Source organism: Lentibacillus songyuanensis, assembly GCF_039548255.1.
In the GTDB taxonomy this organism is placed as follows: domain Bacteria; phylum Bacillota; class Bacilli; order Bacillales; family Amphibacillaceae; genus Lentibacillus_C; species Lentibacillus_C songyuanensis.
Map to the genome: position 1 here is coordinate 57672 of NZ_JBCLVH010000005.1, position 115343 is coordinate 173014.

A 115343-nucleotide genomic window follows, 5' to 3' on the forward strand; every position below is an offset into this window, starting at 1 on the left:
TTAGGTATAGTTGGTCTTGGTAAAATGGGCCTCAACATCGCATTAAATTTAGCCGAACATGGACATGAAGTTATAGGCTATGACACTCATTTAACTGTAGTAGAGAATATCGCACAAAAGAACTTAGAATTACAAGAATCATTAGAAGAACTTGTGAAAAGGCTTCCGTCTCCCAAAAAAATTTGGTTAATGGTTCCCGCCGGTGATATCACGGAATCGGTAATTAATGAATTGGCACCACTGCTAACTGCAGGTGACATACTGATTGATGGGGGCAACTCAAACTACAAAGATACGCTTCGCCGTGGGAAATCACTGCAGGAAAAAGGAATTTATTTTTTTGACTGCGGTACGAGTGGTGGCCCTAGCGGTGCAAGGCAAGGCGCATGTACCATGATTGGCGGTAATGCCGATAAATTTGCAGAAATTGAACAGCTTTTTAAAGATATGTCGGTGGAGAATGGCTATCTGTATACCGGTAAGTCTGGTAGCGGGCACTTCCTAAAAATGGTTCATAATGGCATCGAATACGGGATGATGCAAGCAATCGCTGAAGGGTTTGAAATTTTAAACAAAAGCGATTTTGATTATGACTACGAAAAAGTTGCTAACGTTTGGAATCATGGATCGGTCGTCCGTTCCTGGCTAATGGAATTAATCGAAAGTGCCTTTTCAAAGGATGCAAAGCTTGATGAGTTACGCGGCGTCATGAATTCATCTGGGGAAGGCAAATGGACGGTCGAATCAGCACTTGACTTCCAGGTCGCGGCTCCTGTTATCGCATTATCATTAATGATGCGTTACCGCTCCAAGGAAGAGGATACTTTTTCGGGAAAAGTTGTCGCCGCACTTCGAAATGAGTTTGGTGGACATGAGGTAGTGAAGAAGTAGCAGCAAGCCGGATTGGATCCGATTCATCCGGCTTATCATTAAAAAAAAATGAAAACGTTTAAAAAGGGAGGAAAATGAAATGTCAGGTTCAACATTAATTATTGTGGCGCTTGCTGGTATTTTCGTATTATTATTTTTAGTTATTCGCACAAAGCTGCACGCATTTGTCGCTTTATTGCTTGTAAGTTTACTAGTCGGCATCGCTGCTGGGATGCCACTAAGTGGAGTGATTGAATCCATTGAAAGCGGAATGGGGGGAACACTTGGATTCGTAGCAGTCGTTGTCGGTCTTGGCGCCATGTTTGGTAAAATGCTTGAAATTTCCGGTGGAGCGGAACGGCTTGCCCAAACCCTAATCAATAAATTCGGGGAAGAAAAGTCACAATGGGCCCTAGGTATTACTGGATTTATTGTCGCAATTCCGGTATTTTTTGATGTTGGCTTTATTATTTTGGTTCCAATTATATATGGATTAGCAAAAAAAACCGGAAAGTCATTACTTTATTATGGAATCCCTTTGTTGGCAGGTCTTGCCGTAACACACAGTTTTATTCCACCAACCCCCGGACCAATCGCTGTTGCTGATTTAATTGGCGCTGACCTGGGTTGGGTTATTCTATTCGGGGCGATAGCAGGTATTCCTTCGATGATCATTGCCGGCCCGATATTTGGTAAATATATTGCTAAGAAAATCCATGCCGATATACCCGATTACCAAAAAATCGAGGAACAGGAATTTGATCAGGAATTACCGAGCTTTGGAATGATCGCATCCTTAATTTTCATCCCATTGGTCCTGATCCTGACGAACACATTATCCGAAGCTATCCTTGAGGAAGGCAATACGATTAGAAGTATTTTTACATTCTTGGGACATCCTTTTGTTGCCCTGACTATTGCCACACTATTAACCTTCTATTTCCTTGGGGTTAAACGTGGCTATTCCAGAGATGATGTTCAGGATATGGCAACAAAAGCATTGGAACCGGCTGGAATTATTATCTTGGTAACGGGTGCCGGTGGCGTTTTTAAACAGGTATTAATTGATTCAGGTGTTGGTGATGTGATTGGTAACATGATGGTAGGTTCTGCATTACCTCCAATTCTGCTGGCGTTCCTGATTACCGCATTTGTACGGGTTGCCCAAGGTTCTGCAACCGTAGCCATGGTGACGGGTGCCGGCTTAATGTCCCCATTATTCGATACACTTGGGTTCTCAGGTCCTGTCCTTGGATTGATGGTAATTGCCATTGCAGCAGGTGCAACCATTGCTTCCCACGTAAACGATTCTGGATTCTGGCTTGTTAACCGGTATTTTGGACTTGATGTAAAAGATACGTTGAAATCATGGACCATCATGGAATCATTAATTGCGTTCATAGGCTTTGCAGTAGTATTTATATTAAGTCTATTTATCGGCTAATTAAAATGGGAAAGGGAATATTTTATGGTTCCCTTTTCTTTTTTCCGTTATAATCATTTGCAGCACGTAAAACAGGAGGAACATCAATGACACAACAATATTATTTAGGTGTCGACATTGGTACAACAAGTACAAAGGCTGTTTTATACACTAAGCAAGGAAAAGTTGTATCAATGAACACCATCAACTATCCGTTACACACACCAAACCCATTAACTGCCGAGCAAAATCCGGATGAAATAGTTGACGCCGTCACAAATGCTATAAAAGAAACAATCAGGAATATAACACAAAGTGAACTGGCATTTGTCTCCTTCAGCTGTGCCATGCATAGTCTTATCGCCGTCGATCAGACAGGAAGTCCTTTGACAAACAGTATCACTTGGGCAGATACCAGAAGTGCCGAGCACGCTAAAAAAATTAAAGAAGTGCACAATGGACATGAAATTTACTTACGGACCGGTACACCCATCCATGCCATGTCCCCACTTGCCAAACTGGTTTGGTTAAGAGAAGCAAAACCGGAAATTTTTGAACGGGCCGCAAAATTCATTTCGATAAAAGAATATGTCTTTTACAAGCTGTTCGGAAAGTTTGTAATCGATTATTCCATCGCTTCTGCAACAGGTCTGTTCAATCTGCGGTCGCTTGATTGGGATGCAGGTGCATTACAGCTTGCCGGCATCATGCCGCAACAATTATCCGAAATCGTTCCAACCACCTATAAATTAACCGAGCTTAAAAAGGAATACCAATCGTTAATGGGTATAGACAGCGATACACCATTTATTATCGGCGCAAGTGATGGGGTTCTTTCCAACTTGGGCGTAAACGCCATTGAACCCGGTGTTGTAGCCGTCACGATTGGTACGAGCGGTGCCATTCGTACGGTTTATAAGGAACCAAAGACAGATCCAAAAGGACGGATTTTCTGTTATGCGTTAACCGAAAACCATTGGGTAATCGGCGGTCCAGTGAATAATGGCGGAATTGTTTTGCGCTGGCTTCGCGATGAATTTGCTGCCGCAGAAGTGGAGACGGCCAAACAGCTAAATATTGACCCGTACGATGTTTTGACAAAAATAGCCTCCAATGTAAATCCAGGATCGGATGGCTTGATTTTTCATCCTTATTTGACGGGAGAACGCGCCCCACTATGGAACGCAAATGCACGGGGATCATTCTTTGGCTTGAGTATTCACCATAAAAAACAACATATGATCAGAGCCGTTTTAGAAGGAACAATTTATAACCTATATACCGTACTGCTGGCGCTTGAAGAATTAACTGGCGAGCCAAAACGCATTCAGGCAACGGGAGGATTTGCTCGTTCCAAAATGTGGCGGCAGTTAATGGCAGATATTTTTGAAAAACCGGTCATTGTGCCAGAGAGCTTTGAAAGTTCGTGTCTTGGTGCTGTCGTTCTTGGCATGTATGCAACTGGAGAAATAGATGACTTTTCCATTGTTTCTGAAATGGTTGGGAATACAAATACACATGTCCCAAACGAGGAAACTGCCGTTATCTATCGGGAACTCTTACCAATCTTTATCCGTCTATCACGAATGCTTAATGAAGAATATGAAAGTATCGCGAGGTTTCAGCGGAACTATTTAGGTGATGAAGCGCATGAAAAATGATAAGGTCATTGGGATCTTATCATTTTTTTATACCCCCTCATTTGGAGTAAGGAAAAGTTGAGACTATCGGAAAAGTAAAACTGATTGATCTTTAAAATTTCCACTCTTTACACTTTTATTGTAACACCTTTGTGAAGATAAATAGCGCGCACTTATTTGTTTTCAAGGGCGTTGGTACCGGAAACCAAAGCCTCTAGAAAGCCTTTTCGAAAGTCAGACATGTTGCTAGTCAGCCACTCCCGCCATTATTATCGACATTCACTCCATTTATTTCACGTGACAAAATTTCAAGTAAACTCTGTTTGGATTCCACTGGCAATAATTCTGCCAAACGTTCTAATCCCATCGAATAGATCAACGCAATTGTGGAACGACCTCAAAATCCATGGGGTAAAAATGATGATCAAACCCGAAAACTTTGTTAACCCGTTCCTTTTTCAGCCATATATATCTTGATCATGTGCCGTGGAGCCGTCTTTTTCACCATTCTTAACCATTCCAACAAGTTCAAACAATGGATCCTTTTGGGCTGTTCGATTGCTTACCAAAAAGTTATCAATCGCCTCCCGTATAATTTCCGCTTCCGTCCTTCCTTTTATTGCAGACAATTGTTTCACTTCCTTATTTTGATCAGGCTCAAGATAAATTTGTTTCCTAATCTTCCGTTCATATTCCATACGTGTCGCCTCTCATATTCATTATACAATAAAGTGAAGCCTCATTCAGCGCGGGTTTTCGACGCACAGGACGTGACGGTTTAAGCCTGCCTTTTCTCCCCCACTGAGATAGAGAAACAAAGGCTAAGAACTCAGGCGTCTGAGTTGCAGTGCCTTTGTGACCTGCATCGTGCAGGCCCGAACAGAATCGGGCCTTTGTCATGCAGTTGACCCTCCCTTATCTTTTTTCGTTTCACCTCAAAATCTTGAAGTGGGAATCTTACTACCCGTTGAGGCGGGTTAAAGTGAATGACCCCACCTTACCATCCTATCGGAATGCTTGAAGATGGGGCTTCCTGTTTCACAGACCTTTGCATCTTAGGGAATTCCCAAGACGTCTTACATGGTCTCCACAGGCTTTGTTTATACTGTTCGGACACAACCTTGCCCTACAGTTTTTTGTGTTTTATTTAGCTAAAAGCTGCCATCTGATCCAACCTGTCCATCCCTTTTCGCAAAATGTTCACGCTTGCATTGTGGTCGCGGTCCATGATGTTCCCACATCTCTTGCAAATATGGGTACGAATGGAAAGCGACTTCTTTACCCTGGTCCCACACTTGGAACAGTCCTGTGACGTGAAGGCGGGATTGACTTTTAACAGGAGACCACCATTTCGCTCACATTTATAGGAAAGCATATTTCGGAACATGCCCCACCCAGCGTCAGTTATGGATTTGGACAACCGTTTATTTGTTACCATATGACGAATGTTAAGATCCTCCAAGACAATGACGGAATAGTCTTTTGCCAAATGGTAGCTCAATTTATGTAAAAAGTCTCTTCGCTGATTCGCTACCTTTTCATGGAGGGAACGGACGTTACTAACTGTTTTTAGATAATTTGCTGATCCGCATTTCATATTGGTAAGTTTGGCCTGTGCCCTTTGAAGTTTCTTCTCCGTTTTGTGAATGAATTTCGGGTTTTCATAACTTTTCCCATTGGATAAAACTGCATATTGATGAATACCTACATCTATACCAACGGCAAGGTCAAGATTAATTGGCGCTGGGTCTGCCTGTCCTTCGACACTAAAAATAGCATGCCAGCGGCTGCCTTGCCGCTTGATAATTAGTTGTTTGATTTTCTCATCCATAGGTCGATGTAAGTGAATCGGAATTTGTCCAAGTTTGGATAGTTGCAACTTGCCATTTTCCGCAAAAGATGCTGCGTAACGATGATGGGTGTTCGGTTTGAAGCCAAATTGTGGGAAAGTCATGCTGTTGTAGTCCTTGTACTTCTTGAGTTTGGGGTAGTTCGCTTCTTTTCGAAAAAATTTGGTATAGGCATGGTCGAGTCGTCGGAATACTTCTTGTAAAGCTTGGGATGGTACCTCTTTTAGGAATTCCCATTTTCCTTTGTCTTGTTTCAATTGCTTTTGCATGTCGAAACGACTATATGTTTCCTTCGATTGGTTGTATTTACGCTGTTTGTCCAAAAGTGCAGAATTATATGTTTGTCGGCAACAGGAAAGCCAGGATTCCAGTATGTCGATTTGTTCGGGTGAAGGAAAGATTTCATATTTGTAGTTTAGTAACATGAATCCACCTCCTAACTCTAATTATAGACCTTATGTTCGGGATTTTCAAGTACTTTGCTGAGCAAACCGAAATTCATCTCCCTCTTATCCTTGGGTTTCACCCGTAACAGGATGGAAGGGGGAGACTTCTTTCGGAAGGCTGTTAAAAATTTAAGTATGAGGTGCCCAGGGGATAGTACAAAGAAGTTTCGCACAAAAGAAAATGGTAGGGTGATGAACCTGCCCCCTTGTCCCTTACATATATGATAGAATGGGAAAGGTACACGCCGACAACCAACCTGGGAGTGAATCAAAAATTGAACAAAAAAGACATCGCAAACATTCGTAAGCAATTTAAGATAAATAATGATTTATTAAAAATCCATGAAATCTTTAACGTATACATCATGAAAGAATCGAGTGATATTTACCATCATCAGAGTACCCCATTTGAAATGCTGGAGCAGGAACAGCAAGAGTTATTTATGGATAATTTTAAAAAAGTACTATCTGGGCAATTGGATGAAAAGCTATTCGAATTAAAATTCCAGCGTGATGTAGAAAATAACAGTCAGCTCATTCTTCACCAGAGTCTATTAAGCAATGATACCGAAGAATGGAAAGGGCAGATGCTGCATTTAGTAGAAAAAATGCTGCAAGATAAGCAATATGAAATGGATATTGTCGTAACGTTTATTCGCGGAGAATATTTAAAACCGATGAAACGCCAGAGTGACGAGGCAGAAGAAAGTGAACGTGACAAAGTCTACTCTCATTCCTTTATATTATGCAGTATGAATAAAACGCAGGATCCGAAGAAGGAATTACTGTTTGACTATGTAGAAAAGGAATTTAAATACAGTTTCGTTGTGGACCCTATCATCAATCTGAAAGCACCGATATCCGGGTTTCTCTTCCCGTGTTTCACGGATAATGCCGCAGATGTCAATCACATCCTTTATTCAGCAGGGAAAAAGTATGAGCCAGACTATTATTTTATGGAACAGGTATTAAATGCAGAGGAAATCATGACCGCTGCTGAGGATAAAGTCGTTTTTGAAGAAATTGTTAAAAAGATTGCTGGTGACCAAATCAATACGTCTACACTTTCGAATGTGTACGAAGAAATTCATCATGTCTTAGAAGAAAATGAAGAGGAAGATATCCCGAAATTAGACCGCAAAGATGTGGAGAAGGTTTTGAAAGTAAGCGGCGTAAAAGATGTAGATACCCAAAAGGTAGAAAATGCGTTTAAAACAGTAATTGATGATGAGTCATACGAATTAAAAGCGAGTAATATCATACCGAAATATACATCAAAGTCGATCAAAGTAAAAACAAAAGCTGCAGACATTTCTATTAGTCCTCAAGATTTACGCTATGTCCGCCAAGTCCAATTGAACGGAAAGCTTTGCTTGATGATTGAACTGGAAGAAAATACGGTGATTGAAGGCTTTGAAATGATTCCGGAAGCTTTGTTTGAAAAGGCCCAAGGGATTGATAAATAATAGACACATTAAAAAGACAGGAAGCTTATAGTAACCTGTCTTTATTTATAGCTTTTAAGGAGAGAGGGCCAAAGATCGTTTGACGTTAACGTACAGTTGAATAATGAAGCCACTACCTCATGTATATCCTTTCCATTCCCTGGGGTAGCAGCCTGAACTTTATATTATCCTATCGATGTAAATACAACATAATACAATCTATTCAAGTACCTGTGATAAATTTTTATACGCTTCTTTCAACGTACGCTTTAATAGCTTACCAGCCGATGTCGTTGGCAGTGAAGATCTGAACACAATATACTTAGGGATTTTATATCCTGATAACCTATCACGGCAATAATCTTTTATTTCTTCTTCTGTAAGTGTAGACCCACTTTTTAATACAACAGCTACCGCTAAAGCTTCCCCCCAACGCGGATCAGGGACTCCAAAAACCGCGCATTGAGAAATTTTTGGATGGTGGCTAAGGGAGTTTTCAATTTCCTGACTAGAAACGTTCTCCCCTCCCGTTTTAACGACATCTTTTTTTCGATCAGCGAAATAATAATTGCCATTTTCATCACGGATGAGAACATCGCCCGTATAATACCACCCATTTTGAAAAGCTTTTTCATTTGCTGCATCATTATTATAATATCCATTTACAACAACCGCGCCTCGCGCAAGTTGCTCACCGGGCTGCCCATCTTTTACTTCATTTCCGTCTTCGTCAACCAATTTGATTTCACTTCCCGTATGAGCCACATATCCAACATACCGTCCATCCCCATTCGGAACCTCATCCCATGTGTTAAACCAACCCCAGGTTAAAGGTGTTGCTGTTGTTTCACTCGACCCCTGGATCGTTAAAAATCGTGCTTCGGGGGCAAGCTTATTCCACCCATCAACCATCGCTTTGGGAATCGTGCTCGACCAAGTAACAAGTTTACGTAGCGACTTAAAATCGTAACTATCGGTGTCTTTAACATTAAGAATACCCAAATATAAGGTTGGTGGTAACGCGGTAAAAGAAATGCGGTACTCGTCAATTAGCTTTGCCATTTGTGATGGTATGGGAGTTTCCGTCATAGTAATTGTTAGACCAACCATATGAGCATTGAGCATAAAGGTGAAACCAGCTACATGAATTAAAGGAAGAGAAAGAAGCAACTTATCTTCTGGTTGAAAACATCCCGCTGCCATGTATGAATAACTGGCATGGAAGAAATTCCGATGATTGATCATTACCCCTTTTGGTACCGATTCCGTACCACTGGTATAAAATAGTGCTGCAACGTCTTTATCATCAATTTCTTCTACTAACTCATTATCGTTTCCTTTTTGCAGTTGCTGGAAATCAATCCAACCGGCCGGCACTTCATTGGAACGATAACAAACAAACTGCTCAACCGTATTTAATTCATTCACAATTGATTCAACAGCATTCATGTTCCTTCCATCCACAAAAAACATACGTGGTTGTGAAGTTTGAATTAACTGGCTAATTTCCCGAGGAGTCAACATGAAATTTAACGGTGTGTACCAAGCACCGATTTTTATTAATGCATATGATAAAATCACAATCTCCGGGCTATTGCGACCGACTACAGCAATTCGATCTCCCTTTTCAACCCCCATCTTTTTCAATGAATGTGCCACTTGATTCACTTGCCTATTTAATTCTGTATACGTATACGCACCGCTCTTTCCTGCTTCGTCATAATAGATTAATGCTTGTTTAGTTGGGAATCGATTACTTGCTCTTTTTAATGCATCACCAATTAATCCTCTTGTTAATATATTTTTGGTAATAGTCATTTTAATTCCTCCCTTGAAAACCCATTAAATTTTTTAATTGAGTTCCATCATATAATCCATAATCCTGATCGTGTTCACTGCACAAGGAGCGCTTTAAACAAATTATTCCAAGCTAGCGGTTTCTCCTTTTGCGTTTACGTAAAGGCTTTCATATCCCTTGATAATTTCTCTCTTATTAAATTTTCCTACGCTCGTTTTCGGGATTTCCTCAACAAACAGGATTTGATCCGGGAATTGCCATTTCGCAAATCGTTCGTATAATAATTTTTCCAATTCCTCTTTGGCAATCATTGCATTTCCTTTAGACACAATTAATGCAAGTGGACGTTCCTGCCATTTTGGATGCGGGATTCCAACAACAGATGCCTCCATAACCTCAGGGTGCCCCATTAAAGCGTTTTCTAAATCAATAGAAGAAATCCATTCGCCCCCACTTTTAATAACATCTTTTATTCTATCAACAATTTTTACATAGCCGAATTCATCAATTGTACCAGCATCTCCACTTTTCCAGTAACCATCACGAAAACTGCTTTGGGTTCCCGGAGCATTATGATAAGAACCGGTGATCCACGGCCCTCTTAAACAAATTTCCCCAACTGACTGACCATCACGAGGAACTTCCTCACCCGTCTCGGGGTCACATAATTTAAAATCAATTCCTGGTACCTGCAATCCCTGTTTACGTCTTAAATCCCATTGTTCTTCCACCGTCAACCTATTTTGGATCGCGGGGTTCAGATGATAATTAATGGCTACTAACGGGGTTGTTTCCGTAGCCCCATATGCATGAATAATGTTCGCTCCAGTTAACTCTTTAAAGCCCTTCATCATAGAGACGGGCGGCTCTGTGGCACCAGACAAAAGTCTTGCTTTACTGAAGTCAGGCTTTTTTTCCAGGCCCCGTATATAATGAAGCATTGGTAAGAATATAGCTGGTGACCCACAAGTAAGGGTAACATTCTCTTCATCCATTAGGTCCACAAGTGGTGAAGTATCTTCGGCTGTATAACGTCCCGGGAAAATCATTTTCGCTCCCATCATTGTAGCCATATGAACAAGCCCCCATGATTGTCCATGAAACATCGGTACAATGGACAATAAACAATCATTGCAGTTTACACCCAAGTACCCAATACCCAACAAGGTATGAAGGTAGATGTTACGATGCGAATAATACACGCCTTTGGGTCTCCCAGTTGTTCCCGATGTATAGCACGCACTATAAGCAGTTGTTTCCTCGATTACTGGCCAATCGTAATCTCCACTTTCTTCCTTAATCTCATCCTCATAATGGTACAATGGTGTCAAGGTTGTATTTATTTCTGACATTGGTTTATCTGTCATGACAATAAACCCCTTGACGGAATTCAAATATGGTGCAATTGCTTCAGCTACTGATAGTAACGATTCATCGACAAAAATGTATTTTGCCTCGCTATGATTTGTTACGTAGGCTAAATCATCGGGTGAAATACGTAAATTCATTTGCAACATTGTGGCACCGGTTCCAGGAATCGAAAAATACAATTCAAAATGACGTTGTGAGTTCCAGTCTAATGTGCCAATTTTATCTCCTGGTTGAACCCCTAAACGCTTTTCAAGAAGGTTAGCAACCTTTCCCATACGTATGAAAGCATCCTTGTACGTATACCGCTCAATCTGGTCATTATTTCGATATAAGATCTCCTGGTTCGGAAAGTTTCGAACAGCATGGCGGATCATTGTTGTTGTATTTAATTGATAATCATCCATTGATGTTGCAGTACAACCTTTTACCATTCGCATCGTGGTAAAATCCTCCTTTTTGATTTTATTCTACAACCTCTTATATAATATCTTTATAATGAATATTCAGTTTTTGGAACTTGTAGTTGATTGATTATTAACAGCCTTGAAAATTAGGTTGACGTTTTTCAGCAAATGCTTCTCTGCCTTCAGCAAAATCTTTTGTTTGAAATATGACCGATTGCCCATAAGCCTCCATCTCCAATATTTTTCCAGGGATGAATATGGCGCTTGATGCATGATACGTTTCGCCATTCCCAATGATTTCGTTGGGCCACTTGCCAACATACTTGCAAGTTCCCTGCCTCTATCAATGGATTGGCCATCCGTTACCATCTCATTAATTAATCCATATTCTAAGGCCATAGGAGCACTCACTTTTTCTCCTGTAAAGATTAATTCAGCCGCTTTATGCATTCCAATTTTCTGTGGTAGGAAATACAACCCCCCCAAATCTGGCAATGCCCCCACTTTGGCAAAGATTTCCGAAAAGGTAGCTGATTCATCCGCAACAATAACATCACAGGCAAAAGCCAGGTTGCACCCAGCCCCAACTGCAGGACCGTGAACTGAAGTAATGACAGGCTTTTCCATATTATAAAGACCTACTATTGCTTCATGCCCTATTTGTAAAAATTCTTTTATCTCAATTGGATTATCGGGATCAATTCCAAAGTCAGTCAAGTCCCCGCCTGCGCAAAACCCTTCACCTTCCCCATATAGTAATACTGAACGAATTGCTGAATTTTGCTTTGCTTCCCTTACAACTTCCGTTAGTTCGAAAAGTAAATCAGCATTTAAGGCATTCAATTTATGCGGGCGGTTTAAGCCAATTTCATAAACACCATTTTGAATCTCTGCCGATATGTTTGGCATTTCTGTGAGCCCTCTTCTCTTTGATTTATGATTGGAATTGCTGCCGAAGTTGAAATTTCATCAGCTTGCCGGATGCATTTCGTGGCAAACTGTCTTTAAATATGACCCTCTTTGGAGATTTATAACTTGCAATATTTTGTTTTGTAAATGCAATAACCTCTTCTTCCGTTAATGCCGCGTTTTCTTTCTTAACGACCACTGCAGTCACCAGCTCACCCCATTTTGGATCCGGAGTACCGATAATTGCTACATCCGCAACGTTGGGATGTGTTCCGATCGTATTTTCCACTTCAACCGAGTAAATGTTTTCACCACCTGATATAATCATATCTTTATTTCGGTCAACCAATAAAATGTAACCTTCCTCGTCTCTAACCGCTAAATCCCCTGAATATAGCCAACCATTCCGTATGGTTTCGCAAGTGGCTTCCGGGTTTTTATAATAACCTTTCATAACAGATGGGGCTTTAAAGATCAACTCCCCCACCTCTCCAGCCTTGGCTGGTTCACCGTTGGCAGTTACAATATCGGTCAATGTAAACATTATGGGTTCTTTTCCAGACATACCTGCATGCTGTTCATGGTCTTTCGGAAATAACACAATACCTGTCGGGCCAGATTCTGTTTGGCCGCATAAACTATAAAATTTGTTAGCACCAAAGTAGTCAATACAGCTTTTGACAACATCTTGTGAGATCGGGGCTGCTCCATACAGAAATTTGTCTACCGAAGAAAAATCAAAGCCCATTTCCTTAGGTACCTGGAGAAAAGCCTTATACATCATCGGAACCCCCAGCATAGCCGTGATTTTATTTTTTCCTATATCTTCAAGAATTGACTTTGGATCAAATTCCCTGTAAATGATACCGAAACCACCAACATACAATTGTGGTACCAAACATATGAGTAATTGTGCACCATGAAAAAGAGGTGCAAAGTGTAACCATCTTTCCCGCGGGTGATAACCTAAAGTAATCGTTAATTGTAACGTGACATATTTAATCCTTTCATGGTCAAAAAGCGCACCTTTGGGTCTACCTGTTGTACCGGAAGTATACATAATTTGCAAATCATCTGTATCCAAAATTTCAACATCGGGATTGGCACAATTATCTACTAAAATGTCAGTAAATGACACGAATCCCGGGCTTTTCGTTTGCGGAATTGAGATTAGATTTTTTATAGGGATTTCATTAATTGCTTGAATTATTTCGTCTTCAAATTCATGATCAGTAATGACGTGTTTGCTGTCCGAATCATCCATAATATATGCAAGTTCTTTATACAACAGTCTAAAATTCATCGGTACAACAACTGCGCCGATTTTAGCAAGTGCAAAATAAGCGATAGCGAAATAATCGGAGTTCCTCATCATTAATGCAACTTTATCACCCTTTTCGACACCTCGCTGGATTAAACCATTCGCCAATTGATTAACGGTGCTATTAAATTGGCTATATGTGTAAAGACGGTCTTCGTAAAGCAAAGCTTCTTTATTTGGATGCCTTAATACGTTACCTTCTAATACCTGGACGATATTCATTATGATAATCCTCCTTTTTATGCTAACTTTGCATTTCTTTAGCTCCTCAAATTACATATAAAACCCGCCATTTACCTGTAGAACTTGCCCATTTACATAATTAGATAGTGGAGAAGCTAGATATAATATACCTTCTGCAGCCTCCCGGGCTTCACCAGCGCGTTTCTGGGGAATTTTATCGACAAACTTTTGAAGGATTTTCTCTGGAATTCCCACTCTCTCACCATTTAATTCATTTTCTTGTTCCTTTGGAAGAGTCAACCTCGTTTCAATAAGTCCAAACGCTACTGCATTGGAATTAATATTGAATCTTCCCCACTCCTGAGCAACTACTTTTGTAAGACCAATAACACCGGCTTTAGCTGAAGCATAATTTGCTTGGCCAACATTTCCGGCTATTCCCGCAACAGAAGAGACATTAATAATTTTTCGATAGTTCACTACCCCCTTTTCTTTTTCTTCAATCGCACGTTCTCTCATATACGGTGCAGCCTCACGAATTAGTTTAAATGGTGTTGTTAAATGAATGTCTAGCATTTTTTGAAACTGGTTGTCTGTCATTTTATGAATAAGACTATCCATGGTGTAACCCGCATTATTTACTAAAATATCAACTTTGCCAAAATGAGAGATTGTTTCCGAAATTATCCTCTTTGGACAGCCTTCCTTTGTAATATCTCCACAAACAATTATTGCCTCGCCGCCATTTTTAATAATTTCCTCTTGGACTTCCATGGCAGGTGATTCATCAATATCTGTGATGACAATTTTTGCTCCATTTTCTGCAAAAAGGAGGGCCGTTTCCCTTCCCACACCTCTTCCAGAACCGGTAATTATTGCAACCTTATTGTGTAATAACTTATTCTCCATTTTCAGTAACAGCCACCTTTTAATGTTTAAATACTAGTGATTTCCAGTTCGCAAATTCTATATTTCGGTCCCATCCGTGATGTTTTCTAGATTTCTCTTGCTCTTTTAAAGGATGCTTTTGAAGCTTTTGTGTTGGCGTTCTAGGTAAGTCATCTACCAATTCAAAATAGCGTGGAGTTTTGTGATAAGCCAATTTATCAAAGCAAAATTCCACAATATCTTTAAAATTCATCTCTTGAATATCATCTTGTGGAATGATAAACACTTTAATTTCCTCACCTTTATATATGTCATCAACTGGAATAGCTGCGCATTGTTTGACGTTAGGATGACTATTGATCACCTCTTCTATTTCAAATGCTGATATATTTTCTCCACCGACCCGAATCATGAACTTATTTCGATCAACAAAATAGTAGTAACCATCCTCATCAACTCTTAAAATATCCCCCGTTTTGAACCATCCATCAGCAGCGTATGCATTTTTTGTGGCATCAGGATTATTCCAATAGCCAAGGGTTAAGAAATCTTCCCCTTTTACTAACAGTTCACCAGTTCCCACTTTGATTTCATTATTATTCGCATCAACTATTTTTACAGCTTTTTCTAAGTCCTCAAACAATGGCTTTCCACAAGAGCCAACTCTTCTTTCTTTTTTGTCAGGATGTATGTTTTGCATTCCTGCTGGAAATTCCGTCATCGAATAGGCTTCATTTATGATGATGTTGAACTTATTTTCAAAGCGTTCCCATAAGTCTTTAGATGTTCCCCCCACAAATACAGATTTTGCTGAGTGCGTTGGAACATTCTCTGTTGAATAGATCGAATCTAATATTTGCATCATTCCTCCGATAGTATTGAATGTATCTACTTTATACTTATTGATTTGATTAAAGAAATTTGATGCACTGAATTTTTTATCTAAAACTAATGTTCCACCTAGGGCTCTCATACCAAATGTCGAATAGCATTGTGCATTCGCATGAAAAAGGGGCAGACAAGTATAATTTCTATAATCTTTATTATTCGTAGCCCCCATCATTAAGGCTGCATAAATAGCAGTCTTATTACTTGTAATCGCACCTTTAGGGGGACCTGTTGTTCCAGAGGTAAACATAATATAAATGGGATCAGAACCTGTAACCTCAACGTCTGGATTTTTGTCGGAAGCTTCTTTAGATAATTCTATTAAGGAAAATAAGTTCTTCTTTTTAAAACCTTTATTTTCAATAGCATCTACATAGATGATATTCTTAATATAGTCTGTTTCCCGTTCAACTTTATTTAGTATTCCAAACTGGTCAATTTCAGTACTTGTAATAATCGTTTTAATTTCTGCACTATTAACCATATAGGTGATTTCTTTATCTTGAAAATCCGGATTGATTGGCACTTGTATCAAACCTAGTTTTGCTAAGGCAAAGAGAACAAAAATATATTCAGGGGAGTTAGGTAAATAGATACCCACCCTATCTCCCTTTTTCAATCCAAGTCGTGCAAAAGAATGTGCATACTTATTAGCAATTTCATTAGATTCCCTATAGGTGTACTCTCTGCCAGTAGGTGCATAAACTAGATACACTTTATCACCTAAATGTTCAGTAGCCTCTACAATTTCTTTTACAGTCCATTTATCTTTGACTTCGGGTGCATATTTATTAATAATATATTCATAGCTCCAATACATAATTACTCCCCCTGGTTTTCGATTTAAGCTTTTTGATACGCTGTTACCACGCAGGCACCGCCAAGACCTACATTATGCTGAAGTGCTACTTTTGCACCTTGAACCTGCCGTTCCCCGGCATCCCCTCGTAGGTGCCAAACCAATTCCGTACATTGTGCCAAGCCAGTCGCTCCAAGTGGATGTCCCTTTGACATTAATCCTCCCGATGGATTAATGACATATTTTCCACCGTACGTATTGTCTTTATCGTTGATGAGTTTTTCCGCCTCACCTTCCGCACAAAGCCCCAATCCTTCATACGTAATGACTTCGTTTGGTGTGAAGCAATCATGTAGTTCTACGACATCGACATCTTCTGGGCCTATGCCAGCTTTTTCATAAACCTCTTTAGCTGCACGAACTGTCATGCCATATCCGACCAAACGGAGATTATCTTCGTAGGTATCTGGTTTATCGGTTGTCATGGACTGGGCAACAATTTTTACCGTCTTCTTGATATTATGTTCTTTTGCAAATTGATCACTGCAAACAACAACCGCTGCTGCACCACATGTTGGCGGGCATGCCATTAATCGTTTTAATCCCGGGTAGACTTCAGGAGAATTCATTACCTCATCTAATTGAATTTCCTTTGTAAACAGGGAATATGGGTTATTTATCGCATGCTGCCGGGATTTCACTGCCACTTTTCCGTAGATATCCGATGTCACCCCGTATTTTTCCAAATATTCTTTTCCTGCTGCTCCAAATACCTTAAGTGCGACTGGACCATCTGGCAAATCGTTATTTAATTGATCAAACTGATGATAAATCCATTGAAATGGCGATGTTCGATCAGACCAATGTTCACCCAAAGCGCCGGGTTTCATTTCTTCAAATCCGAATGCAAGCACACAATCACTCGCCCCAGATTCTACTGCCTGGCGGGCCATGTATAGCGCTGTTGATCCCGAAGAGCAATTATTGTTCACGTTTATAATAGGGATACCAGTCATCCCTACTTGATAAAGGGCTGTTTGACCACACGTACTATCCCCATACACATAGCTGGCATAAGCTTGCTGAACATCTGATAAAGAAATACCTGCATCAGCTAAAGCACCAGTGATTGCCTTTGAAGCCATCATTTCATACGGTTCATTCCTACCTGGCTTCTCAAACTTCACCATACTTACGCCAATTACATTTGCTTGGTTTGTCATAATAAGACCTCCCGTTAATTTTTTATGGATTACTTGTTTTTCTATCTTGGTGCCATACGAATGCCACCGTCTAAACGAATAACTTCTCCATTTAAGTATTCATGTTCCATCATAAAAGTTGCCAGTTCCGCAAACTCGCTTGGTTCGCCCAACCGTTTTGGGAATTCTACACTTTCTGATAGTTTCTGGATCACTTTTTCAGACAACGTATCTGACATTGGAGTCATAAACAAACCAGGTGCAATGGTATTCACACGGATGCCAAAACCTGACAAATCGCGCGTAACAGGCAATGTCATCCCTGCTACACCGGCTTTACTTGCCCCGTAAGCCGCCTGCCCCATTTGGCCCTCAAATGCCGCTACAGAAGCTGTATTCACAACAACACCCCGCTCACCCGAGTCTGTTAATGGTTCATTATTTTTCATCTCATTTGCCGCTAATCGTAATACATTAAATGTGCCAATTAGGTTAATCCCTACAACCTTATTAAAATCCTCCAGCGGCAATACACCTTTTTTACCAATTGTTTTACCCGGTGTACCAACACCCGCACAGTTTACACAGATGTGAATTGCACCAAATGTTTCCATTGCAACTTCAATTCCTTTTTTTACGGATGCCTCATCGGATACGTTCACAATTGCATACGAAACATAGGCACCTAATCGTTCAACTGCCTCCTTTGCTTTTGTCTCGTTTAGGTCAAAAATAATAGTCTTGGCTCCTTTTTCTATAAGTCTTTCAACTGTTGCCAGCCCTAAACCGGATGCTCCTCCAGTAACAATAGCTACTTTATCTTTTAAATTCATACGCTTTCATCCCCTTGTTTATTTACTAGTTCGCCAAAAGTCCCTTTCTCCATTAATGCCTCCATTTTTGCCTTGCTGTATCCGGCCTCTTCCAAAACTTCTTTCGTATGTTTTCCAGTTTGTACACCCGTAAAACGATACGAAGCTGGTTCGGTGGAAAACTTGATTGGAAAAGCAATTTGCTGTTGTACCCCACCCTCCGTTTTCGGCACAGGGACAACCATTTCACGCGCCTTCATTTGTGGATGCTGAACTGATTCCGAAAACTTCAAAACAGGCTCTACACATCCGTCAAAATCATCATCAATCAATGTTAGCCACTCATCAAACGTTCGCTGTTTAAAGGAGTTTCGTAATGTTTCCTTAAACTCCTGCTGATCTTCTGAATCAGTACTTGCACGAAGCTTGTTTAGCTGTTCATCACCAATTAATTCACATAATCTTAATTTAAATTTTGGTTCTAGGCTGCCAACCGAAAAGTACCGTTGATCCTTGGTCTCATAATAGTCATAAAACGATCCCCCGTTTAATAATAGGGATTCCGCTTCTGGCTCTTCACCTCCGACAAGGTACCCGGAACCATACATGGCGTTTAGCGAAAAAACGGTATCCGTAATGCTCAGATCCATATACTGCCCTTCGTTTGTTTGTTCGCGATGGTAAACAGCAGCTAGAATACCAATCACCGCCGGCATGGAACCGCCTCCAATATCAGCGACTTGAATACCAGATGGAACCGGTGCCTGATTTTTTCTGGAGGAATAGCCGGCTGCCCCTGCTAATGACAAGTAATTAATATCATGCCCCGCCTTATCCCTTAGCGGCCCCGTCTGTCCGTAGCCTGTAATGGAACAGAAAATAACTTTTGGATTGATCTCTTTTAGCTTTTCATAACCAATTCCCAGCCGGTCCATCACACCCGGCCGAAACTGTTCAATGACAATGTCATACGCTTGTATCAGTTGATAGACAATTTCCTTTGCTTCCTCCTGCTTCAAATCTAAAGCAATTGACCTTTTGGAACGATGAAGGTGACCAAACGCTGCCGAAACATCTCCATCCTTTGGTATTAGGTGTTTCGTTATATCCTCACGATGCGGGGACTCTACCTTAACCACATCGGCCCCCATATCCGCAAGCATCATTGTTGCAAAAGGACCAGGTAATAACGTAGTGAAATCCAACACCTTCAAACCTGATAACATTCCCATCTCATTACCTCTACTTTCCCAAAAGGTCTTTGCTAATGATTTCTTTCATAATTTCAGATGTCCCGCCGTATATTCGTTGTATCCTTGCATCAGTAAATGCCCTTGATATTGGATATTCCTCCATATAACCGTATCCGCCAAATAACTGTAAGCAACCATCGACAATTCTACCCTGCGCTTCTGTTGTTGATAATTTGGCGATACTGGCATCCGCAGTAGACAGCTGTCCGTTTTCAAGTTGTTGCAGACATTGATTGACATAAGCCCGGTTCACCTTGGCCTCCATTGTCATCTCAGCAATCTTGTGACGAATTACTTGAAGACTACTTAGAGGTTTTCCGAATGCTTCCCGTTCATGAAGGTATTTAATCGTGATTTCCAGTGCACCTTCCATGGCACCACATGCACCAACAGCAAGTGTCGTTCTTTCTCGCGGTAATTCATTCATCAACGTAATAAATCCATGATCTATCTCTCCCAGTATTTGACCAGCGGGGACGGTTACTCCCTCAAAAAACAGCTCGGAAGTATCAGCAGAATGAAGACCGATCTTTCTTAAATTCTTGCCTTTTACCAACCCGGGTGTATCTGCACCCACAATAAATAGGGTTATTCCTTTGGAAGCCGGAACATCTTTGTTTGTTCTGGCTACAACAACAACAAAATCAAAATGTTGTCCATTTGAAATGAATGTTTTAGAGCCGTTAATAATATACTCACCAGTAACGTCATCTTTAACTGCCGATGTTTTAATCCCTTGCAAATCACTTCCAGCACCAGGCTCGGTCATGGCCATCGCACTGACATATTCACCCGTGGCCATTTTCGGTAAATAATGCGTTTTTTGTTCTTCATTTCCCGAGTTTAGAATGTAATGGGCAATAATATTGGAATGAACCGATATATTTCCCGCAACTGTACTATAACCAAGTCTGCTAAATTCATCGATAATAATTGTTGAAAACTGTAGTGGCGCCCCTAAACCGCCATATTTCACCGGAATATCAACACATAGGAAACCCGCATCACCCAATTTTCTCCAAAGTTCCCTGGGGATCATTCCTTCGTTCTCCCATTTGCTGTAATTGTCCTCGATTTCTCTTTTGGCAAACGCCTCAATTGATTTTTTAAATAACGTAACCTCTTCATGAATTGCTAAAGGTTGGTTCATCTACTTCCCTCCATCCTATTTCATAGATATGTATTGCAAATTCCATGCCAACTAAATTTTCTTTAGGCATGCGGAAAATATTTATTCATATGTAAACGATAGTTAACAATTTACAGTAAATTGTAACAATAATTAACAATCTGTTGTTAACGTTTACAAAATACATGATATACTAACTATATGGAATACGATTAGGGGAGGAACTCAATTGCTAATTTCAGAAATCATGACAACAAAATTTGTCAACTGTACTGCCGGCACAACGTTACAGGATACACTACCGCTGTTTCTAAATTCGAACTCCAATATGCTGCCAGTTGTTAATGATACCAATAAGTTGATTGGTATCATTACAAAAAATAAATTGTTTCAATTGTTAGTGACACAGCCATCCTTTGATATAACCATTGACCAGGTCTATAACACTAAGCCAATCTTTATATATCCAACCGATACAATTGACAATACAAGACAGTTGTTATTGAAACATAATATTGGTCATGCGCCAGTTGTTAATAACGATTTGGAACCAATCGGAATCATTTCGACACAACAATTACTTTCCTCATACAGTCTTGCTTATAGTCAATTAGTCTCCGTGACTGAATTTGCCAATGATGCCATTATTCTTGTGAATGAAAAGGCAGAAGTAACAATGGTTAACAACAGTTTTTCAGATCTGTTTAATATGAAAAATAATGATGTATTGAATCGCTCCACCACTGATTTGTTTCCTGAACTGGATATTGAAAATATGATAAATAACGGCGTCAGCATTAACAACACGCCACAAATCATAGCGGATCAGCAATGTCTCGTGTCGTTTGTACCCATTAAAGAAAACGGTGAGACGATTAGTGGTATATGCAGATTAACTTACCGCGGCTTAACACATTTGCATGAGGCTTTATCGAAAGTAAGAATGCTGGAAAAGCAAGTATCTGCCTATAAAAGTGAAATCCGTGAACAAAAAGGAACCAAATATACACTGTTTGATATTGCAGGTGAATCAAATGAATTGCGTCAAGTAAAACAGGAAGCAATGCTTGCCTCGAAAAGTATGTCCACCGTCTTAATTACTGGCGAAAGCGGCACAGGCAAGGAGTTATTTGCTCATGGTATACATGTTGCCTCTAGTCGACCAGGATCTTTTGTCCAAGTAAATTGTGCGGCTATCCCTCCAGACCTGCTGGAATCAGAGTTTTTTGGTTACGAAAGTGGAGCCTTTACTGGGGCAAAAAAAGGTGGTATGAAAGGAAAATTTGAACTCGCCCAAAATGGAACAATCTTTTTAGATGAAATCGGGGACATGCCATTGCCACTTCAAACCAAAATTTTGCGCGTGCTGCAAGAAAAGGAATTTCAGCCAATTGGAAGTTCCAAGACTATCTATTTAAACACAAAAATTATTGCCGCCACAAACCAAAAACTTGAACAATTGGTTGAAGACGGGAGATTTAGAGAGGATTTATACTATCGGTTGAATATTATGCGGTTAACCATCCCACCCTTAAGGGAACGAATAGAAGATCTGCCGAACATTATTCAATTAATCATTCAACGGTTGAACGATAAGGGGTTTTATATCAAGGGCATTACACATCTTGCATTGATAAAACTTATGCGACATTCATGGCCAGGAAATGTGCGTGAATTGGAAAACACGCTGGAAAGGGCAGCAAACCTAAGGAATGGTGATTATATTGATGTTGATGTAATCCCTTCCTTTACCCGTGAAAATAAATCAAAAACTCCACCACCTGAGGAAACTTCCTCAACCTATAAAGAAATGATGCATTCAACGGAAAAAGATATGATCATTTCGGCATTAAGAGAAACCAAGGGAAACAAAACAAAGGCCAGTAAGTTACTTGGTATAAGCAGACCATGGCTTTATAAAAAGATAAAAAGATATGGAATAGATTAACGTTATTAAAGCAATTTGGTTTACTAACCCGGGTCAAAGCATAAAGCATTTGTGAGAGATCGTCTTTTTCATCAATTAAAAAAGGCTGCTCATGACAGCCTCTTTTTCTGGTTCTAACTAATATCCCTTGAATTTCGGCTTTCTCTTTTCGGTAAAGGCCGCTAATCCCTCATGGAAATCATATGATTGCGTATGATTTTTTAACGTCAGCAATTCCTGCTTCAATGCAATATTAAGCGGCTGTTCTACACCATCTCTGACAAGTTTTTTCATTTCTCTTAAAACCAATGGACTTTTGGAAGCTATTTTATCCGCTAATTCTTGTGTTGCTTCCAAAAGCTTTTCCGCGTGTACAACTTCATTTACTATCCCATATTCCTTCATTTCCTTGGCAGTTATAAATTCCCCCGTAAATAATAAGTACTTTGCTCGATTAATTCCTATTTTCCGCGGAAGTCTAACCGCCCCACCCCCACCAGGAAGCACACCAAAGTTAGCATGTGCATCTCCAATTTTGGCCTTTTCAGAAGCAATAACAATATCTGCCGTCATCGCGATTTCCAGGCCACCTGCCAAGGTCACTCCATTTAATACAGCGATCAATGGCTTAGATAAGTAGTTTAGTTTTTCAAAAAGGTCACCCGCAAAATCCAGTAACCCTTTATGTCCATCGGGAGCTTTGTCTAAATCTGTTAAAAGCTCCTTTAAATCAGCCCCAGCACAGAAAGCTCTCCCTTTCCCGGACAATATAACCACTCGAACGGAATCATCCCGTTCCACTTCCTCCAGAACAAGAAGTAATTCGTTTACCATCATTTTTGACAAGGAATTCATTTCCTCCGGTCGATTGAAATAAATCCATGCCTTCTCTTCTTTCTTTTCATAGACAATTGTTTGATACTCCATTATATTACCCCTTTCTTCATTTATAATTATTTTGATACCAATGCAGTCATTTCTGCTTTCAGCACCTGCACATCTCCACCATTTTTGGTTGAAAGTAATATCGTGACTTCACCGGAACGTTTTCTTTCCTTTTTATCAATGATTGTTGCAGTTACACATAATACATCTTCAGGATACACAGGTTTAGAAAACTCCAGGTTATTGATCCCGGTTCCAGCAACGACATCATCGCCTAACACCTCTAATTCGACCCACAATTTAAAAGAAAGGCTCAAGGTAAGTAAGCCCGAAGCTATGATTCCTTTAAAGATACCTTGTTCTGCCTTATTTGCATCGATGTGCATATATTGCGGATCATATTGGGATGCAAATGTAATAATTTCTTCCTTGGTCACCTTATAGAATCCTGATTTGAAGGTTTGACCAATTGTTAAGCTATCAAATTTCATACCATCACTCCTCCCCATTATTTATGCAATTTCCATGCCAATACCTTTATAAGCAATTCAGACAAAAATATGGGACATGGAAAGGAACACTAACGAAGAATATAAAAAAAGGTCATGCTTAGCGTGAAAAAATGGTGTGATGATAGAAATAAACAGCGCTTTCGACAAAATTCGTCAAAATGTGTCCAAGAAGTGACATACATCCCCCTTTATGATAGAATACTAATGCAAGCGATTTCAACACACATCACAGGGGGAACACATCATGATAACCTTTTTCATATCTGTTATTATATTAATTATTGCGTATTTCACATATGGAAAATTTGTCGAAAAAGTATTTGGAAGCGATAATTCTCGTAAAACACCTGCATACGCCAATCAGGATGGCGTCGATTATGTTCCAATGAAAAAACAGAGCAATGCGATGATTCAATTGCTTAATATCGCGGGAACTGGCCCTATATTCGGACCGATTATGGGAGCATTATTTGGTCCTGCTGCCTTTCTTTGGATTGTCCTGGGTGCCATTTTTGCTGGTGGCGTGCATGACTATTTAACAGGCATGATTTCCATTCGAAATAAAGGGGCACATATACCAGAACTCGCTGGTAAATTTCTGGGGAATTTTTCAAAGCATATTGTGAATGCCTTTGCATTGCTGCTACTCTTATTAGTAGGAACGGTTTTCGCCACAACATCTGGATCGTTACTTCACGTTTTAGTAGATGGCAAGATTGCATTATGGATTATTACTGGCGTTATTTTTCTTTATTTCCTTTTATCTACTATCTTACCGATTGATAAGATCATTGGTAAAATATATCCTGTCTTAGGTGTTATTCTTATCGTCGGTACACTTGGCGTTGGAATTACCATGTTTACTTCCGGCTATGGTTCGTCGATTCCTGAGCTGTCACTGAAAAATATGCATCCGGATAAACTATCGATTTTTCCTATCTTATTTTTAACGATCACTTGTGGAGCGTTATCTGGTTTCCATGCAACACAGTCACCTATTATTTCTCGTACTGTGAAGAACGAGTCCCAAGGCCGTTACATTTTTTATGGAATGATGATTGCCGAGGCTGTTATTGCGATGATTTGGGCTGCTGCTTCGATGAGTCTTTTTGATGGAAACACACTTAACGATATGATTAATGCAGGCACGCCATCAGCTGTTGTCAATGACGTATCGATACGATTGCTTGGCGCATTCGGTGGAACTATCGCCGTACTGGCTGTTATCGTTCTTCCTATCACATCTGGTGATACAGCGTTTCGTGCAGCACGTTCCGTCATAGCAGATTATATTCATTTCGGTCAGAAGAAGATGGTAAACCGTTTGATCATTGCTATTCCTTTATTTGTCGTTTCTATCATTCTAACGCAGGTTGACTTTAATATTTTGTGGCGCTATTTCTCTTGGGCAAACCAAACAACTGCAGCGCTGGCACTTTGGATAGCAACCATGTATTTACTTGTTAAGGGGAAACAATACTGGATCTCCCTTATACCGGCGCTTTTTATTACCGATATGGTGTTTGTCTATATCCTAAATGCACAAATTGGCTTCCAGCTTCCAATGAATGTGTCCCACATTGGCGGATTAATCCTTACCGTGGCCTTTACCATTTGGTTCTTCTGGAAATCAAAACAGAATAAAGCGGCTAAGATTGAAACGGATCTTAAGGTAGCGTAGAAAAAAAGGGTTCCTTGCATGCGACGGGGGCCCTTTTTATATAGGGGCATATGGAGGTTTGCCGTTCATCTACTTTATTATTAGGCAGATCAAATTCTTATTACAGCTGGGAGCGCTTGCAGTATTCGTACATGAATTCATGTAAAGTTGGGTATTTTATACATAAAGCAGATGATAGCAGCATCCTGTCACGAGGTGATCCATTGAAACGTAAAATTGTCATTGCGATATGTTTACTCTATAGCCTTTTCATGGCCGTACTGGCGGTGTATTATTTTAATGACGACGAAATAAAAAAAGCCATGGTAGGTATTGGCGGGACTGTTTGTGGTATTATTCCCTTGCTGTTGGTACTTATTTTCAAACTAAAATTTAACCTGTCCCTTATCATTTCTTATATCGCTTTCTTATTTGGCTCACAGTACCTTGGTTCCATCCAGGAATGGTATGGATTAGGATGGTGGGATACATTCATTCATTTTATCAGCGGTGGAATGCTTGCTTTTACAGCAATCGCCTTATATGAACGGCTCATTCGGCGCAACGCTGGTAATGCCATTTCAGCTTGGTTCGTATTTCTATTTATCCTTGGATTCTCCGCGCTCGGTGGCGTTTTATGGGAAGTATATGAATTCAGCAGTGATCAGTTCTTTCAGACGACGATGCAGGGTGGTGGAAATTTCGATACGATGACCGACTTGATTGCCGGCATAATTGGCTCATTTCTTATTGCTTGCTTTGCAGGGGTTCGAACAAAGGCAAAGCAGAGGGAGCAAAAATGAATGAATACACTCTTCTGTGAATCGAGTATGCCCATAGAACCCAACTGTTGAAATGATACGCCTACCTACCGTTCGAAAATTATGAAGGGGCAAAAGAACCATCCCTTGTCCCTTCACACTCCCAACAAATCCCGAATATCTTCTTCCGTCAATGTCTGTGCCAACCCGTCCTGTGCTTCAATTACTTCCTTAATGAGATGCCGCTTTTTTTCTTGCAGATCATTCATTTTTTCCTCTATGGTACCACGGGCAACCAGCTTGATAACCTGTACCGGTTTGGTCTGACCAATTCGATGGGCTCGGTCAGCTGCTTGTTCCTCGACAGCAGGATTCCACCAGTTATCATAAAGAATAACCGTGTCCGCCCCCGTCAGATTTAAGCCAGTGCCCCCTGCTTTTAAGGAAATGAGAAATAGATTTCGTTCACCGTCATTAAATCGATCACACCTTACCATCCGCTCTTCGGAGGGCGTATGTCCATCCAAATAGAAAAACGGCATCCCCCGTACTGTCAATTCTTTACCAATAAGCTTTAACATTTCCGTAAACTGAGAAAAGACCAATACCCTTCTTCCTGACATCTGGGACTCATCTAAAATCTCTAGTAGTTGTTCAAATTTTGCTGAACTCCCTTGAAATCCATCAACAAACAATGCCGGATGACAACAAATCTGCCGTAGACGGGTAAGCCCGGCAAGGATCCTAATACGGTTTTTACGAAATGTATCTTTGTCCAGATGTTTTAATGTATCATGTCGCAATTTGGCTAGATAAGCAGCATACAATTTCTTCTGCTCCGGCAATAACTCAGCAGATTCCTCTGAATCAATTTTTTCAGGCAGCTCAGACAGTACATCCGCTTTCGTCCTGCGCAATAAAAATGGTCGGATTCGTCGGATAATCTTTTTCCGTGGAAGGTTGCTGTACTCCTTTAATCCTTGAAATAACTCGGGAAAAACAACGTGGAAAATGGACCACAGCTCTTCCAATGAATTTTCAATTGGTGTGCCTGTGAGTGCAAAATAATGCTTTGCTTTGATCTTTTTCACTGCTCTTGCCGTTTGCGTGACAGGGTTTTTAAAGGCCTGTGCCTCATCGAAAAACACGGTATGAAAGGTTTGTTTTTCATACCACTGTACATCCATACGCAATAGCGGATAGGAGGTAATCACCACATCTTTGTCCATCGTATCCTTTTGCAATGCTATTCGTGCCGCTTGATTGCCATCGACGATCACCGTTTTCAACGTCTTAGCAAATTGAGTTATTTCACTGAGCCAGTTGTACGTCAATGAAGACGGGCAAACAATCAGTACAGGCTGTTTCTGTTTCCTTATTTCAGTAAGATTAGATAAGATAAAGGCAATACTTTGCAAGGTTTTGCCAAGTCCCATATCATCTGCAAGTATGCCACCAAAACCATGACTGGCAAGCGACTTCATCCATCGGAATCCATGTTTTTGATAGTCATGTAAGATAGGTACAAGGTTTGCTGGAACGTCAAATGCCAGCTTGTCCGGCTGCTGAATATCCGCCCAAAACTGACGAAAAGATTGCTCAAACGCAAAGACCTCCGTATCACTAGTTACATCCAACAATCGGAATCCTTCCAGAACTGGTAGATTCAACCCGCTTTCCCAATCAACCTCCTGTGCTGGTGCTACACGCAGGAAACGATTAATTTCCTCAATCTCTCTTGTTTCCAATGACAGGAGTGATCCACTGTTTAAGCGGTAATACTTCCGCCTCTGCTCCAATGCCTTGAGAATTTCTTTAATCTCGTTATCCGCAATGCCTTCCATTTCAAAGGTAAATTCCAGCCAATTGATTCGCTCTCGTTTCATCCGTACCCGAATCCGTGGGTGTGTTTTTTCTTTTAACACCCGATTCCTCACCGCAGTTGTTGCATAGACTTGTACCAGCTGTTCCAATTCAGGGAGCCGATGATACAAAAATTCATATTCCAATGCTTCATTATGGATATAGTAACCTGATTCGGTTTGCGTAAATTTACTATCTCTCATTCGTTGCAAAATGGCTTCCTCTTTTTCCATATCCCTTATCAGCACAGGACTTGTAAGCACATTCTGTATTTGCAGCGGATTAATCACCATACCTTCATAATGAAATTCCAAACTCGCCAGCAGCCGGTTATTAACACGATCCAAATACAGCTTGGCAGCTAGTGGTGTCTTCATAAGATGCTGTGATATGGATAACGGCAGCGTAACATCACCCAGATTCTTCAAGCCGGGCACTACCTTTTCCAAAAAATAGGGCATCTGTTGTTTAGGGATCGAAATAGAACGGGAGGCTGAGACTGTTAGCATCTGCTTTAATTCATCAAGTCGCTTGCACTTGTCTTCTTCCAAACGAATTAATTTTCCTGCGTACAATACCATTTGATAGTCTTGCATTAGCTTGATCTGATTGATTCCCTGTATGTGTAGTTGATAGCCACCGCTCTGTCCGTCAGAAAAAATAAATTGTAATGGAAGTTTCTCATCAACCACATGAAGGCCATCAACGATTTTCCCATCATCCAGCATTTTTACAAAGGGAGCGTTTGATAGTAATGGTACAAGCTTTTTCCATGAGGACGGTGGAATAAGTAGTGTATGATTGCCAACATCGTTATTCAATCCATTCGCTCGTGTGTCAGCGTCAGCATATACCTTTTCATCATTCATCACCTGGATAAGCTGTTGAATAACATCATCCGTTTTACTCTGAAAACAATACGCCTTCGGATCATAGATGAAATCAGTTGAAATAGTATGCGGAGCAGCCATTTTAACATCTTCTAGAAAATCACGAATATGGCGTACTTGATCCGATCCAATTATCATTTCCATGCTTAACATATGCCGTGTCTGGTCCACGGCGACCGCTTTACAAAGGAATACAACCTCCAGCAACTGTCTTGTTTCAAAATGGGGCTGGCATCTGCTTGGATAGTTTCTCTTGTTCCGGTCAAACAAATTGAGCAATCCTTGAGTTAGTGTGGAATCGGTTTGCAGTTCCTTGGAGGAAGTCTCTATCTGCTGCTGTTTAGATAGTGCCAATAAAACAGCAGCTACATGCTGACATTCTTGTTTCACGGAAGCGAGCTTTGGACAACTACATGATGTTCGCACCCCAAATGTGCCAGACACATCCGCTTCAACGGTAACATAAAAATCTTCTCTTCCTGTAACCGTTGCCTCACAGTGATTAGGGCTGATATGTTTAAATTTCACTTTATTTGACTGATAAAACGTCTTACCTTTTTGGAAGGAGACGGTCCCGCATAATTTCATAATCGCTTGTTGGGTTAACGCTATATTCACGGCTACTGCTCCTCCCTAATGATAATTTCATAAGCTTTCCGTACGATTAGTATATTCTATGGCATCTTAGGCTCTTATTTTATTATAATCCAGCATATGACCATAATTTATTATATCATCTTTTACCGTATTGAAATTATCACAGTTTCACAAAAAAGTAATCCCTTTCGTCCTAAAATGTTAAGGAGTTGGGTTGCTCTTTTTGATTCCTATTCGCTTTAACGGCATTCACTACATTTCTTACAAAATAATTGGCTTTTTATCGCTTTTTTTCTTTATGTTTATTCCATGTCTTACTTCTCCTAGCCATTTGGGTCATTTCCTTTAAAAGGATACCCTAATTTTGAGGTAACGTTCTTGGTTTATAGAACGTTACCTCAAAATCAAGGTCACCAAGCGACAGCTCGGTAAGAAGACAAATAGTGAAAATCCATGAAAAAGCAGGAAATTCTATGCATACCGCGATAAACTACTTTAATCGTCTAAATCCAAACTACCAATCCGTTTCAACCGTTTTTTCGGAGCTAGACTATAAAACGGACTGTGTTAAACTTAATTCACATATGTTCAAATTAATCCGTTTCACTTTGCTGCATGCTAAGAAGGGGGTCCGTTTGTGTCTGGAACCCCTTCCTATATTGATTTATTTATATGAAAAAACAACAAGAAATACTAGAGAGGTGTAAAAATGTTAAAAAGAGTTCTATGGATTGCATTTATATTAACGTTTTCTGTATTTATCACCGGTTGCAGTTCATCTACTAAGGACAAAGAGGCGGCAGATAAGGCCACCATCAAAATTGGCTACAATAACTTCTCAGAAACAATTGCAGAAGTTAATATATGGAAGCTCATTTTAGAGGACCAGGGGTATCAGGTTGAACTTATTCAAACTGAAAAAGGACCATTGTTTACTTCCCTTGCCGAGGGGGATTTAGATGTAAATGTAGAGGTTTGGCTTCCACATACAGACAAGCCCTATGTTGACAAATATCATGACAGCATTGTACAGCATAAGTCATGGTATGAAGATACTACACTCGGTTTAGCAGTCCCTAAATACGTAGATATTGATAGTATTGAAGAATTGAATGAACATAAAGAAGCGTTTCATAATCAAATTATAGGTATCGAACCTGGTTCAAGTATCATGGGCTTGACCGAGGAAGTCATAGATGAATATGATCTTGATTTTAAATTAGTTGAGAGTTCGGATGCTGCTATGTCCGCAGAATTAAAGAAAAGTTATGAAGCTGAGGACCCAATCGTCACTACTCTATGGCAACCTCATTGGGCTTTCGCACGCTGGGATTTGAAGTTCTTGGATGATCCTAAAAATGTGTACGGCGATCCGGATAAAATGTACTGGTTCTCGCGTGAAGGATTTGAAGAGGATTATCCTGAGGTTACAAAATGGTTTGATCAATGGAATATGACACACGAACAACTAAGTGATTTGATGAATGTCATGGAAGAATATGATAAAAACCCTGAAAAAGGCGCCAAAAAATGGATTGATGACAACCAGGATTTGGTAGACAAATGGATAAAATAAAACTTCATTCAGTGGTGGTTTCTGACGCACAGGACGTGCTAGTGAAGGTGAAGGCATAAGAACATGACGGTTTTAACCTGCCCTTCCGCCCCCACTAGTAATAAGTAACAAAGACTATATTCTCAGGCACCTGTTGCAACGCCTTTGTAACTTGCGTCTGGCAGGCCCTAAGAGAAACGTACCTTTGTCATGCAATTAACTCCCATTTGCCTTTTTGATTTCAACCCAAAATCCTTATGTAAGAGTCTTACTCCCGATAAAATAATAACATGGACTGGAATCGAACTACACTAAACAACAGTAACGGAAAACAGGCATCCGATAGTGCTTTTTTGCAACGATCTATTGGATGCCTTGCTTTTTATTTTAAAATCAATTTGTATGATCATATATGAATTAGGAAAGTGCTTTCATACCAGAACTTACCACTCTTTAAATATTCTTGTTATTAAAAATAACAAGAATATTTAAATTTGTACGTTTAAAGCCTAATTTGTGTTATTCTGTTAATTTGAGCATCATCAACATAAGGATAGTCAGACAAACGTTGCGAATAACACTAATTCACCTGCCTATCTGCAATCACTCCCCGGGAAATTTCTAAATAATGTCCATCGGAAACCGACACATTGAATTTCCCGTTAAAGTTCTCATTATTAACGATTTCATTATCCCCGACTGGACCCGTTAATACGGCTACATATCCTTGGCCATAGCTTTCGATCGTGTAATCCCCCGGTTTAAGGTCGTAGCCAATTTTATACATACCAGCTTCCTGATAGTCTTCTTTATTATTCAAAAGTTCGTATATTTCCTTTGCACCGCTTACCTCCAAGTCGTCGAACGCATCAACATGAACGAGCACCCCCTGCGTCGTTAAATTGGCGGCACCATGCACATAGACATACCCAAAACTGGAAAAATTCTCGTTGTCTATGATATTACCTGCACTATCTTCTTCACTGTAATATTCTCCACTGCCATCAAACTTCACAAAAGCATATTCACCTTTTGGAATATCACCTTCCACATAGGAACCGGTATCAAAAGCTTTTTCTTCATCCATTAAAGCGATTAGTTTAGCGAGGATCTTCTCTTGTGGGCTCTCTTCCAAAGAGACATCTTCAACATCTGACTCCGTTACCAAGTCATCCGTATCATCTTCATTCTCACGATCATCCGTTTCTGCCGATTCATCGGTTGCCCCCTCATTCGTGTTCGTTTCCGTTCCTTCCTGCACGATGTCTTCCTCGACCGATTCCGATTTTGCCACTGGTTCCGATTCCACTTCTTCATTACGATCTATGCTCGCTTTTGCAACGACAAGAATGACGACAGCTGTGATTACCCAAATCCAGACATGCTTATACCAAGGTTTCTTCATTTGTATGACCTCCTTTTTGTTAGATCAATCATAACAGGGAGGGTATACAAAAATTGGTATGGTTTTTTTGCATATTCATCATTTATATCCTTTTACACTACAAAACGTTCGAAACTACAACGTATCTATATCTCTTCCCTACCCTACCCTTACTTACCCCTCTACGACACAGCGGAATCCCATGTTTCCGGTTGAACTATCCGGGGTATTCGAACTGCGAGCAGCCACGCGATAACGATTACAGAACGATTTATGGCAAAGATACGAACCGCCGCGTATTACCTTAGCATTTCCATCCAGAGGTCCCTGGGGATTATTACTTCCACCCTTTTTATGGATACTTCGGACAAACCAATCGGAGCACCATTCCCATACATTTCCTGACATATTATAAAAACCGTAACCATTTTCGGGAAAGGAAAGGGCAGGAGCAGTTCCTGCATAACCATCTTCTTCCGTATTTTTCTCAGGAAACCTCCCTTGCCAAATATTACAATAGTATTTTCCATCAGGTGTCAATTCATTGCCCCATGGATAAGTTTGCTGTGATAATCCTCCGCGCGCAGCGTACTCCCATTCAGCTTCCGTTGGCAAACGTTTGCCCGCCCAATGACAGTATGCCATGGCGTCGTTCCAAGAAACATGTACAACTGGATGGTCCATGCGGTCTTCAACACTTGAATCAGGCCCTTCCGGATGATTCCAGTAGGCTCCTTCTACCGCATACCACCAGGGCGTTCCTTGAACCACTTGCTTCACCTGTCGTGCTATTTTGGGAGATAAAAATTGATAAAATACAAACGACCAGCCGAATTGTTCTGCCTCGGTTTTATATTCTGTTGCTTTGACGAACTTGGTAAATTCTGCATTCGTTACGGTACAACGATCCATATAAAACGGATCGACCTTTACTTTTCGAACTGGTCCTTCCCCGTCATCTGGAAATGCTTCCTTTTCATTCGTACCCATCATAAACTGTCCACCGGAAAGGTAAATCATGTTATCCTTAGAAGCTTCATGTCCAAGTTTACATGTATCAATTTTTTCTTTTGAGCCATCTAATAGATGTCTAGTTGGTGAACAACAATTTATTTCATTTCGTTCATGCATTCTAATCACCTGCTTAATAATAAATACAAATTACTTGTTTATGTTTTCAGAAAACAAAAAGAGGATCACTTCTGGCGGAAATCTTTATGCACATGCTCCGTTGCTTGACATATCTATAGTCGCTTCATCATCATCAATATTTGAATTCCTCTATAGCTAAATTTACCCGCACTTTTAACGGTCCCTGCTTTATAACGCCTAAGCCAATAAAACCAGTCAGAATCCCATAATTCCCATCTTGACAATGGCTTGGCTGAATTCCATTGCCTATGAACCCCCTTTAAGAAAAGAAGAGAACGTTTCCGTTACCGTGCTGGCACAATAGTGGCAGAAACATCCTCCTTCATATAATTCAAATTTTAAAAACTCTTATAGTCAAGATACAGGATGAGTTTCCCCTAATGAGAGTATTGCACCATGTTCACGCAACTTTTGTCTAATCGTTTGTACATCAACTTCATCCGGTGTAATGTTTTGCTGTACAGCTAATGCGGCCCCTATTCCGACCCCTTCACCAACCGCCATACAAGTCGCCATGACTCGAGAAGAGCCAAATACCACAGGATCAACGCTGATGCAACGTCCACTAAGCATCAGTCTTTTAACATCTTTTGAAATTGTTGCGCCATATGTGATGCCATAAGGGTCTTTCAGCGATTTAATAATGGTTGAATCACCTGATCCGCTATGAATATCGATTATATATGATCCTAATGCGATTGTATCATCAGGTACTTTCGCTCTTAATGCAGCTTCTTCTCTAATCATTTGTTTCCCTATAAATCTACGCGACTCGCGAACGCCTATAAATGGTGCGATCGATGATAAATAAATATCTTCAAAACCTGGAACATTTTCTTTCAACATTTCAATCAAAGGGATAATTTTCAAGTGAGCATCAATTTCACCTTTACTCAAACTTTCCACATCTGAACCATCGAAATTTAGCACACGAAGGCTATTAATCGCAATGTATCCTTCTTTGGGCAAATTAATATAAATGATAGTATCTCGGTCAATGGGGGACTTTCCTTCTTTTCTCAGTTTCGAGATCGTGTTTCTTAACCCAACAAAAACATGGTTTTCACTAGCACGCAGAAATTCTGCTGTGTATCCGGGGCGTATTTTCATTGAATCACCATGCTTTAATTCTTCCGGGTGATCTTCCAAATAATCCATAAACTTTTCTAATTTAAAGCCACCAACAGTAAACATTAAAGTTCCCGGTTGTATTTCTCTTTTTATTTCTCCCTTTGAATATTGACCCATTTCATATTCAGCACCTGCCAAATAACCGGCATCGCCATCGCCTGTTGCATCGATAAACACATCTGCAAATATCTCAAATTCTTGTCCCTTTCCCTTTACAATCACAGACTTCAATTCATCATTCTCTACATTGGTGTCAATAATTTCGCAATGCAGTAATGGATATACGCCATATTGTTTTACCTTTTCAAAAAGGACAATCCGCATTAAATTCGGATCGATAACAGTTGTTGAATTGTGCAATGGACATTCCCTATGACCGAATGCTCCCCCTAATTCGATCAAGCGATCTACAATTTCTTGGGCTAATCCTTTGGTGACTTGCCGCTCTTGTGCATCCAAAAACCCTAATAAAGGCAACCCCGAAGTCATGTTTCCACCTAAAAAACCTTGCCGATCTACTATAATCGTCTCGGCACCTTCACGAGCAGCAGAAATTGCTGCACCAATACCACCTGATCCACCACCAAGAACAAGGACCTGGGTATTAATTGTTTTTCTTTCTCCACTGTTTTTCATCACTGTAAACCTCCAATTTTTTAATACTTTCACTCGGTTTCCTTTGACCATATTAAGTTAAGGCTTGATTTATTAAGGATATAATTCATTATCGAACTATACCACCTCCTGAGGGTAAGAAAGTCTACTAATTTTTCCAAACCTTTGTTATTCAAGTGGTTAATACATATTAGTGTGCCTGGGTGGAATATGATCCTAGGACTAGTCCTCCCTTTCATCGAATTCCTTTATTCTTCTTCTACCTTATCAAATACTCTGTCAGTTCCATTACCATAGCGGAAACAGGTTATTTTTCCAGTATCTTTATTTACCCTCACAATATCAAACGCTGTATCGTTTACAGTATAAGGTGTGAAGTCTTTTGCCAGACAGCATAACTGTTGTATATAACGAACCCCCCCGCTAATATGATCGCCATCGTTATGAATGTGTCCGGAAAAGCTACCGATCACGCGATTTTTTGGTCTATTTACAAAATCAATGTTTTGTTCTATGTCATAATACCAATAGTCAGGGTCTGTTGGTTCAATGTCCGTTGTATATATTTCATCTGTTCCACTATTTTGAAAAGCAGTTGTGATTTTGCGCATTGTGTCCCCATTGAACATGTTATCGTCCTTATAGACATTATCAAAAATGTAATGTGACATAATCATTACATGATAGTCGTCCGGTGTTGTTTCTAAGGCATCAATATAGTCATTCACTTGTTCTTTGCCATATGCGGATTGATGAAATGGATCATGGTGAAGGTATCCATCATCATTTGTCGTATATGATACATCAAAAGAGTTTAAAAAAATTACTCTAATATTATCATTTTCAAAGTCTCGATAATACATATTGTTACCCCATGTCACTTGGTCATCATTTGTCCGATAAACCATCAGATCATCCTGTAAATCCTTTGGGATAAGGTCTGATAATAAAAATGGGTCATAATGATCACCGTTTTGTTCACGTGCATACACACCGGAATTATCATGATTTCCTAAAACTCCGTAATTTAAGGTGTTGGGGTCTTTAAAAAATCTGCCAATCACATCATTTATATCAGCTAGTTCTTTCGTTGGTTTCTTCCATCCGTCCACCCAATCACCCAGATGTACTTTAAATGATAAATCATACATTCCCGTGACATAATTAGCATGGTCAAATACCTGTCGTGCGATTAAGGACTTCTTGTATTCCGGGCTTTCCCGATCTACATGGGTGTCAGCCAATATCATAAACTCAAATTCACTATTTTGTTTCGGTTGTAATTGCAATCTAGCAATATATTCGCCCAATAAATAATGATATTTGCCTTGGTCGTATTTTTGTATATTCCAGTCTATCCGATTTTTGTGATCTGTTATGCCAAACCAAACGACAGGGCTGATACTATGGGCTAACAAGTAAAAATACCTTCCATTTATGTCTGACTGGTTTTTTAAAAGGAAATACCCACTGTTTGGGTTAATCCCATCCGGCAAACCATCAATAGGTAAAGCGTCCACCTTTCCTCTAGGATGATCGCCGGGTTTTTTGAATATATCGTAATAAAATCCTGGCTCTAAATCACGAATATCGGTTAGTTTTTCTCCTTCTGGCAAGCCCATATCTACACTTAATGATGTTCCTGTTGGAAATGTTAACCTCTTTCCTTGGATTTCTGATTCATCTTCAATTTTTACAGTTTGCACCCAACCTGTAAAAACACCGTCACCATCAATTTCACCTGTGTATGTGACATTTTTTGCATTCATGTGCACTTCATAGTGATAACGCCCAGCCCCGTTAATGTCAATTACAAATATCGTGCACACACCATAATCAATAGGTAGATTTTTTTGCTCTGGATTATACCTCTCACCAGCTTTCTCCTCGTCCGTAGCCAATCCCAAGCGATAGTAGCCTGTCGGTAAGGAAAAAAGGTCTTGGTTTTGGTTCCAAGATTCTTCACCTTCAAGATATAAAGGATGACCGTCTTTATTCATCAAAGGATAAATGTCTTCACTAACATAAAGGCCGCCTTTTTTCCACCCGTTTTCAAAATAATACCAATCCCCGGTTGACTGGACGACAACAATTCCGTTTCTCCCGTTTGGGTATTTCTCATCTAAATCAGACACTTTGTCGACAATATCAACAGGTTTTGCACCCACTGTACCATTCATTAAATGTTCAAACTCCTTTCTTAATGTCGCATTATTTGGTTTTACTTTTTTATACAGGGTCTAGCTTCTCTCCATTTATACAATATATTTCTCCGTGCTTCATTCCCTAATTTTTGCTAAAGAGATCTTCCAAATTTTGCTTCTTGGTTTTTTGAATATTTCTTCTAATATAACTTTATTAAGCTCTCTTAAATTAAATGTCAATTGATAAAACAGGCTATTTACTTTCATTTAAAATATTTTCATCAATTTCGAAGTTTGCACCCATCCAAAAATAAAAGGCATCATTACTTTTTTTCAGTTTACAATACAGCTTACTTGCCAATTCCTTTTTTACCTTCTTATATTCAGCATTATCAATCTCATTTACCAATTCAAAGGGGTCCTTTTTCAAATCATATAATTCACTTATGTCCGCCGGGTTAACAATTAATTTGTATCTTTCGTTCCGAATCATTCTTAATGGATGAGGAAAATGAAGTCCATGAAACTCACAAACAATTTCTTTCCTCCAATCTGGAACGTTTTGTCCTTCTACCAATGGGGCCAGGCTATCCCCTTCATAAGATGTAGGTGCGTACAATCCTGCTAAATCAAGAAAAGTTGCAGTTACATCAATTAAAGACACCAAATGCTTGTCAACAACATTTCCTGGTGCTCCCGGGATTCTTATGATTAGAGGAATATTATAAATGTCCTCGTACATTGCAGGTCCTTTAGAATTCATTTTATGTGCCCCGGTAAATTCACCATGATCCGAACTAAAAAATACCGCTGTTGATTCTTCCAATCCTAAATTCTCCAATTCATCAAGAATCATACCGGTTAAATCATCTATCATTTTTACATAACCTCTGTAAATCGCAATCAGTTTTTTCCATTCATCTAAAGAAAAACTATCAAAAGCCCAATACCTTGAATACATTTCTTGTACTTTCGGCTTATTCAAAAATGACTCGGAAAATGATTCGGGTAGTTTTACGGTATTTGGGTCGTAATAGTTGTAATAATGCTCAGGTACATTATAAGGCAAATGCGGGCCAAACCAATGACATGCCAAATAAAACGGCTGTCCCCCATTCCGATATCCGGATGCGTATTCTCTCAATCTGGTAATAGTTTTGTGTGCAAGAAAATATTCAAAGGTGGCTTCCAATGGTCCATCATACTGACCGGCAATCCCATTAGTAGGCTTTCCATTCGGAAGGGTCCCTCTTATTATTTTGGATAGATTACCTAATTTAAGATTGTGTTCCTTCAAATAAGCTAAGTATTCTAGATGATTTATTGGATTTTCCCAACTTGGATAATGTTCTCCTTCAAAACCAAAATAGGATGGAGACTGTTTTTCGCTCACATGCCATTTACCCTCAAGACCGACCCTATATCCTTCATTTACCAAATGTTTGGAGAAAGCGGTTTGATCATTGCTTATTTCTTCAGGGTAGCCGGTATTATGATCAAAGTTCGTGAGTATTTGGTGAGTATGAGGCATTACTCCTGTAAGCAAGGATGCCCTAGCAGGAGTGCATACCGCATTCGGAGTATATGCATGGGTAAATTTTGTCCCTGACTTTGCCAATCGATCAATGGACGGAGTACTTACATCTTCGTTTCCATAGCAACTTAATGTATCGGTTCGTTGTTGATCTGTAAATAAAAACAACATATTCATTTTTTTCTTCTCATCCATAACAAAATTCTCCTTACATATGCGGATAACCATTAATTTGTAACTAATTAACAATGATTATAAAAAGTGAAACTTCATCACCAGGCCCGAACAGAATCGGACCTTTGTCATGCAGTTGACTCCCACTTACCTTTTTTGGTTTCACCTCAAAGTCTTGAAATGGGAGTCTTACTTCCCGTTAAGAGTGGGATAAATTTTATAATTTCCTGGGCAACGAGAAAGGGTATATTTGCTTTACCCTTTACCACTTTTACTTGCCAACCTTGGCAATACTTCTGTATCTACCTCTGCAAAATAGCAAGCACTAGGGTGTCCACCCTCACGTTCAATAAGCTCCGGTTCCTCTTGCTTGCAAATATCCTTCGCCTTCCAACAGCGTGTATGAAATCGACAACCAAATGGTGGATTTGCAGGAGAAGGAATATCACCTTCTAAGAGAATTTCTTTTCGATTGTCCATAAGCCATGGCTCTGGAACAGGTGCCGCGGACAGCAGTGCTTGCGTATAGGGATGAGAGGGTGACTGGAAAATTTGATTTTTATCACCAGTTTCAACAATCTTCCCCAAATACATCACTGATATTCTGTCGCATATATGACGTACAACCGAAAGATCATGTGAAATAAACAAATACGCCAAACCGAGTTCTTTTTGTAAATCTTGAAGCAAATTTAAAATTTGAGCTTGAACAGACACATCAAGAGCAGAAACTGCTTCATCACAAACAATCAACTTGGGTTTTAACGCAAGAGCTCTAGCAATACATATTCTTTGCCGTTGGCCACCTGAAAATTGATGCGGATAATTGTCTGCACCGTCTGGATTCAACCCAACCATTTTCATTAGGTTTATGACCTCATTATTCCAGTTTTGCCTCTTCACCACATTAGGATGTACCTTCCATGGCTCTTTGATAAGCTCTCTGACTGTCATCCTAGGATTCAATGAAGCATCCGGATCTTGAAAGATTAGCTGGATATCTTCGCGTAATGTTCTCATTTCCCTTTTCGATAATTTTGCCAGATCATGACCGTCAAAATAAATATGTCCGCTTGTTAATTTTTCCAGTCCAACAATGGTTCGGGCGACTGTTGATTTTCCACACCCGGATTCTCCTACCAACCCCAAAGTCTCACCGGGGAATATTTCCAAATTTATCCTCGATACTGCTTGGATCTGCCCAGTTGTTCGTCGCAATAAATCACTCTTAATTGGAAATGAAGTAACTAGATCCTTGACTTTCAATGTTGCATTCGTTTTATTCGTAGCCATCATTCAGAACCCCCCTTGAAAAATGGCAGGCACTTTCCCGACCTGGGATAACCTCTTTTAGTGCTGGATTCTCATGTTTACATATATCCTGGGAAAAAGGACACCTAGGTTGAAACGGGCACCCCTGTGGTGAATTAATAAGATTAGGTGGCGCCCCCTTTATAGGAGTTAAACGAACACTATCCCTGTTAACTGCGGGAATGGAATTCATTAACCCAAGAGTATACGGATGTGAAGGATTTCGTAATACTTCCTCTACCTTACCTTTTTCCACGATGTGCCCTGCGTACATGACAGCTACACTGTCTGCATGGTCTGCTACAACTCCGAGATCATGAGATATAAGAATTAAACCCATATTTTCCTCTTCCTTAAGTTCTTCAAGCAGACGCATAATTTGCGCTTGGACTGTAACATCTAGGGCAGTCGTTGGTTCATCTGCAATAATAACCTTGGGGCTTAGTGCTAAGGCCATTGCAATCATTACACGTTGTTGCATACCACCGGAGAACTGGTGGGGATAGTTGTTAATTCGATTGCTGGCATCTGGGATTTTCACTCTTTCCATTAGTTCAATGACTGCGTTCTTCACCTGCCTTCTGGACAAAGATTTATGATAGCGAATTGCCTCACCAATTTGAAACCCTACAGTAAGCACAGGATTGAGTGCACTTAAAGGATCCTGAAAAATAATAGACATTTGAGTCCCACGCATTTTTCTTCTCACGGATTCCTTTACTTTTAAAAGACTTTGACCCTGAAAATAAATCTCTCCTCCAACGATGTGTCCGGCCGGTTTAGGTAAAAGGCCCATTATGGCCATAGCAGTGGCACTTTTTCCGCTTCCCGACTCCCCAAGTATAGCTAATGATTCAGACTGTTGAAGTTCTAAAGAGACCTCATTGACAGCCCTTACAATCCCAGCACGCGTATGAAATTCTACGGAGAGATCAAACACATTAATCAATGGACCCACATGATTAGACTCCGATGTTTTAAACATGGTCTGTTCGTTAGCCATTAATTTGCCTCCTTCTATCTAAACATACAGTACATTAATTGAAAAAAGTGAATATGGCTCCTCATTATACGGTAAACGAAAAAAACTTATTGTCGGTTTGGTACGGAATATCTGTTGTATAAAACAAACGCAACCACAAGTTGGGCTAAATTTAATTGACCCAATTTCGCAATTTTTAACGTGCCGTATGATACTGCAAGTCAGTTTCTTCATATATGAATGAACGAGGAGCCTCCGATCAATTCCATACACGAGTTTCTACTATTCTATTGATACCTCACTAAGGTCAATAGAGGCTGATGGACTCGTTTTGAATCCTTTTATATTTTCGCGTACACCAAACACTTGATTCAGTTCTACAGGAAAAATCCCAACTGCATCCTCCCAAATAATTTTATTTGCCTTAGCATATAGCTCTTCCCGTTCATCCAAATCAGTTGATTCTTTTGCGCCGTTCAAAATTTTATCCAGTTTTTCATTTTTATAGCCATTACGATTTGCTTCTGATGTGTAAAGACGTCCAAGTGTATAATCTGCATCCCCAGTTTTAACGGCATTCGTTTGTAAATTCATATCCCAATCCAAAGCATTAAGTTTATCAATCCATTCAGCTCTTTCCAAGACAATCGGTTCTACCTTGACACCTATTTCCTCCCAATACGATATCATTGTCTCTGCAAGTTCACGAATTTGTGGCCCTCCACCTTCACTCCACATCATTGAAGTTTCAAACCCATCTGGATAGCCCGCATCAGCCAAGAGTTCTTTTGCAAGTTCTGGATCATAATCATAGGGTTCTTGTTCTGAATACCCAAATGCTGTTGATGGGATAGGTGCCTTTGCTCGTTCTCCGGAATCTCCAAAGAGTTCATTAACTATAGCTTCATTGTCAATTGCATGCCACATCGCTTGTCGAACTTTTGTGTCGTCAAATGGTTTCCTACTGCTGTTAAACCAGTTAAAGTAAAAAACGTAGCTAGGAATACTTTTCACAACAATGTCGGATGACTCTTGTAATTCTGATATTTGATCGTTTGGAATTGTCCAAGCGGCATTTATTTCTCCGGTTTCCAATGATGTCATACGAGATTGGGTTTCTGGAATATTTTTAAATTCCAATTCATGAAGCTTTGGTGCTCCTCCCCAATAATCTTCATAGCCGGATAACTTTAATTCTTGTTCAGGGCTAAAAGATTCCACTTGAAACGGGCCACTACCAATTGGATGTTGAAAAAAATCTTCGTCATCAATTTTATCCGCTGGGGCAATATACAAAAGGGAAAGATTAGAAAGCATCGTGCCTAACGGTTTTGTTGTTTTAATGGTAAGTGTATGTTCATCGGTCGCTTCGACAGAATCCAATGTATTCCATAACACATCCAATGGAGAGTTCCCTTCAAGCAATTTGTCCAATGATGCCTTTACATCTTTAGCCGTCAAAGATGATCCGTCATGAAAAGTGACATCATCTCTTAATTTAAATACCCAAGTGTTCTTATCTGGCTGCTCCCATTCTTTAGCAACGCTTGGTTTAAATTCACCCTCATCAAGCTCAGTCAGAGTATCATATATTTGACTTGCCGCAAGTATTGTCGCCTCTTCGCCTCCACTTGTTCCATAAGGATCTAATGAGTTAATTCCTTCATTATAGGAAACAGTCAGTTTTTGACTTTTCTCATCCGATGAATCTGATGAATTTGATTCATCGGTTATTCCAGCACATCCTTCAGTTAGAATAATGATAAACACAAGGAATAATACACTAATACTACGCATCAAATAATTCTTAGGATAATATTTCATCTATTCTTCCTCACTCCTTTTCGGTTTGTTCGTCATCTTTCTCTCTAACCTCCATTTTAATTTATTTGAAAAACCATTTTACTAATTTTCACTTTTGCTTCTTATTTAAGTGAATTTCATAATTCAAAGGTGACATTAAAATCCCCCCTCACATAGTGAAATATTCCATGAACACAACTGATGATAAAAGAGATTTTTCCAAAATAGATATAACTATTAGATTTATAATCCATGTAACCGTTTTAATCTACAAACGTATCGAATTTATCACGTAACTTATCCCCCAAAAATCCTACGCTTACAACTACTATTGCTAATGCAATACCAGGCATAGTAGAAATCCACCAAGCCGAACTTAGGTAATCACGACCATTAGCTATTATGAGCCCCCATGATGGATGAGCCTGAGTAGTTCCTAACCCTAGAAAACTAAGAGAAGCTTCAGAGATTATTACTAATCCGATTTGAACAGTTGCAATGACAAGTAATGGAGACAGGCATGAAGGTAGTATATACCTTGCGAGTAATCGCACATTCTTCATACCTATTACTCGTGCAGAATCCACAAAATCTTTACTTTTAACAGCAAGTGTCGCACTTCTTGCAACTCTAGCAAAGATTACCCATCGTGTAATCGACAATGTAATAATTATATTTGTAACGCTTGGCCCTAGGACCCCAGCAAAGAGAATAGCTAATATGGTGGAAGGAAAGGATAATTGGATATCTACAATTCTCATAATTATTGTGTCAACTAATCCTCCAAAGAAACCGGAAATCATTCCCGCAACCATACCCACCAGTCCGCCAATTAACACAGTTGCTGCTGCAACTAATAATGATATGCGTGCGCCATACACAATCTGCATGAGTACATCTCGTCCAGCTGAATCCGTTCCAAGCAAAGTTACTACTCCATTATCAAGAGAAGCGCCAGGAGGAAGCAATCGGTCTTCAATATGAGTTTCCATTGGATTAAAGCTGATAACCATCGGGCCAAATATTGCTATTAAAACAAATATGACAGTAGGAATACATAGCAATATGACTTTCCAATCTGCGGAAATCTTATCTATTAGACTGATTTTGTTTATTTTTGTCTGTTCAGATACTATTGTCTTACTACTCATGATTTTTCCTCCACTTTAATGCGCGGATCAATATATCCGTAAAGAATATCTACAATTAAATTAATAAAAACATAGAAAACAACAATTACAGCCACAGACGCTTGCACAATTGAATAATCGCGATAAAGTATTGATTGAAGTAAAAGACTACCTATACCTGGCCAGGCGAATACTGTTTCTATAATTACAGCACTTCCAATAAAATCTCCTAATAATAGACCAATTACTGTTATCACTGGAATAAGGGCGTTACGTAAAACATGGACATAAAAAACAATCCCTTCCCTTAAACCCTTTGATCTTGCAGTTTGAACATACCCTTGACGCATCTCTTCTAAAATCCCGTTTCGAATTAACCTTATTAACATTCCGATAAAAGGAAGACACAAGGTTATTGATGGTAGAATTAAGTGCGCAATTGAACCCGAGCCTGCACTTGGTAGAATGCCTAGGAAGCGAGCAAATATTAAAATCAAGATCAACCCTACCCAAAATTCAGGCAGTGATTGGCCACCTAATGAAAAAGTGGATATAACCTTGTCGATGATACCGTTTGATTTTCTGGCTGCCATGATTCCCAACGGAAAACTGATAATCAGGGCAAATATAATAGCACTGAAAGCTAATGTAATTGTATACGGTAAGCGCTGAAGTACGTTTTCCAGCGCAGATCCACCTAACCGGAATGATTCCCCAAAATTAAAATGAATTACGTCCATAAGATAGTTTCCGTACTGGACCATAAGTGGTTCATTAAGTCCTAAAGTTTCATTCAAATTTTGTATTTGTTCCCTCGTGGCATTACTCCCTAGCATCACTGCGGCTGGGTCTCCCGGAATAACACGAACAATCAGAAAAATGATAGTAATAGCACCAAAGATGGCAAATAATGATTGTATAGTACGTCTAACTAAGTATCCCGCCATTTAAAATCACCGCCTTTCAAAAAACTTAATGTACTGGAAATTTGTTCTTTGTAACTATCAAAAAATGAGTACGAAATAGTAGAACCACTTAAAAGACACCCTATATTTTTTTGCTTTTTATAAACTTCACTTCTAAAAAATTTCATTATAAGAATATCCTCCCAATTCATTTGCTCAAGTATAATTAAGAGAATAAGGGCAGGTATTTCACCAATCAAATCTCAAAACAGTTTTTTTCCAACTTTTATTTTCTATTGTTTCCTCCATTGCTTCTCTGAGATCGTTTACGTTCCGGATAACTTCATGTTGGTTTGGTAAAATTTTTCTTAGTGTACGCTGGTAATCATTGTTTTGAAGCGCTTTCATAAATGTTTGAAAGTCTTTAGCCGTGCTTCGACTAGTGCCATACATCGTTAACCCTTTTTCGAGTACATCTCTTGTATTAAGAGGGACTCGTTCTTCAGATACCCCCATTAAAGTAATTTTACCTTGAGGCTCTATCAAATTGATGGCTTGGTTAATTGCATTTTCACTGAAGTGTCCGCCTGTACATTCAATCACCACTACAACATCTTTCTCTGCCCTAAAATTGTAGTCTTGCACAAGATGTGTCGTTGCAAAATCAAAATGCTCTAACTTCTCTTTTATAGCCCCAAAAACTAAAAGATTATCTTTTGGTATATCATAGACGTGATGTAATGCGGCTGCCGTTAAATACCCAACTGGACCATCTCCAAAGACGGCTACTTTCCCCTCATTTATACAATCGCTCACATGGCTTATAGCATGTAAGGAGACAGAAGTCAGTTCAGTAAGTACAGCGATTTCATTAGGAACATCATCTGGTATTGGTATGACGTTTTCCACTGGAAGAACTAGATGTTCCTGGCCAATCCCATCATAACCACTGCCTAGAAAAACACTGCCTTGAGAATAATTATCCGCCACGTTTCTTTTGTTGAAAGAATCATTAGCGACTTCTATTCTATCTTTCAATCTTCTTTCAGGAATATTAGGGATGATGACAACACGTTGACCTTCCTCAAAAGACTTGTCTTCAGACTCTATCACAAGGCCGATCCCCTCATGAAGTAGAGCCATTGGTAATTTCCTTTCCAAGGCTTCTTTTCTTCGTTGGCCTGTATAATAACGAAGATCCGCATGACATATGCTTGCCATGATTGGCTGTACCACAACCTCATTGTCCTTAACTGTATGTTGAAGTGTGATTTCTTCAAATTCTCCAGGTGCAACTAATTGAAATGCTCTTGAATCGATGATGTTCTTCTCCTTCATATTACAGCTCCTAACCACTGTTCATTTTTGCTTGTTTGTGATTATTATAAGGATAGTTATTCCAAATGTCAACATTTTTCGAATAAAATAATCATTAAAAAGCATTTTATTGTTCATTTATGCTTGAATATTCCCATTTAGTAACATATGATAAAATCAAAGATTATAATAGGGGGAGTAGAAAATGGAGAAATACACGATCGGAATTGATTTTGGCACGGAGTCTGGGCGAGTCATCATAGCAAACGTTAGAAATGGGAATATAAAAGCTTTGTGTGTAATCCCTTACACTCATGGGGTTATTACTCAGATGCTGCCAATCAAGCAACCTATCTCAATCCCACATGATTTTGCCCTTCAACATCCCGGAGATTATCTGGAAGTTCTATATCAAGGCATACCTAAAGCCATCAGCGGCTCTGAAATTTCACCGGATCAGATTATAGGCATAGGCATTGATTTTACATCTTCTACTATGATACCGACCGATCAAAATCTAAAGCCATTATGTTTTTACCCATCTTTGAGAGCCAATCCTCATTCTTGGGCTAAACTTTGGAAGCATCATGGGCCAAAGCATGAAACAAATATATTACACGACAGAGCCATTCAAGTGAAACCTGATTGGTTGAAAAGGTATGGGTTCAATATTTCTAGGGAGTGGCTGATTCCAAAATGTTTTGAAGTCCTCAATCAAGATGAGTTCATCTACAACCAAGCTGACTTATTTTTAGAAGCGGGAGATTGGATTGTTGCTCAACTTACAGGGCAAGTTGTTCGAAGTAATTGTTCACTTGGCTTCAAAGCACTATGGCATGAAACGAAAGGGTTTCCAGAAACTTTTCTTTCTACCATTCATCCTGAACTTGGCCAAATGATTCATACTAAATTACGTGGTAAAATTGGGAAAGTAGGAGAATGCGCAGGGTATTTAACAACAGAAATGGCAACCAAACTTGGACTCCCCGCCGAATTACCGGTTGGCGTTGCTATCGTCGATGCTCATTCCGCTGTTTTGGGAACCGGAGTCGCAGATTCGAATCGGCTTGCCATGGTAATGGGGACATCCACATGCCACATGATGTTGAATGAACAAGAGGTACCGATGCCAGGTATTTCCGGTATTGTAAAAGATGCGATTGTTCCAGGATTTTATGCCTACGAATCTGGACAATCTGCGGTTGGAGACTTATTTGGATGGTACGCAAACCAAGTTCCGTTTTCATTTGCTGATGAAGCAAATAAATTACAGATATCTGTCTTCGATTTGCTCGAAAAAAAAGCACAGCAGAAAAAACCTGGTGAAAGTGGTTTAATTGCTTTGGACTGGCACAACGGGAATCGCTCCATTTTATCTGATTCCGATTTAACCGGATTAATAGTGGGGTTAACTTTAACGTCACAGCCCGAAGATATTTACCGCGCCTATATGGAAGCAACAGCTTTTGGAGCGAAAATAATTGTCAAAAACTATGAAGAAGGCGGAATCCAAATCAACGATATCCTTGCTTGTGGGGGTCTGCCACAAAGAAATGAATGTCTCATGCAAATCTATGCTGATGTTCTCAATCACAGCATCAATGTCTTCTCTACCGAATATGCCCCTGCAATTGGAGCCGCAATGTTGGGTGCAACTGCAGCTGGAAAGTCTTCAGGTGGATTTGACAACGTACATGACGCTGTTAAACAAATGCAGCAACCTGTTCTCAAAACGTATCATCCTATAAAGAAACATGTACAAATATATGAAGAGCTATTTAACATTTACAAACAACTTCACAATCATTTTGGATATGAGAATATAATGAAGAAACTTAAATCGGTATCTACACAAATCCAAACAGCAAATTGAAGAGAGGTTATCAAAAATGCTTCCATTAGAAAGACAAAAGGGATTATTACAGTTTTTAAAACAAAATCATGCTTCGACTGTGTCAGAGCTTGCCTCGCATTTTCAAGTTCACGAGGCAACTATTCGGCGCGATCTCACAACGCTGGAGAAAAAAGGATTAATGAAACGAACTTATGGTGGGGTGATGTTAGAGGAAGAAGTTCATTCTGAGCCCTCCTTTCAAGAAAGAGAGTCGGTACAATATGACGAGAAGATGCGAATCGGAAGGCGTGCAGCAGAGCTTATTGAAAATGGGGATAACATTATCCTTGATTCGGGTACAACGACATTACACATTGCAAAATCCATCTTGGATAAACAAAATCTTACTGTCATCACAAACGACATTAACATTGCGGCAACATTACGCTTTACTAGTTCCATTAAAGTCATCGTCACAGGTGGGGTGCTGTTTCCAGAAAGCTATATGCTTAACGGGATGATTACAGATGAAACATTAAGTACATTAAATATCCAGAAATCATTCATCGCGACGCCAGCACTCCACCATGAAAAGGGATTAACCCATTTTGATGAATATCTCGTTTCTGCTAAGCGTGGGATGATCAGCGCGGCCAAACAAGTCATCGTCGTGGCTGACCATACCAAAATAGGACGAATCTCACTCCATTCCGTGGCCAGCACAGAAAATATTGATGACCTGGTGATTGGCCATGAATTAGAGGAAGCTGATTTAAAAAGGTGGCAAAATACAGGTGTTCACCTCCACCTTGCATAATCCGTCCTAACCCTGAATGCTGGTTATGGAGTTTGATTTTCGTTTGAAGCCAAAACGAACATCAAACTTAAACTTCCGTGCCGCTTTAACGGATTTATTCCAGCCATCATACAGCTTTTTCTGGTGTCTTTCCGCCATGCATGTGTCAAGGATCATTTTATATTCACCAAAATAAAACCATAGGATAAGAAAGGATAGGGTCAGACCTTCAAAATTAGAGTCTGACCCTATCCTACCTATCCAATCCTTCTTACAATCTCCTTCCCAATCTCAATCGAAGCTGTCGCAGCCGGCGAAGGTGCATTACAAACATGCAGACTTTTCTTCCCTTGGATAATCTGGAAATCATCAACAAGCGTCCCATCACTATTTAACGCTTGAGCACGGACGCCAGCTGGTGCAGCAACTAAATCCTCACTTCGAATTTCCGGAATCAATTGCTGCAGACTCTCGACAAACTTTTTCTTGCTAACCGACCGAACCATCTCACCCATGCCAACTTTCATATACTTCCTTGCTAACCGGAGAAATCCTTTGTATCCCAATACCTCCGCCAGATCTTTCACATTAATATCTGTTTTCTTATACCCTTCCCGTTTGAAACCGAGCACTGCATTAGGACCAGCTTCTACTTCACCATTGATCTCCCTTGTGAAATGTACTCCCAAAAATGGAAATTCTGGATTTGGAACGGGATAGATTAAATTTCGAACGAGATGTCTTTTTTCTGGTTTTAATTTAAAATATTCCCCCCGAAAAGAGACGATTTTCATATCAATATGATAACCAGCAAGCTTTGCGATTCGATCACTTTGCAAACCGGCGCAGTTAATTAAAAACTTGGTTTGATAGGTTTGCTTATTCGTTTCTACCGTTACACCATCTGGCAGTTCCGCAATCTGGTTTACTTCTTCACCACAATGAATGTCTCCATCATGGTCTTTAATGATCTCAGCATATTTGTTCGAAACCATTTTATAATCGACAATCCCGGTTGCCGATACAAAGATTGCTTCTACTCCATTGACGTGTGGTTCAACTTCCAATAATTCTTCTTTATTCAGCCTTTTGATGGACAAACCATTTTCCAGACCACGTTGATACAAATTTTCCAATAATGGCCGCTCCTGTTCATTGGTCGCAACAATGACTTTCCCACAATTATCATAAGCAATGTCATGCTTCTGGCAGAACTCAACCATCGATTGACTGCCCTGTTTGGCGAAACGTGCTTTATAGCTTCCGGGTTTATAATAAATCCCGGAATGGATGACCCCACTATTATGTCCTGTTTGATGACTTGCAAGCTCCTGTTCTTTTTCCAGTACCAGGATTTTCTTACCTGGATATTTCTTTGTTAATGCCATACCAACGGACAAACCAACGATTCCTCCGCCAACAATTGTATAATCATACATCATGTTTCCCCCTATACTTTTATTTCACATGCCTCTGCCAATAATTCTACAAGATGGACGACTTGTATGTGATCGGTCAGACCCTCGCGTTCTACTCCAGCCTTCATTTGCAGATGACAGCCTGGATTGGTTGTCACAATAACCTCTGGAGTAACTTTTTTCACATGTTTCATTTTTTCATCCAAAATATCCATCGATGCGTCAAAATTGACGATATTGTATATGCCAGCCGATCCACAGCACATATTTTTGTTCGGTAGCTCTTGATAGTGAATCCCCGGAACTGATTGTAACAACGCAAGTGGCTCGTTTACTCGTTTTTGAACATTACTCATATGGCAGGAAGGCTGATATGTTGCCACTTTCTTGATCTCCTGCTTAAACGGCAATGACAGCTTGCTTAATAGGACACTAATATCCACATTTTTCGCTGCAAATTGCTCTGCCCGCTCTTTCCAATCCGCATCATCCGCAAACAGGGTATCATATTCAACAAGCATCGCCCCACATCCGCCGATACTATTTACAATATAATCAAAGTCATATCGTTCAAATGCCTCAATATTTTCCTTGGCAAGCTTCTTTGTTATCGCCGTTTCCCCACTATGATTTTGCAAAGCACCACAACATGTCTGTTCCTTGATTACGGTAACTTCGCAGCCCGCTTCTTGAAGCAGTTTGATACTTAGCGTATTAATAGATGAAAACATCGCATCCATGATACAGCCTTTGAAAAAACCTATCTTCAAAGCAGGTTTCTGTTTGGGAGAATAATAGGTTGCACGTTGGCGTCTTTTAAAGGGGCCATCCACTTCAGGAGTCACCTTGGCAAATGTTCGCAAATTTTTCGGAAGGATGTTTTCCAACTTTGTAAATTGAGCCAGCTTTTGTAATCCGGATTTTTGATAAACAGCTAAACCAGCACTGCCAGTACTTAAGATCTTGGGACTTGTCAGGGCTTTTTCAAATACAAAATCCTGGAACAATTTCGCCCGTTTAGACATGTTTTTCTTCTTCTCTTCCTGCAACACTTCCTTTGCCGATTCTAATATTTTCCCATATTGCACATTGGTCGGACAGACCACTTCACATGCACGGCACCCTAGACATAAATTGATCGGGCCCTCTAATTCAGAATAGGAAACTTTCCCTTCCGCTGCCATTTTCACTAAATTAATCCGTCCGCGCGGGGAATGGGTTTCTTTTTCCATCGTTACATACGTGGGACAAGCTGGTAAACAATAGCCGCATTGCACACAATCGAACGTTTCTTCATAAGCAAGTGCTCCATTACTCATCGGTTAACACCAGCCTTTGACCGGCTTCAGCGAAAATCTTGCCGGGATTTAATACATTTTTTGGATCCCAACTCGATTTAATCCTCTTCATCATGTCTACTCCAGCCTCACCTAATTCCATTTCCATAAACGGTGCTTTCAACGTTCCAATTCCATGCTCACCTGACAAGGTCCCACCAAGCTCAATGGCTGCTTGGAAAATTTCCTCCACCGCCTGTTCCACTCTGCGCATTTCTTCGTGGTCGCGTTTATCAGCAATGATGTTGGGATGTAAATTACCATCCCCTGCATGTCCAAAGACAACCAGGTCCACCTGATATTTCTCCTTAATTTCATTTAATCGTTGAAACATGAGTGGAATCTTACTGCGTGGCACGGTTGCATCCTCCGAAATCTTTGTCGGTTTATTTCGAACGATGGCTGGTGATACAAGCTTACGTGCTTTCCAAAGTTGATTCGCTTCTTGCTCATCCTGGGCAATTTTTATTTCTCTGGCTCCCTGCTTATCACAAACTTCTTCCACGCTCGTCATTTCATCCGTTATTGCGGCCGGATGCCCATCAAGCTCAATCAACAGTAACGCGCCCACATCGGTAGGGAGTCCTAATGGTTCATACGCTTCAACCGCAACTATAGATGCATTATCCATCACTTCCAGCTTGGCAGGAAGAATACCAGCGCTTAAGATAGTTGAGATTGCTTTTCCAGCATCTACAATATCTTCAAATAAAACCATCATTGTCATGGTTGCTTGTGGTTTAGGCTGGAGTTTAAGGATCGCCTCTGTAATAACACCGAGCGTTCCTTCTGATCCAACAATTAGCTTTGTCAGGTCATAACCTGTCACATTTTTCACGGTTTTTCCACCGGTGCGAATGACTTCCCCTTCAGGTGTAACCACTTCCAAGCCGATCACAAAATCCTTCGTGACCCCATATTTTAATCCCCTTGGTCCACCTGAGTTTTCTGCCAAATTACCTCCAATGGTTGCCACATTTGAACTGCTTGGATCGGGCGGGTAGATAAGCCCTTCCTTCGCCGCGGCCGTGTTAATATGAGCGGTTATCACCCCAGGGGAAACAATGGCCACCATATCTTCTGGATCGATCATTATTTTCTGATCCCACTTCGATAAATCCAAGACAATTCCACCTTTTACTGGCAGCGGGCCACCGCTTAAGCTTGTTCCATGTCCACGAGGATAGACAGGAATCTCATAGTCATTGGCAAGTTTCATGATGTTCGACACTTCCTCTGTTGATTTCACTTGGACCACCACTTCAGGTAAATACGTACCAAACGAGGCATCAAAAGAATAACTATATAAATCTACCTTATCGCTTAAAATCCGCTTTGGCTCTGGAATGATATGACTTAGTAATGTGTGTAATTCCTCTTTTTCCAATTTATTTTTCCCCTTTTCGTTCTTACGGTAAACTCTGTATGTACCGTTGTTTAATACCTTGATGATGCTCCCACATTGCCGTTCGCGCTTGTTCGGGTTCCTTCGTCATGATCGCTGTAAAAATGTTTTCATGTTCGTTTAAGACAGCTTTATTCCATAAATCATCCTTAATGGAATGCTTCCTGCTCGCCTGTAAACCAGAAATAATTTGTTCTGTAATCGAATGCATTACTTCTAGCATGACTGGATTATTAGACGCCTTTACAATCATTTCATGAAACGCATAATCTTCCTTTATGGCAACTTCCGCTTGCTTTTCAGAACAGATTAATTGCTCATAGATGCCTGTTAACTTTTCTTTCTGATCGTCCGTTATCCGGCATGCGGCGTAATAGGCGGCATCCCCTTCAATGGCCTGTCTCAGTTCAATCAAATTGGTAAAGTCCGATTGCTTCTTTCCCAAAATTTTTTCCAGTTTATCGAGCAAGCCACTTTGGGAATCAGCACAGAGAAACATCCCGACCCCCGCACGAACCGTAACAATCCCTGCCGATTCCAACACCGTGATCGCTTCTTTAACAGATGTTCTGGAAACGCGTAAGTTGGTTGCCAATACACGTTCAGAAGGTAATTTCTCCCCCGGCTGAATCTGTCCTTCTTCAATCGCCATCTTTATTTGATCAATAATATATTGATAGACTCGTTTTCCTTTTTCAATCGGTTTGAATTCCATAAACGGTTGATCCTCCCGCTTCTAATCGCTATCTTATTTTACAATCTCGTGGTCTAGTGGACAGTCCAGAAAAGACAGGAAAAAAGAAACAACCAATTATTGTTCCTTTCTCTTTTCCCTTTCTGCCCATCCGATTTCTTTCATTCCACATGACTTATTTATGCATCACACGTTTGTCACCAAGTTTACGTCTTGCGTTTATTAAATGGTGGAAGACCGCATCTTTAGCTGCCTGGCCATCCCTGTTCTTTATTGCTTCATATATGGTGACATGTTCCATATACACATCTTTTCGTTTCTGTTCCAATCCTAAGTTCTTATGCAAGGAAAATTTCAGCGTTTTTAAATGCAACTCCGATAAATTATTCATTGTCTCCGTTAAAAAAGGGTTATATGCAGATCTGACCAGAATTCGATGAAAAGCATAATCTGCTTCATAACCTACTTCTTGGTCATCCTCAATCACCTTGCTAAACGCTTGTAAGCTTGTTAATAGGTCATCTAAATCCTTTGCCTTATGCCTTTGAGCCGCTAAATAAGCTGCTTCTGATTCAATAATCGTTCGCATCTCCAATAAATCATGCACTTGCTCGATGTCCACCATTTCTAACTGGACTTGTTCAAACATATTTGCTAAGTTAACTTCTTTGATCCAGCTTCCTCCACCCTGCCTTGAATCAATAACACCGCTCGCCTCTAATACGCTTAACGCCTCTCGTAACGGTCCACGGCTTACACCAAATTTCTTGGCGAGCTCCATTTCGGTTGGAAGTTTACTATTGGGGGGAAGTTCCCCGGACTGTAACATGTTGATTAACTGCTCCAGCACCAAACTGGAGATCTTTTTCCTTTCAATTAACATCCAAGCCCTCCCTCTATAAATCTAGGTTTTTTTAAACATCCTTCTATAACCTCATTATAACGTGAATGGTTTCATTACGGTATATCTACAGTAATTCACAAACCAAGCATATGGGCTTCTTGATGAAAAAGTATTGGAAAACCTCCTCTTAAAACAGTTCAACCGTGGCTCTTCCCATTACATGGATGGACATCATAACATTTAACTCATAATTCCAAGTGAATTTAATATATTTAATATGCCAAGATAAACAGCAAAACCAACCGCAATACAGCCCAATACGTTCGTTATTATTTTATTGCGAAACTCCCCAACAACTCCTTTTTTGTTGATCAGATAAAGGATCGCAATGGCTGTTATTGGCAGAAGCATCCCATTTACCGTTTGCGCCAAAATAATAGTCCAGACAGGATTTGTTAGACCAGCTGCAAAAATAAAAGGCACCCAAGCAACAATACTGAACACAATCCGAAATGGAAGACTTTTCATATCTGATGACAAGCCAAAGCTTTCCGTAAACACATATGCTGCTGATAAGGCTGCCATGGGCATAGACGATATGGCTGCAGCAAACAATCCGATACTAAATAACGCATAGGCTGCATTGCCAAGAAACGGTTGGATGGTAAGCGCCATATCCTTTGCTCCTTGAATTTCTAACCCTTCTGCTATATGAAGCGGGTTTAAAACGGTTGCGGCTACCACACCAACTGCCATTGTGACAATCCCACCAATAAAGATCGGAAAAATCGTATCAATTCGCATCACTTTCAAGTGCTCTTTCGGTTGTTTGTGCCATTTCTTTTCCACGACAGCTGATGAATGAAGATACAGATTATAAGGTACCACCGTTGTCCCAATTAACCCCAGAACAAGCATCGTATCGGTTATTTCAAATTTAGGAACCGTCAATCCAACCAATACCTTTGAATAATCTGGCTCTACATAAAACATATTAATTAAAAAAGTTAGGCCCATAAGAATGACTAATGCAGTGATGGTCTTTTCAATTAAGGAGAACTTTCCGATCATTAAAAGCCCCCAATAAATAAGTGTCACAATAAACATCCATGCTACTCCGGGAACACCACTTATTAATTCTCCTAACGCCAAGTCCACCCCGGCAAGGTTTCCAACAGAATAAATGGAGTTACCACCTACGATCGCAAGTACTGCAATAATACTTGCCCATAAACCTAATTTTTCTCTAATAAGCTCTGCCAAACTTAGACCGGTTGATAGCGATAACCGCGCTGCCATTTCCTGTAGAATAATTGTCATAATGACCGCAAGCGTAACAGATGCCCATAATAAGGTATACCCATGATTTGTACCGGCTACAGTACTCGTTGTAATGGTTCCTGTACCGATAAACGCTCCAGCAACAAGCATACCTGGACCAATCTGCTTTATAGTAGATAGAAAACCCTTCTTTTTTTGCTCTGATTGTACTGATTGTGATGTTTCCATGACCTGTTTCGATTGATTCATCGATTAATCACCTCTTTATGTTTGAAATGGTTGAATTGTTATTGTCACATTATCTTGATTGGTATCGTCTACTAAACTAGCTGCATAATAAATCGTTTCCGTTGCATCCTTTGTACCAATCCATTCATTTTGTTGTTTCGTTAACGGGATATCGTGACCTGGATAAATGGTCTCTGCCTGATTCATTATTCTTAAGATCGTCTGCCTGGCAATTTTCTCGTCCCATGTGTTCATCAACTTCCCATTATGAATTTCATTTCGATTTTTAATGGCATCGCTAACAAGGAACCTTTTTCCAATTTGAAGACCAACTAATCCTTCTGTATGACCAGGCAAATGAATGACTTTCATCCCCTCAATCACATCATTTTCTTCAACAAATTGAAGTCTATTATTATTTAATAGTGCCTCTTTATGAAATTCCGGTACAGCAATATCGTTAAATTGATCATCAGAAGGATATAATTCTGCCTTATGAATATAAATGGTTGCCTGAGGGAAAAAAGTCCAATTTACCGCATGATCAAAGTGCAGGTGACTAAGAATAACACCATCAATCTCTTTTTCTTTAACCGAATGCTTCCTTAGCACTTGCGATAATTGTTTTCTTTCATTGTATCCACCTGTATCATAGAGAAAGCTTTTTATGGTCTGATCTCCTTTCACCTGAATGAGATAAGCGCTGCTCCACCCAAGAAAACCCCTTCCAGTTTGTCCAGGAAATCCATCAAATAATGGCTTAATATCATGTATCATCCAATCCCCCCTACCTTTTTCACTCTATGAAAGTGTTTTCAAAATTTGTATTACAAGTATACAACATACAATTAGCAAAGGCAATATAATTATCAAAAATTTGAATACTATCTTATAAGTGGAAAATAGTGGATAATTAGTGAAAGGTTTTCCTGTATGCGTACACGTAATACGATAGGGGGTGGATATATGTACAGATTTCCCATTTTATGATAATGAAATGTTCTAAAACAATCGCGATTTGATTGAAAGTTCAAAAGGAGCAAGTAAAAACATAAAAAAACCGCCCAAAATAAAAATGACGAGATGCATATTCTGCATTTCGTCATTTTCAAGTCCAAGTCGATTACGATTAACGGACATTTAATAAATGGGTTGGATTTTCCTTTATCATACATATCATGTCTTTTTCGCTTACACCGTTAGCTTCAAGCTGTTCTACAAAGCGGTTAAATGCATGGACTGGAGGCTCATTATGCGGTTGACCGTAGTCTGTGCCCAATATACAGGATTTCGCTCCAAGTTGATGGATCGTCCGTACCATTTCTGCAACCGTTAAGTCCTTAAAATCTGGGCTGCATGCTAAAAAGCACTTTTCGATCATACACCCTTTTGAGGCAAAGTATTCTTGATCTTTAAGCGGAATTTTAGCGATGCCCATATCGGCATGTTGAATGATAATTTTTTCGATACCAATCGAAATTGCAGCTTCTACCAGCAAATATGTATCCTGTAGCGAAAGATGTCCTGTCGCCAACACGGCATCATATTCTTTTATGAGGGAAAGAATTTGATGTACATCATCTTTTATCTTCCCGTTTTCTTTTATGTTAACCGTTTCATTGGATGGTTGGGATTCTCCGCTATACAGCTTAGTCTTCTTCCCTGCAAAATAATGCTGGTGCTGAATCGATGAAAGCGTTGGAAACCACACAACTTTTCCGCCCATTTTTAAGGTTGCTTCTACTGCATAGGGGTTAAGTCCGCCAACATAGCTATTTAATACAATCCCCCCAACCACATGGAGAGAAGGCTCTTTTTCTTGTATAAGATACGCCCGTTCTGCCGTACTTGATTCGTGACTTTTTAATACGAGCCCGCCCATGTTTGCTTGAATTGCATCTGCTGTTACTTCCCAGTCATTCTGTTTTCTTTCAAAAATACTTGGTGCACTGTGCACATGAAAGTCATATGCTCCTTCTAATAAAGGATGAAATGGATAAGCCATACTATTTAACTCCTATTCTATCTAAACGGGATTTTGTAATGATAACAGTTATTATAATTAGTAATTATAAAATATTCAACAAGCACTTGGCGCATACATTTCGCATACCGCTAAGCTAACGACTATTATGTAGTAGATAGAATAGGGCATTCTTTGTTTCAGCGACGTTAAACTGTTTATTGTTGCAACGTCGCTGAAGTTATTGAAATGCCCCCTGCCATTTAAACGCTACTCCTATTTTTTTAACAGCCTCCTTCTCTACATTTTCATCCGCACCGTATCATTCCTCATCCAAACAGTTGCATCCTTTGATCTCTCCTATGTCAGAAAATGGATAATATACCATTTAGTTAAAGCAACAGGATTAAAGACCGATATATATAGTAATAAAGTAGTATTTATAAATATAAACAACGGGGGAATAAACGTGAAAAATAAAGGGATAAGGGGCCTTAGATGGGTTCGTGGCAGTATATCAACCAAACTATCACTTTGTATTGCTGCTGGCAATTGTCATCGTCTTTTCGCTCACAGGGGTTTTTAATTATGTATATACAAAATCGTTACTCGTCAAAAATATCGAATCGGATCTTTCCACTAAAAGTGATGCTATTGCGGATCAGGTAAATAGCATGTTTGCGCAAAAGCAGGCGATGGTTCGGCAAATTGCCGCCAATCAGGAGATTACGGACTACTTAAAATCAACTCATTCAAGGGATGAAGCTAAAACAGATTCTCATTATGAAAGTGTGATGAATTCACTGGACAACATTATCAAAACTGACGATTCCATCGCTATGGTTTGGGTCGCCAGTGATAAGGGCAACTTTTTAATTGGCAATGATGATTTATTACAGGATGAAAACTTTGACATCAAAAGTCGACCATGGTATGAACCAGCATTAGCCGAGGACGATGTATATTTTACAGAACCTTATTTGGATCAAGTATTTGGTAAGACAATTTTAAGTGTGATGACCCAAATTAAACAAGGTGATCAAACACTTGGATTTGTAGCAATTGATTTATTTATGGATGAATTGCCTGAATTGATGCAATCGTATACACTCGGCAAAGACGGCTATTCGTTTTTAATTGCCGAAGACGGAACAGTTTTATACCATCCGGATGATAAACTTATCTTAAAACAAAAGCTTTTGGACATGCCAGGAGATATCGGCAATATTGGGACAAAGATGATAGACAAGGAAAAAGGACTTGAACTGGCTAATGTGAATAATCAAAAGGAGTATATTGGCTATTCACCCGTTCCGACAACAGGCTGGTCAGTTGGGACATCACTTCCGGAAAAGGAGGCCTTAGCCGGTCTGGGAGCATATACACAAAAAATGATCTTATTTTTCGGTATTGCATGTTTGCTGCTTATTATAATCGTATATTTGCTGTCCAAGTATATGTTAAAAGCGATTGGTCACATTACGAAGGTTATTAAACAACTGTCTACAGGGGATTTAACACACAAATTGCAAATAAAGTCCCATGATGAAATGGGACAAGTTGCAGCCAGTGTGAATATCATGATCGATTCATTCAGGAAAACGATTAATCAGGTAAATCAATCCGCTGAGCAATTGGCTACATCTTCAGAACAATTAACTGCTGTATCTAATGATTCTGTACGGTTCTCTAATGAGGTAGCGGCGTCCACACAGAATATTGTTCACGGATCTGAGCAACAAAAAGAGGGGATAGAACAAACATCTTTCTCCATGGAAGAGATGGCAGCCGGAGTGCAAAAGGTAGCAGAATCAACTAGCCTGGTCTCAGAACAAACATCTATATCAGCCAAGGAAGCAAGAGATGGATACAATAACATTCAGCATGCAATGGAACAAATGGATCGAATTAAACACTCTGTAGGCATTGCATCCAATGAAATTAAAAAGCTGGAAGAGTATTCAAAGACTATTGATACTATCGTAACCGGGATCACAGACATAGCGGCACAAACGCAATTATTAGCCTTAAACGCATCCATCGAAGCTGCTCGTGCAGGGGAACATGGTAAAGGATTTGCAGTAGTAGCCGAAGAAGTAAAAAAACTTTCTGTTGAATCACAGCAATTTTCATCACAAATTGCAGCAATTATAAAGGAAGTCCAAACTGTTACAACGAGTTCTGCTACATTAATGAATCAAGGAGTCATAGATGTGGATGAAGGGTCAGCTACACTCGATACTGCCGGGGGTGTATTTAAACAAATGACAATTACATTCCAAGCAATTGCTGACCAAGTGGCAGAGGTTTCTGCAGCATCTGAAGAAATTTCTGCAGGAACAGAGGAGGTAACAGCAGCCATGAATGATATGACGGAAGTGACTACTGGCTCTCTTGAACATACAAAGGGAATTGCATCAGCTGCTGAAAAACAATTAACGATAATGGACGAGATTGCGTCTTCTGCAAAATCGCTTAGTACGATGGCTGATAATTTACAAGTTGCATTGACAAAATTTAAAACCAAATAGGAACCATATCTTTTTGAACAAAGGCTAAGTTCTCAGGTTACTAAGTTGCAACGCCCTTGTGATTTACATCATGCAGGCTAAAGCATCGAATCATATCTTTATCATGCAGTTAACACCCCCTGCACTAAAAGCAAAAAAGCCAACCCTCTGAAATAATATCAAAGGGTTGGCTTTTCAAGTTTAGTTCATATCTTTCAACCATTTTTCTTTTAAGTCTGGGTGGTCTTCAATAAATTTTTGTGCAGCATCATTCGGATCCATCCCGTTTTGAATACTTAACATAATTTCTTGTGTTTCTTCTTTTGTTATACTGAATTGATTGATGAGCTTATAAGCCAATGGGGAATCCTCTTTGAATCCTTTTCTTGAGACGGATAAAACATCATCTGGGTCACCAAATTTATTTTTTGGATCATCTAAGATCTTTAAATCAAATTTATTGAAAGTCCAATGCGGTGTCCATAATGTGACAACGATGGGTTCTTCTTTATCGATGGCATCGGATAAAGAGGCAGCCATGGCAGCGCCTGAACTCTCTACCAGTTCCCATTTATCCAGATTATAACCCGGCATGACCTCGTTTTCTGCCAATTCCATTTCACCAGCTCCCGGGCTAATTCCGGTGATTTTCCAGTCTAGCTTATCACCAATACCATCCTTGTTGTTTGCTAGATCCTCAATAGAATTAATATCCTTCATATAAGCAGGAACCGTCAATCCAAGTTCAACTTCTTCAGTGACGGTGCTGATTTTTTCGAGATCATCTTTATATTCTTCCCAATAACTTTTATGTGTGTTTGGAAGCCATGCCCCAACAATTACATCTGTAGTCCCGTCGGCAAGTCCAGTATATTCTACACCAACGTCCGTTTGATTGACTTTGACATGATAACCAATTTCTTCAAGCAAATTTTTAACAACATACGTATTTCCAGTGTTGGATACATAATCATCGGTTCCCAGCGCAATATTCTCTTCCCCGAGCTCAGCACCATCTTTAGCATTATTTCCTTCCGATCCTTTCGTGCTATCCTCTTCACTATTGCTGTCTCCACACGCAACTAATATCGCAGCCAATACCAATACAGTAAATAAACCCAAAATCCGATTCGTTTTCCACTTCACTTTAATTAATCTCTCCTTTTTTTAGACTCATGTAAATTATAAAGCAATAGTTATAGGAAAGCGAACGCAATAAAACCTACAATTTGGATAAATATAACCGTTTGTACAGCTTAGCAGATCTATAATAGGTTCAGGCTCTAAATTATTCCACTTTAGTTACATAGAAGCAGGAAAAAAGTTATTATTTCGTACGAATAGCTATCTCCGCACCATTTTTGTGCGCTGCACTGGCAGCTGGATGTACGATAAGCAACCTGGTTGATGGTATATGCGTTGCCTTGCTTTCACCGTTTTCACATCTGTTGCAGGATCATCCCCCGTATTGGAGTTAGGAAAGACAAAGTTCTTTGCACTTGACGTAATCGACAAGCGGATTCGATGTCCTTTTTTAAAGGTATTAGCAATTTTAGAAGTATGAATGACGTATTTTTCAATCTCATTCGGCATTAGTAATACTTCCCTATCAAAACCTTGACGATAACGGGCACGTAACACGCCATCGGCAAGCTTCACCGAATTACCAGCTGGGTCCACATCCGTTAAACGTACAACCCAATCCGTATCTTTGGCCGAACTAGATGTGTACAATTGCACATGCATATCTCCCACAATGGTCAGCGGCTCATCCAGTGGAGCTGAGTCATAAACAAGTATGTCGTCTCGTGTTTCCACCTCTTTATAATTTGCTGGAACGCCAATTTCATTTTCTGACATATCAATCAAATGGGGTGCCGGGTTTAATGGATCATAAATATATTCATCGTAGCCATTCGAAAGATCCGAATGAAATAAGAGCGCTCCGTCTCCTTTTGATGTATTGGCGTGACCATTACTATTCAAATAAACATTGGTCCATTGAATCGTTTCCGGTGGCCATTGGTTAGCAGTGGCCCACTGATTTTCTCCAGCAATATAGTATTCTATCGGAGCTGTATGATCGATCCCATTGTCCACGAATTTTAGCTTTCGATCAAACCACTGCTGGTAGTAATAATCAAGGTCATAGCGTAAAGCATTATTCCCAAAAGCAACCCCCTGGATATCCCTAGTCGTATTCGCCTTATGCATCCATGGACCAAGCACGACCTTTTTATCCTGATAGCCGTAGTTGGAAATGGTCTCCAATGCTTCTGTTGTGCCCATGCCATTATCATCGTACCACCCTGATATAATCATAGCCGGAACATGAATATTTTTATGATGTTGATGCCAGTCCTGCTGCTTCCAAAAATGATCATTCGTCGTGTGGGACATCCACATATCCCAAAAATCTACATTCTTCCCTAGTGCCTTTTTGGGAATATCACGTAGTGGCCGTATCTGTAAAACGTCCTCCCAATCAGAACGCAGCATATTTTCTGGTTTAAATTCTTTTTCAGCCATGGCAAACGTCCAGGCAAGCATTCCGGAAACTAATGTACCGCCTTTTCTTGGTATATCAATAAATGGGCTGCCTGCAGTGACCATGCTGACAAGGGCTTTTAAATGAGGATTCCCACTGGCTGCGGCTGCCCATTGGACATACCCGCCATATGATGCACCAATCATGCCAATATTTCCATCACACCAAGATTGATCCGCGATCCAATTAAGGGTGTCGTCCCCATCCGTTATTTCTGCATACATCGGAATCCATTCCCCTTCAGAGTCTTCTCTTCCTCTTGTATCCTGAATAATCACCGCATACCCACGCTGAACAAAATGAACAAGTGTTTTGGCAAAGATCATTCTTCCGTAGGGTGTCCGTACCAAAATAGCGGGTACAGCGGTTTGACATTCTCTTGGCAGCCAAACATCGGTTGCCAATTTGATACCATCCTTCATCGGCACCATATAATAACCGTGGTGTGCAACGGTGTTCGTTGCTGCTGAAACATTTTCGTTTTTCCAAAGCTTGACAGGCGTATATTCCTCATATCCTTCCTTGACTAGCACACAACAGTTTTCCCTGGAAGTACTAATGAAAGCAATCGGTTCCTGATCCACCACTACAATATCAAGTGGGAACTGTTTCTCCCGCTCCACCCATACATATGGCTGATCCTGATTTTTCTGATAAACGTCTCCCCAAGGTGTGCTAACCTGTTCCTGCTTTGTAAGAAAAATGGAGGCATACGCAGATAAATGTTCCAGAATGGTATTGGGATTGATATGGTAATAGGCTTCTAATTCCTTTGCCTTCGACTCTGTAACAGTTGCTTCTCTACTCCACTGATTACTCGTAACATCCCGTTCTTGATAAACCACTATTTCCTCCTGAAATTGAAAGGTCATATCATGAATTCCAGAACGGTATAGTAAAAAAGGTTGCATCTTTATTCCTCCTAAGCGCCAATAATGAATTTAATCAGGTAAGCAACACCGATTCCTAAATAATTGCCAAGCACCGTACCAATGACTCCCAATACAACAGCAAGACTTATCAATGCCTTCCATTTCGCAGATGCCGCCACTAATGCCGAAGTAGTCCCATCTGCAATGGAGGCAACAATGGAAATAATGACGTATTGATAATCAATTTTAAATAAACGGCATAAGAGCGCATGAACGATTAAAGAACATAAAACGACAACGAAGCAAAATAAAGCAATGGCTAATGTAGCACCGACAAATTCCTTTATATTCACCATGTAGCCAATCGTCGTCAGGAAAAATAATGCCATGAATAATCCTAAATCCATATTGCCTTTGATTTTTTTCACGGGTTTCAACTGGGCAGTAATCACAGCAAGCGTGGTAATTAGTAAAATTCTTGCAGCACTTTGAAACGATTCAGGAGCATATCCAGACAAAAATGTCGCTAAGGCCGTAATCACAAATGCAAGTGCAAAACTCAAGGCAATATCTTGGATACTCCATTGTTTACTTTCCAAAAACGCATCCTCTTGCTCTTCCTTTCCACCTTCAAGTTCCTCAATCGATAGGGAATATGGCCAAATCTTTTTGAACCATTTTGAGCGGGCAGCAATGGATGGGAAAGCAAACATAATAATCAAGGTTGGCACACCAATAACGTAATCCGCAGCATTGGCAGCCGCAAATGTAGTTGGCTTCGCATCCAGCCCATAGCCAATAGCAGTTAGATTGGCACTCCCGCCAGTATACGTACCGATAAACATACCAGCAATTTTCCATCCCTCATCAATCATTGGGGCAAAAATAATGCCCGCTAATAACGTTACAAGACCAACACTTATAGCAGCAATACCCATGGAAGCTAGTGGTTTCTTGGATAACGCGAACATTTTTTTGATATCAACACTTAATAGCATCATCGAAATAGATAACGGAATGGCATATTCCGCAACCACGCCATACACGTTTGCTTCAAAAGGTACGATTTTCAAATTCGCCAAAATAATACTGATAATAATAACAATAATGGCTGGACCAAGGATTTTTAATCCTTTAAACCGTTGTAAATAAAAACCTAAGGCAACCGTTACAGCCATGATTGCCAATAAAGTTCCTGTACTTGTAAATAAAGCATCCATATAGTTTCTCCTCGCAGATTGTTCTTGTTTGTTCGTAATATGAAATTTTATTGATAACGTTGTCAGATATTTAATTCAATCCCTAACCCTGGTTTATCTGATAACGTAATCACTCCGTTTTCTATTGTAAATCCCCCAGTGATGCCCGTATCTTTTACATAAAGGAAGCTATCCATGTCTGCTTCTGTAATATTCTTTTTCGCAGCTACTAGACTGGCACCAGCGGTAATCCCAATTTTGCTTTCCAGCATACAGCCTACCATACATCGTAAACCGGCCGCTTCGGCAATTCCATTGATTTGTAACGCTGGATAAAGTCCGGCAGATTTCATTAATTTAATATTAATCACATCTGCTGCATCTCGTTTCACAACCTTCCATGCATCTACGGGAGAATGCACACTTTCATCCGCCATAATATTGCTGTTTACTTTCTTCCTTACAAAGGCCATTCCCTCCAAATCCCAATATGGTAATGGCTGTTCAATTGCTTCTACCCAATAAGGCTCAATTGCCTTTATGACCCGAACAGCTTCCCCAGCAGTCCAACCTTGGTTCGCATCTATGCGCAAGCGGACGTCATAACCAATTCCTTCTCTAATACATTTGATTGCATCTATATCCTGTGCTGGATCAATCCCTGCTTTGATTTTCAAAACAGTAAACCCCTGATGCACTTTTTCCTTTGCTTCTGCTGCCATATGTTCCGGTGTATCAATACCAATTGTTATATCTGTTACAAATTGATTGCGATATCCTCCAAGAACCTGATAGAGTGGTGCTTCCATTTGTTTTCCTTTAATATCATAAAGTGCCATATCGATAGCTGCTTTTGCGGCAGTATTTCCAATGATTTGGCTATTCATGATATGATGGATTTTTTCAATTTCCAATGGGTTATGACCAATGAGCCTTTGAGCTAACATTTTAGCCGTTACCACAGCCGTTTCCAATGTTTCACCTGTTACATAGGCAAATGGAGCTCCTTCTCCAATGCCGGCTAAACCTTCGTCCGTTTCTACTTTGACAAGTAACGTCTCCACATCCTCGATCGTTCCCAACGCTACTGTTAATGGTTTAAATAGTTCCATTTTTAGCTTTTCTACCTTTATATTTTTGATTTTCATGATGTCTAACCCCTCTCCTTTACAATATACAAATTATTTAGAAAAATTTGCCTAAAAATACTTCACCATTAAATAACAATGTTCAGCAAATTGTTACACTATATTTTAGTTATGTTACACGTATTAGTTAGAGTTTTCAAGTTCTAGTGAAATTTTCCCTTAACACACCAAACTTATCGTCATTTAAAAGCAAAATCAGCATAGAATATATCATTCAATCTTTTCATAATCTCTTAAAGCAAACGAAAAATCTATTCATGATAGAATAGATATAAATGATGGACACAAATGGGCTCATTTAGCAGCAAGAACAAAGCCCACTAAATATAACGTTAAAAATGGAAGTAAAACGGGGAATAAGTATAATAAATATATAGTGATATTTAAAATAACCGGGATCTCCCGCAGTCATGTAAAAATGATATTCATCCTAGTTGGTGCATCTTCACTTTATAATTGAACCGCCCCTTATAGCGGGATATTTGCAGCATTGGGAGATTTATTAGTAGTATCATATCTCTTCTATTGTTCCAATGACACACTACATAAAGTGAAACTTCATTCAACGGGGTGCTTTTTTCCATGGTATCGCATCGAATAGTTTACTAGAAAAGGTAGGAGTAAAATATGCCTAACGAATACACGTCAAGAATAGAACGACGAAAACAACAAAAGAAAACAAGATCAGATGGACGAAAATGGAGCTGGTGGCAAAAAACTCTACTCGGCTTGTGTGCAGTCTTTTTACTTGTGGTCATCGTCTGCTGTATCACATTCGCTGTTATCATCCATGATGCGCCAACATTGAAAGCAAGCGATCTGCAGACGCCGCAGTCCACACGAATATATGACCAAAATAAAAAACTCGTCAGCACCGTGTTTCATGAGGAAAATCGTATCAAAGTCCATTCCGACGAAATCCCGACTTTGGTAAAAGACGCTGTCATTTCTATCGAAGACAAGCGATTCCCCGACCACCATGGGATTGATTTTCGCCGTTTGTCCGGAGCGGTCCTAGCCAATATTAAAAATGGCTGGGGGGCAGAAGGCGGTTCAACCATTACACAGCAGGTTATCAAACGCAGTGTCCTAAGCCCGGAGAAAACCTTAAAACGAAAAGTACAAGAAGCATGGCTTGCTTTAAAATTGGAAAGGAAATACTCAAAGGATGAAATTCTGGAGATGTATGTAAATAATGTCTATTTTGGGCATGGAGCATACGGGATAAAAACGGCTTCCAAAACATACTTTGGTGAGGATGATCTATCAAAATTGAATATATCCCAGGCCGCCTTGCTTGCTGGACTCCCAAATGCACCAAGCGCTGATGATCCTTTCAAGTCTCCAGAACGGGCAGAAAAACGACGCAACAAAGTACTGAAAGCAATGGTAACAAATAACGTCATTTCTCAGAAACAAGCCGATGAAGCGATGAACAAACCAATTGCGAAACTCCTCAAGAAAAAAGAAAAAAAGCAGGAGAACAAAGATCCTTATAACGCCTTTATCGACTTGGTTTATGAGCAACTGGTGAAACAGGAAAAGGTCGTCTCAGAAAAGGAATTTTACCAAGGTGGATTGGAAATTTATACCACCCTTGATTCAAAAGCACAACAAGCAGTTTACGATCTGCTTCACTCGAAGGATATCCCGTATCCGGATAAGCAATTTGAAACCGGAATCTCGCTTGTCGATACTAAAACGGGGGCTGTCAAAGCTGTTGGGGGAGGACGCAATTTTAAATCCATCCAGGATTATAACTATGGTTCCCAAAGCCTAAACCAATCACCCGGATCAACAATCAAACCCATCTTGGATTATGGTCCAGCGATTGAACATTTAAATTGGCCAACTTCCCATATACTGAATGACGAGCATTACCAGTATAGTGATGGAACACCAATCAACGAATGGGACGGTGAATACTGGGGTAATATTACGATGCGGCGAGCTCTGGAATGGTCACGAAATATCCCCGCCCTAAAAGCTTTCCAGGATGTAGGAAACGACAAAGCGCAACAGTTTGCCAAGGGGCTGGGTATAACGATTGATCCGATCTATGAATCAGCTTCAATCGGCGGTATTGATGGTGTTTCTCCACTGCAATTGGCAGGGGCTTATGCCGCATTTGGCAATGGCGGCACGTATAACAAGCCACAAACGGTTAAAAAAATAAAATTCCCTGACGGAAAGGAATGGAAACCGAAATCAAAGGGTCAGGATGCCATGCATGACTATACAGCCTATATGATCACCGACATGCTGAAAACAGTAGTTGCAACTGGAACTGGTACACAGGCAAATATCCAAGGATTGCCCATAGCGGGAAAAACTGGATCGACCAATATCCCAAAAGATATCAAAGATAAATACGGTATTTGGGATGGTTTGCTAGATTCATCGTTTGTAGGATATACACCGCAATATTCACTCGCTATCTGGACCGGTTATACATCGCTAAAAGATAAAGATGGAAATGTACAATACATCAAATATGACGGTACACAAAATATTGCACAACAAATTTTCCAACAGTTGATGTCAGAGATTTCGGATCCGGATATAGACGATTTCGAGAAGCCAGATTCAGTAGTCGCTATCGGTTCTGAGCTGTACGTACAAGGTACAGAGCAAGAACAGTACAATGCACCACCCGTTCAAGAAGAGGAAAGCAAAGCTCAAGAACAGGAAGATCAGCAGGATAAGGAAGAAGCAGATCAAGAAGACGAGGAAAAAGCAGATAAAGAAAAGGACGAAGAAGACAAAAAGCAAGATGATGAAGAAAAAGCGGATAAAGACAAAGGCAAGGACGACAAACAGGACGGTCAAGACGCCGATGAACAAAAGGATAAAAAAGATGATCACGGTAACGAAAACGATAACGAGCAGGATAACAAAGATCAGGATAGCGGTAGTGATGGTGAAAATAATAAACCTGAGGAAAATGATAGTGATTGATTGGGGGTTTAAGAAACTGGTTCATGACCACATTCCTACCTGTATTCCAGTTACTTAATGCGCAAAAATAATATTTTTATGGGGCATTCTCATTCGGGAATGCTCCTTTTCTAGTTACTTTACGAAAGCTAGAGTGAATACTTTCCACAGCGTTTGCTGTATACATATTTTATGGCACTTCCGTAATCACAGAGCTTATGAAGAAACGATACTTCAGTAGTAAAAATATAAGGTGAACGCCTCAAATTTTACTTTTAAATGTGTGGCTATTTTTCATGCATTTTGTATAATCCATTCGGCTTTGGGCAACATAATCGAAATTCTACTATGTAAAAATAATAAAAGGATGATTTCCTGTGATTTATATTTATAACGATTATGGTGGAACACATACCACGTCCCTTGCCGCAGCATATCATTTAAACTAATTACCTCAATCAGAGAAAAAACTGACCTCCGAAGAAATATTAAATGTAAAGTATTTTAATAAGCTAACGAAAAAAGACTTTGGTAAACTTATTTTCCACGGTAACGATGCGGAGAGCAATTCCGTATATACCATTGGAAGAAAAAGAAATAAACTTGTTGTTCCAGCATTAAAAGAATTGGCTTTGTTACTCCAGAACAAATTTCAAGATAACGAAAAAATCATCCTCTCCAATACATCACCAACTGTTCCGGTTGTCATGTCATTTGGAGGCTTTTTTTCCAGAGGTCTAAAAATCGACTTTATTGGGGTACCATTATTGGTAACAGGTGCAAAACAATGCTGCGATACTATTTACAGGTTAGTCGAAAACACGAAACAAGCTGGTAAAAATGCATCGAACGAAAGTGTAATTGTTTTGGATAATAAAAAGTACAACTAGTACTCCCATCCATTCCAGTTATTAACGTTTAATAATTAAAAAGTGGAATATTAGGTTAAAATGTACCCTACAGAGTCGACCCTGCAAAAAGGTCTGCCCTATAGGGTACATTTTATATTCTAATCCATTCTTTATAATCTCGTAAAAATTACCAGTTCTCTAATTTCAAGAAGACAACGATGCCAAAACACTCATTCCTCCGCATACATATAACACCTGACCCGTGGTAAACCAGTTTTCCTCGTCAGCGAAATATTCCACAATATTCGTAACCTGCCTCGGAGTACCCACCTTGCCCATTGGCTGACTTTTCATACGAAATGCAACTTCTTCCTCCGTGCTCTTCCTGTGAAGCGGTGTATCAATCATACCCGGTGCAACACAATTCACCGTAATACCCATTCTTGCCGTTTCTAAAGCAAGCGACCTGGTTAGGCTTACAATACCACCTTTTGAAGCTGCATAATTGCTTTGTGCTGTTCCACCAAGCCATCCTCTGGAAGAGATATTAATTATCCTGCCATGACCTTTTTCTTTCATGAGTTTAATTGCCTCCCGACAGCATAAAAAGTAGGATTTAAGGTTTACCCTTAAAACGTCATCCCAGTCCTCATCCCCCATATCCGTAATAGGCTTATTTCGCATGGTACCTGCATTGTTTATAAGTATATCAACCGTTCCATACTTCTCGAGGACTGTTTTAAATAAGCTATCGCATTCACTGCTTTGTGAAACATCCGCCTTAAAAAATAGTGCCTCCCCACCATCGGATTTTATGGTATCAACAATATGATTCCCACGTTCTTCATTTCTTCCGACAACAACAACCTTGCAGCCATTTTCTGCAAATTTAACAGCAATATCTTCCCCAATTCCGGAAGTACTGCCAGTTATAACTGCCACCTTATTTTTCAAAAGGAATTCCTCCATTCATATGATGAAAAAATCAGGAGCTTATCTTATATCCAAAAGCCCCTGACTTTTTTTATTCATTAAGCTACCTTTTTTGTTCGCTTGCTCGGGTCCTTTAGCTTTTCTCCAAAAAACATGTCAATTACATTCTTATCAGGCTTCTTCGTACTTAAAGCCACAATGATAAAGACTGCAATAGAAAGCATGAGACCAGGAAGTATTGGATGAACTGCCCATCCTGGTAATAATGAAGGGAAAATATACATAGCCGCTGTTGACCCAAATCCCACTAACATACTAGCAAGACACGCTTGTGAATTAGCCCTCTTCCAGTAAAAGACTCCCACAAGGGAAGGAAGGACCCCGGCACCCATCATCGCAAAAGCCGATGACCATAAGAAAAATATCCCCTGCACGGTTTGCGCAAGATAAGCAATTAGTATAGATATAATCGTACAGACAACCATGGTAACCCTTGAAATGGTAACAACCTTCTTTTCCGAAGCATTTGGATTAATCAGTTTTTTATAAATATCATAGCCTGTACATTGTGATGAGATAATAAGCATCGTTGAAGCTGTTGACAGTACAGCTGCAATGATCCCTACTAAAACGATGGCAGCAAGTATAGGCGGAAGAGCTCCTAAAACAACGGTTGGGAATGCATAGTCAATTTTATCGAGATTAGGATACGTTACTCTGGCGTATGCTGCAATAATCAGTCCACCTATAAGAATAATACAGTTCGGGATAAGAATTAGACCTACACCACTAATGGCGGCCTTTTCATCCTTTGCAAGATAAACTCTTGTCATCTGATGCGGCTGCGAAAGGTTCCCTAATGACCATACGAGAAAGAACGATATAACCATACTAAGGTTGAAGTAGTTATTAGTAGGAGAAACAAGACCAGCACCTTCCTCCCATGGTTTTCCCTCTGGTGCAGTAGCATGACTAAATGCGGTTATTAAGTTTTCAAAACCACCACTGTTTACTAATGCAACAATTACCGAGACAATAATTGCAAATAACATAATGACAAGACATGCCGTATCTGTCCATGCAACCCCTCTTGCACCGCCCATTAAAGAATAGATTAACACGGAAACAGCCCCGATTATAATACACGTCATGTACGATAGATCTGTAACCAAACTTAAAACGGTGAAAATCCCTAAGTACATGGAAGCCATCCCAACAGTATAAATCATAAGAATAAGCAGGGAATAAAACCCTCTTGTAAATTTGGAGGGATACCTTAAAGCAATAATGTCTGGCATGGAGCGAGCCTTATAATAGTAACCAATTCTCCAGAACTTTTTCGCAAAAAACGCCGCTAAAACAAGCATAGGAAGCAGTGTAGCATTAAAATTCCAAATCTGGACCCAACCAGTTGAATAATTTGCCCCCATCTGACCTATAAAGGTTCCAGCACTCATGAAACTAGCGCCATATGTACCAGCAACAACCCATTTATTCATACTTCTTCCCGCTACATAATAATCTTCGGAGGTATCATTACCTCCTTTCGATGCTAAAAAACCGAGTACGATTAAGAAGATCAAATAAATGAATAAAATAACCACATAAATGTTCATACGCATTCTCCTTCGTCGATGTAAGAAATACTGGAAATATTCTCAGGTTTTAGGGTTTAGCCATATCTGTTATCAAATCACTATTAAATCTTTTCATCTTTTGAACGATCCACAATACTTTCCGTCTTTTTCGTCAGCACGATACATATAACGGTAGAAACAATAGCCTGGACGATTAAAATAGCTGTCATCCAATATACGTCTCCCATAAACGATCACCTACTCCTATCCCCGATATGGTTTATTACTTTAAAAAGCTGAGACAAGCGTGTTTATTAAAGAAAAACCGAACTACGATGATGCAAATAATCCACCTTCGGAAATATACTCCGCTAAATTCGTATATTGTTCATCTTTTGAACGTAACATTTCATTTTTTCCAGTCTTTGCATATGTACAGACTAATTTCTTAATACCTCAAGCACCATACGAGCCACAAAGGCACCCCTTACGGCAACATGGTCTGTATTGATATATTCCTTGCCAGGCTGATGGACATAGTCTCCGGTCATTCCCATACCATCAAGCGTTGGACAACCAACAGATGCGGTAAAATTTCCATCGCTGCCCCCTCTTGTAATAATGCCTTCCATCTCCATACCCAACTCTTTTCCAACTGCTTTTGCCTTTTCATAAAGGGCCTGATGCTTCGGATCCTTTTCATCAAAAGGAGGTTTTTCGATGCCACCCTTTGTCGTAATAGTGACTTCGGGGTTATATGGTTTAAGATCTTGAAAGTGTTTATCATATTCTGCTGCCATCTCGGCTGAAGAATATCTTGCATCTATTGTAAGCTCTCCATCACCAGGCACGGTTGGCCAGCCGGCATGACCACTTGTTAAGCATGTACATGCAACCGTCATAACCTTCTCTAAGTCAGTAAGGCTTTCCAAATAAACAGCCTGCTTGGCCAATTCCATTAAGCCACTTTCCGCATTTTCAGGCTCCTGGCCGGAATGTGCTGGCCTCCCTTTCGCTACAAAGGTATAGTTACTTCTGCCAAAGCGGCCTATTTTTAACCCACCTACATCATCTCCCCTAGCGCTTTCCATTACAAAGGCAGCTTTGCTCTTTTTTGCCAGCTTTTCATAATGCATATGTGATGAATAGCTTCCAGCCTCTTCATCCGAACTTAAAAAGAAGACAATTTTCTTATTTTCCGGCAGCAGATGAAGCTCCTTCAGTGCTTTGGCAACCATGTATACCTGAACATCGCCACCTTTCATATCAAGCACCCCCGGACCCCATACCTGGGTTCCCTCCTGCTTCCACAATTCACCAAAAGTACCCTTTGGATAGACGGTGTCATAGTGTCCCACAAAGAGCACTTGCTCATTGCCACTACCTAACTCCATCAGCAGATGGTCTCCATATCGGCTATCTTCACTTGGGACAACGGTACACGTAAATCCAATATCTGAAAAGGTTTTAGCAAAATAATCCCTGCATCTCCTAAGGTCTTCCTTATCGCCCTCTGTAGGTGTTTCCAATAATACCGTTTCTTTTAATACCTCTAAAAATTCATGGCTATGTTTTTCCATATAATCCAGAATCATTTCTGCCTCGATCATAAAACTCGCCTCTTTCTCATTTATTTAAGCAACAGTCTATTTTCATATTCGGTCTGTGTTAATAATTCAAATCCATCATCCGTAATTACAACCATATCCTCAATACGCACCCCGCCAACACCCGGAAGATGCACCGACGGCTCAATGCAAAATACCATTCCCGGTTCCATAACCCAGGATTTTTCTCCTTTTGCGGAGGCTTCTCCAATAATTGGCGCCTCCTGAAGACAAGTGCCTGTAGCATGTCCTGTAACGCCGAAATACCAATAGTTCTCATACCCGGCCTTACGAAGAACGTCTCTGGAAGCCTTATCAATATCAGATGTCAACATTCCCGGTTTACAGGCCTCAATTGCCGCCATTGTCGCATCATAAACTGCGGTATATACGTTTCGCTGTTCATTGTTTAAAGGATTGCCTGCCATAACCGTACGGCAGTAATCACTGTGGTATCCGTTATAGCAACATCCGACGTCCATCAACACAAAGTCACCGTTCCTAATAATTCGTTCAGTTGGAAAACGTACCAGCGTTATCGCATTTTCACCAGAATTCACCTGTGTAGGATGTGTATGGCCACCTTCAGAACCACGCAGTATCATTTCATTATGTATCATAGCGGAAACCTCTATTTCCGTCAGTCCCGGACGTACGTTTTCAATAGCAACCTGCGTTCCCGCCTCCGCAATCGCACAAGCCTTTTTAATAAGGTATATTTCTTCCGCGCATTTTACGGCTTTAGCTTTTGCGAATGTATTGCGCGCATCTACAAACTCATAATCTGTAAACGTCTCTTGAAATACTTGAAAGAGCTGAAAACCCATTTCATCCACACCTATTCTAGCTCCTTTTCCAAGTCCAAGTTCACTAAATATTTCTTTAAATCTGGCTACACTAAGCATCGGGTCCATAGGAAGAGGCTTTACTTTTTGCTTAAGCCACGGCATATATGTCATGGCTCTATCATAATCTCCGCTAGCAACCAAAGCCCATGGATCATCCCCTACCGCTTTCACCGCAGCATAGCGGAAATAATAAAATACATTAGGACTATTCGGACGAAAACTTGTTAGATAGCGCACATTATCAACCCGCATTGTTATCACGCAATCAAGCTCGTCTTTTGTCATTTGCTCGTCAACTCTAGCAAGCCTGTAATCTCTCATTTTCTCCATACTAACGGGCTGTTCGAAGTCATGTTCTGCCATATCTATATTTCTCCCTTCTGCAGCTTTTCATCATCAGACCTTTAATTAACCATTACTTTCTTCCAAATATATTCTTAAGACTTTTGCATACTGCATTACCGAAATCCTTCGTCGTACCTGTCCCACCCACATCCCTTGTTCTTACCATACCTTTTTGTAAAACATCACACACGGCAGTTTCTATCATGTCAGCCATCTTCGGACTTCCAATGTTATCCATCATAAGGGCAGCGGAAAGTATAGTCGCTGTCGGGTTTGCAATCCCTTTTCCAGCAATGTCTGGTGCACTGCCATGTATGGGCTCAAACATAGAGACGCCTTCAGGATTAATATTCGCTCCGGCCGCACATCCCAAACCTCCAGAAATGGCCGCTCCAAGATCCGTAATAATATCGCCAAATAGATTAGGAGCTACAACAACGTCGTATTTATCCGGTTTTTCAACAAAAAACATTGCTATTGCATCGACAAATGTAAACTCTGTTACCATTTCCGGGTACTTATTTGCAGTTTTTATAAATTCTTCCCGCCAGAGACTGTATAAATCCGGAAGTACATTTGATTTATCTACTGCCGTTACCCTGCTTTTACCTTTACGTTTCGCAAGATTAAATGAATATTCCATAACCCTTCGAGTGTTTTTTCTTGAAAGCAAACCTAGACTTACAGAATAATCATCATCTTCGCTAAAGGAAGCTTTCATAGTAAAATCAGCATCATAACTATTTCTATGCACAGAAAGGGATCTTTCAAACGAATCATTACCGTTGTGGAAAACCGTTCCCATACCGTTATAAAAATCCTCCGTATTTTCCCTTATCACATAAAAATCCAACGTATCTACATCTTTTAATGGACTTGTTACGTTGGGATATAATTTAACCGGTCTTAAATTAATGTATTGATCCAGTTCAAAGCGCAATTTTAATACCAGACCTATTTCCAATATGCCCGGCTTTACTCTGGGATCCCCTGTAGAACCAAAAAATATGGCCTCATGCCCTTTGAATTCCTCCATGGCACTTTGTGGAAGCACCTCTTTATTTTTTAAATAATAGTCACTTCCGAAGGGGTAGGAAGTGAATCTAATTTTCTCACCGCACACATCAGCAGCTGTTTCCAATACTTTCATGCCTTCATTCACAACTTCCGGGCCTATACCGTCACCTTTCATTACCGCAATATCATACTCTTTCATAAAAATAAACCCCCGCTTTCTTTAGGCCATAACCGCCCCGCCGTTTATGTCCAGAACTTCACCTGTAATATATGAAGCTTCATCACTAGCAAGAAAAACAATGGCGTTCGCCACTTCCATAGCAGTTCCAGGTCTTTTTATGGAGAGCCGGTCAAAAACCTCTTGCATGTTTTGTGTTTTAGCCCATAGTTCCGATATTCGTTGACTGGCCTCAATGTAACCCGGTGATACAGAGTTGACACAGATGCCGTGTTTGCCCACTTCTCTTGCCAAGTACCTGGAAAACTGGTCAATTCCGGCTTTAAGACTAGCGTAGGCTATATTGGTATTGTCGCCCGCCGCTCTGCCTATAAGGGAAGAAACATTTACGATTTTTCCATATTCTCGTTCCTTCATTGTGGGCAGTACTTCCTTACAGCAAAGAAAAACATTTTTCAAATTTAATTGATACACTTCGTCAAATTCATCTTCCGTGATATCAAAAGTAACTTTTCTGCCTGTACTGCCACCAGCAACATTACAAAGTATATCCACCCGCCCAAAAACGTGCATGCATTCAGAAAATGACGCTTTAATCGCATTCGGATCGGTGACATCAGTTGATTGATAAACACATTGCACACCGTATTTTTCACACATCTTCTGCGTTTCTTTCAGCTTTTCCTCATCTCTACTCATAAGAAAAAGAGCTGCCCCATTTTTAGCGAAAAGAATTGCCGTTGCCCTGCCGATTCCGCTTCCAGCTCCGGTTATGACCGCCACTTTCCTCTTAATGCTTGGGAAAACCGCCATACTTTCTTTTTCCATTCAACTTTCCCTCCTTGAAGACGTATTGCAATAGAAGACTTTGTGAGCAGATGTTTGAGAAGATACCTCCCTTTCACAATCTTAATAAAGCAACAACTTTCTTATATAGTTCATACGATTCGAAAAGCATCCCATCTTTAGACCAGCTTTATTTTGCGTGGTTTAAACATGTTGCAATTTTATGGGTCTTAGCATTAAAACAAGCGCTTATGATGTATTCCAATAATAAATAAAAATATCTCATATTATAGTATTCTGTTAATTCATTGTCACCTATCATAACGTAAACCAAGCAATACTTACTTTAGACAAAATGTCCAAGTTCTCCTCAAAAAACTATTACATTTGTCACTTGAATAGACCATTTTGTCGTTTTTACATATCCTGCATAAAATGCTAACTTCAACTTCTATTTCTTTAGCAAAAATCCCCCACCAGCAATACCTGGTGTCGTCATCTCACGCGGGTCTAAAATAATATCTAATTCTTTTTCCGGCAATAGCTCATGCTTCTTGCAGATTTCTTTGATCGTCAGCCCTGTTTCGATTGCCTGTTTGACTACTTGTGCAGCTGTTTCATATCCCAAATATGGATTTAATGCTGTGATGATACCATAACTTTCTTCCACATACTCGCGGCACTGCTCAACATTGGCCTCAATTCCGCTAACAGCATGGCGTGTAAATACATCCAAACCGTTGTTCATGATCTTTAATGATTGCAGTAAGTTAAAAATCATAACTGGCCCCATCACATTTAGTTCAAATTGTCCTGCTTCAGAAGCCATGCATATCGATTGGTCATTACCTGCAACTTGAAACGCGACCTGATTTACCACTTCAATCATAACCGGGTTTACTTTTCCTGGCATAATAGACGAGCCAGGTTGTTTGGCAGGAAGCTTGATTTCCCGAAGCCCAGTCATTGGACCAGATGCCATCATGCGGATATCATTGCAAATTTTAGACATGTTTATTGCCGACACTTTCAATGCCGATGATAGTGTTGTATAGGCGTCCGTATTCTGTGTGCCGTCGACTAAATTCGTGGACAAGCGCAACGGTATATCAAGCTGTGCCGATAATTGCGTAACGGCCTTTTCTACATATTCAGATTTGGCGTTAAGGCCTGTTCCAACAGCGGTTGCGCCCAAATTAACCGCCAGCATTTCCTCTGCTGCCTGCTGAATCCTGCGAATATCACGGCCGACGACTTCAGAATAAGCACCAAATTCCTGACTTAACCGGATGGGAACCGCATCCTGCAAGTGAGTTCGCCCCATTTTTAGTACATTCTGGAATTCCGCTTCCTTCTGCACTAGTTCCTTTTTTAACGTTGTCATTGTTGTAACCAATTCCTGCGCCATTCGATAAGAAGCAATCTTTAAAGCCGTTGGAATCGTATCATTCGTGGATTGAGACATGTTGACATGTGTATTTGGAGAACAGAAGTCATAATCCCCTTTCTCCCGCTCCAATTTTTCCAAGGCAATATTGGCTAAAACTTCATTCATATTCATATTAATGGAAGTACCTGCTCCACCCTGTATGGAATCAACGACAAATTGATCTGCGTAATTTCCATCAATTACTTCTTCAGCAGCATTTACAATTGCCTCACCAATCTTTTCCGGTAACATGCCTGTATACATATTAGCAAGTGCTGCCGCTTTTTTCACCTCGGCTAACGCTAGAATTAACTCATTATGAATAGGGATTTCGGTAATAGGAAAATTCTCAAGCGCACGTAAGGTTTGTACTCCATAATAAACATCCTGAGAAACCGTTTTTTGACCCAAAGAATCTTTTTCAATACGAAAATATGTTTTTTCCATTATATGCACTTCCTGTATGAATACTAATCTATTATTTTTAATCCAATTTAAAAACGAATAATCCCTACACCGTCTACTATGTCTATATTCGTTCCATACGGTTGGCTCAGCTTCTGCAAGTTTTCTAAAATACGATGATTATTCTCATTTGAAAGCTCTGGCCAGCCTTTTCTATATCTTGGCAAGTCAAACCCAAGCTCTATTGGATAGAGACGAATGCCTGTTACCTTTTTCTCCTTCATATCCCACTCTGCAATAACAGATTCCCACACGTAAGGATTGACCCCTAGACCTTTTGTATTATTATCACTTCTTTGATCTAAAGCGTCTGCCACATTATGTTGGTGGCTTAAATTATATTTTTCATAAAAATCAGCGGGAAGCGTCGTTACCGTTTCATTATGAAAAATGAAGTTCCCCAGGCTATAAAAAATCGGCTTCTCGCGATATATTTCAATTCCACGCAATATATGTGGACCATGGCCAATAACAGCATCTGCACCACTATCAATGCAGTTCCTTGCAGCAGTCTCGAAAAACTGCGCCGGTAATGCTTTATTTTCCTCTTCCATTTCATGGGAATGAATACTAACAATCACAACATCGGCCTGTCGACGTGCCTCAAGGATAGCATTTTCTAATCGCTTCATATCAGATGGATGTGGCAGCGTTTCTTTTCTTCTTGTTTCCCCTGCTTTAAAACGTAAAGGACCAAAAGAAAATTCATCCTCCTTTTCAACCTCGAAACCTTCTTTAACAGCCAAATTATGATCGGCATTTATAAACGTGTCATTCGCAATTTCCCGAAGCTTTTTCATCTCGGGTTTTGTAACATAGTGGGTCGTACTGTATCGCAATGGATTAACACCAGGCCGGCCAACCATATCAGGCCGCTGTTCGCCTGCCTGCCATGATTCGTGGAAAGTAGAAGTTACACTAATCAAAGCAACCCTGCCAGAAGGGGTTTCTAAATATTTCGGTGAGCTGGCTTCTGCCAAGTTTTCTCCAACACCGCCATGAACCAACCCATGTTCGTTCAAATACTTTTTGGTTGCTAATAGACCACCTTGCGAGTAGTCCAACGTATGATTATTCGCCCACGCGTACAAATTAAACCCATATGCCTTCAAATCATGTAATACATCCGGTGATGCCATTGCCCAAGTTCCACCGCTTACGGCTGAAGGATACCCCTCCCTATGATGGGTTGTTACTTCAAGGTTGGTAAAACGCACATCGGCATGTTGCAGCAGTTGCGAAATTCCTTGAAAAGAATCCCCCGCATACGACGGTAACCTTCGCGTAATGAAACTATCACCGGTTGCTACAATCGTCATCTTATCTTTTTCCAACTTCCGCCACCTCTTTCTTCATCCACTTATCCATTTTAAAAGGCTCCCAAAAGAAACCTGCCGTACAAAAGATTGTCCTTTTAATTTTATCGTTATCCTGTTTAACGGCGGTTTCATCCGTTTTATCAGCGATTCACTTTTCAGCAGCCTCACAATAGCAGACAAGAAGGCTACCTTTTTCCTGAAATGACATGCACAAATTTAATTCATCGCCCTCGTTCCTTTATCATCCGGTTTGATCCATTGCCCCTGATGCTCATGAACAATTTCACCGTTTTTCATAACCGTTTTGCCCCGTACAATTGTCGCCACCGGTTTTCCCTTGCCTTTGAAACCGTCAAATGCGGTAACTTTACTTTTACTATGCAAGTGCTCTCTTTTTATTTCAAACGGCTGCGCTAGATCGGCAATCGTAATATCCGCATCTGAACCAACTTGAAGCGAGCCTTTTCTCGGATAAAGGTCAAATTGTTTAGCAGGATTCGTAGACAATAATGCGACCAATTGTTGGATGGTAATATTTCCTTCATTTACTGCATTTAACATTAACGGAACCGTTGTTTCTACCCCGCACATACCAGCTGGAATCGACCATAAGTCACCATCTTTTTCCTCTTCTGTATGTGGCGCATGATCGGAGCAAACAATCGAAATGGTACCATCTTGAATACGTTCCCAAAGTTTATCCTGATCTGTTTTATATTTCACAGGCGGATAAACCTTCATCATTGGACCAATCGCTTCATAGTCATCCGCATTCAAAAAGAGAAAATGAGGACATGTCTCGGAAGTAATATTTCCTCCCTTTTCCTGTGCATCTTTCACCGCATCTACCCCTTTTTCGGAAGTAATATGAAGGATATGCAATCGTGCCCCAGTATCATTGGCAAAAGCAATTCCCGTTTGAATGGTGGTCAATTCGGCAAGATCCGGTCTTCCCTCGACAAGCGCCTCATAATCTTTACGTCCACCGTTTTGAATTTCATTTGTCAACTGATGAATTAGTTCATTATTTTCTGCATGGATGGCTAGAACTTTGCCTGTCTTTGCAATCTCTCGAAATATTTTATAAACCTCTCCATCACTTAGAGGAGGAATAATGTCTTTCATGTCAGGACTGTAATTATAAACCAATTCGTACGTATCCGATTTGATCGCATACCCCCAGAAAAATTTAAATCCAATGACACCCGATTCATAAAGTGGCTGGATGCTATCTAAATTTAAGTCTCCTAAACAAATCCCCCAAACACCAAAATCAACGTTTGCTTTTTTTGATAGATTTTGAACTTGGTTCTCCAAGTTTTCCACATTATTTACGGGAGGGTTTGTATTGGGCATTTCAAATACAAGTGTGATCCCTCCTGCAGCTGCAGCTAATGTCGAGTGGTAAAAGTCTTCCTTATGTGTGGAGCCTGGGTCTCTCGAATGAATATGTGTGTCCATTAATCCAGGAAATACGTAACATCCAGCGGCATCTGTCGTTTCATCAGCCTCGCCTGGTAATTCCTCAGACGTAATCGCGGCAATTTTTCCATCCTTAATATAGATAGTACCTTCATAACATTCATCTGACGTGGTAATTTTCCCATTTTTGATAATATGATCCCATTCAGCCATTTTGAATACCCTCTTTCCTTTTGGTTAGATATAATCCTCTTCCCGTTGCTTTGTAACAATCACCCCACCAATAATCTCATCGATACTATTCAGTTGATGTTCTTCCATATATGCGTGAATACCCTCGATGATATCGACCATTACTGTTGGAGATACGAAATTTGCTGTTCCTACTTGCACTGCTGATGCACCAGCCAGCATCATTTCAATCGCATCATCAGAATCCATAATACCGCCACATCCGATAATGGGCAGCCCGGATACTTCACGAACCTGATATATTTGTCTGACAATGATCGGTTTAATAGAAGGGCCCGATAATCCGCCCATAATATTTCCGATTTTGGGGCGACGGGTATGAATATCAATTGCCATTGCTAAGGGGGTATTGGCAACAACCAGGGAATTTGCTCCTGCGCTTTCTGCAGCTAAAGCAATCGATTGAATGTCCGTAACATTTGGTGTTAGTTTTACCAGTAGCGGTTTATCTGTTACCCCTCTCACCTTGTCAACCAATTGATAGGTAATATCGTCACTCATTCCAAACGCTTGACCATTATTTTTCAAATTTGGACATGATATATTTAATTCAAGTGCAGCCACACTCTCAACAGATGCAATAGTACTGGACATTTCGGCAAATTCATCTATAGATTCAGCGGAAATACTGGATATTAACGGTGCACTATATTGTTCGTAATACGGAATCGTTTCCTCCAAATAATAATGGAGCCCCTTGCTTTGAATACCGATCGAATTGATCATCCCACCTTTGGTTTCACACGCCCGCGGGTTTCGATTGCCTCTTTGGGGAAATTTTGTAATGCTTTTAGGTACTAGTGCACCAAGGTGATTAAAGTCAATCACCCGGTCCATCCCTTCCCCGAAGGCCCCTGAGGCAGGCATAACAGGATTTGCTATTTTCATTCCACCAATATCTACTTCCAGCTTCAATCCCTTTTTTATCATTGGAGAACCACCTCCTCCAGCGGAAAAACAGGGCCGTCTTCACAAGATTTAACGGTATGTATCACGCCTTGTCTTTCTACGTCACACACACACGAATAGCAAACGCCCATTCCGCATGCCATGTACTCCTCTAACGCAACCTGCCTGGTGATTCCATATGCTTTTGTCATTTTCTGCAGAAGCATGGACAACCGTTTTGATCCACAGGTATATGCTGCGTCGATATGATGCGTCTCTATCAGGTCATGCATGATTTCACGTACATTTTCGACATCACTTGTTCCATCTTCCTCTGTGACACAATAAACATTTGTACAATACTTCTCCATTGTCTTCGTGGCCAATAAGTCATTCTGCTTTCTTGCACTTAAAATCGCATAAATCTCAACATTCATTTGAGCCGCTTTTTGAGCAAGAGCCGCAAGTGTTGCAATGCCTACACCTCTCGCTAAAAGCAACATTTTTTGGCAATCTTTTTTTATGGAGAAAGGAACCCCTGCAGGACCAAGTATGTTGACGTTGTCGCCTGGCTGATACGTTGTTAATTGCTTCGTTCCAGCTCCTTCAACCTTATAAAGAAACTCTAACGTGTCATCATTGATCAAGTAAATGCTAAATGGCCTTCTTAATAAGGGATAATACGTTTGATGATCCGTAGACTTTATGTTAAAGAATTGCCCCGGTTCAATATCTTCCTCGATAACGGAGGAATCTACAATCATATGCCAATAACGGCTGCTTACTTGCCGATTCGATAATACAGTTAAATGATAGTCCTTCATGCTATACCTCCACTATTTTGGAATTACGTTTGGATTCGCTGACAGTGCCCATTTTAGTACTTCGTTTTCCAATACATCACAAGCGGTTCCGATGGCATCCAGTGAGGAGAATTCATCCTTGTGATGACTTAAACCGTCCCGACAAGGAATAAAAATCAATCCTGTTGGACAAATCCTTGCCATATTCATCGCGTCATGGCCTGCCCCACTCGGCATTTCCCGATAGGTAACACCCAATTGTTCACATGTCTGCGAAATAGAAGCAGTAACATGTTGTTCTAAAATGACAGGCTCATCGTTCGTTAATAATTCAGAATGTATTGATACCCCCCGTTTGCGTTCTACATTTTTGATGGTATCCTCTACATCTTTCATAACCTTTTGCTTAGATTCCATGTCAACACTGCGGATATCAATCTTCATCTCTGCTATATCCGGGACAACATTCATGGCACCAGGGGAAATAATACAATCTCCTACAGTAGCAACCGTTCCATTATCCGCCTCCGCTTTTGCCGCTTTTTCCACCGCTAAGCCGATCTCAGAAGCTCCCAAAAACGCATCTTTTCGTAAATCCATCGGTGTCGTGCCAGAATGTGATGCTTTCCCTTTGACTGTCACTTTTAAGCGGCTTGGTGCTGCAATTCCAGTTACGATTCCAATGTCCAATTTCTCTCTCTCTAATACTGGCCCTTGCTCAATATGCACTTCAAAGAATGCTTTGATCGCTTCGTTTTCTCTGGATGCCTTTCCAACTTGATTCCAATTTAATCCTGCATGAGAAAAGGCATCTTCTAGACTTACATCGTTTTTATCCTTCAACGTTTCCACGTTACGTGATTCCAAAGTTCCAGCCATACCTTTACTTCCGATAGTAGCCATACCGAATCTTGATGACTCTTCAGCAGTAAAACCAATGATCTCAATCGGATGGGTAGTTTGTATTTGCTGTTCGTTTAGTCGGCGGATTAATTCAATTGCAGCAACAACGCCAACCGTTCCATCATATTTCCCTCCATTGAAAACCGTATCAAGGTGTGAACCAGTCAAAACAGGGGGTAGTGTCGGATTTATTCCTTCTCTGCGCGCAATCATATTTCCAGCCTCATCCATTCGCACGTGTAAGTTTTCTCTTTCACATAGTTCTTTAAAAAGTTCCTTTGCGTTGCATTCGTTTTCTGTATACGCTAATCGATTCATTCCGTTTTCTGTGTAACCTATCTTGTTGAATTGATTTAGCGTTTGTTCAATCCGACGAATACTCATCGCGCATTCCCCCAATGGTTTATCATTAACTTCATTCTCAACACCATTATATGAAAACGCTTTTAGAAATTCTTTGTCTTTTAATACATGATTATTTTAATTTTACTGTCTATAAAGACAACTCTATATCGACAATTTGTTTATTTTTAACCCGAGGTATAACATCACTTTTCCATTTGAATCATGTAGAGAGTATCCTGTTAAAGATGCTATTTTTTGAATTCTGTATTTTAGTGTATTCACGTGAATGAACAGGTAATTAGACGTTTTTTTGAGATTTTCATTCTGTTCAAAATAAGCTTCCAACGTTTCTATAAGCTTTAAATGATGCGATTCATCATACTTGATAAGCTTCCCTACCGTTTTATTAAAAAGGTCCGTTAACTCTTTACTACCAATTAGTTCTCCTAGCAGTCGGTAAACACCTAAATCGTCATAAAAAGTAATGGTTGTGGGAGTTACGAAATAACTTCCTAATTTCAGTGCGTGCTCTGCTTGAACAAAGCTTTTCCGTAACCCGTTTATTCCTGTGTATGTTTGTCCAACACCCATGTGAGCTACAAATCGCCGTTCAACGTAAGCATCTAAATAATTGCATAAAGCCTTGCATTGATCCTTCCACTCGTTATTTGCATCATAAACGGGAAAAATCACACAAATATAGTTACGAATATTACCTATAATGGCATCTGACCACTGTTGCCGAATAATATAATCCACCCTGCTGATTTTCGTCGCATCTACATCTTTATTTTTATGTTCTTTATCCCCAGTGCTAAATAGAATACATGTATACATTTTTTTGTTATCAAATTGATATTTTTTACCTTTTTCTATCATGTCCTGGAAGTTCATAGAGTTATTGAAAAGCAATTCCTGAATGAAGTCATTTTTATATTGTTGTTCCACATCATGTCTTACTTTGAGTCTTAAAAACTCAAGGGATAAAAATACAGATGCTTGTTCCAGTATCGATAAATATAATTGTAAGTTTTCGGTTTGATCTCCCCAGCTGGTAATGTAACCATACATTACCCCATCTAACAAGATAGGCGCAACAATGCATGATACTTCCTCCCCATTACGTTGACGCTCAAGGCGAATGGGATGCTTGATTAATTCTAATTCCCTGATTTTTTCTTCCGTTATAGATACTATCTCGAAATTTGAATTTGGAAGTTTTATAAAAGGTAGCCAGCTCTCTATCGTAACTTCACTTCTAGTAAGAAATTCTAATGCCTCAATAAAATCAGTGACTTTCCCGCCATTTATGGAAACTTCGCGCAGAATTTTATTCGCTTGTTCCATATCCTCCTGAAGTAATGCCTTATTATTAAAAATAGCACTCATAACGGGAGATAATATATCCAGATAACTAATCTTCTCAGGTATTTCTATGATTGGAAGACCAAACTTGTCCGCTTCTTCCAATATGAAGGCAGGAATTTCACCTAAAAAATGATATGGTTTTATTGCTAAAGCAGAAGTGTTAATAGCAGAAAGCTGCTGTATGAACCGCCGTTGATCAAATGGCTCATTTTTGGCAAAAAAACTGGTGATCAATAACTCATTCCCTTTCAACCATCGTGTGACATCCGGGACTTCCATAATCGTTACATTATCAATTGTTTTTGTTAACCCTTCTCTTCCCGCTAAAATACGACATTCTTTTAATCCACCTATTTTCATTGCACTTGCTAATGTTATTCCCATCTATTTCACCTCATGTTTATATTCTTGATTTTAAATAAAGAAGACGTTATGTTTTTTAACGGTTTCATTGATGATGAATGAAACCGCTGACAACAAATGACAAAGTAGGCTTCATTCAGTGTGGGGGGCTGACGAATAGGATATTATAGTGTAGGTGCCTTGCATGTCCGAACAGCATCGCCTTTGGCACGCAGTTCCCCCACTTATCATTTTTGATTTCAGCTGAAAATCAAAAACGAGAGTAGTACTGCCCGTTACGTGTGAGATAAAGCAATAAGCATATCATATCGCATTTTGTCGCTATAGACAATATTTTGACTTTTATTTTATTTCTATCGACAATAATATTACGCTTAATTTATGTTAAAATCAGTTTATCTTTTTACAAGTTTAAGAAAATTGGAAGCCCTTTCTATGTTTTATAAGATGGTAATCTAACGTTTTATCCGATAATTATGATCAGTAATAGGGGCACCATTTTTATTTGGAAGGCAGCGAGAGGAGGATAAATTACACGTATTTATTTTTAATGAAATAACAAGAAGGACGCATTCGATAAATATGTAAGATCACCTTCTGATTCAGAACATCATTCAAAAAGGAGGATTTTTATGTCGCTAGTGATGGAATCGCAAGAAACACAAGAAACACAAGATGTGCAGCCGGAATCTAAAAAGTACCAATGGCAGACGTTATGGGCATCTGGTGTCGGGTACATGCTTGATGGTTTGGATCTGATGGTTTTATCTTTCACACTCCCGCTTATTATTGCCGGTCTATCTTTGAGTACGGTAGAGGGGGGCGCACTATCAACCATTACCATGCTGGGAGCAGTTGTTGGGGGTATTATTTTTGGTGTATTAGCAGATATATATGGTAGAGTCAAGGTTTTTTCATGGACCGTTCTCATTTTTTCTATATTCACCGGGCTTTGTGCGCTGGCAGTTGGTTTTTGGGATTTTGCTGCCTATCGTTTTTTAGCAGGGCTTGGTTTAGGTGGAGAATTCGGTATAGGTATGACCCTTGTTACGGAAGCCTGGTCGAAGAAAAATCGATCTCGTGCAACCTCAGGTGTGGCCGTAGGGTATCAGGTAGGAATTATTCTGGCTTCATTAGCTACGGCAATTATTGCTCCCTATTTTGGTTGGCGCGGCGTTTTTCTATTCGGGGTAGTACCAGCGATATTTGCCTTTTGGGTCCGAAAAGGAATGAAGGAACCCGAATTGTGGAAGCAAAGTAAAGCAAAAAGAAAAGTTTCAGGCAATAAGGTACCTATAAAACAAATTTTCGATTCCCCTAAAAAAGTAAGTATCACAATTGGGCTTATCATTATTTGTGGCGTCCAGAATTTTGGCTTTTATGGAGTCATGACTTGGGTACCGACTGCGCTAGCGCAAGATGTAGGCTTTTCGTTTAGCAGTACGACGATTTGGACAGTTGTAACCACCATTGGTATGGTTCTGGGAATATTGGTGTTCGGTGTTCTTGCTGATAAATTAGGACGCAAGCCTTCATTTATCCTATTTCAAATTTTTAGTGCTCTTGGTATTTGGATTTACTTCCAATTTTCCGTTCCAATATTATTAATCCTGTTTGGGGCGCTGCTAGGATTTTTTGTAAATGGTATGATGGGCGGTTATGGTGCGGTCATATCAGAACACTATACAACTGAAGTTCGTTCTACAGCGCAAAACTTCGTATGGAATGTTGGCCGTGCTTTAGGGGGTCTTGGACCATTAGCCATTGGTGCCATGGCAATGCATGGTACCATAAGTTCCGCTTTAGGTTTGATTTCAGGAGTCTATATCATTGCTGCACTAGCCATGTTATTTTTGGTACCGGAAACGAAAGGGAAGGAAATAAGCTAAACAGATTAAATAACAAAAGTCTGTCCCTGTAAGTTTCTATCTCAAATCCGCACAGCACGATGCATGCCTGAGATAGACGATTACGTGCTTTTCAATGGCAGGAAATGAAATAGACTTTTCTTAAGGGGAACATTTGCATGTTCCCCTTAAGTATGAAGACAATTACCTGCTGATGGTATAAAATAAGCTCCAGGGATACGAAGATTATAGAGGAGGAAAATAATGACTTTATTTCTATCTGAGAAGAACGTTGTATCGTTATTACCAATGAAAAAAGCGATTGAAGCTGTAAAATATGGACTTACAGAGTTAGGCCTTGATCGTGCGCAAAATCAACCAAGGGCCCGGGTAGCAATTGAAAATACCACACTTAACACCATGTCAGCATCCATACCTGGAGCAAATATCATGGGGGTTAAAAATTATACGTTTACACCAATGGCGGCGAAAGATCCGATCGCATATTTTCTCCTTTTTTCAGGTGAAGGAGACCTGTTATGTATGATGGAAGCAGATGAATTAGGAAGGATTCGTACAGGTGCTGTAACCGGTTTGGCTACGGATTATTTAGCAGCTCCTCATTCCAAGATTGCCGCTTTACTCGGGACAGGATTTCAAGCAGAAACACAGCTGAAAGCAATCTGCGAGGTAAGAGACTTAGATTGTGTCCATGTCTGGAGCCGTAACCCTAAATCCGTTGACGACTTTTGCCGCAGACTCCAGCCTGAGATTAATGCAGAATTAAAACCAGCAGAGAATATTGAACGCGCAGTGAACGATGCAGATATTATTACTACGGCAACAAGTGCACCCCAGCCAATTTTATCAGGCGATTTAATAAACCAAGGCGTGCATGTAAATGCAATAGGAAATAACAGAGCTTATGAACGCGAAATCGATGGTGAAGCCGTGAAACGTGCGGATCTCATTATAACAGATTCCATCGAACAGTCGAAAATGGAATCTGGTGATTTGGTTATTGCTAATAAAGAAGGTATTGCCGTATGGGAGCGCGTGCATGAACTGACAGATTTAATCGTTGGAAAATCCATTCATCGAACTTCCGCTGATCAAATCACGATGTTTAAATCAAACGGTCTTGCCATAGAGGATGTTGCTGCAGCTTATTTTGTGTATAAAGAAGCTATGCGGTTAGATATCGGGAGCGACGTGGATATATAATAAAGTGAAACTTCATTCAGTGGGGGGTTTTGACGAACTTGGACATTTTCGTGCAGGCATTTTGCAGGCCCGAACATCGGGCCTTTGTCATGCAGTTGACTCCCACTTTTCTTTTTTGCTTTAAACCGCAAAATCTTAAATATTAAATAAAAAATTAGCCAAAGGTATTCACTTACCATTGGCTAACTATAAATGAAATCTTTTTGTATATCTTTAAAGGTATTTCCACGCCTTGCACTCTACAATAATAAAATAATGTTTCTATTGTAATTACGTTAATTCCTTGCCTTTAGTCTCCGGAATCAAAAAGAATACAGCAAGAGCAGCTAAAATATATATACCAGAGATCAAGCCTAGAGAAAAACTAAGGGAGTGTTTTAAAGCAAGATAACCTATAATAAATGGACCAAAACCCGCGATTCCCTTTCCTGAATTGAAAATAAAATTCTCAGCAGTAGAGCGAATTTCGGTAGAATAATGCTCTGCCATCCAGGCACCATAACCGCCCATCATCCCGTTAACAAAGAAGCCCATAATAGCGCCTAAAAATACTAATAAAGCAAACTCTGTCTGTTGGAAGAATAACCAAACTATAGCTGCCGAAATAAGTTGAAACACAATGTACGAAGGCTTTCTCCCCCATTTATCAGAGAGATATCCGAATACGACAATACCTAGAATCATCCCAATTGTTGTCAAAACCGTCCAGGAGGTAGTATCCTCAAACGAAAAGTGAAATTGATCAGCAAGCATAGTCGGTGACCAAGTCATAATTGCATAAAAACCAAAGTTCTGTACACCTGTTATTAGTATTAACCCTATAGTAGTTCCAACCTTTTTAGGTGAGTCAAATAATTGCCCGAAAGGTATCTTTTTTTTATGTTTATCTTTTTTAGAAACCTTACTCTTTTTCCACATATCAGGTTCATCTAAGCTTCTTCTAGACCACCATGCAAAAAGCGCCGGTAAAACACCAACCAAAAAGACACCACGCCACCCAAAATGAGGGGCAATAAACATAACACATAGAGTTGCAAGAATTATACCAATCTGGAATCCAACCGCAACACCAGCTGTTGCTCGGGAACGATACTTCTTTGGCCATGCTTCACTAACTAAAGTCATCCCTATTCCAAACTCGCCTCCAATACCTAGACCCGCTAAAAAACGAAAAGCATCTAACCAAAAAATATTTGGTGCAAGTGCACAAAGACCCGTAAAGACAGAAAAAATTAAAATCGTTAAAGAAAATATCTTTACTCTTCCATACATATCCGCTAAAACTCCAAAAATATAGCCACCGATTACTGTTCCTACTAAAGTTATTGTAGAAATGAATCCTGCCTCAGCGGAATTCAAACCCAAATCGGAAATAATTAATGGCAATGCAAAAGCTAAAATCATCATATCTAATCCATCCATTGCATAGCCTGTGAAAGACGCCCACAATGTTTGCCAGTGATATTTGTTAATTTTGTCTGAAGGCTCTTTTGGCGACTTGTTAGGTGTATCTAATACCTGATTATTCACATTACATCCTCCTTCTTAAAATTAGCTCAATTTTATTCATTACACTATTTACTATTTTCTTATTAGAGAGAAACGAAACCCCTTTTGAAAGCGCTTTTATTATTAATTAGTATAATATCTATTAAGTCAACTTCTACTGACTTAATAGATAATTTAAAATAGAAATCATTGTCTAACCAAAATCATAATCAAAGGTAAACGAACGAAATTGATTTAAAATATACTTGTTCTATATTTTCATTAACAGCTATATTTACCATTTATATTGAGACTCACCAACTGGTTTAATAAATTCCCCATTTTTCTCACCAATTAATTTTCCGTCTGACATTACTTGTTTTCCTCTAATAAAAGAAGCAACTACCGCTCCTTGCATTGTGCAACCGTCGTAAGGTGTTACTTGACTCTTTGATAGTAAATCTTTTTTGCGAATAGTAGTCTTTGCGTTCATATCAACAATAGTAAAATCTGCATCGGCATTTGGCTTGATGACACCTTTTTTACCGTATAATCCCCAAATTCGCGCAGGACCTTCCGATAACAATGAAACAAGTTGATTCAATGTAATTCTTCCTTTCGCAACACAGTCTAACATTACAGGAACAATTGTCTGTACGCCTGTTGCACCCGCAGGAACATTCCATATATCCCCTACTTTTTCATCTTCCGTATGTGGAGCATGATCAGAACCAATAGCTTGAATTTGCCCATTCTGAACACCTTCCCATAAATGCTCCTGATGATTTCTCTCTCGTATCGGAGGGTATATCTTCATATTTACACCTGCCCGGGGATAGTCTTCATCCGTGAGTGTTAAATAATGCGGGCAAGTTTCACCTGTCACCTTAAGTCCTTTCTTTCTTGCATCGGCAATTAAATCTATTCCCTCCCCAGCAGCAATGTGTAAAATATGCAAGTGCGCATTAGCGGCATCTGCAATTGTGATACCTGTTTGTATAGTAAGCGCCTCTGTAAAAGAAGGCCTTGAGGAAAGAAAGGATGCGTAATCAGCTTTCCCTTTGTTTTTTTCAGTCTCCACCGTTCGGGCAATAACAGCATTATTTTCGGCATGGATACATACAGCTTTACCTGTTTGGCCAATAGCACGAAATGCCTCATATATCTGGCCATCATCTGGTGGAGGTAATACATCATCTCCTTTTGAAGGATTATAAACCAATTCCAATGTCTTAGGATTTAAAGAATAACCCCAAAAAAGTTTAAACCCAACTACTCCTGCCTTTGCTAAAGCATGTAATTTCTTCGTATTTAGATCTCCCAATACCATCCCTAAAAGCGCAAAATCAACAAATGCTTTGGGTGATAAATTCTCAACCTTCGAATGTAAAGAAGCTTCATCGCTAACTGGTGGTACCGTGTTGGGCATTTCAATAACGGTTGTTACACCTCCGGCAGCGGCAGATCTCGTTAAATGAGCAAAATCTTCCTTATGAGTTAAACCAGGATCCCTGCTATGAACATGCTCATCGATAAAACCTGGAAAAATATAATTTCCTTTTGCATCGTACACTTCACTAGCTTTTGCACCTTTTAAATTGCCAACACTGATAATCTTCCCATCACTAATTCCAATGTCCTCCGAAAAAGTGTTCCCCGGAGTGACAATCTCTCCATTTTTTATAATTAGATCGTATTGCATACCCTCATTCCCTCCAATTGATTAAATTTTACCCCTTAAGAAAAAGTGACATGTCCTTTTCACTATCTATATCAAGTAATGATTCCCAGATATTCCTTTTTTCGGGTTCATTAAAAATCATACTTGTTAACGAACAAAATTTAGCAAACAAATCCATTTTTAATGGTGGATTGGCTGTACTTCCATAAGGATTTGTACAGTTACCAGCCAGTAAATTCCCATTCTTCATTTCTATCGTAATTTGGGCAGCAGCTTCATGAGGCCATTTAGAACTTAATTCGAAATCCTCCTCCACTATTACTTTTTTTGCCAAACTCGATATTTCTTGATTTGTTAAAATTTCACCTTGAAAATTATCTAAGCCGGCATTACCTTTTACTAGAAACATTGCAACCGCATACGGAATTGAAAATTTTGACGATAGTTGATTTTCTTTGGCTACGTTGTTTAATCGAATGGCATTTTTTGCCACTCTCACTTTAATATGGTTTATTGTTTTCGGATTTAGCAGGTTTTTGGTGCGGATTGTTGGAAACTTACCATGGTTTAAATTAGTTCCTAATGCATTTGCAGCAGCATCCAAAGCAGGATGAACAAGGGCACAAGCTGCATGAAATTTAAAGTAGTTTTCCTGTATGCCATACTTTTCTCCTAATTTGTCTGTCAAAGATTTGATACTAAAATGCTCACCTAAAATTTCACCAAATGTTTCACTTAATGCACCCCTGTAACCAGTAAAGCCACTTTCTACTAAGTTCTTTACACTAAAAGCTATTTGGGCGGTTAGCCCCGGAAAAGCGTTCCGTATGGTAGCACCTTCTATACAAGGTTGCCATGATGTCCCCATCGTTAATGCAGCAGCAGCATTTATACCTTCTTGTAATTGGTCAACAGTCCAATTCATGATTTTTCCTATAGCAGCAACAGCGCCTACTTGCCCAAAATTCCCATGTGGGTGAACCATCTTTCTTAACCTAGTAGCTTTTTGGATACAATACTGAACCTCATAGCCTATTATAAAGGCAGTTAAAAAATCAGTTCCGGATTTATTCAATGCTTGAGAAAGTGCAAGAGAAACCGGAAAAATGTGCAACGAAGGATGACCTGTTGGCCGACTACCTTCATCCAATTCCAAAAAACAAGTTGCAGTAGCATTTAAAAACGCTGCAACGTTGGGCTCTGCTTTTGGAAACCCATTTTTTAAAATAGTAGATCCTTTTCCAGAGGAAAATTTTTTATAAAGTTGTACCATTTCTGGTTCGAATGATCCACGAAGTGCAACTCCTACAGTATCTGCTAAAGTCATTTTCGCATGCTCTTTCACGGGAATAGGGATATCTTGATAATTCGTCGAATCAATAAACTTCGCCAGTTGATAAGTAGCTTGTTCAATATCTTCCTGAACATTTGTCATTTAACCCCCCCTTTTTTATTGCCCTTTAGGCTCAAATAAATTCTGCATTTCTTTATGACTTAATAATTCATTAAGAGCCAACATTAACGTCATACGAGCTTTTGGGCCAGACATAGAAGTTAGAATACATCCCTTTTTTAATAATGAGCCCGCCCCAGCTTTCGTACCATAAGAGGGGATAACGCGCCCGTCTGTACAACGGGAGGAAATAACAACGGTGACACCTTCTTGTATTGCTACTTCAATTCCATCTACAAGAGAATTATTAACATTCCCTAAGCCAGATCCTTCAATGACAATCCCTTTTGCCCCATAGGAAATGGAGGCTTTTATATATCTATCATCCATTCCCACAACATATTTTATTAAATCAACGTTGAAGTTGGGTTTCTGTGTATATATTTTCGTTTTCTTTAGCAGCCTTCTTGCAAAATGCACACGGTCAGGATAAACATAACCCAAGGGACCGAATTCTCCTGAATTAAATGTATCGATATTAGTCGTATGTGATTTATAAACCTCACTTGCCGGATGAATAATACTGTTCAAAGCTACCATAACACCCATATCAAACGCACTTTCACTCACGCCAATACGAACAGCATTCAATATATTAAACGGGCCGTCTGTGAACGGGTCTGACATACTCCTCATTGCCCCAGTAAATACTACCGGCCTGTGATCATTGACCATTAAGTCTGCCAAAAACGCGCTTTCCTCCATTGTACCTGTTCCGTGTGTAACAACTATTCCTGTTAATCCCGGATCGTCTTGTAAAATATCATGAATTCTCGCACTCAAATTATAAACTTGTTCCATTGATAACTGACTGCTAAGTACCTTGCTAAAATTCTCAACTTCTATAATTGCATACTCTTCAATACCTGGAACAACTTTAATAATCTCTTCTCCTGCATATGTAGGTGAAGCTAATGAGCCATCTTTTGCAGAAGAAGAGATAGTCCCTCCAACCGAAAGAATACGAATTCGATGTCGCATGGTCATCTCTCCTTGTATTTTAAGACATTAATCGAACCACCTAGGTATTTTCTATAATCGTTTCTGCAAGCATTTAACCCCTTAAGTGACCTTCCTTGTTTATCAGTATCAGATCAACATAGTTTAATTATTTAATCTTGATATAACCTTTAGAAACTTCAAAATTACATATGCATATGCTATAGTAAATTTATACATAAGTAAAATAATATTTTTCTATGTTTATATATAAAATTGTTTTATATATTTTTAGTACATTTAAGTAAAAGGGAGTGCCTTTCTATGAACGAAAAAGATTGGGAATTATTATCTACTTTATTTGATGAGGGAACAATTACTAAGACTGCCCAAAAACTCTATATTTCTCAACCAGCTTTGACCTATAGAATAAAGCAAATTGAAAAAGAGTTTAATTCTAGAATTATAAATCGAGGTAAAAAAGGAGTATTTTTTACAAATGAAGGCGAATATCTAGTAAATTATGCTAGAAAGATGATTAAAGAATTAAGACAAACCAGGGATGTATTGATAGATATGAAAGATGATATTCGGGGAACTCTACGAATAGGGATATCAAGTAACTTTGCTCTTTACCAGCTTCCATTATTATTAGAAGGGTTTCTTAGAAAATATCCAAATGTAGAAGTTAGTTTAACAACTGGATGGAGTTCCCAAATCCATGAGTTGTTACACAAAGAGGATATTCATATTGCAATATTAAGAGGAGAACATAGTTGGCAAGGAGAACAAATAGTTTTAAGTACAGAATCATTATGTGCAGCTTCTAAAGAGAAATTTAACATAAATGATTTACCAAATCTTAATTTAATAAAGTACCAAACAGATTTTCATCTAAAAAATACCTTTGATGAATGGTGGAAAAATACTTTTCACGTCCCCCCCAAAGTATCGATGGTAGTTGACAAAATTGAAACATGTAAAGAGTTAGTAAAAAAAGGCCTAGGTTACGCTTTTTTTCCAAGTATATGCCTAAGAGAAAGTGATAATATATATACAGTTGATTTGGTAACTAGCGATAAAAAAATCTTAAGAAAAACCTGGCTACTATATCGAAAAGAACTGCTAAGTTTAAATGTAATCAATGCATTTGTTGCATATACAATAGAATTTTATTTGCATGGTGAACAAATGTCTAAAAGTTACTAAAATGTATTTGAGGAAAACAGCGGTTTTTCCTCCCTATTATTTCTTCAATGGTTAGCCGTTTACATATGTGTAATCACATCTAAAATGACGTAATTACATCGAAGGCAATTTCCCTGCCTAATAGGGAATATTGGTAAATGTAAGCAGAATTTATAACACGACTACCACTTTTGTTATTATTGTTAATGATACCTCCTACGTTCACCATACGACAAAATCCAGAAAGTGACAGTAACAACAGTAACATCACTACAAATCTAAACTCCGTTTAAAAAAACCTCCTTAGATTTTAATTTTCCTTGCTTAACCATCTGTTTACTGTTGCTATTTCCCTTCCCGCAATATTTTTTCCTTAGCTACATTTCCTCTCTCTTAAATGTAATCACAAAATCATTTCTAAGATACTAAATTTCACACGATCTAGTGTTAGCTCTAACATTATAAATATTTTTTATAGATAACAATATAATTAATGTATTTTATCTATTAAAAACATGCATTTATACTAATTATAGCTTTACTGCACATTAAGTTGCTTTAAAAGGTTTCGCGAGAGAAGTAATGAACCCCTTCAACTGTTAAACGTTAGCGTAGTTGAGCCAAATTTCGTTATTAAGAAATCATCCTTTTCAGAAATAAATTATCTTGAAAGGAGTTTAAAAATGGAAACCGATGTTTTAGTAGTAGGCGGTGGAAATGCTGCCCTTAGTGCCGCATTATCAGCCAGCGACCAGGGTGCAAGTGTGTTAATAATCGAACGTGCCCCTAAGTTTTATCGCGGAGGGAATAGCAGGCACACACGAGACTTTCGAGTTATGAATATCAAAGGAAATGACTTCATGATAGATTCTTATACGGAAGAAGAATTTTTGGATGACTTAAGGCGTGTAGCTGGTGGTGAAATAAATGAAGAGCTTGCTAGGTTAGTTGTGCGCAAGTCAGAAGATCTTCCTGAATGGTTAAACAAACAAGGGATCGCTTGGCAACCGACATTATCTGGAACACTACATTTAGCTCGAACGAACATATTTCAACTTGGCGGTGGAAAAGCCATGATGAATGCTTATTATCAGAAAGCTCACGAAAAGGGTATAGAAGTCTGGTATGAAGCAATGCTTGAGGATATGATGATTGAGGATAATGAATTTAAAGCTGCCAAAGTACGTAGAAAAGACTCAACTGTAACAGTTAAGGCAAAATCTATAATTGTAGCATCAGGTGGTTTTGAGGCAAATCGGGAATGGCATAGAAAATATTGGGGATCAGCGGCAGATAACTTTATTATTCGTGGTACACCGTACAATCAAGGGAATGTTCTAAGATTACTGCTTGACATGGGTGTTGCTGAAGTGGGGGAACCAGATGCATTCCACGCTGTCGCAGTTGATGGCAGAGCCCCGAGTGAAGACGGGGGAATTGTAACAAGATTAGATAGTGTTCCTTTTGGAATCGCGGTTAATAAAAATGGACACCGTTTCTACAATGAAGGCGAAGATTTCTGGCCTAAGCGATATGCAATATGGGGCGGTTTAATAGCAAGGCAGCCGGATCAAGTAGCGTACTCTATCTTTGATAGTAAGGTAATGGGCAAGTTCATGCCTTCCGTATGGAAGCCACAGGAGGCTGACTCCATAAGAGAGCTAGCTGACAAACTTGGTCTTGATCCTGATGTTGTAGAAAATACTGTAAATGAATTTAATGATGCCGTTCGTCCTGGAACCTTTAATCCTGGGGAATTAGATGATTGTATAACAGAAGGTTTAGAACCCCAAAAAAGTCATTGGGCAATTAAAATCGATAAGCCCCCCTATTATGCTTATCCATTAAAGACTGGAATTACTTTTACTTACCTTGGTGTAAAGGTTAATGAGCATGCAAGAATCATTATGGAAGATGGAAAACTGGCGGAGAATATGTTTGCTTGCGGAGAAATCACTGCTGGTAATGTACTTAAACGTGGATATTTAGCCGGTTTTGGACTTACATTGGGAGCAACACTTGGAAAAATTGCAGGGAGGGAAGCAGCAAATGGAATTAGACAAGAATCTGTTAGATGATGGAAAACGTCAAATGAGGTTATGTAATGCTTGTCGCTATTGTGAGGCTTACTGCGCAGTATGGCAAGCGATTGAGTGGCGCAGGGATTTCGATGACAATGATATGAAATATTTAGCAAACTTATGCCATGATTGCGGGGATTGTTATTATGCCTGTCCTTTCACCACTCCCCATGAATTTGGTATTAATCCACCAAAGTTATTTGCTAGTTTACGTGAGGAAACATATCAAAATTATGCTTGGCCAAGGTCTTGGGGAAAAGCGCTCGGAGAAAAAATTAGCGGATTCTGGATTGCATTTATTCTAATAACATTCGTATTCTTTGCTTTTATCATCGGTGAGCATGGAATAGCAGCACTATTTCAAAGGTTCACTGGAGAAGGTTCATTCTATCAGTTAATTCCAGAGTACTTAATGACTGGCATTTTCTCAGCATTAGGACTTTGGATGGTCGGTGTATGGTTTATTGGAGCTCGAAGATTTTGGCGTGATATTAGATCATCCAAAGATGAATCGGCTACCTTTAAAGATGTCGTGACCGCAACAAAATATGCAGCAGATCTCCGTAACCTAGGCGGAAAAAACAAGGGTGGTTGTACTGATCAAGAAGGTAAATCTTCCACGAACCGCAGATGGCTTCACCATTTTGTTGGTTATGGTTTCTTACTTACATTTGCTTCAACAACATTAGCAGCATTTTGTGCACATATTTTGCAAAGTCCAGCACCATATTCTGTATTCCATCCAGTGGTACTATTAGGTACAGTAGGTGGGATTGGAATTATTGTTGGTACTACAGGTCTACTTTATTTTAAGCTTAAGCGTGATCCTGAGCTTACTGATGAACAAGCTAATAAATCTGGAGCCTCTTTTACCATGGCCTTGTGGACTGTTGCAATAACAGGGATGCTTTTACTAATTTTACGTGAAACTGTAGCAATGAATGTTTTATTGGTAGCTCATTTGGGCAGTATTGCAGCGTTTTTCTTTACTGCACCTTATACAAAATTTGTACATTTTGTTTATCGTTATTTATCCCTTGTGAATTATGCATACGAGGAACGAGTAGCAACGGCTGAAAAGGAAGTTCAGCATAAGAAAACAAGCTAAAAATATATAAAGTTTATGGGAGTAAGGTGCAAAAATATAAAGTAATGTAAGATTAAAAACGTGATCATAAAATAATTCTCACTTGTAAAAGTGGGATTATTTTATGATCACTTTCGAGAGTTGCGCCTTACTACTAACAAACATGAAAAGAATCTATCATTTAATTCAAAAACTAGTTGGGTTTAAAAAGCAGTTGCTAAGTGAGGCTGAGGCCCTTATCACCATCAATTAATCCCCACTATAGCAGCCAAAATAACAACAATTAACGCAATAATCGGGATAATAATTGTGATAACGGCGATATCCTTATAGCTTTCCTTGTGCGTCATACCAGTAACAATTAACAAGGTTAGAACGGCACCATTATGAGGTAAAGCATCTAAACCTCCCGAGGCCAGAGAAGCTACACGGTGAAAGGCTTCTGGATTCATGCCGGTCTGTTTTGCAATCTCATAATACTTATCACCGAGCGCTTCCAAAGCTATTCCCATTCCACCGGAAGCTGATCCGGTGGAACCTGCGAGTATATTAACGGCAACTGCTTCAGATATTAAAGGACTCCCTTTTATATTCAATAACCAATTAGTTAATATATCAAATCCTGGTACGTTTTTAACCACTGTACCAAATCCAACGGCAGCACTTGTGTTCACGATAGCTGTAATCGAGCCTTCCGCTCCTTCGTTAATTGCCTTCACAAAGTTCTTTATTTTATCCAGGTTAAGCAGAATCAAAAGTACAATTCCCGCTATTAATGCGCTTACAATGTCCCAATCTAAAAAGTTCAAGGTGACTAAAACAGCCAAAAGCGGTAATACAGATAAAACAAAACTAGGGGTTCTGTCTTCTGCTACTTCTTTTTGTTCTTCCTTTGGTTCAATGAACGCTGCTCCCTTTGCTCTTAACTGTTTCTCACGACGTGTTAAATAATAATAACCGCCACCGCCCATAACAATTGACGCAATAATTCCTAGTAGTGGCGTCGCAGTTGGTGACGTGTCAAAATAACTCATCGGGATAAGATTTTGAATTTGCGGTGACCCAGGAAGGGCAGTCATCGTAAATGTTAAAGACCCTAAAGCAATGGTAGCTGGCAATATCTTTCTGCTTATATTAGCCTCTCGAAATAATGATAAAGCAATGGGATAAACCGCAAAAACGACTACAAATAAGCTGACACCACCATAGGTCAGGATAGATGTTGCAATAGCCACTCCGAGTATCGCACGTCTTACACCAATTACTTTTGTTAACGATACTGCGACGGACCTTGCCATCCCCGTACTTTCCATCAGCTTTCCGAATATAGCTCCCAACATAAAGACCGGAAACCATTCTTTTGCAAAATCCACAAAACCGCCCATATATGTATCTTTGTATGCGTCCAGCAAATCCAGACCACCAGTCAATGCAACTACTCCGGCAGCAATCGGTGCAACCCAGATAATGGACCATCCCATATAGGCAAGTATCATTAAAACAATTAATCCTAAAAAAATCCCTAGCATGATATGTTCCCCTCATCGTTGACATTTTTTCCTTTTATGAACCCGGACAGATAATTATCCTATCATCTGTCCGGTACATATTGATGTTATTTTACCCATCTCGTTGTAATCACTTTTTTACGCGTATAGAACTCGATACTGTCTTTTCCGTTTGCATGCAAGTCACCGTAGAATGAGTCTTTCCAACCAGAGAATGGGAAGAATGCCATTGGTGCTGGAACACCGATGTTGACACCTAACATACCTGCATCAATGGTTTCACGGAATTGACGAACGGCACCACCGTCATTGGTGAACAGGCAAGAGCCATTAGCAAATGGTGATTTGTTGGTTACTTCAATCGCTTCATCCAAGTCTTTCACACGTATAATGGATAGTACAGGTGCAAAAATTTCGTCTTGCCAAATTTTCATATCCGTTGTGACATTGTCAAAAATGGTTGGACCCACGAAATAGCCTTCACGTTTCGCATCTTCATCTTCACGTCCATCACGAAGCAATGTTGCGCCTTCTTCTACACCTTTTTCAATGTAGCCAAGGGTCCGTTCTTTATGCTGCTCACGAATAACCGGTCCTAGGAAAATACCGTCATCCATTCCATTTCCGATTTTTGCAGCATTTGCTTTTTTGGTCAGTTGATCCAGGAAGTCGTCCGCTATGGAATCTTCAACGGCAATAACGGACGCAGCCATGCAACGCTCACCAGCTGAACCAAACGCAGCGTTCAATACTTGGGTTGTGGCATTGTCTAAATTAGCATCGTTAAGCACGATTGTATGGTTTTTCGCCCCGGCGAGTGCTTGCACACGCTTCAAATTGTCCGTACCGCGCTTATAAACATATTCCGCAACAGGTTGTGAACCAACAAAAGAAATACCAGCTACGTCTTTATGATCTAATAGTCCATTTACCACGTCATGTGCCCCATGCACAATATTTAACACACCTTTTGGCAAGCCAGCCTCTTCAAACAACTCAGCCAAATGGATCGCGGTTAGTGGTGTACGCTCAGATGGCTTCATAACAAACGTGTTACCAGTAGCGATAGCCATTGGGAACATCCAGCAAGGTACCATCATAGGGAAGTTAAATGGTGTAATGCCACCAATCACACCGATTGGGTAACGGTACATACCAGATTCCAGTCCTGTTGCAATTGATGGTAAATTATCACCCATCATTAGTGTTGGTGCACCGGATGCAAATTCCACATTTTCAATGCCGCGTTGCACTTCACCTTTGGCTTCATTTAGTGGTTTACCATTTTCTTTTGTAATAATTTCGGCCAGCTCATCCCAATGTTCAACAAGCAATTGCTGATATTTAAATAGGATCCGAGCGCGTTTTGGTACCGCAAGCTCTTTCCACGTTTGAAACGCTTCGTTAGCGACCGTCACCGCTTGATCTACTTCTTCTGGCGTTGAAATTGGTGTATATGCGATAATTTCACCTGTTGCCGGATTGTAGACGGGCTCCGTTTTATCGGATTTTGATTCTACCCATTCCCCGTTAATATAGTTTTTCAGTGTTTTTACTACTGTTTGTGTCATTAAGATTCCTCCTACTTTAATAGTTAGCTAGTTTATTCTTATCATTTAACTTGTTCGGTTTCAAACTGATAATCATAGCAAACGCGATATAAATTCTCAATTTCTTCTTTCGTAGGTGACCACGGATTATTACCAGGGCTGCCTGAATCGATAGCGTCTTCGGCCATTTTAGGAATAGCCTTCTCGAACTGTTCCTGGTCCACACCCCATGTTTTAAGGTTTGGTATATTAAGTTTGGTGCATAATTCTTTCACAGACGCAACGGCTACATTAGCAGCTTCTTCATCAGGCATCGTTTCAGCTTTTTCTGAGAAGATTCTGCCCAAATCTGCTAAACGATGAATACAGTCATCTTTACTGTATTCCAGAACTGCAGGTAACAGCATCGCATTCGAAAAACCATGCGGGATCCCAAAGAGCGCACCAATTGGTCGAGACATGCCGTGAACAAGGCAAACCGAAGCATTTGAAAAAGCAATACCGGCTTGCAAGGCGCCAATAGACATATTCTCTCTGGCATCTATATTGTCACCGTTTTCATATGCAGCAAGCAGATTTGCTGTAATACGTTTCATTGCAGATAAAGCCATCGTATCTGTCATTGGATGGGATAATCTGGAAATGTAAGCTTCAATTGCATGGCTAAGGGCATCTACCCCCGTAGCTGCGGTTACCTTTTTAGGTGATGACTTGCTTAACAATGGGTCTACTAGGGCGGCATACGGTAAAAATGCCGGTTGCTTAATCATCATCTTCACATGAGTTGACGTATTATCAATCACGGTGACATCAGTCGCCTCGGAGCCAGTACCTGCAGTGGTTGGTATCGCAATATGTGGAATCGGATCGGTACTAGCCATTTTTTTGCCGCCCATATAATCGCCAATATAGCCACCGTTTGTTGCAAGCACAGCAACGGCCTTTGCTGTATCAATGCAGCTGCCACCACCAATCGAAACGATCACGTCACATGCTTTTTCTTTGAACAGGGAAAGCGCCTTTTCCACATATTTATCGGTGGGTTCTGATTCCACCCCTAGATAAATCTCGCTATCTATCTGTCTACTTTTCAAGTTATCTATGCAGGCGCTTACATTCCCAATCTGTTCCATTACTTTATCACTGATTATTAAAGCCTTTCTCCCTTTTTTCTGTACTTCCTCACCAACTTTTTCAAAAGTACCGCGTCCATAATGCACCCGTTGTGGCATCTGGAAGTATGCATACGTTTCCATTTTTAAAACCTCCTTATGGATAATAAGCATAGGAAAACGTTGTCACTTTTTGTGTAGCGTTTTGACTATGTAGAAAAAGTGTAGCATTATATCTACACTTTTGTCAAATATTGAACTTTTTCAGTTTTTTGTACAATGTTGTCCGGTGCACACCTAACATTTCTGCTGCCTTCGATTTATTACCTCCCACTTTTTCAAGTACAGATATAATAAGTTTCTTTTCCCTTTCGTCTCGCTTGTCTTTAATTTGATCCATAAGTGACGCACCGTCTGTGTCCTGCTCCGCATCAGGCTCCTTCTCTACTGCATATTTTTTTATTTTTTCAGGGAGATGATCAACATCAATTTCTCTTTCATTCGTAAACGACACTAATTTTTCCAGAACATGCATCATCTCTTCTACATTTCCATCCCATTGATACTGCATACATGCAGATACGGCAGTAGATGTGAACGTTTTTGGCGGGACTTGATGATCGTAACAAATCTCTTTTATGAAATGTGACAATAACATCGGGATATCCTCTTTCCGCTCACGTAAGGACGGTATAGCAAGATGGATCACACTTAACCGATGATAAAGATCACTGTTGAATTGTTTCGCGGTTACTTGTTGGGTTAAATCTACTCTTGTAGCTGTAATTAATCGCACATTCAGTGGGTATATTCTTCCATCTTTTAATTGCTTTACCTGTTTATTTTGCAGAACCCTTAGTAGCTTCAATTGCAGTTCTGCAGAAAGAGCATCAATATCTTCGAGAAATAATGTTCCGCTTTCGATAGACGCTAATAAACCTAATGCTTCTTTAGTTCCAAACAGTTTTTCCTCCAGTGTATCGGCTGACATGATACCACAATTGAGTTGAATAAAATCACCGGATGTGAATGAACAAAGATCATGAATGCTTAATGCATACATTTTTTTCCCCGTTCCCTTCTCGCCACTTATTAAAACCGCAGCCTTTGTTTGAGCAGACTTTCTCGCCATCCGTTTTAAATTAGCCGTTGCCTCACTACTCCCAATAATCCGATCCATCGTGTTGCTATAATTCTTTGCTGGGGAAGAGAATGTTAGCCTGTTGCTTGTTTCTGTTATGATTTTTTCCGACTGTAGCCGTTCATAAACATGATATAATTCGGTGACCCCCTCAAATATAAGCATCCCAATAGCTCCAATAACATCTCCATCCTTCCATATCGGAATACGATGGACTACCATATCTTGTCCCTGAATACTTTGCAACACACCGCGATCTGGTATTTTTGTTTTTACAGTTTGGTGCAGATTCGTATTTTCGATGACGTTTGTGACATGACTGCCGATTGCATCCGCTCGGTCTACACCGGTAAAACGACTATATGCCTCATTAAATTCAATTAAAATTCCGTCCTTGTCAACGACTGCAATCCCTTCATATGCGCTTTCGAGAATATTACTTAAAATAGCTGCTGTATTATCTGTTCGGTCTATTGTTTGTATATAATAGGAAAACGCGCGTAACACGTCTTGTTTCTTAAGGATCCCGACCAGTTTACCATCATCATTAACGACCGGCATATCCACAAAGGAAACCGTAAATTCCTCCAATATATTTTTCCTAAAATGAACAGCGCGGAAATAATCAACTATAATATTTGCTATACTGCTATCCTCAGCTGCTTCATACATCAAAAACTTCATCACATCCTGTATGGTTACATAGCCTGTGAGCTTATTTTCTTCATCTACAATTGGCAAGCCATCTAATTGATGTTCGATTATTAATTTTCCGGCTTCCTTTACTGTCTGTGTTTTATTGGCATAAATTGGATTATTAGTCATCCATTCATTTACTTCTAACATTCATTTCTCTCCTTTTTATTCCAAACCAATTCATTTTCCAAAATATTGTTTCATGTTTGTGTAGTGGAAAGCAAGACTCTATATGAATAATGAACAAAGATAACTTTTTGGAAAATGTTTGTTCCATACCTTTTTATTATATCAAATAATGGGCTGTGGATTTTACTTGTTTTAGGGGTTAATTACAATTGGAGCAGCTATAGCTGTGCTTGATATTATTATTGCAATTGCTTACAAAGATTCACAATTTTAGGGAATAGATTATAATGAAGTGTCCGGATTTGAAGATTTATTCTGCAACAGGCAGTAAGACACCCCAACTTATCTTTTTAAAATTTTAACTTAAAATCTTAAAGCTGGAGTCTTACTGACCATTAAGAGCGGGGTAAAGTAACTCGCGCTTCCACAATGATGACAAATAGTAATGTAGCCAAAGCTAAATGATATACCGCCAGTGAAATAGAAATAAACGACAGGATTGTCATGATTCCAACAACAATTTGCAAGATAGCAACCAACAAGGCAAGAATCATTCTTATTTTTAAAGTCCTACTATTTTTAGCCAATATTATGGATGTTATAAACACGATGTAGCATACCGAAATGATAGCCAATAAGCGGTGAATCGTTTGCAGAATCCCCGGAAGTGATGCTGGTAATATGGAATTCCCGCACGATAACCATCCACAAACTAAACCATAATCTTGATGTTTTATATATGCACCAATTCCCATCGTAAGAAGTAACAGCAAAATAAGGGTGTTCAAATGCCATTTATATCTATTTTGCGTCCTTTTTTCAGAATACCCGTCATTTCTCCAATACCAAATCAGAATGCCTAGAAAAATCATCGCAATCAACAAATGGATAGCAATAATCAATGACGGCAGCTCAAAAAAGACGATAAGTGCACCTGCGATTAACTGCACAGAAAGCAAAAATAGCATCCAGTTAGCAGCCTTATTTTCAATCCTGTTATTACTAGTTTTTTTAATTGTACGATACAATACAATCGTTAGAATAAATAATAGTGCTCCAATAACACGATGGCCGAACTCGATAAGCGTCTCCCCATGTAATTCGGGAATAACTTTTCCATTGCAAAGCGGCCAGTCAGGGCCACATCCCATTCCAGATTCAGATGAAGCGACATAACCGCCAAAAACAATTAAAAAATATGTAAGAATTGCGGCACCAAAAGCCAATGTCTTCTTTGTCAAGTACAGCACCCTCCCCTTTTTAAGTGAACATCCTTAGTGTAGCAAATAGCCGAAAAATTCCCAGTGCTCCACATCACTATAAGGAAACAAAATTTTGATGGTTTGGAACTCGTTTATGATCCTGGTTCTTCCCCTAGTGAAGGGGAAATAACGCTAAGAATTCGAACTGGATTCGACGAACTGCTAAAACCGAATCGGATGTTGTGGGCTGGATCACAATTGAGAATACGATCATGCAAACGGATAATAATTCAGATTACATGATCATCTCTATTCAGCTTCACTCTTTAGGAAGCTAAATATCACTTAATGCTTGCATCTTCTTCACTGGATCAAATCCAGAAATCCATTGTTTTAGTGTTAGCTTATAATAGACCCATCAATCTATACACGAAATAAGGAGATATTAAGGTAGATTTATAGGGAAAGGAACAATATTCACCAGCATTTAAATTACAAATCGTGCTAGCAATCCTAAAAGAAGAGAAATCGATTTTTGAAATCGCCTCCGGGCATGGAATTTATACAAACCAGCTTCTGTAATAGCCTAAAACAATAGTTTATCTACCCAAAAATTAGTATAGAGAAATAAAAACAATAACCCATCAACTCTAATAAGTTGATAGGCTATTGTAATGCTTCCTTCCTAATTCGCTTCTGACAGATTCATGAATAACAACCCCTCATAGGCCAATCGAAAATAAGATAATCGCTACGATAACTCCGATAATTGGCACGATAACGGTCATGGCACCAAACGCCGGGTATGCGTCTTTATGCGTTTCACCAGCAATTGATCGGATAGTTGTAACCGCATATCCACCATGAGGCAAAGAATCTAATATCCCGGACGAAAGGGTAACTGTTCGATGGAGTGCATCCGCATCGACACCCATACCTAAGAAGTGTGGGCCGAGAAGTGGTAACGCAATCGTCTGACCGCCTGATGAAGATCCAGTTAACCCAGCAATAACCAACGGCGATAGCACCACCAATTAATGGGCTTCCAGGAATTCCTGTCATAAAATCAACCGCAGTATGAAACGCTGGTGTTACTTTAGCAACTCCACCAAAGCCAACGACAGCAGCAGTATTTCCGATTGCTATTAGTGCGCCTGTCGTTCCTTCACCAACCGCATTCCAAAAATTCCGAAAATAATTTCTGCCGAGCAGCCATGTCCTGTTATTATCTTCCCATTTTTTAACCCATTATAGTTCCGATCACTTGCTTTCCTTCATATTACCATCATATTTATAAAAAGAGCACAAAACCCACCAAAATAAAAAAGCCAAGCATCAGCTTAGCTTCTTTATCCATATTCAAAGTAGTTATTTTTCTTGCTCAAACGCATGCGCATACTGATAAAGTCTTGCTTCATCAAAAGGCGATCCAATCAATTGACAGCCAATCGGTAACCCCGACGCAGCGAATCCACACGGAATGGAGATGCTTGGAAAACCATTAAAGCTCGTCGGTGCCGTAAGCCTCAATAAGGCTGTTCGTACCGATTCCGTTTGCCCACCAAAAGTCACTTCCCTTTGATTTAGATCAGTCGGTAATATCGGGATAGTTGGTGTCAGTAGCACATCCACTTCTTGCAACACATCATGAAATGCTTGTTTGGCAGTATGTCTAAACTGCCCTGCCTGAACATATTCATGAGCTTTGATATCCTTATTCGCCAGTAATCGTTCTCTCACTTCTTTTTCATATTGATCAGAATGCTTTTCCAGCAGCTGTTCATGAACCGTGTAAGCTTCAGCCCTTGAAACAAGCTGATGGGCAGCAAAAATATCGTCCATTAGTGGCATATCAATCGTGGTTAATTCCGCTCCCAAATATTTAAATAAGCTTTTAGCATCTTCTATATTTTCATGAACTTCTTCAGTTAAATGGTGGTTATAGTAAGAAGATGGGATGCCAATTTTAACCCCTTTTACTCCTTCGTGTAAGAATCGAGTGAAATCTTCTGTCGCGGTTTGTATCGAATACGGATCTCGCCTATCATATCCAGCAAGTACCGTGAGCAGCATAGCATTATCCCGAACAGTCTTTGTCATGGGTCCGATCGTATCAACGGTGTAATTTAATGGGTAAACCCCATACTTACTTACCCGGCCAAATGTTGGTTTCATCCCCACGATACCGCAACAAGCGGCAGGAATCCGGATAGAGCCCCCGGTATCCGTACCTAAAGCACCATAGCACATGGAAGTCGCAATAGCGGCCGCTGAACCGGAACTGGAGCCTCCGGAAATTTTGGACGGGTCAAACGGATTTCGTGTCGGGCCAAAATAGGATCGATCCCCAATTGGTCCATAAGCAAATTGATGCGTATTTAACTTTCCAACGATAATCGCACCCGCCTGATGCAACATTTCAACGACAGTTGCATCGAAGTCTGGTATAAAATCCTTATAAATTTCCGACCCCATTGTTGTTTTAATATTCTTGGTGTATATCAAATCCTTTAAGCCAATAGGCACTCCATGTAAGGTGCCTTTCCAATGTCCCCTTGCAATGTCGTCTGCTGCCTCTTTTGCTTGCTTCATCGCATCTTGTTGAAGGACCGAGATAAACGCATTCACTTTAGGATTCTCTTTCTCGATATGCGCAAATAACTGCTGAACGACTTCCACAGGTGAAACAACTTTATTTTTGATCGCATCCGATAATGTGGATAGACTCCATGTTAATAGATTTGATTCCTTGTAATCTTCCATTCCAATGTCCTCCTTGTCATCATCTTAAGAAACAACACTCGCCTTCGTATCGCTTTGTCCTGGTTTAACAAAAATCATTGCGACCATGCCAATTAAAACAGCAACAACCGCGGAAACAAACATGGACGAATAGCCGTAATAAGCAACAAGAAAACCGGTAATTGTCGGCGCAATAATCGTAGCTGTATTGACAAAAAAGTGTGTAATGCCTCCATACGTCCCAGCTCGTGTTGGTGCCGTATCAATGATAACCGACCAATAAACAGTATTCGGTAAAGAATTGAAAGCATTACCGATCATCATTAATAACATAACGACAACAATACTATTCGTAGTTGGGATTAAAACAAAACAAACGGCCGTTAAAAACAAGGAAACAATCGCCAGTCCAGAACGGGCAATTCTTAAGCTGCCAGTTTTATGACGCAGCCAATCCGAAATCTTTCCGCCCAACAAAACGGTGAAACATGCACCAATCCAAGGTATCATGCCCAGATACCATAATGCGCCGATTTCAAAATGGAACACATCCTGCAAGTACTTCGGTGTCCACGTTAAAAGAAGAAAATTAACATACTGGAAGCCGAAATAACCAATTGTATTAAAAATTAACGTCGGGTTTTTAAAGAAATGATACCATTTTAAATGGAGATCTTCCGTCTTGACCGTTTTTTCATTGTCCAGCATTTCAGAGGCACGGATCTCCTTTAATTCTTCCTTTGACACCTTTGGATGCTCCTCCGGCTGATTCGTAAACACCCGTGACCAAATGACAACCCAAACAAGCCCAACAACACCAAGGATAATGAACAGTGTGCGCCAGCTTGTAATGGAAAGCAATCCAACCGCAACCGGCGCGGTCAACAAGGCACCAAGCGGTGTTCCCAAAACACCTAAGGAAGCAACAAATCCTCTTTCTTTCGGTGCAGCCCAGTTTGCATTGGTACGATTAATGGTAGAAAATGTTGGTCCTTCCGCAAATCCAAACAAGATTCGCATCATGCCGAACCCTGCGAGCGCTGAACCACCAAATAAGGCTATCCCTATCTCACCAGCAAATGCCATACCAATTTCAAAGATAGACCAGGCGATTCCTACAAAAATCCAGACAAACCGCGGCCCTTTGCGATCGGCCAGTGCACCACCAAATAATGCACCAAACATGTAACCGTAACCAAAGTAACCTAAAATAGCACCCCAGGCGATATTGCTAAAGCCAAATTCAGCAATGATATCCTCCTGCGCATAAGAGATAGCGCCTCGATCAATATAATTGATAACTGTCATAAAAACAATCATACCGATGATAAAATAACGATAATTTTTCATGTATTATTCCCCCCTGTTGTATCAGACTATTGCCTGTTTTAAAGCTAAGCTATTCTAGAATAACTTTTTATAATCAATCTAGGTATAAACATCACATGGTCTGACCATATGATGAAAATAAAAACTTCTCTCGATAATTTTGAAGAAGTTCTACCTTAACTATTTATAGAAAGTAGTCTAATATACTTTGAATGCGTTGTCAATAATTAAAAAATTGCAAGCAATCTCGCTCGCAGCTCCTTGCTTCCCATTCTGAATAGCATCTACTATTTTTTTATGATACTGGAGTGAATTAGCCTGGATCCCTGCATTTTCTACTACAATAAAGACTAGATTTTTGATTGAATTGTAGAGATCACGCATGACAAGGTTATGGGAAGCCCCTGAAAGGTTTTCATGGAAAGCCATATCCGACGCCACAAATCCCTTCTCATCATTATTTTTAATCGCCTTTTCCATTTGGACTAACGTATCGGACATAGCTTTAATGTCCTCTTTCGTAGCCCGGGTCACCGCCAGACGGGCATGTTCCCTCTCGATCATTTTGCGGGTTTCAAAAAGGTCAGAAAGATTAGCTCCTTGCAGATAAAGCTGGTACATAAGGGATTCCGAGAAAAACGTATGGATATTTTGAGAAATAAACGTCCCTTTTTGAGATCTTTCTACCAATCCCTGAGATTCAAGCACTTTTAATGCCTCTCTTAAAGACGTGCGACCTACCTGGAACATCTCTGTTAGTTCCCGTTCCGGTGCTAGTTTATCACCAGGTTTTAATTTACCATTGATAATTAACTCTTTAATTTGCGTCACAATCAAATCGCCGGTATTCGATCGTTTTATAGGTTCAATCAATGTTCTTCCCCCTTTAGATCCGTGTTTACGTACAATCATTTTTTATCCGTCACATCATGCAGTCTGCGGTAATCGTTACGTGATCGAAATACGCTTACCTTCATTATTTACATTGCGATCTTGCCATTTCTTTCTCCAATCAACTATCTATCACTTGGTTACTTATCGAGGAGGCAACAACTGAAAACAGCTCTCTAAGCCCATTATACGATAAGAAGGATTAATTAGCATTTAATTTCATATGATATGGGACGATACATCATACGATATGAAAATTGCAATGTAGCTGGACTATCTGAAAAACCATCGGGCTTTAACAACAATCGATGATCGAAGCTTCGATCATCGATTTACTTCCTCCTAATGTCTTCATCATCTTCTACTTTCCCAAAAAAGTATAAAACACATTTGAAAACGAACCAATATATGACAAAAACATGCTTAAGTCAGTCCATTCACCAAAAAGACATAATTCTGAGTAATAGGGGCATTCTCAAATCATTCTACTAGAAATCGGTTTCTCAAGCTGGTAGATTAATAATATAGGAGATGATAGTAATGGGAGCCAAAAAAGTAGTATATGTAAACGAATTCACGAACGGTATTCTAGATCCGAAAAAGGAAATGAACTATACTGTTGCGGACGGCGGGCATATCGTTGCCAATACAACTCCTGGGTGCTGGGGACCGATGATCACGCCAGCATTAAAAGGCGGACATGAAGTTACAAAACCTGTTTATGTGGAAGGTGCAGAAGTTGGCGATGCGATTGCGATTCGTATCAAGTCTATTGAGGTTACATCTATTGTAACAGCTTCGGGAAATGATGCACCTGTAGAAGAGCGGTTTATTGGTGATCCATTTGTGGCCGGTAAATGTCCAAATTGCAAAACAGTAAACCCGGAGACAGTAGTCGAAGGCATTGGCCAACAGGCTGTTCGTTGTAAAAATTGTAACGCGGATGTCACACCATTTGTCTTTACGAACGCCTATACAATGGCCTTTAATCAGAAAAACACGATTGGTATTACATTGAATAAAGAAGGAGCCGAAAAAGTTGCTCACGATGCTAATAACTATATGAATACGCCGGAGCATTCGATTCAAAACCCGGTTGTAACATTTGCACCGCATGATTTGGTGGGAACCATGGCACGGCTTAGACCATTTTTGGGTCAATTAGGAACAACACCGGCGCGACCATTACCAGACTCCCACAATGCCGGCGACTTTGGTCAGGCATTAATTGACGCACCACATGACTATGGAATTTCAAAAGATGAATTAGAAGATCGTACGGACGGCCATATGGATATTAACCATGTACGCGATGGGGCTATATTGCTTTGCCCTGTTAAAGTTCCTGGCGGCGGTGTCTATGTTGGTGACATGCACGCAATGCAAGGAAATGGCGAAATCGCAGGTCATACAACAGATGTGTCGGGTATTGTTAATCTTCAAGTTAACGTGGTTAAAAACGTACCATTAGAGGGACCAGTCCTTCTTCCAGTTGTGGAGGATCTGCCATATCTAGCTAAACCATTTAGTGAAAAAGAAAAACAAGAAGCACTTCAATTAAGTAAACAATGGGGTGTAGAAGAGCTTGAGGAATCCTATCCTATTTCGTTTGTTGGAACGGGAGCGGATCTTAATGAAGCCACAACGAATGGAATGGAACGAGCAGCAAACTTATTCAAAATTACGGTTCCAGAAGTCATGAACCGCGCAACAATTACTGGAGCGATTGAAATTGGACGTCACCCAGGAGTTGTTACCGTCACATTTCTTGCCCCTGAGAAGTACTTAACTGATAAGGGACTACTTGAATTAGTTAAAAATCAATATGCTTAAATACAAAAATACTGCAGATCTGTTGATTTGCGGTATTTTTTATATTCTGATTCATCTAAGATATTAGATTCCACACAATTGAAAATATTATATGTTTATCATAGCAATTTCCGCCATCATAATCATTCTCTATATTTTTCCTTTTTGTTGAATCGACAGGCAACCCATTAATTCATATAATCCTGATTAAATAATACATTCTGTCTTTCGTTTCAAACGCAAGATAGTCCACTCCTTGGGCCCTTTGTGAGGCTCTTTCATCAGGTATTTCATCAAAGTCATGCAACTGTTACAGCAGTACCCAAATCTGTAAGTTCTTCCAGATATACAGCTTGCCGGGTGGACCCTTTTAGATATTTCTCAGAATTTTTCATGATAAGAATGCACTGGTTTTCCCTCTGCCATAAAGGTATCGTTGCTTCTGCCTGCCAAAGCAACCTATTTTTAACCATCCACATAGTCGCCTCTTGTATTCCATAACTCCACTTGTCTTTTTTCATTCCACTTCAAAATCTTGAAGCAGGCATTTATTTTCCACCCAATCCACCTAACATACTTCCTTTCGTCCAGTTGAATATCATCCAATTGTCCATGTCCTGTTTATGCTTTTACCGCTATACTTGTAATTGATAAAGATTATCAATTA

At 39.8% G+C, this 115343-nt stretch carries 83 protein-coding genes and 2 pseudogenes (1 of these 85 only partly in view); 19 read left to right on the top strand and 66 right to left on the bottom strand.

Annotation, left to right across the window (positions count from 1 at the left end):
- From gnd to gntK, 3 genes are all read left to right on the top strand, one after another.
- Positions 1-891: the 3' portion of a phosphogluconate dehydrogenase (NAD(+)-dependent, decarboxylating) gene (gene gnd, locus WMZ97_RS07095; RefSeq protein ID WP_343271394.1), read on the top strand. 6 nt of this gene lie to the left of the window's left edge; 891 of the gene's 897 nt are visible here — the last part of the coding sequence; its start codon lies beyond the left edge, outside the window; the stop codon is at positions 889-891.
- 79 nt (positions 892-970) lie between these two features.
- Entirely contained in the window at positions 971-2314 is a 1344-nt protein-coding gene (locus WMZ97_RS07100) for a GntT/GntP/DsdX family permease (protein WP_343271395.1), read from the top strand.
- An 86-nt stretch (positions 2315-2400) separates the two neighbouring features.
- On the top strand, positions 2401-3954 hold the full coding sequence (gene gntK, locus WMZ97_RS07105; RefSeq protein ID WP_343271396.1) for a gluconokinase: 1554 nt from the start codon (positions 2401-2403) through the stop codon (positions 3952-3954).
- Positions 3955-4391: 437 nt separating this feature from the next.
- On the opposite strand, the gene WMZ97_RS07110 is transcribed toward gntK, so the two are convergent.
- Positions 4392-4631, bottom strand: coding sequence for a ribbon-helix-helix domain-containing protein (locus tag WMZ97_RS07110; RefSeq protein ID WP_343271397.1), 240 nt, complete (start codon positions 4629-4631; stop codon positions 4392-4394).
- A 449-nt stretch (positions 4632-5080) separates the two neighbouring features.
- Positions 5081-6208: an RNA-guided endonuclease InsQ/TnpB family protein gene (locus WMZ97_RS07115; RefSeq protein WP_343271398.1), complete on the bottom strand. Its 1128-nt coding sequence runs from the start codon at positions 6206-6208 to the stop codon at positions 5081-5083.
- Between the two features lie 296 nt (positions 6209-6504).
- Here WMZ97_RS07115 and WMZ97_RS07120 point away from each other — a divergent pair, with 296 nt between their 5' ends.
- A complete protein-coding gene (locus WMZ97_RS07120; protein WP_343271399.1) occupies positions 6505-7695 on the top strand; it encodes a DUF4317 domain-containing protein in 1191 nt (396 codons plus the stop codon).
- Positions 7696-7893: 198 nt separating this feature from the next.
- Here the strand turns inward: WMZ97_RS07120 and WMZ97_RS07125 are convergent, their stop codons facing one another.
- From WMZ97_RS07125 to WMZ97_RS07170, 10 genes are all read right to left on the bottom strand, one after another.
- Positions 7894-9492, bottom strand: a complete 1599-nt coding sequence (locus tag WMZ97_RS07125; RefSeq protein ID WP_343271400.1) for a class I adenylate-forming enzyme family protein — start codon at positions 9490-9492, stop codon at positions 7894-7896.
- Positions 9493-9594: 102 nt separating this feature from the next.
- The gene (locus WMZ97_RS07130; protein ID WP_343271401.1) at positions 9595-11280 is read right to left on the bottom strand and encodes a long-chain-fatty-acid--CoA ligase; all 1686 of its coding nucleotides are present in this window, start codon (positions 11278-11280) and stop codon (positions 9595-9597) included.
- Positions 11281-11346: 66 nt separating this feature from the next.
- Entirely contained in the window at positions 11347-12156 is an 810-nt protein-coding gene (locus tag WMZ97_RS07135; RefSeq protein ID WP_343271402.1) for an enoyl-CoA hydratase/isomerase family protein, read from the bottom strand.
- A gap of 25 nt (positions 12157-12181) precedes the next feature.
- On the bottom strand, positions 12182-13699 hold the full coding sequence (locus tag WMZ97_RS07140) for a class I adenylate-forming enzyme family protein (RefSeq protein WP_343271403.1): 1518 nt from the start codon (positions 13697-13699) through the stop codon (positions 12182-12184).
- A 51-nt stretch (positions 13700-13750) separates the two neighbouring features.
- Entirely contained in the window at positions 13751-14569 is an 819-nt protein-coding gene (locus tag WMZ97_RS07145) for an SDR family NAD(P)-dependent oxidoreductase (RefSeq protein WP_343271404.1), read from the bottom strand.
- Positions 14570-14588: 19 nt separating this feature from the next.
- Entirely contained in the window at positions 14589-16256 is a 1668-nt protein-coding gene (locus WMZ97_RS07150) for a class I adenylate-forming enzyme family protein (protein WP_343271405.1), read from the bottom strand.
- A 23-nt stretch (positions 16257-16279) separates the two neighbouring features.
- Positions 16280-17458 carry a lipid-transfer protein gene (locus WMZ97_RS07155; protein ID WP_343271406.1) on the bottom strand — a complete coding sequence of 393 codons (1179 nt, stop codon included), beginning with the start codon at positions 17456-17458 and terminating at the stop codon, positions 16280-16282.
- 41 nt (positions 17459-17499) lie between these two features.
- Positions 17500-18270, bottom strand: a complete 771-nt coding sequence (locus tag WMZ97_RS07160) for a 3-hydroxyacyl-CoA dehydrogenase (protein WP_343271407.1) — start codon at positions 18268-18270, stop codon at positions 17500-17502.
- Complete coding sequence (locus tag WMZ97_RS07165; protein ID WP_343271408.1) at positions 18267-19481, bottom strand: CaiB/BaiF CoA transferase family protein; 1215 nt, start codon at positions 19479-19481, stop codon at positions 18267-18269. The genes WMZ97_RS07160 and WMZ97_RS07165 overlap by 4 nt, the downstream gene beginning before the upstream one ends.
- A gap of 10 nt (positions 19482-19491) precedes the next feature.
- Positions 19492-20652 carry an acyl-CoA dehydrogenase family protein gene (locus tag WMZ97_RS07170; protein ID WP_343271409.1) on the bottom strand — a complete coding sequence of 387 codons (1161 nt, stop codon included), beginning with the start codon at positions 20650-20652 and terminating at the stop codon, positions 19492-19494.
- 208 nt (positions 20653-20860) lie between these two features.
- On the opposite strand from WMZ97_RS07170, the gene WMZ97_RS07175 reads away from it, so the two are divergent.
- Positions 20861-22579 carry a sigma 54-interacting transcriptional regulator gene (locus WMZ97_RS07175; RefSeq protein WP_343271410.1) on the top strand — a complete coding sequence of 573 codons (1719 nt, stop codon included), beginning with the start codon at positions 20861-20863 and terminating at the stop codon, positions 22577-22579.
- A gap of 117 nt (positions 22580-22696) precedes the next feature.
- On the opposite strand, the gene WMZ97_RS07180 is transcribed toward WMZ97_RS07175, so the two are convergent.
- Both WMZ97_RS07180 and WMZ97_RS07185 read right to left on the bottom strand, forming a co-directional pair.
- Complete coding sequence (locus tag WMZ97_RS07180; protein WP_343271411.1) at positions 22697-23485, bottom strand: enoyl-CoA hydratase/isomerase family protein; 789 nt, start codon at positions 23483-23485, stop codon at positions 22697-22699.
- Between the two features lie 26 nt (positions 23486-23511).
- Entirely contained in the window at positions 23512-23934 is a 423-nt protein-coding gene (locus WMZ97_RS07185) for a MaoC/PaaZ C-terminal domain-containing protein (protein WP_343271412.1), read from the bottom strand.
- Between the two features lie 265 nt (positions 23935-24199).
- Between WMZ97_RS07185 and WMZ97_RS07190 the strand changes: the two genes are divergently transcribed.
- Positions 24200-25636 carry a carbon starvation CstA family protein gene (locus WMZ97_RS07190; protein ID WP_343271413.1) on the top strand — a complete coding sequence of 479 codons (1437 nt, stop codon included), beginning with the start codon at positions 24200-24202 and terminating at the stop codon, positions 25634-25636.
- A 131-nt stretch (positions 25637-25767) separates the two neighbouring features.
- The gene (locus WMZ97_RS07195; protein ID WP_343271414.1) at positions 25768-26418 is read left to right on the top strand and encodes a hypothetical protein; all 651 of its coding nucleotides are present in this window, start codon (positions 25768-25770) and stop codon (positions 26416-26418) included.
- Between the two features lie 113 nt (positions 26419-26531).
- Here the strand turns inward: WMZ97_RS07195 and WMZ97_RS07200 are convergent, their stop codons facing one another.
- The gene (locus tag WMZ97_RS07200; RefSeq protein WP_343271415.1) at positions 26532-29747 is read right to left on the bottom strand and encodes a DEAD/DEAH box helicase; all 3216 of its coding nucleotides are present in this window, start codon (positions 29745-29747) and stop codon (positions 26532-26534) included.
- 688 nt (positions 29748-30435) lie between these two features.
- On the opposite strand from WMZ97_RS07200, the gene WMZ97_RS07205 reads away from it, so the two are divergent.
- Complete coding sequence (locus WMZ97_RS07205) at positions 30436-31302, top strand: glycine betaine ABC transporter substrate-binding protein (protein ID WP_343271416.1); 867 nt, start codon at positions 30436-30438, stop codon at positions 31300-31302.
- Between the two features lie 559 nt (positions 31303-31861).
- On the opposite strand, the gene WMZ97_RS07210 is transcribed toward WMZ97_RS07205, so the two are convergent.
- The 11 genes from WMZ97_RS07210 to WMZ97_RS07260 form a co-directional block, all read right to left on the bottom strand.
- A complete protein-coding gene (locus tag WMZ97_RS07210; protein ID WP_343271417.1) occupies positions 31862-32686 on the bottom strand; it encodes a hypothetical protein in 825 nt (274 codons plus the stop codon).
- Between the two features lie 153 nt (positions 32687-32839).
- On the bottom strand, positions 32840-33796 hold the full coding sequence (locus tag WMZ97_RS07215; protein WP_343271418.1) for a formylglycine-generating enzyme family protein: 957 nt from the start codon (positions 33794-33796) through the stop codon (positions 32840-32842).
- 375 nt (positions 33797-34171) lie between these two features.
- Positions 34172-35584, bottom strand: a complete 1413-nt coding sequence (locus WMZ97_RS07220) for an FAD-dependent oxidoreductase (RefSeq protein WP_343271512.1) — start codon at positions 35582-35584, stop codon at positions 34172-34174.
- 227 nt (positions 35585-35811) lie between these two features.
- Complete coding sequence (locus tag WMZ97_RS07225) at positions 35812-37743, bottom strand: metallophosphoesterase family protein (protein WP_343271419.1); 1932 nt, start codon at positions 37741-37743, stop codon at positions 35812-35814.
- A 217-nt stretch (positions 37744-37960) separates the two neighbouring features.
- A complete protein-coding gene (locus WMZ97_RS07230) occupies positions 37961-39436 on the bottom strand; it encodes a sulfatase-like hydrolase/transferase (RefSeq protein WP_343271420.1) in 1476 nt (491 codons plus the stop codon).
- 234 nt (positions 39437-39670) lie between these two features.
- Complete coding sequence (locus WMZ97_RS07235; protein ID WP_343271421.1) at positions 39671-40711, bottom strand: ABC transporter ATP-binding protein; 1041 nt, start codon at positions 40709-40711, stop codon at positions 39671-39673.
- Entirely contained in the window at positions 40695-41729 is a 1035-nt protein-coding gene (locus WMZ97_RS07240; protein ID WP_343271422.1) for an ABC transporter ATP-binding protein, read from the bottom strand. The genes WMZ97_RS07235 and WMZ97_RS07240 overlap by 17 nt, the downstream gene beginning before the upstream one ends.
- Positions 41730-41990: 261 nt before the next feature.
- Positions 41991-43532 (bottom strand): ABC transporter substrate-binding protein, encoded by a 1542-nt coding sequence (locus tag WMZ97_RS07245; RefSeq protein ID WP_343271423.1) that lies wholly within the window; start codon positions 43530-43532, stop codon positions 41991-41993.
- 242 nt (positions 43533-43774) lie between these two features.
- Complete coding sequence (locus tag WMZ97_RS07250; RefSeq protein WP_343271424.1) at positions 43775-44662, bottom strand: ABC transporter permease; 888 nt, start codon at positions 44660-44662, stop codon at positions 43775-43777.
- Positions 44659-45588, bottom strand: a complete 930-nt coding sequence (locus WMZ97_RS07255) for an ABC transporter permease (protein ID WP_343271425.1) — start codon at positions 45586-45588, stop codon at positions 44659-44661. Before WMZ97_RS07255 ends, WMZ97_RS07250 begins: the two co-directional genes overlap by 4 nt.
- A 207-nt stretch (positions 45589-45795) precedes the next feature.
- Positions 45796-46884, bottom strand: coding sequence for an alcohol dehydrogenase catalytic domain-containing protein (locus WMZ97_RS07260; RefSeq protein WP_343271426.1), 1089 nt, complete (start codon positions 46882-46884; stop codon positions 45796-45798).
- Between the two features lie 184 nt (positions 46885-47068).
- Between WMZ97_RS07260 and WMZ97_RS07265 the strand changes: the two genes are divergently transcribed.
- Entirely contained in the window at positions 47069-48736 is a 1668-nt protein-coding gene (locus WMZ97_RS07265) for a ribulokinase (RefSeq protein ID WP_343271427.1), read from the top strand.
- 16 nt (positions 48737-48752) lie between these two features.
- Positions 48753-49514: a DeoR/GlpR family DNA-binding transcription regulator gene (locus WMZ97_RS07270; protein ID WP_343271428.1), complete on the top strand. Its 762-nt coding sequence runs from the start codon at positions 48753-48755 to the stop codon at positions 49512-49514.
- Between the two features lie 236 nt (positions 49515-49750).
- Here the strand turns inward: WMZ97_RS07270 and lhgO are convergent, their stop codons facing one another.
- From lhgO to WMZ97_RS07310, 8 genes are all read right to left on the bottom strand, one after another.
- On the bottom strand, positions 49751-50932 hold the full coding sequence (lhgO, locus tag WMZ97_RS07275; protein ID WP_343271513.1) for an L-2-hydroxyglutarate oxidase: 1182 nt from the start codon (positions 50930-50932) through the stop codon (positions 49751-49753).
- 11 nt (positions 50933-50943) lie between these two features.
- Positions 50944-52230: a (Fe-S)-binding protein gene (locus tag WMZ97_RS07280; protein WP_343271429.1), complete on the bottom strand. Its 1287-nt coding sequence runs from the start codon at positions 52228-52230 to the stop codon at positions 50944-50946.
- The gene (locus WMZ97_RS07285) at positions 52223-53635 is read right to left on the bottom strand and encodes an FAD-binding oxidoreductase (RefSeq protein ID WP_343271430.1); all 1413 of its coding nucleotides are present in this window, start codon (positions 53633-53635) and stop codon (positions 52223-52225) included. The genes WMZ97_RS07280 and WMZ97_RS07285 overlap by 8 nt, the downstream gene beginning before the upstream one ends.
- A 22-nt stretch (positions 53636-53657) precedes the next feature.
- Positions 53658-54368: a FadR/GntR family transcriptional regulator gene (locus WMZ97_RS07290; protein ID WP_343271431.1), complete on the bottom strand. Its 711-nt coding sequence runs from the start codon at positions 54366-54368 to the stop codon at positions 53658-53660.
- 154 nt (positions 54369-54522) lie between these two features.
- Positions 54523-55230, bottom strand: a complete 708-nt coding sequence (locus tag WMZ97_RS07295) for a FadR/GntR family transcriptional regulator (RefSeq protein WP_343271432.1) — start codon at positions 55228-55230, stop codon at positions 54523-54525.
- Positions 55231-55431: 201 nt separating this feature from the next.
- Entirely contained in the window at positions 55432-56721 is a 1290-nt protein-coding gene (locus WMZ97_RS07300; protein ID WP_343271433.1) for an Nramp family divalent metal transporter, read from the bottom strand.
- Between the two features lie 15 nt (positions 56722-56736).
- The gene (locus WMZ97_RS07305) at positions 56737-57477 is read right to left on the bottom strand and encodes an MBL fold metallo-hydrolase (protein ID WP_343271434.1); all 741 of its coding nucleotides are present in this window, start codon (positions 57475-57477) and stop codon (positions 56737-56739) included.
- A gap of 352 nt (positions 57478-57829) precedes the next feature.
- On the bottom strand, positions 57830-58705 hold the full coding sequence (locus WMZ97_RS07310) for a DUF6282 family protein (protein WP_343271435.1): 876 nt from the start codon (positions 58703-58705) through the stop codon (positions 57830-57832).
- Between the two features lie 464 nt (positions 58706-59169).
- On the opposite strand from WMZ97_RS07310, the gene WMZ97_RS07315 reads away from it, so the two are divergent.
- The gene (locus WMZ97_RS07315) at positions 59170-61194 is read left to right on the top strand and encodes a methyl-accepting chemotaxis protein (RefSeq protein WP_343271436.1); all 2025 of its coding nucleotides are present in this window, start codon (positions 59170-59172) and stop codon (positions 61192-61194) included.
- Positions 61195-61374: 180 nt separating this feature from the next.
- On the opposite strand, the gene WMZ97_RS07320 is transcribed toward WMZ97_RS07315, so the two are convergent.
- The 4 genes from WMZ97_RS07320 to WMZ97_RS07335 all read right to left on the bottom strand — a co-directional run bounded on the left by WMZ97_RS07320 (position 61375) and on the right by WMZ97_RS07335 (position 66940).
- Positions 61375-62319: a glycine betaine ABC transporter substrate-binding protein gene (locus tag WMZ97_RS07320; protein WP_343271437.1), complete on the bottom strand. Its 945-nt coding sequence runs from the start codon at positions 62317-62319 to the stop codon at positions 61375-61377.
- Between the two features lie 198 nt (positions 62320-62517).
- Positions 62518-64632 (bottom strand): CocE/NonD family hydrolase, encoded by a 2115-nt coding sequence (locus WMZ97_RS07325; protein ID WP_343271438.1) that lies wholly within the window; start codon positions 64630-64632, stop codon positions 62518-62520.
- Positions 64633-64643: 11 nt separating this feature from the next.
- A complete protein-coding gene (locus WMZ97_RS07330) occupies positions 64644-65813 on the bottom strand; it encodes a DUF819 family protein (protein ID WP_343271439.1) in 1170 nt (389 codons plus the stop codon).
- A 62-nt stretch (positions 65814-65875) separates the two neighbouring features.
- The gene (locus WMZ97_RS07335; RefSeq protein ID WP_343271440.1) at positions 65876-66940 is read right to left on the bottom strand and encodes a mandelate racemase/muconate lactonizing enzyme family protein; all 1065 of its coding nucleotides are present in this window, start codon (positions 66938-66940) and stop codon (positions 65876-65878) included.
- Positions 66941-67567: 627 nt separating this feature from the next.
- On the opposite strand from WMZ97_RS07335, the gene WMZ97_RS07340 reads away from it, so the two are divergent.
- Positions 67568-69898, top strand: coding sequence for a transglycosylase domain-containing protein (locus WMZ97_RS07340; protein WP_343271441.1), 2331 nt, complete (start codon positions 67568-67570; stop codon positions 69896-69898).
- Between the two features lie 356 nt (positions 69899-70254).
- A pseudogene (locus WMZ97_RS07345) lies at positions 70255-70767 on the top strand (DUF3189 family protein).
- 165 nt (positions 70768-70932) lie between these two features.
- Here WMZ97_RS07345 and WMZ97_RS07350 read toward each other — a convergent pair.
- From WMZ97_RS07350 to WMZ97_RS07415, 14 genes are all read right to left on the bottom strand, one after another.
- The gene (locus tag WMZ97_RS07350; protein WP_343271442.1) at positions 70933-71682 is read right to left on the bottom strand and encodes an SDR family NAD(P)-dependent oxidoreductase; all 750 of its coding nucleotides are present in this window, start codon (positions 71680-71682) and stop codon (positions 70933-70935) included.
- 77 nt (positions 71683-71759) lie between these two features.
- Entirely contained in the window at positions 71760-73277 is a 1518-nt protein-coding gene (locus tag WMZ97_RS07355) for a sodium:solute symporter family protein (RefSeq protein ID WP_343271443.1), read from the bottom strand.
- 83 nt (positions 73278-73360) lie between these two features.
- Complete coding sequence (locus WMZ97_RS07360) at positions 73361-73486, bottom strand: hypothetical protein (protein WP_343271444.1); 126 nt, start codon at positions 73484-73486, stop codon at positions 73361-73363.
- A 192-nt stretch (positions 73487-73678) separates the two neighbouring features.
- Entirely contained in the window at positions 73679-74848 is a 1170-nt protein-coding gene (locus tag WMZ97_RS07365; protein WP_343271445.1) for a M20/M25/M40 family metallo-hydrolase, read from the bottom strand.
- A 20-nt stretch (positions 74849-74868) separates the two neighbouring features.
- Positions 74869-76056: a M24 family metallopeptidase gene (locus WMZ97_RS07370; protein ID WP_343271446.1), complete on the bottom strand. Its 1188-nt coding sequence runs from the start codon at positions 76054-76056 to the stop codon at positions 74869-74871.
- Between the two features lie 52 nt (positions 76057-76108).
- The gene (locus WMZ97_RS07375; protein ID WP_343271447.1) at positions 76109-77254 is read right to left on the bottom strand and encodes an isocitrate/isopropylmalate dehydrogenase family protein; all 1146 of its coding nucleotides are present in this window, start codon (positions 77252-77254) and stop codon (positions 76109-76111) included.
- A gap of 21 nt (positions 77255-77275) precedes the next feature.
- Positions 77276-78061: an SDR family NAD(P)-dependent oxidoreductase gene (locus WMZ97_RS07380; protein ID WP_343271448.1), complete on the bottom strand. Its 786-nt coding sequence runs from the start codon at positions 78059-78061 to the stop codon at positions 77276-77278.
- A gap of 409 nt (positions 78062-78470) precedes the next feature.
- A complete protein-coding gene (locus tag WMZ97_RS07385) occupies positions 78471-79895 on the bottom strand; it encodes an aspartate ammonia-lyase (protein WP_343271449.1) in 1425 nt (474 codons plus the stop codon).
- A 47-nt stretch (positions 79896-79942) separates the two neighbouring features.
- Complete coding sequence (locus WMZ97_RS07390; protein ID WP_343271514.1) at positions 79943-81232, bottom strand: CapA family protein; 1290 nt, start codon at positions 81230-81232, stop codon at positions 79943-79945.
- Positions 81233-81448: 216 nt separating this feature from the next.
- Positions 81449-82867 carry an allantoinase AllB gene (allB, locus tag WMZ97_RS07395; RefSeq protein WP_343271450.1) on the bottom strand — a complete coding sequence of 473 codons (1419 nt, stop codon included), beginning with the start codon at positions 82865-82867 and terminating at the stop codon, positions 81449-81451.
- Between the two features lie 24 nt (positions 82868-82891).
- A complete protein-coding gene (locus tag WMZ97_RS07400; RefSeq protein WP_343271451.1) occupies positions 82892-83836 on the bottom strand; it encodes a dihydroorotate dehydrogenase in 945 nt (314 codons plus the stop codon).
- A complete protein-coding gene (locus tag WMZ97_RS07405) occupies positions 83833-84618 on the bottom strand; it encodes a dihydroorotate dehydrogenase electron transfer subunit (protein WP_343271452.1) in 786 nt (261 codons plus the stop codon). The genes WMZ97_RS07400 and WMZ97_RS07405 overlap by 4 nt, the downstream gene beginning before the upstream one ends.
- Before the next feature lie 12 nt (positions 84619-84630).
- Positions 84631-85884 carry a M20 family metallo-hydrolase gene (locus tag WMZ97_RS07410; RefSeq protein WP_343271453.1) on the bottom strand — a complete coding sequence of 418 codons (1254 nt, stop codon included), beginning with the start codon at positions 85882-85884 and terminating at the stop codon, positions 84631-84633.
- A 123-nt stretch (positions 85885-86007) separates the two neighbouring features.
- Complete coding sequence (locus tag WMZ97_RS07415) at positions 86008-87597, bottom strand: PucR family transcriptional regulator (protein WP_343271454.1); 1590 nt, start codon at positions 87595-87597, stop codon at positions 86008-86010.
- Between the two features lie 611 nt (positions 87598-88208).
- On the opposite strand from WMZ97_RS07415, the gene WMZ97_RS07420 reads away from it, so the two are divergent.
- Both WMZ97_RS07420 and WMZ97_RS07425 read left to right on the top strand, forming a co-directional pair.
- A complete protein-coding gene (locus WMZ97_RS07420; protein WP_343271455.1) occupies positions 88209-89465 on the top strand; it encodes an MFS transporter in 1257 nt (418 codons plus the stop codon).
- A gap of 222 nt (positions 89466-89687) precedes the next feature.
- On the top strand, positions 89688-90647 hold the full coding sequence (locus tag WMZ97_RS07425) for an ornithine cyclodeaminase family protein (RefSeq protein ID WP_343271456.1): 960 nt from the start codon (positions 89688-89690) through the stop codon (positions 90645-90647).
- A gap of 270 nt (positions 90648-90917) precedes the next feature.
- On the opposite strand, the gene WMZ97_RS07430 is transcribed toward WMZ97_RS07425, so the two are convergent.
- The 4 genes from WMZ97_RS07430 to WMZ97_RS07445 form a co-directional block, all read right to left on the bottom strand.
- On the bottom strand, positions 90918-92177 hold the full coding sequence (locus WMZ97_RS07430; protein WP_343271457.1) for an MFS transporter: 1260 nt from the start codon (positions 92175-92177) through the stop codon (positions 90918-90920).
- 253 nt (positions 92178-92430) lie between these two features.
- Entirely contained in the window at positions 92431-93837 is a 1407-nt protein-coding gene (gene allB / locus WMZ97_RS07435; RefSeq protein ID WP_343271458.1) for an allantoinase AllB, read from the bottom strand.
- Positions 93838-93865: 28 nt separating this feature from the next.
- The gene (locus WMZ97_RS07440) at positions 93866-95251 is read right to left on the bottom strand and encodes an MmgE/PrpD family protein (RefSeq protein ID WP_343271459.1); all 1386 of its coding nucleotides are present in this window, start codon (positions 95249-95251) and stop codon (positions 93866-93868) included.
- 15 nt (positions 95252-95266) lie between these two features.
- Positions 95267-96250 carry an asparaginase gene (locus WMZ97_RS07445; RefSeq protein ID WP_343271460.1) on the bottom strand — a complete coding sequence of 328 codons (984 nt, stop codon included), beginning with the start codon at positions 96248-96250 and terminating at the stop codon, positions 95267-95269.
- A gap of 282 nt (positions 96251-96532) precedes the next feature.
- Here WMZ97_RS07445 and WMZ97_RS07450 point away from each other — a divergent pair, with 282 nt between their 5' ends.
- From WMZ97_RS07450 to tcuB, 3 genes are all read left to right on the top strand, one after another.
- Positions 96533-97417 carry a LysR family transcriptional regulator gene (locus WMZ97_RS07450; protein ID WP_343271461.1) on the top strand — a complete coding sequence of 295 codons (885 nt, stop codon included), beginning with the start codon at positions 96533-96535 and terminating at the stop codon, positions 97415-97417.
- Positions 97418-98079: 662 nt separating this feature from the next.
- Positions 98080-99474 (top strand): FAD-dependent tricarballylate dehydrogenase TcuA, encoded by a 1395-nt coding sequence (gene tcuA, locus WMZ97_RS07455; protein ID WP_343271462.1) that lies wholly within the window; start codon positions 98080-98082, stop codon positions 99472-99474.
- The gene (gene tcuB / locus WMZ97_RS07460) at positions 99446-100585 is read left to right on the top strand and encodes a tricarballylate utilization 4Fe-4S protein TcuB (RefSeq protein ID WP_343271463.1); all 1140 of its coding nucleotides are present in this window, start codon (positions 99446-99448) and stop codon (positions 100583-100585) included. Before tcuA ends, tcuB begins: the two co-directional genes overlap by 29 nt.
- Positions 100586-100809: 224 nt before the next feature.
- On the opposite strand, the gene WMZ97_RS07465 is transcribed toward tcuB, so the two are convergent.
- The 9 genes and pseudogenes from WMZ97_RS07465 to WMZ97_RS07505 form a co-directional block, all read right to left on the bottom strand.
- Entirely contained in the window at positions 100810-102093 is a 1284-nt protein-coding gene (locus tag WMZ97_RS07465) for a GntP family permease (protein ID WP_343271464.1), read from the bottom strand.
- 86 nt (positions 102094-102179) lie between these two features.
- Complete coding sequence (locus WMZ97_RS07470; protein WP_343271465.1) at positions 102180-103643, bottom strand: CoA-acylating methylmalonate-semialdehyde dehydrogenase; 1464 nt, start codon at positions 103641-103643, stop codon at positions 102180-102182.
- Between the two features lie 41 nt (positions 103644-103684).
- Positions 103685-104878, bottom strand: coding sequence for an iron-containing alcohol dehydrogenase (locus tag WMZ97_RS07475; RefSeq protein ID WP_343271466.1), 1194 nt, complete (start codon positions 104876-104878; stop codon positions 103685-103687).
- A 103-nt stretch (positions 104879-104981) separates the two neighbouring features.
- Positions 104982-106721 (bottom strand): sigma 54-interacting transcriptional regulator, encoded by a 1740-nt coding sequence (locus WMZ97_RS07480; RefSeq protein ID WP_343271467.1) that lies wholly within the window; start codon positions 106719-106721, stop codon positions 104982-104984.
- Between the two features lie 374 nt (positions 106722-107095).
- Complete coding sequence (locus WMZ97_RS07485; RefSeq protein ID WP_343271468.1) at positions 107096-107941, bottom strand: COX15/CtaA family protein; 846 nt, start codon at positions 107939-107941, stop codon at positions 107096-107098.
- 683 nt (positions 107942-108624) lie between these two features.
- Positions 108625-109120, bottom strand: a pseudogene (locus WMZ97_RS07490) (GntP family permease); the annotation flags it as partial.
- A 150-nt stretch (positions 109121-109270) separates the two neighbouring features.
- Positions 109271-110665 carry an amidase gene (locus WMZ97_RS07495; RefSeq protein ID WP_343271469.1) on the bottom strand — a complete coding sequence of 465 codons (1395 nt, stop codon included), beginning with the start codon at positions 110663-110665 and terminating at the stop codon, positions 109271-109273.
- Between the two features lie 24 nt (positions 110666-110689).
- Positions 110690-111994, bottom strand: coding sequence for an MFS transporter (locus WMZ97_RS07500; protein WP_343271470.1), 1305 nt, complete (start codon positions 111992-111994; stop codon positions 110690-110692).
- A 177-nt stretch (positions 111995-112171) separates the two neighbouring features.
- Entirely contained in the window at positions 112172-112846 is a 675-nt protein-coding gene (locus WMZ97_RS07505) for a FadR/GntR family transcriptional regulator (RefSeq protein WP_343271471.1), read from the bottom strand.
- Between the two features lie 558 nt (positions 112847-113404).
- Here WMZ97_RS07505 and WMZ97_RS07510 point away from each other — a divergent pair.
- A complete protein-coding gene (locus WMZ97_RS07510) occupies positions 113405-114697 on the top strand; it encodes an acetamidase/formamidase family protein (RefSeq protein WP_343271472.1) in 1293 nt (430 codons plus the stop codon).
- 278 nt (positions 114698-114975) lie between these two features.
- On the opposite strand, the gene WMZ97_RS07515 is transcribed toward WMZ97_RS07510, so the two are convergent.
- A complete protein-coding gene (locus WMZ97_RS07515) occupies positions 114976-115149 on the bottom strand; it encodes a hypothetical protein (RefSeq protein WP_343271473.1) in 174 nt (57 codons plus the stop codon).
- Positions 115150-115343 lie beyond the last annotated feature (194 nt).

Excerpts from the sequence above, each read along its gene's own strand:
- WMZ97_RS07405 (WP_343271452.1), bottom strand. The coding sequence starts at position 84,618 with ATGAAGGACTATCATTTAACTGTATTATCGAATCGGCAAGTAAGCAGC.
- WMZ97_RS07210 (WP_343271417.1), bottom strand. The coding sequence starts at position 32,686 with ATGAAGAAACCTTGGTATAAGCATGTCTGGATTTGGGTAATCACAGCT.
- WMZ97_RS07230 (WP_343271420.1), bottom strand. The coding sequence starts at position 39,436 with ATGGATGAGAAGAAAAAAATGAATATGTTGTTTTTATTTACAGATCAA.
- WMZ97_RS07310 (WP_343271435.1), bottom strand. The coding sequence starts at position 58,705 with ATGGCTTATCCATTTCATCCTTTATTAGAAGGAGCATATGACTTTCAT.
- WMZ97_RS07335 (WP_343271440.1), bottom strand. The coding sequence starts at position 66,940 with ATGAAAATCAAAAATATAAAGGTAGAAAAGCTAAAAATGGAACTATTT.
- tcuA (WP_343271462.1), top strand. The coding sequence starts at position 98,080 with ATGGAAACCGATGTTTTAGTAGTAGGCGGTGGAAATGCTGCCCTTAGT.
- WMZ97_RS07280 (WP_343271429.1), bottom strand. The coding sequence starts at position 52,230 with ATGAGTAATGGAGCACTTGCTTATGAAGAAACGTTCGATTGTGTGCAA.
- WMZ97_RS07480 (WP_343271467.1), bottom strand. The coding sequence starts at position 106,721 with ATGTTAGAAGTAAATGAATGGATGACTAATAATCCAATTTATGCCAAT.
- WMZ97_RS07125 (WP_343271400.1), bottom strand. The coding sequence starts at position 9,492 with ATGACTATTACCAAAAATATATTAACAAGAGGATTAATTGGTGATGCA.
- WMZ97_RS07365 (WP_343271445.1), bottom strand. The coding sequence starts at position 74,848 with ATGATCGAGGCAGAAATGATTCTGGATTATATGGAAAAACATAGCCAT.
- WMZ97_RS07165 (WP_343271408.1), bottom strand. The coding sequence starts at position 19,481 with ATGGGAATGTTATCAGGTTTGAAGGTGTTGGATTTCACTACGTTATTA.
- gntK (WP_343271396.1), top strand. The coding sequence starts at position 2,401 with ATGACACAACAATATTATTTAGGTGTCGACATTGGTACAACAAGTACA.
- WMZ97_RS07400 (WP_343271451.1), bottom strand. The coding sequence starts at position 83,836 with ATGATAAAAAAGGGATTGAAGCTGGAAGTAGATATTGGTGGAATGAAA.
- allB (WP_343271450.1), bottom strand. The coding sequence starts at position 82,867 with ATGGCTGAATGGGATCATATTATCAAAAATGGGAAAATTACCACGTCA.
- WMZ97_RS07190 (WP_343271413.1), top strand. The coding sequence starts at position 24,200 with ATGATAACCTTTTTCATATCTGTTATTATATTAATTATTGCGTATTTC.
- WMZ97_RS07155 (WP_343271406.1), bottom strand. The coding sequence starts at position 17,458 with ATGACAAACCAAGCAAATGTAATTGGCGTAAGTATGGTGAAGTTTGAG.
- WMZ97_RS07130 (WP_343271401.1), bottom strand. The coding sequence starts at position 11,280 with ATGCGAATGGTAAAAGGTTGTACTGCAACATCAATGGATGATTATCAA.
- WMZ97_RS07415 (WP_343271454.1), bottom strand. The coding sequence starts at position 87,597 with ATGGGAATAACATTAGCAAGTGCAATGAAAATAGGTGGATTAAAAGAA.
- WMZ97_RS07495 (WP_343271469.1), bottom strand. The coding sequence starts at position 110,665 with ATGGAAGATTACAAGGAATCAAATCTATTAACATGGAGTCTATCCACA.
- WMZ97_RS07330 (WP_343271439.1), bottom strand. The coding sequence starts at position 65,813 with ATGGATGCTTTATTTACAAGTACAGGAACTTTATTGGCAATCATGGCT.
- WMZ97_RS07115 (WP_343271398.1), bottom strand. The coding sequence starts at position 6,208 with ATGTTACTAAACTACAAATATGAAATCTTTCCTTCACCCGAACAAATC.
- WMZ97_RS07100 (WP_343271395.1), top strand. The coding sequence starts at position 971 with ATGTCAGGTTCAACATTAATTATTGTGGCGCTTGCTGGTATTTTCGTA.
- WMZ97_RS07375 (WP_343271447.1), bottom strand. The coding sequence starts at position 77,254 with ATGAAAGAGTATGATATTGCGGTAATGAAAGGTGACGGTATAGGCCCG.
- WMZ97_RS07135 (WP_343271402.1), bottom strand. The coding sequence starts at position 12,156 with ATGCCAAACATATCGGCAGAGATTCAAAATGGTGTTTATGAAATTGGC.
- WMZ97_RS07240 (WP_343271422.1), bottom strand. The coding sequence starts at position 41,729 with ATGGCTAACGAACAGACCATGTTTAAAACATCGGAGTCTAATCATGTG.
- WMZ97_RS07270 (WP_343271428.1), top strand. The coding sequence starts at position 48,753 with ATGCTTCCATTAGAAAGACAAAAGGGATTATTACAGTTTTTAAAACAA.
- WMZ97_RS07465 (WP_343271464.1), bottom strand. The coding sequence starts at position 102,093 with ATGCTAGGGATTTTTTTAGGATTAATTGTTTTAATGATACTTGCCTAT.
- WMZ97_RS07500 (WP_343271470.1), bottom strand. The coding sequence starts at position 111,994 with ATGAAAAATTATCGTTATTTTATCATCGGTATGATTGTTTTTATGACA.
- WMZ97_RS07410 (WP_343271453.1), bottom strand. The coding sequence starts at position 85,884 with ATGAGTATTCGTCGGATTGAACAAACGCTAAATCAATTCAACAAGATA.
- WMZ97_RS07225 (WP_343271419.1), bottom strand. The coding sequence starts at position 37,743 with ATGAATGGTACAGTGGGTGCAAAACCTGTTGATATTGTCGACAAAGTG.
- WMZ97_RS07170 (WP_343271409.1), bottom strand. The coding sequence starts at position 20,652 with ATGAACCAACCTTTAGCAATTCATGAAGAGGTTACGTTATTTAAAAAA.
- allB (WP_343271458.1), bottom strand. The coding sequence starts at position 93,837 with ATGCAATACGATCTAATTATAAAAAATGGAGAGATTGTCACTCCGGGG.
- WMZ97_RS07325 (WP_343271438.1), bottom strand. The coding sequence starts at position 64,632 with ATGCAACCTTTTTTACTATACCGTTCTGGAATTCATGATATGACCTTT.
- WMZ97_RS07445 (WP_343271460.1), bottom strand. The coding sequence starts at position 96,250 with ATGCGACATCGAATTCGTATTCTTTCGGTTGGAGGGACTATCTCTTCT.
- WMZ97_RS07390 (WP_343271514.1), bottom strand. The coding sequence starts at position 81,232 with ATGACGATTGTAGCAACCGGTGATAGTTTCATTACGCGAAGGTTACCG.
- WMZ97_RS07250 (WP_343271424.1), bottom strand. The coding sequence starts at position 44,662 with ATGAGTAGTAAGACAATAGTATCTGAACAGACAAAAATAAACAAAATC.
- WMZ97_RS07510 (WP_343271472.1), top strand. The coding sequence starts at position 113,405 with ATGGGAGCCAAAAAAGTAGTATATGTAAACGAATTCACGAACGGTATT.
- WMZ97_RS07160 (WP_343271407.1), bottom strand. The coding sequence starts at position 18,270 with ATGAATTTAAAAGATAAAGTAGCTATTGTTACTGGAGGAGCATCCGGT.
- WMZ97_RS07185 (WP_343271412.1), bottom strand. The coding sequence starts at position 23,934 with ATGAAATTTGATAGCTTAACAATTGGTCAAACCTTCAAATCAGGATTC.
- WMZ97_RS07340 (WP_343271441.1), top strand. The coding sequence starts at position 67,568 with ATGCCTAACGAATACACGTCAAGAATAGAACGACGAAAACAACAAAAG.
- tcuB (WP_343271463.1), top strand. The coding sequence starts at position 99,446 with ATGGAATTAGACAAGAATCTGTTAGATGATGGAAAACGTCAAATGAGG.
- WMZ97_RS07205 (WP_343271416.1), top strand. The coding sequence starts at position 30,436 with ATGTTAAAAAGAGTTCTATGGATTGCATTTATATTAACGTTTTCTGTA.
- WMZ97_RS07235 (WP_343271421.1), bottom strand. The coding sequence starts at position 40,711 with ATGATGGCTACGAATAAAACGAATGCAACATTGAAAGTCAAGGATCTA.
- WMZ97_RS07255 (WP_343271425.1), bottom strand. The coding sequence starts at position 45,588 with ATGGCGGGATACTTAGTTAGACGTACTATACAATCATTATTTGCCATC.
- WMZ97_RS07295 (WP_343271432.1), bottom strand. The coding sequence starts at position 55,230 with ATGTTAATTGAAAGGAAAAAGATCTCCAGTTTGGTGCTGGAGCAGTTA.
- WMZ97_RS07370 (WP_343271446.1), bottom strand. The coding sequence starts at position 76,056 with ATGGCAGAACATGACTTCGAACAGCCCGTTAGTATGGAGAAAATGAGA.
- WMZ97_RS07450 (WP_343271461.1), top strand. The coding sequence starts at position 96,533 with ATGAACGAAAAAGATTGGGAATTATTATCTACTTTATTTGATGAGGGA.
- WMZ97_RS07145 (WP_343271404.1), bottom strand. The coding sequence starts at position 14,569 with ATGGAGAATAAGTTATTACACAATAAGGTTGCAATAATTACCGGTTCT.
- WMZ97_RS07260 (WP_343271426.1), bottom strand. The coding sequence starts at position 46,884 with ATGAAGGAGAAGAACATCATCGATTCAAGAGCATTTCAATTAGTTGCA.
- WMZ97_RS07425 (WP_343271456.1), top strand. The coding sequence starts at position 89,688 with ATGACTTTATTTCTATCTGAGAAGAACGTTGTATCGTTATTACCAATG.
- lhgO (WP_343271513.1), bottom strand. The coding sequence starts at position 50,932 with ATGTATGATTATACAATTGTTGGCGGAGGAATCGTTGGTTTGTCCGTT.
- WMZ97_RS07305 (WP_343271434.1), bottom strand. The coding sequence starts at position 57,477 with ATGATACATGATATTAAGCCATTATTTGATGGATTTCCTGGACAAACT.
- WMZ97_RS07140 (WP_343271403.1), bottom strand. The coding sequence starts at position 13,699 with ATGAATATCGTCCAGGTATTAGAAGGTAACGTATTAAGGCATCCAAAT.
- WMZ97_RS07265 (WP_343271427.1), top strand. The coding sequence starts at position 47,069 with ATGGAGAAATACACGATCGGAATTGATTTTGGCACGGAGTCTGGGCGA.
- WMZ97_RS07290 (WP_343271431.1), bottom strand. The coding sequence starts at position 54,368 with ATGGAATTCAAACCGATTGAAAAAGGAAAACGAGTCTATCAATATATT.
- WMZ97_RS07150 (WP_343271405.1), bottom strand. The coding sequence starts at position 16,256 with ATGTATTGGAGCTATGAATATATTATTAATAAATATGCACCCGAAGTC.
- WMZ97_RS07475 (WP_343271466.1), bottom strand. The coding sequence starts at position 104,878 with ATGGAAACGTATGCATACTTCCAGATGCCACAACGGGTGCATTATGGA.
- WMZ97_RS07180 (WP_343271411.1), bottom strand. The coding sequence starts at position 23,485 with ATGGAGTATCAAACAATTGTCTATGAAAAGAAAGAAGAGAAGGCATGG.
- WMZ97_RS07385 (WP_343271449.1), bottom strand. The coding sequence starts at position 79,895 with ATGGAAAAAACATATTTTCGTATTGAAAAAGATTCTTTGGGTCAAAAA.
- WMZ97_RS07355 (WP_343271443.1), bottom strand. The coding sequence starts at position 73,277 with ATGAACATTTATGTGGTTATTTTATTCATTTATTTGATCTTCTTAATC.
- WMZ97_RS07360 (WP_343271444.1), bottom strand. The coding sequence starts at position 73,486 with ATGGGAGACGTATATTGGATGACAGCTATTTTAATCGTCCAGGCTATT.
- WMZ97_RS07470 (WP_343271465.1), bottom strand. The coding sequence starts at position 103,643 with ATGACACAAACAGTAGTAAAAACACTGAAAAACTATATTAACGGGGAA.
- WMZ97_RS07300 (WP_343271433.1), bottom strand. The coding sequence starts at position 56,721 with ATGAATCAATCGAAACAGGTCATGGAAACATCACAATCAGTACAATCA.
- WMZ97_RS07110 (WP_343271397.1), bottom strand. The coding sequence starts at position 4,631 with ATGGAATATGAACGGAAGATTAGGAAACAAATTTATCTTGAGCCTGAT.
- WMZ97_RS07380 (WP_343271448.1), bottom strand. The coding sequence starts at position 78,061 with ATGGAAAAAGAAAGTATGGCGGTTTTCCCAAGCATTAAGAGGAAAGTG.
- WMZ97_RS07220 (WP_343271512.1), bottom strand. The coding sequence starts at position 35,584 with ATGAAAAACAGTGGAGAAAGAAAAACAATTAATACCCAGGTCCTTGTT.
- WMZ97_RS07515 (WP_343271473.1), bottom strand. The coding sequence starts at position 115,149 with ATGGTTAAAAATAGGTTGCTTTGGCAGGCAGAAGCAACGATACCTTTA.
- WMZ97_RS07440 (WP_343271459.1), bottom strand. The coding sequence starts at position 95,251 with ATGACAAATGTTCAGGAAGATATTGAACAAGCTACTTATCAACTGGCG.
- WMZ97_RS07215 (WP_343271418.1), bottom strand. The coding sequence starts at position 33,796 with ATGCATGAACGAAATGAAATAAATTGTTGTTCACCAACTAGACATCTA.
- WMZ97_RS07195 (WP_343271414.1), top strand. The coding sequence starts at position 25,768 with ATGAATTCATGTAAAGTTGGGTATTTTATACATAAAGCAGATGATAGC.
- WMZ97_RS07245 (WP_343271423.1), bottom strand. The coding sequence starts at position 43,532 with ATGAAATATTATCCTAAGAATTATTTGATGCGTAGTATTAGTGTATTA.
- WMZ97_RS07420 (WP_343271455.1), top strand. The coding sequence starts at position 88,209 with ATGTCGCTAGTGATGGAATCGCAAGAAACACAAGAAACACAAGATGTG.